Here is a 114,178-nt window from a genome sequence, read left to right as displayed (position 1 = left end):
CGGGTGACCACCGACCCGCTGCCCGCCCCCGGTGACACGGTCGAGCTGCGCATCGTGCTCGGTCCACGCGAGGACTGGTTCACCCCGGCCGGCGTACGCACCCTGCTCGAGCAGGAGTGGACCGTCACGCCGCGCTCGGACCGCGTCGGCGTACGCCTCGAAGGCGCCGTCCCGCTCGAGCGCGACATCGCCGGCGAGCTGCCGAGCGAGGGCGCGGTGACCGGTGCGATCCAGGTGCCACCCGACGGGCAGCCGGTGCTGTTCCTGCCCGACCATCCGCTCACCGGCGGATATCCGATCATCGGCGCGGTCATCGACCGCGACCTGGACCTGGCCGGTCAGCTGCCGCCCGGGGTCCGCATCCGCTTCCGCCCCGTCGCGCCCACTGTGCCTGCTTTGGCCGTTGGGCCGACGACCGAGATCCGAGGAGACTGACATGCGCAGGGTGCTCATCGCCAACAGGGGAGAGATCGCCGTCCGCGTCGTGCGGGCGGTTGCCGAGGCCGGCCTCGTGTCGGTCGCCGTCTACGCCGACCAGGACGCCGACGCGCTGCACGTGCGCCTGGCTGACGAGGCGTACGTGCTCGGCGGCTCGACCGCCGCCGAGTCCTACCTCAGCATCGAGTGGCTCATGGCCGCGGCGCAGGCCTCCGGCGCCGACGCGGTGCATCCGGGCTACGGGTTCCTCTCGGAGAGCGCCGAGTTCGCGCGCGCCGTCGAGGCCGCGGGCCTGACCTGGATCGGACCGAGCCCGGAGAGCATCGACAAGCTCGGCGACAAGATCACCGCCCGCCGGATCGCGCAGAGCGTCGGCGCGCCACTGGTGGCGGGCACCGACCGCCCGCTGGAGTCCGCCGACGAGGCGGTCGCGTTCGCGCGCGAGCACGGGCTGCCCATCGCGATCAAGGCTGCCTTCGGCGGTGGCGGGCGCGGGCTCAAGGTGGCCCGTGAGCTCGACGACGTCGCGGATGCCTTCGAGTCCGCCTCGCGCGAGGCGCTGGCCGCGTTCGGCCGGGGCGAGTGCTTCGTCGAGCGCTTCCTGGAGCGACCGCGACACATCGAGGCGCAGGTGCTCGGCGACGGCGCCGGGAACGTCGTGGTCGTCGGCGACCGGGACTGCTCGCTGCAGCGCCGCAACCAGAAGCTCGTCGAGGAGGCCCCTGCGCCGGGGCTGACCGACGAGCAGCGCGCTCGCATCCACGAGGCTGCCCGCGACATCTGCGCCGCGGTCTCCTACCGCGGTGCTGGCACCGTCGAGTTCCTGATGGGTGCCGACGGGGTGATCTCGTTCCTCGAGGTCAACACCCGCCTGCAGGTCGAGCACCCGATCACCGAGGCGGTCACCGGCATCGACCTCGTCGCCGAGCAGCTGCGGATCGCCGCGGGCGAGGGTCTCTCCTTCTCGGAGACGCCGGCGTCTTCGGGTCACGCGATCGAGCTGCGGATCAACGCCGAGGACCCGGGCCGCGGCTTCCTGCCGAGCCCCGGCGTGGTCACCGGCCTGCGGGTACCCGCAGGCCCCGGGGTGCGCTGGGACGCCGGGATCGAGGCCGGCGACACCGTACAGGCCGCCTTCGACTCGCTGATCGCCAAGCTGATCGTGCACGCGCCGGACCGGGACACCGCCGTCGTACGCGCCCGCCGCGCGCTCCGCGAGCTCAGCGTCGAGGGGGTCGCGACCGTCGTCCCCTTCGCTCGTACGCTGCTCGACGACCCGGCGTTCTCGACCGCCGGGTTCGCCGTGCACACGCAGTGGATCGAGACCGAGCTGATGCCGCGCCTCGAGGCGCAGCGGCGACCGGAGCCCGCGCCTGAGAAGCCGCTGCGGCGGGTGCCGATCGAGATCGACGGTCGCCGGGTGATGCTCGGGCTTCCCGAGGACCTCCTGCAGGGGATCGCGGCGGGCAGCCCGGCGCCGATGGAGGCCGCACCGGCGGTCGACCCCGCCGGGCTCGAGGCCCCCGTCCCGGGCGTACTCGTCGACTGGCTCGTCGCCGACGGCGACCAGGTCACCGAGGGTCAGGACGTCGCGGTCATCGATGCGATGAAGATGGAGACCAGGGTCGCCGCCCATCGCGCGGGCGTGCTGGCCCATGGCGCCGACCCCGGTGGGACGGTCGCGATCGGGGACGTGCTCGGGAAGATCGAGTAGCTCAGGAGCCCCCGGCAGGGCGCAGTGCGCCCTGCCGGAGGCAAGAGTTCCGTCGGAATCAATCGCCCGTGATCGCACCAGCTCGGCGCGGCCACCAGAACGCCGGGCCGAGCCACAACGACAGGGCGGGCACCAGCACGGTGCGCACGAGCAGCGTGTCGAGCAGCACGCCCACGAAGATGACGATGCCGAGCTGGGCGAGCACCACCAACGGGAGCACGCCGAGCACGGCGAAGACCGCCGCGAGCAGGATGCCCGCGCTGGTGATCACGCCGCCGGTCGCGGTGAGACCGCGGAGCATGCCGTCGCGGAGTCCGTGCGTCCGCGACTCCTCCAGAGCCCGGGTGATGAGAAAGATGTTGTAGTCCACCCCGAGCGCGACCAGGAACAGGAACGCCAGCAGCGGCACGCCGACGTCGATCGCAGAGAACCCGAAGACACCGGTGTAGATCCACCACGAGGTGCCGAGGGCGGCGAAGAAGGTGCCGACCACGGTGGCCACCAGCAGCAGCGGCGCGACGATCGATCGCAGCAGCAGCACCAGGCCGATGATGACCAGGCCGAGGATCAGCGGGATCAGCAGCGCCCGATCGCGCTCGGCGGCGTCGCGCTCGTCGACCGACTGCGCCTCGGTGCCGCCGACCCAGGTGTCGTCGAAGCCGTCGAGCCGGTCACGAAGATCGACGACGGCGGCCTCGGCGGCTGCGGTGTTGCTCGCGGCGTCGAAGACCACGGCGAGCCGGGTGAGGTCGTCGTTCTGCCCGGTGATGCGCACAGAGACCACGTCGTCGCCCTGCTCGATCGCGGTCGTCACCTCGCCGGGATCGCTGCCGGTGATGACGGTGGCGGGGTCGACGGTGCCGGCGGGGAAGGACTCGCCGAGGCGGGCGGCGGCGCTGATCGACTCTGGCGTGTCCAGGAACTGCTCGGAGGTCGGCAGCCCCTGCTCGATCTGGGTGACGGAGAAGCCCAGCAGCGCGACCACGCCGACCGCGCCCAGGGCGAAGCCGCGTGGACGTCGGGAGACGGTGGTGCCCAGCCGGTGCCACGCGGAAGTGCGTGAGTCGACCAGTGGCTCCTGGCCGACTCGCGGGACCAGTGGCCAGAACACCCACCGTCCGAAGAGCACAAGGGTGCAGGGCAGCACGATCAAGGCGTACGTTGCCGCGATCACCACGCCGACTGCGCACGCCAGTCCGAGGCCGCGGGTGGTCGGTACGACCGACAGCAGCAGGGTCAGCAGGCCGAGCGTGACCGTCGTGGCGCTGGCCAGCACCGCTTCGAGCGTGCCGCGCACGGCGGTCGCCATCGCGAGGTAACGATCCTGTTGAACTCGAAGCTCGTCGCGGTAGCGGCTGATCAGCAGCAGCGCGTAGTCGGTGCCGGCGCCGAAGACGAGGACGCTCAGGATCCCGATGGTCGACTCGTCCCAGGCGACACCGAACGTCGCGAGAACATGGGTGGCCGAGACGGCGGCCACCTGGTCGGCGAGCCCGACCACCAACAGCGGAACGATCCAGAGCAACGGGCTGCGGTAGGTGATGATCAGCAGCAGCGCGACGATCGTGGCGGTGGCGGCGAGAAGGGTGATGTCGGCGCCCTCGAAGACCCCGGCGAGGTCGGCCTGGACCGCGGCAGGACCGGTGACCTGAGCGTTGACGCCGTCGGGTGTCTGGTCGTCGAGGAGTTCGCGGATCCGCTCGATCGCGTCGGCGGTCTCGCTCGCGCCCTTGGCGCCGATCGGCACCACGCCCAGGGCAGCTGTGGCGTCCTCGCTGATCCGAAGCGGTTGCTGCTGGGCGGGCTGGCCGCTGTCGCCTTGTTGCGGGCCCTCCGAGGCCACGACCTCGCCGTACAGTGCCGTGAGCTCGCCCTCGACCGTCTCGGTGGACAGCTTGCCGTCGTCGGCGGTGAACAGCACGATGGCGACTGCGGAGTCGTCGGCCCCGAACTCGTCAGCGAGTTCTGCGACGGTGGTCGAGTCGTAGCCATCCGGGAGGTTGTCGGTCGCCGAGGGTGTGCGATCCGCCTCCCCGACAGCGCCGATCAAGAGCCCGGAGAGAACGAGCGCGACGAGCGAGACCGCGGCGGCCAGAGATGGTCGCAACAGCCGGCGGGTGGCCGGTGCTCGACGCGAGGAAAGGGACGGCACGTGCGTCCTCCTAGGTAGACTTGAACAGAAAGTATCAAAGTAACTTAGTAAGTTGGTGAGAGAAATCCAAGGCGACGACGCGAACGACCCTCAGGTGAAGCCCCCGTCTGAGCGGGTAGCCGAGGCCATGGGCACATCCACGCTGCAGCTGCTTCGGCGACTTCTCGACGTCGCGCAGGAGTCGGCGCCGGCGGTGGCTCGTCGTGCCGACTTGAATCACCACGAGCTCTCTGCGATGAAACTCATCACCCGCGAGCCGATCGGGCCGGGCGACCTGGCCCGCCACCTGGGCGTGAGCTCGGCAGCAGCCTCCGGGATCGTCGACCGACTCGCCTCACGCGGCCACGTCCGGCGTGAACCGGACCAGGAGGATCGCCGCCGGACCCAGGTCGTGGTCACCGACTCCGGGCGCGCGGACATCCTCGGTCAGCTGATGCCGATGTTTGTTGCCCTGGACGATCTCGATCGCGGGCTGTCAGCTGAGGATCGTGCGGTCATCGACGCATATCTCACCGCGGCGATCGCGGCGGTCGAACGGCTCCTGTGAGCCTCGTGACCGCCTTCCTTACCGACTTGTGTGGTCGAGGATCGCCGGGATGACCCTGTCCCACGTGTAGGGAGGGGGCGGCTCGTGGCCGACGCCGTCGAGGACGAGGAGCGTCGCGTTCGGGATCTCGCGGGCGAGGACCTCCGCGTGCCCGATCGGGAACAGCGGGTCACGGGTGCCGTGGATGACCAGGGTCGGGGCGGCGATGTCGGCCAGCGTTGCCTCGACCGGCTCGCCGTCGCCCATCGCGTGGTGGTTGGCGAGGGTCGGTCGCATGTCGGGGGTGCGGCGTACGGCCCGCTCGACCACGGCCCGCATCCGGGCCTCGTCGAAGCCCTCGGGGACGAAGGCCCGCTGGTCCTCGACCAGCATCGTCACCAGGGCTTCGTGGTCGCCGGGATCGGGCACCGCGCTCTTCGCGGCCGCCGCGAAGAAGTCGGCCAGCTCCTCACCGATGGGCGGCAGGTCGGGTACGCCGTCGAAGGCCGGTGAGGTCTCGTCGAGGATCAGCGTCTCGACGCGCTCTGGATGGAGCACCGCCGCGCACTGGGCCAGCGCCCCGCCCATCGAGATGCCGAAGAGGTGGCCCTTGTCCAGGCCGAAGGCGTCGAGCAGGGCCGGGATGTCCGCGATCATGTCGCGTCCGGTGTAGCCCGGCTCTCCCGGTGGCCACGTCGTCGAGCGGCCGGTGTCGCGATGGTCGTAGCGGATCACGAACCTCCGGCCCGCGGCCAGCGCGCGGCAGAAGTCGTCCTCCCAGTAGTCCATCGAGGCACTCATCCCGCCGACGAGCAGGATCGGCGGCTCCGCAGGACTCCCGAAGGTCTCGACGCACAGCTCGATCCCGTTGACCGCCAGTGTCAGTTCGCCCATGCCGACCAGCAAACGGTCGCGTCCGAGCCGCGTCAAGCACTTAAGACGTGGCGTACGTGTCGATCTCGCCGCGCAGCCGGGCCTTGACGTCGTCGGGGGCGTAGGAGACGTCGACGGCAGCACGCGCGAGGTCGGCGATGCCGGCGGTGTCCAGGCCGAGGAGGTCGGTCGCGATCTCGTACTCCCGGTTGAGCGTCGTCGCGAACATCGGCGGGTCGTCGGAGTTGATCGTGACGGTCACACCCGCGTCGACGAACGTCTTCAGCGGGTGCTCCTCGATCGTTGCCACCGCGCCGGTGGCGACGTTGGACGAAGGGCAGACCTCGAGCGGGATCCGGTGCTCGGCGAGGTGGGCGAGCAGGGCGGGGTCCTGGGCCGCCGAGGTGCCGTGGCCGATCCGCTCGGCCTTCAGCACGGTCAGCGCGTCCCAGATCGTCTGCGGTCCGGTGGTCTCGCCGGCATGCGGCAGCGAGCGCAGCCCCGCGGCGCGGGCCGCGTCGAAGTGCCTCTCGAACTGCGGTCGGGGAACCCCCACCTCGGGCCCACCGAGCCCGAACCCGACGAGCGCCTCGGGGCCGTGGTCGACGGCGTACGCCAGCGTCGCGTCGGCCGCCGGCATCCCGGCCTCGCCCGGGATGTCGTAGATCCAGCGGAGCGCGATCCCGAAGTCGCGCTCGGCCGCCACCCGGGCGTCCTCGAGCGCCTCGGTGTAGGCCTCGATCGCCATCCCGGAGTGCCCGGTCCCCGCCGGACGCTCGGCCAGGTCGGGGCGTACGGAGGTATAAGGGGTGCAGGTCAGCTCTGCGTAACGGACCTGCTGGGTCTGCGCCAGGTCACGCGCGATCTCGTAGGTCAGGTAGCGGATGTCCTCCGGCGTACGGACCAGGTCGACGACCGAGAGGTAGACCTCGATGAAGTGCGCGAAGTCGCTGAACGTGAAGTAGTCCCGCAGCAGCTCGACGTCCGCCGGCACCGTCCCCGGATGCCGCGCAGCCAGCTCCGAGACGATCCGCGGCGAAGCCGACCCGACGTGGTGGACATGGAGCTCGGCCTTGGGCAGCCCGGCGATGAAGGTCTTCAGGTCACTCACGCCCCGATCCTCACACGCTGCTTCCCCCGCCCGCGACTCCCTTTCCGAGCCGACCCACGTCGGGCGGAGGACAAGGTAGCCTCGATGGCACCAGCCGGGTCAGGAGGAAGAGATGCGGGCGATCCATCACTGGGACCTCTGGGTCGACGACTTCGAGACCGCCTCGGGGGAGTGGGGGTGGCTCTTCGGTGAGCTCGGCTGGGAGGCCGGGGAGAAGGGTCACTTCTGGGAGGCGGCGGACGGGACGTACGTCTTTCTGGAGCACTCCACCGACCAGCACGGCACCCAGGACCGGCTCCGACCCGGGGTGAACCACATCGCGTTCACCGTCGAGAGCCGAGAGGTGCTCGACAGGATGCGGGCGGCCTCCACCGAGCACGGCTGGCACGAGATGTACGCCGACCGCTACCCGCACGCCGGCGGCGACGAGCACACCGCGCTCTATCTGGAGAGCTCCGAGGGGTTCGAGGTCGAGCTCGTGCTCGAGGTCGACGACCTCACCGCCTAGCCGGCCGGCTCAGCGGTAGCCGTCGCCGTCCTCCTCGTCGTCGATGATGTGCATCGCGGCCTCCTCGGCGGAGGCGCCGGCGCCGTCGATGCCGGCATCGATCCCGTAGAGGTCGGACTCCGTGTCCTCGCCCTCGCCGCGGTCGGGGTCGACCAGCCGCCCCGCTCGCTTGTTGCCGACCTCGCGGCCGTCGGGGTCGTCGCTCTCCTCGGCGTCGTCGTACTCGACCGCGTAGGGATCCGTCTCCGGCACCTCCTGGTGGCGGCGCTGGTCGATGCACTCACGGTGCTCCTCCTCCCAGGGCGTGTTGCCGTAGTCGGTGGAGTAGCGGTCGGCGGTGACGATGCCGTGGTCGAGCTCGTCGCGCACCTCACCTTCGAGAACGTCCCCGGAGAGCGCGTCCTCGCCGGTGATCTGGTTCTCGTCGTCGACACTGTAGTCGCCGTAGTTCTCGCGCGATTCGCTCACTTGAGTCTCCTGATCGGCCGGCATTGGGGTCATCGAGGCCCCCTTCGGTAACGTTAACCCGGTCCGGTGGGGAGTGGAACCGGACGGACAAACGACGCGGGGATCGACCGAGGGAGCAGACCAGATGGCGCCTCGCGCCCGATTGGCGGTGGCGGCCGTCGCCGTGCTCGCCGGCACCTCGATCGCGCTCGGTGCGATGCCCGATTCGGCCGGTCCGCTGGGCTCCTTGGGGTCTCTGGCCGGGAACGCCTTCGCGCGGGGCGACAACGACGGTGTGGTGCCCTCGACGCCCACGGCGACGCCCGACTGGACGCCCTACTCCACCCAGCCCAACATCCTCATGATCACGGCCGACGACCTCGCCTACGAGGATCTCGAGTTCATGCCCCACACTCGCCATCTCCTGGCCGAGCAGGGCACCTCGCTGACCGAGGCGATCGCGCCCACGCCGATCTGCGTGCCGGCCCGTGCCTCGCTGCTGACCGGGCAGTACAGCCAGAACCACCGCACCGTGACGATCAACGGCGAACGCGGTGGCTACGCGTCGATGGATCACACCGGCACGCTGCCCGAGGCGATGCAGGAGGCCGGCTACGACACGCTCTTCACCGGCAAGTACCTCAACGGCTACGGCCTCGACGGCACCGCCAAGGACGTGCCGCCCGGATGGACCGACTGGCGGGCGACGACCGACATGTCGACCTACAACTTCATCCGGCCGCGGATCAACCACAACGGCAAGCTCACCACCTACAACCGCTACACGACGTACGTCATGCGGGACCAGGCCAACGAGATGATCTCGGCGCCCGAGCGCGCCGACAAGCCGTGGTACATGTGGCTCAACTATGTGGCACCGCACCACGGCGGTCCCGATGAGCCGGGCGACCCGGAGGGGACCAGCACGACCAGGCCGGCGGACGAGGACAAGCACTCCTTCGACGGTCTCGAGCTGCCGGACACTCCGAACATGTTCCGCACCCCGACCGATGCGCCGCGGATCTCGGCCTCCCACAAGCACTTCGACGCCGAGGGCCGCGCCGAGCTGCGGATCGCGCACGAGCAGCGGGTCGAGGCCGTCCAGGCGCTCGACCGCGCGGTCGCCAGCCACGTGCTCCGGCTGCAGGAGACCGGCCAGCTCGACGACACCATCATCATCTTCACCTCCGACAACGGCTACACCACCGGCGGCCACAACATCAACGGCAAGCTGATGCACTACCGAGAGACGCAGCGGATCCCGGTGATCCTGCGCGGCCCGGGCATCCCCGTCGGCCGGTCCCTGGCCACCGGGGTCGGCAACCCGGATATCGCCACCACGATCATGGCGGTCGCCGGCGCCGAACCGGGGCGGGCGCAGGACGGCGTCAACATCATGCCGTGGCTCAACGCGCCCGCGCAGAACCGGGTGATCCCGCTCTCTGCCTGGCGGGTCAACGACGGCTCCAAGCAGATCTACTCGGGGATCCGCTTCGGTGACTGGACCTACGCCCGCTTCTCCGACGGCAGCGAAGAGCTCTACGACCTGGCCGACGACCCCTACCAGATCCGCTCGCTCGCGCTGCTCCCCGAGTACGCCGACGAGCTGGCCGAGCTGCGTGGGCTCAGTGAGAAGTACGCCGACTGCGCCGGTGACACCTGCCCGAAGGAGTTCTACCCCGCCGACTGATCCGGCGGCTGATCGGCCGCACAGCGGAACCCCAGGTTTCCCGCGGTCGAGTCGGGCGGGCTGCTGGAGCGCGCCGAGAGCCGGTAGCGGTGGCAGTAGGAGTCGTGGCAGAGGTAGGAGCCACCGCGCATGACCCGGGTCAGTCCCTCGGCCGGGCCCCGCGGGTCCGAGGACGAGCCGAACTCGACGAGGTCGGTGTAGTAGGTCGGTGAGAACCAGTCCGCGCACCACTCCCAGACGTTCCCGATCATCTGGAACAGGCCGAAGCCGTTCGGATCGTACGTCCGCACCGGCGCGGTCGTGACGAACCCGTCGGCGGCGGTGTTGGTGTCGGGGAAGACTCCCTGCCAGACGTTGGCGTGGTGGGCGCCGTCCTGCTCCAGGTCGTCGCCCCACGGGAATCGCGAGCCGGCGTGACCGCCGCGGGCGGCGTACTCCCACTCGGCCTCGGTCGGCAGCCTCGTCCCGGCCCAGTCGCAGTAGGCCAGCGCGTCGTCGTGGGAGACGTGCACGACCGGGTGGTTGCCGCGGCGGCCGACGTTGGAGCCGGGGCCCTCCGGCGCCCGCCAGGAGGCGGCGCGCACGCCGAGCCACCAGGGCGCCTCGGGTGAGCGGCCCAGGACGTCGCGCGGGGAGCCGTCGAAGGCCAGGTGGAAGACGGCCGAGAAGCCCTCTCGTTCGGCCGTGGTGACGTGGCCGGTCGCCTTCACGAACCGGGCGAACTCCTCGTTGGTGACCGCCGTCGCGTCCAGCCTGAACGCGGGCAGGTCGACCGGGTGCACCGGGCCTTCGCCGTCGGCCTGGTAGCCCTCGCCGAACGAGTCCCCGGCGACGTACGTCCCACCGGGGAGGTCGACGAGGGTCCGGCGGCGCTTGCGGGGCAGGGCCGGCGGGCGCCGAGCCGGGTCGGGGCTGGGCCCGCGGGTCGCGCCGAAGGTGAGGTCGGAAGGCACGCCCACCAGCCTACGAGCTGTGCCTATTGCTTCGGGCTTCGCTTCAGCTGGTGTACGTGGCCTTCAGACTGCCCGCGCTGGCCACGACCTTCCCCTTCTTGCCGGTGACCATGAGACCGGGCGTGCGGGCCTTGCCGTTGGCGTCGGCCTTGATCTTGACCGTGCAGGTCGGCTTCTTGCCGGCGCACTTGAAGTCACCCGTGGGCCGGTAGGTGACCGTCATCGCCTGGTTGTCCGCCAACCCCTCGACGTAGGCCGCCATGTAGGTGCACTTCGGCTTCCCCTTCGGGCACGAACGCTCGAGGGTGTGCCACTCCATCCGGGCCGCGGCCGCCTTGCCGCAGAGCTTTGCCGGCTCGCCGGCGCGGACCGTGCCCCAGGCGTACGTCACCTTGGTGGTCGCCTCCACGCAGGCCTCGGTGCCGCCCTTGGTGACCGGCAGGGTGTAGGTGAGCTCCGGGTCCTTGCCCGCGGTGGGCTGCGTGGCGCCGTCGTCGATGGAGGCGATGCCGGAGGTGACCGCCGGGGCGGTGACCTTCAGCGTGACCTCGCGGTAGCCCGCGGCAGCGGCGGCGGTCGGCGCCTCGGGGGTGCGGGCGTAGCAGCTGTCCAGGTCGGTGATCGCGGCGACGTTCTTGGCGGCGAGCTCCTCGTCGGTCAGCCGCAGGTTGGTGACCGCGAGGACACCGGCGATCGCCGGGCGGCCGACCTCCCGCAGGCAGCGGGGACTCTCCAGGGTCCAGGCCCCGGCGACCTGCTTGCTCCAGCCGTTCGCGCCGCGGTCGGCGCAGTCGAGGATCTCGGAGTACCACTCCCGACCCAGCCTGGACGGCCACTCGCCGTTGTAGCTGAACCCGCCGCCGGTCTTGGTGACCACCCCGGCCTCGATGAGCCCGGCGCTGCCCTTGTCCTCGACCATCGACTCCGCGGCACAGCTCAGCTGCTCGGGATCCGCCCAGGCGGGCGTGTCCGCGGCAAGGGTCAGGGTGCGCGCGATGTCCTTCTCGTCGCCCCGCAGCGGACCGATCTTGCCGGTGAGGTAGGCCCATGCCGAGGTGCCTCCGAAGGCGACCAGCACGAGCGCGCTGACGATGACGATCCAGCGCAGCGCCAGGCGTACGGGCTTGGTGCGGTCGCGCCGCCGCCGTGGCAGCGGGGGCAGCCCGAGCCGACGCCGTCGGGCCTCTTCGGCCGCGGCGTTGGCGAGCTCTGTGGGTTTCGGTTGTTGTTGAGCGGTGCTGCCGGTGGGGTCGGACATCTCACTCCCTCGAGAACAGTTCAGCGAGGATCGTAGAGGGTAGTCCTTTCCGATACCGCCCGGCCTATGCCTGCGCCGATTTCTTCGAGCTCGGACACAGTTTTTGCCGAGCCGTGCTCGGAGCCGGCCATCCGGGAGATGGTCTCCTCCATCAGGGTGCCGCCGAGGTCGTTGGCGCCGGCCTGGAGCATCGCCCGGGTGCCGTCGACGCCGAGCTTGACCCAGGACGTCTGGATGTTGTCGATGCGGCCGTGGAGCATGATCCTCGCCATCGCGTGCACCGCGAGGTTGTCGCGCATGGTCGGGCCGGGGCGGGCGGCGCCGGCGAGGTAGATCGGGGCGCTGGTGTGCACGAACGGGAGCGGCACGAACTCGGTGAAGCCTGCGTTCCCGTGCTCGCGCGCGGTGTCCTGGATGCCGGCGAGGACGCGGAGGTGGCCGACCCAGTGCCGCGGGTTATCCACGTGGCCGTACATCATCGTCGACGTCGTCGGGATCCCCACCCGGTGGGCGGTCGAGACGATCTCGATCCACGTCTTCGCGGGCAGCTTGCCCTTGGTCAGCACCCAGCGGACCTCGTCGTCGAGGATCTCCGCGGCGGTGCCGGGGAGCGAGCCCAGTCCGGCCTCGCGCACCTTGATCAGGAAGTCCTCGATCGACAGCCCGGTGCGGGAGGTGCCGTTGACGATCTCCATCGGGGAGAAGGCGTGCACGTGCATCTCCGGCACCCGCTGCTTGACGGCCTGGACGAGGTCGAAATAGGCCGACGAGGGGAGCTCGGGGTCGATCCCGCCCTGCATGCACACCTCGGTGGCACCCAGGTTCCACGCCTCCTCGGCGCGGTCGGCGACCTGGTCCAGATCGAGGGAGTACGCATCCGCGTCGGTCCGTCGCTGCGCGAAGGCGCAGAACCGGCAGCCGACGTAGCAGACGTTGGTGAAGTTGATGTTGCGGTTGACGACGTACGTCACGGTGTCGCCGTTGACCTGTTCGCGCAGGTCATTGGCAAGTTTCGTGACCTGGCGCAGCAGGTCGCCCTCGGCGGTCATCAGGGTCAGCGCGTGCTCGTCGGAGAGGTTGCCGGGGTCCTTCTCGGCAGCGGCCAGAGCCTCGTGCCCCTCGGCATGGAGAACGGCGGGAGCACCGGTCGAGGTGGCGGCCTCCCGAACCGCGTCCCAGTCGCCGTAGACGGTCTCGAAGTCGTCGCGGCGGTCGTGGGTGCGGCCCTCGGTGTCGACGGAGGCGTGCAGGTCGACCCGGCCGGCGGCGGTGAAGCCGCCGTCCGGCTCCTGCCACGGGTGGCCCTCGGGTCGGACGCCGTCGCGGGCCAGCCCGTCGGCCTCAGCGAGCGCCTCGACGTGGGAGAGGACGCGCGGGTCGATCCATGACTGGCCGTCGCGCAGGGTGCCGGTGACGTACTCCGGGTGGACGGTCAGCCGGGCCTTCAGGTCGAAGCCGGCCTCGGCGGTGACCTGGCGCAAGGAGTCGAGCGAGGGCCAGGGGCGCTCGGGGTTGACGTGGTCGGGCGTGAGCGGCGAGACGCCGCCCCAGTCGTCGATCCCGGCACCGAGCAGCGCCCGGCACTCGTCGAGGTCGACCAGGTTGGGCGGCGCCTGCACGCGAGCTTTCGGCCCGAGCACGATCCGGGTGACCGCGATCGCGGCCAGATACTCGTCCAGCCCCAGGTCGTCGACGTGGCGCATCGCGGTCGACGGCTTGGCCCGGAAGTTCTGCACGATGATCTCCTGCAGCCCGGCGTACGCCTTGTGCACCTTCCGCAGCGCGAAGATCGTCTCCGCGCGCTCGGTGAGCGTCTCGCCGATGCCGACCAGGAGGCCGCTGGTGAACGGGATCGAGAGGCGTCCGGCGTCCTCGAGCACCCGCAGCCGCACCGCGGGGTCCTTGTCGGGCGAGCCGAAGTGGGCCTCGCCCTTGGTCTCGAAGAGCCGTCGCGATGTCGTCTCGAGCATCATCCCCATCGACGGGGAGACCGGCTTGAGCCGGTTCATCTCCTCCCACGACATCACCCCGGGGTTGAGGTGGGGGAGCAGCCCGGTCTCCTCGAGAACCCGGATCGCCATCGCCCGTACGTAGTCGAGGGTCGACTCATAGCCACGGCTCTCGAGCCACTCCCGCGCCTCGGGCCACCGGTCCTCGGGCCGGTCGCCGAGGGTGAACAGTGCCTCCAGACAGCCGAGCTTCGCGCCCTCGGCGGCGATCTCGAGGATCTCGTCGGGGCTCAGGTAGGGCTCCCGGCCCTCACGCTCCGCCTGCCCCGGCGTCTCCACGAACGTGCAGTAGTGACATCGGTCCCGGCACAGCTTGGTGACCGGGATGAAGACCTTCGGGGAGTAGGTCACCGTCTCGGGTCGTCCGGCCGCGACCAGCCCGGCGTCGCGTACCTTCGCCGCGGCTGCGGTCAGCCGGACCAGGTCGTCGCCCCCGGCCGCGAGGAGAGCCGAAGCCTCCGCCACGTCCAGGGCTGCGCCTCGTTCGGCCCGGGCCAGCGCCCGGCGGATCTGCTGGGGTGTCGGCTGCTCGCTCATCACGAGCAGCCTAGTAGGCGCCGCCCAGTTGTCGAACTAGTTGTCGATCTGCGCGCTCGCACCGGGGGCCGTGGCGACGAACTTGTCGGTCCAGTCCTGCGGGCCGGACCACTGCACGACGGCGCCCCTGCCGTCACCGGCGGCGGTGCCGGGGTAGACGCAGATCGCGCCCTTGGCGTCCGAGCACTTGCCGCCGTTGCGGGTGAGCTTCACGTTGAAGGTCTTGCCCGCCGCGAAGCCCTCGAAGTTGAGCTGCCAGGTGTTGCAGGCGATCTTCCGCTTCGTATAGGTCTTGTCGGTGCACTTGTCGAGCTTGTCCCAGACGAGCTTCTTCGGCTCGGCCTTGCCGCAGGAGTCCGCGTCCGTGGCCTTCTCGGTGCCCCAGGCGAAGGTGACGGTGGTCTTGACCGCGATGCAGCCCTCGACGCCACCTTCGGTGACGGGGAGCTCGTAGGAGGAGCCCTTGAGCTCCTCGTAGCTGCTGCTGCCCGTCTTGGCGATCCCGATCACCGACTGCCCGCCGGGAGCGGTGGGCTCCTGCACATCGAAGTCGACCTGCATGTAGGCGGCCTTGGGGGTCACCTTGGCGCCGAGCGCATCGGCCTTGACGTAGCACGCGTCGAGAGCCTTGACGGCCTTCTCGCCGGCCGGGCCGGCGGCGCCGGTGTCGCCGTCCTTGAGGAGATCCCCGACCGCGAGGAGGCCGGCCATGGAGGTCTTGTCGACCTCCTTCTCCATGCACCGGGTGTCGCCGACCTTCCAGTTGTCGCCGATCTCGGTCGACCAGGACTCGGTGCAGTCGAGCAGGCCCTGGGTGAACTTCATCGCGTCGTCCGCCGGCCAGTCACCGGTGTAGGTCCACTCGTCCCCGGCGTCGACGACTCCGTGGGAGCGCAGCTCGGCTGCGGGAACCTTGCCGACCAGGCTCTCGGCCGCACAGGTCATCTGGTCCTCGTCGGCCCAGCCCGGCTTGGGTACGCCGCTGGCGATCGCCTCAGCCGCCTTGGCGTCGTCGCCGTGGAGACCGAAGATGCCGAAGCCCTGGGTGAAGATGCCGGCGCCGATGAGCAGCACCGCGGCGACCCCGCCGCCGACGATGGTGTAGAGCTTCTTCTTGTCGCCGCCGTCGCCCTGGCCGGCGTTGGAGTGATGCGAGGGCAGCCACTCGGGCTGGCCGCCGCCGGCACCGGTGCCGCCGGTCGAGGACGCAGCGGCAGCGGCCGCTGCCTGGGGCAGGCCCTTGCCGCTGTGCACGACCGTCGAGTCGGTCTCGTTGGCGAGCGGGGCGGGAAGCGGTGTGCCTTCGCCCGGGCGCTTGACGATCGTCGGCTGGGCCTCGGCCTCGGGGACGGGGGTGCCGCCGCCGGAGGTCCCGCTCGCGGTCGTGTCATAGCTGGCACCGGGACGTGAGCCGAGATCGGCGGCGGCCGCTCCGGCGGCACCGCCGACGACACCGCCGCCGAGACCGGACTCCTCGAGCCGGTCGGCGGCCTTGTCGAGGGCCTTGGCGAGTTCGGCCGCGGTGCGGAAGCGGTTCTCCGGCTTCTTCGCCAGCGCCCGCTGGATGATCGGGTTGATCAGGTCGGCGCCGGGCGTCGAGGCGGGCAGCCGCGGCACCGGGCTGTTGATGTGGGCGCTCATCAGCTCGAAGTCGGTGCCCGTGTAGGGGGCCTTGCCGGTCAGGCAGGCCCACAGCAGACAGCCGGCGGCGTAGATGTCGCCGGCCGCGGTCGCCTGCTCGCCCATGTGGCGCTCCGGCGACATGTAGGGCAGCGAGCCCACCACCGAGCCCGCTCGGGTCACGTTGGAGTCGCCCTCGGTCGCGATGCCGAAGTCGGTGAGGTAGGGGACGAGCTCGCCCTCCTGGCGCTCCCACAGGAGCACGTTGGACGGCTTCACGTCGCGGTGGACCACGCCGGCGCGGTGCGCGTCGAAGAGCGCGTCGCTGACGTCACCGACCAGGCGCAGCGCCTGGACGGTCTCCAGCGCCCCCTTGGACTTCAGCCAGCCGTGCAGGTCGCCATCGGGGACGTACTCGGTGACGAGGTAGACGGTGCCCTCGACCTCGCCGTACTCGATGATCTGCACGATGTTGCGCGAGCGCAGCTTGGCCAGGATGTTGGCTTCCCGCTCGAAGCGGGTGATGAAGTCCTTGTCGACGGTGAGCGAGGGCAGCACCAGCTTGAGCGCCACCTTGCGTCGCAGTGCGGGGTCCTTCGCCTGGTAGACGACGCCCATGCCACCTTGACCCAGGACCCGCTCGATCACGTAGCGACCGAACTGTTCGCCTTCCTGGGGGAACGCAACCATCTTTAGAACCTCGCCCTGATTTTTTTACCCGATTCCAGACCTCTGCCGAAACCCTAGCGTCCCCTTAACGATCGTCGTGCGGCAACGCCACGGGCGAGACCAATTGTTAAGACACCAGTTGGATCGGACTAGTTCGGGAGGACTGCCTTGAGGCCGTCGACCTCGGCGGTGAACCGGTCCTTCCAGCCCTTGGGTGCGGTCCAGTTGGTCCAGGTGCCGCTCGGCTTGGTGACGAAGGCCCTGTCCGAGCACGATCCGGAGGCCGACCGGCAGTCTCCGCCGTTGAGCTTCAGCTTGATCGTGACGCTGGAGAGGAGCTCGTAGCCCTCGTAGTGGAGCGTCCAGGAGCTGCACGGGGCGTACTTCGGCTGGGCGCACTTCTTGTCCTTCGTCCACCACAGCCGACGGTCCTTCGCCTTGCCGCAGGCCTCGTCCTCGCTGGTCTTGGTGGTGCCCCAGGGGTAGCTGATCGAGGCCTGGAACGTCGCGCAGCCCTCCTGGCCACCTTCGCGTACGGGGATGTTGACCTTCCCGCCGGTCACGGGCGCCCATTCCGAGGAGTCGGCGGACTTCGCCTGCACGACCACCTCGCTGCCTTCGACGGTCGGCGACGTGACCGCGAAGTCGACGCCGAGCACGGCGGGGGTGGCCTTCGCGGTCGGCGCGGTGAGCTCGTCGCTGACGTAGCACTCATCGAGCGCGGCGACCGCCTTCTCGGCCTGCTTCGTGACGCCGGCGTCCTCTACCTCCATGACCCGGGTGGTGATCAGGCCGGCCATCGCGGTTTCGTCGACGTCGCCCAGGCAGGAGGTGTCGGTCAGTGCCCACTCCTTGCCGATCGCCTTGCTCCAGTCACCCGAGCAGGAGAGCAGACCCTCGGCGTACGTCGTCGCCTGCGGCCCCCGCCACGCGCCGGTGTAGGTCACCGACTCGCCGGAGATCTGGATCAGCCCGGCCTTGCGCAGGGCTTCGCTGCGCTCGTCCTTGACCAGCTGCTCGGCGGCACACTTGGCGTCCCCGGCCGAGGCCCAGGCCGGCTTCGGCGCGTCCGCGGCGATCGCGGTCACCGCCTTCTTGTCCTCGGCGCTCAGCGGGCCGAACCCGAGACGCCCGCTGAAGAACGCCCACGCCCCGGTGCCGAGCAGCGCGACGAGCACCACCGCGCCGGCGGCGCCCAGCCCGATCAGCAGTCCCTTGTTGCTCTTCTTGGGCTGTTGGTGGTGCGGCGGCAGCCCATAACCCGTGGCGTACGCGACCGGCGGCTGTCCCGGAGGCGGCCCGTAGCCGCTGGGCGGTGCGGCCGGCATCGCCATGGTGGGTGGCGGCGGGGGCGGTGCCATCGGCGGCTGAGCAGGCGGGGGCGACGAGGGAGGAGGCGACGACGGGGGCGGGGGCGGCGGCGGAGGCGGAGGAGTGGGCCTCGCGCTGGGGATCCGGGTCGCGTCCGGGTCGATGGGGTTCGCCGGCTCAGGCGCCGGAGGCGGCGTGGGCCGCGGCGTACCCGGTCGCGTCTTGTCCTGGTCGTCTGGCTCCATGTCGAACGCCCCGCATGTCAGTGAAGTGGAGCGACCGGGCCGAGCGACCCGAGTCGTAGGGCACATCGTAAAGACACTTCGCCGAATCCGCAGCCGGGGCCTCAGTACTGGTCTGGATACCGGCCGAGATCGCGCGGCCGGCGCTGCTGTGGTGGCTGACCCCGGAGGTCCCGGGACGGTCGCGGGCCGCGCATCGGCGGGGGCTGGCGGAGCTGGTGCTCGAGCAGTTGATGGGGCTGCGCCGGCATCGGCCTCCGAACGACCGCCGGCTGTGGGGGACGAACCTTCGCGCGTCCGTGGGCGAGCCTGCTCGGCCACCAGATGACGTCGCCCAGGTCGAGGTTGATGGCGGTGACCAGGATGGAACGGACGACGAGGGTGTCGAGGAGTACGCCGAGGGCGATCGCCAGGCCGATCTCAATGAAGCTCACGTGCGGCAGCGTGGTGAGCACCGCGAACGTCGCGGCCAGGACGATGCCGGCGCTGGTGATGACGCCGCCGGTCGCCGAGAGTGCGACCAGGGAGGCCCGCCGGGTGTCGCCGTGCTCGACGACCTCCTCACGGACCCGGTGCATCAGGAAGATGTTGTAGTCGATGCCGAGCGCGACCAGGAACACGAAGACGAACAGCGGGAACTCGCGGCCCTGCCCGGCGAATCCCATCGCGTCGAAGATGATCGCCGAGAGGCCGAGTGCGGCGCCGAAGCTGAGTACGACCGTGGCCATCAGCAGCACCGGGGAGAGGACCGAGCGGAGCAGGATCATCAAGATGATCAGCACCAGCCCGAGCACCAGCGGCATCACGACCTTGGTGTCCCGGTCGGTCGCCGCGGCCATGTCGAGCTGGATCGCGGCGGTGCCGGTGGCCAGCGCGTCGGCGCCGTCGACGGAGTGGACGACGCTGCGTACGTCCTCGACGGTGTCGAACGACGCCTTCGACATCGGGTCGGTGGACAGCGGGACCGCGGTCAGCGCGACCTCGTGGGTGCCGTCGGTGACCGGGGTGACGCCCTCGTAGCCGGCCTTCGTGAGCGCCCCGACGACCTCCTTCTCGGTGCCCGGGGCCGAGACGACCTGGATCGGGTTGGAGGGGTCGCCGAGGTCGTGCTCCTCGAGGACCCGGTCGCCGATCAGCGAGGGGAAGTCCTTGGTATAGGTCTCCGAGCTGTCCAGGGTGGTGATGTTGAGCATCGAGAGCCCGCCGCAGCAGGCCAGCAGGACCGCGGCGGTGCCGATCCAGACCGCCCGGGGCCGCTTCCGGATCCAGCCGCCGAGCCGCGCCCAGATACCGCCGGTCTTCTCGCCGCTGGTGCCGTACGCCGGTTTGACCGGCCAGAACACCCAGCGACCGGTGATCACCAGCAGAGCCGGGAGCAGGGTCAGCATCACGACCAGCCCGGCGACGATGCCGATCGCGCAGACCGGGCCGAGGCTGGCCGTCGACCCCATGGTGGCGACCATCAGGCCGAGCATGCCGACGGTGACGGTGCCGGCCGAGGCGATGATCGCGGGAGCGGACCCACGCAGTGCCGCCGCCATGGCCTTGTGCCTGTCCTCGTGGCGTCCCAGCTCCTCGCGATATCGGGCGATGAGCAGCAGCGCGTAGTCGGTGCCGGCGCCGAAGACGAGCACGTCGAGGATCGCTCGGTTCATCTGGTTGAGGGTCAGGCCGGCGTACTTCGCACAGAGATAGACCACGCCCATCGAGACGACCAGCGCGACCAGCACCGAGACGAGCGGGAGGAACCACAGCACCGGGCTGCGGTAGGTGATCAGCAGGATCACGATGACGACGCCCGCCGCGGCGTAGAGCAGCGCGCCGCCGATGCCGGCGCCGGCCTCCATCTGGTCGGCGGTGGAACCGCCCGCGCCGCCGATGTAGACGTCGACGCCGTCGATCTTCGTCATCTCGACCAGGTCGTCGCGCAGGTCGAGCAGCGCGGTCGGGTCCTCGTCGGCGTAGTTGACCACGAGCGAGACCGTGGCGACCTCGCCGTCGGCGGAGACCAGTCCGTGCTTCTGGCCCTTCTTCTCCCCGGTCGGGTACGCGATCGCCGGCATCACGGGCTGATCGGGCTTGCTCTCCTGGGTGACCACGCCGTCGAGCGAGGCGATCTCGGGGATCTGCAGGGTGATCGCGGTGTAGTCGGACTTCGTCAGGCCACCGTCACGGTGGTAGACGATCGTCGTGGTCAGGTCGTCGGGGTCCTGGACCTTGGCGAGCTCGTCGATCGCCCGCGTCGACTCCGCGTTGGCCGGGAGCCAGTCGGAGTTGTCATGGGACTCGACATCGCCCAGCTTGCCGGTCAACGGCCCCATCAGTACCAGCATCACCAGCCAGAAGCCGAGCACGACCCACTTGGTCACGGGTCCCGTGATGGCGCTGACGATCCGCTCAGACATATGTCAATGCAACCAATGCCCGCGGGGGCACGGTCACAGGGGGACGGCTGGGCCGGCCGTGGGTGTAAGCGAGTTCACAGCCGGCCGAGGAAATCAGGCCAGCCACTCCTTGACCTGGGCGATCGAGGCGAGGCCGTCGGTGCCGAAGGCGGGGGTCACCTGGAGGCTGGTCACGCCGGCCTCCTTGAACGCCGCGATCCGCTCCTTCACGAACGACTCCGGTCCGACCAGGTTGCCGGCCTCGAGCCAGGCCTCGGGGACCTCGGCCTCGGCGTCGCGCTTGTGCCCGTCGAGGTAGAGGTCCTGGATCTTCTTGGCCGCGTCGCCGAAGCCGTACTTCACGGCCATGTCGTTGTAGAAGTTCTTGCCGCGGGCGCCCATACCGCCGACGTACAGCGCCAGCAGGCCGCGCATCGTGTCGCGGTGGCGCTTGGCCTCGTCGGGGTCGTCGGTGATCGCGAGCAGACCACCGGCGGAGATCTCCAGGGGCTTCAGGTCGGGGGAGCGCTTGGCCAGGCCCTTGTCGATCGCCTCGCCCCAGACGTCGCGGGCCTTGTCGGGCAGGAACTGGAAGGGGAGCCAGCCGTCGGCGACCTCGGCGGTCATCGCGACGTTGTTGTCGCCGAGCGCGGCCACCCACAGCGGGGTGTCGGCGCGCTCGGGCCGGTTGAGCAGCTTGAGCGGCTTGCCGAGGCCGGTGCCCTGGTCGGCCGGGAGCGGGATCTTGTAGAGCCCGTCGCTCTGCAGACGCTCGCCACGCAGCCCGGCGCGCAGCAGCGCGATGATCTCGCGGGTGCGCGTCAGCGGCTTGTCGTACGCCACCCCGTGGAAGCCCTCGATGACCTGAGGCCCGCTCGCGCCCAGGCCGAGGATGGCCCGGCCGCCGGAGACGTTGTCGAGACCGGCCGCGGTCTGGAGCAGCGCTCCCGGCGTACGGCTGTAGATGTTGAGGATGCCCGCGCCGAGCTCGACGGTCTCGGTCTTCGCGGCCAGGTAGCCGAGCAGGGAGACCGCGTCGAAGCCGTACGGCTCCGCGACCCAGAGCTGGTCGAGTCCGGCCTTCTCCAGGCCGACGACCTGGTCCGCGGTGTCGCGGGGGTTCCCGAAGTACGTCAAGGGCATCGCAAGCTTCATGCCGAGGAGGCTACCGTGACCGTGTGACGGAGATCAGGTTCGGATACAAGGCGTCCAACGAGCAGTTCGCACCCACGGAGCTGTTGAACTACGGCGTGATGGCGGAGGAGCAGGGTTTCGACTCTGTCTTCATCTCCGACCATCTCCAGCCCTGGCGGCACGACGGCGGACACGCGCCGTTCGCGATGACCTGGCTGGGCGCTCTCGGCGCGCGCACGGAGCGGATCGTGATGGGCACCTCGGTGCTCACCCCGACGTTCCGCTACCACCCGGCGATCGTGGCGCAGTCCTTCGCGACCCTGGGGTCGCTCTTCCCCGACCGCGTGGTGCTCGGGATGGGCACCGGTGAGGCGATGAACGAGGCCCCGCTGGGCATCGAGTGGCCCGAGGGCAAGGTGCGCTTCGCACGGTTCCGCGAGGCGGTGCGGGTGATCAAGAAGCTCTGGTCCGAGGACCGGGTCACCTTCGAGGGCGACTACTACCAGCTCGACCGGGCGACCATCTACGACAAGCCGTCCACGCCGGTCCCGATCTACCTGGCCGGCAGCGGCCCGGCCGCGACCAAGTACGCCGGCCGTGCCGGTGACGGCTACATCACCACCTCGGGCAAGGGTGCCGAGCTCTACACCGACACGCTGCTCCCGGCCGTACGGGCCGGCATCGAGCTCTCCGAGCGCAAGCCGGCCGACGTGGACATGATGATCGAGGTCAAGGTCTCCTTCGACCACGACCTGGAGCAGGCGATGGAGGCCACCCGGTTCTGGGGCGCTCTCGGTCTCACCCCCGAGCAGAAGCACTCCGTCGAGGACCCGGTGGAGATGCAGCGTCTCGCCGACGCGCTCCCGACCGAGGCCACCGCCCGCCGTTTCATCGTCTCGACCGATCCCGACGAGCACGTCGCCCGGATCAAGGAGTACCTCGACATGGGCTTCACCCACCTCGTCTTCCACGCCCCGGGCCCGGACCAGGCGAAGTTCCTCAAGCTCTACGGCTCCGAGATCCTGCCGAAGCTCCGCGGCCTCGTCTGATGCTGTGGTCAGCGTCGAGCGAAGTACCAGTTCGACGCTGACCACACAACGGTCAGGAACACGTAGTAGAGCACGATCGGCATGGTCAGGCCGCTGTTGTAGAACTCCGTGTAGTCGACGATCGCGTACACGGAGAGGAAGAGGAACGGTGCCGACAGCGAGACTCCGCCGACCACGGCGAGGCTCCGGACGGCGATGGAGCGGTCGCGTTCGTCCTTGAACTCCAGGGCGCTCACCCTCTCGAAGTCGCCCGTTGCGCCGACGCGCGCGGCGAGCGCGACGATGATGCAGACGACGAGCCCGAGCGACATCACCACGACGACCGGCCACACCTGCCGAATCGCAGCGGCCAGCATCAGGACGACGATCACCGCGCAAGAGCCGAGGTTCCACTTGGACATCGGCACCCGGCGTACGCGCATCTCGCTACGGGACATGGAACATCTCCTCCACATTGGTGTCGAAATAGCGAGCCAGGTGGACGGCGAGGGTGAGCGAGGGGTCATAACGCCCGGCTTCGATGGAGTTGATCGTCTGTCGGGAGACGTTGACCGCCTCGGCCAACGCCTGCTGAGTCAGGCCCGCCGCCGTACGGAGGTCCTTCACCCTGCTCTCCATGCTGCTCGTCTCCTGCTCGATTCAAGGAATGACAAGCGTGCTTGACATCCGGAGTCGTGTCAAGCGTACTTTCCATCGCCGTGGTCGCGGTGAGCTGAGAAATGAGCAGGGCCCCGGCCGGGAGCCCCACTTCACTCGCAGCGGCCGGGGCCCTGGGAGGACCGCCCCACATACGTGGTACGCCGCGTGAATCGGTTGTGTTGCACGAGTTTGTGACCGGTTGCGAAATTCATCTCGGAGAACGCGGGCAGGGCTTACGCTCGCCAGGCATGGAGCCGTTCGTGGATGCCGCCGAGAAGCACCGGCGCGAGCTGAGGGTGCACTGCTATCGGATGGTGGCGAGCTTCGACGAGGCCGAGGACCTGGTGCAGGAGACCCTGGTCAAGGCGTGGGAGCGGCGCGACCAGCTGACCGACCCCGAGGCGATGCGGGCGTGGCTCTACCGGATCGCGACCAACACCTGCCTCGACTTCCTGCGTCGCAACGAGCGGCGGCCCAGGACGTACGCCCCGCTGCCGGGGTTCGACCACGGCACCGGCGAGCCCCCGGAGTTGCTCGAGTGGCTCCAGCCGTTCCCCGACTCCCTGCTGGAGCCGGAGCGTCCTGAGGACGAGGCGGTCGCCCGGGAGACGATCGAGCTGGTCTTCCTCACCGCGATCCAGCACCTGACCCCGCAGCAGCGGGCGGTGTTCGTCTTCCGGGAGGTGCTCGGCTGGTCGGCCGCTGAGACCGCGGACGCGCTCGACGTCACCGTCGCCACGGTGAACTCGCTGCTGCAACGGGCCAAGCCCGCGCTGCGCCGGCATCTGCCCGAGGACCGGTCGACCTGGCGCACCGAGGGGCCGACCGAGGAGGAGCGCAAGGTCATCGACGCCTACATCGCCGCGGGGGCGAGCAACTGGCGCGAGGGCATCGCCGATCTGCTGACCAGCGACGCCGTGCTGACCATGCCGCCGAACCCGTTCTGGTTCTCGACCCGCCAGGCGCTGCTGGACTTCGTGCTGCCCAACCTGGACCCGTCCTCGCCGACCTACCTCGGCGAATGGCGGTTCGTCCCGGCGAGCGCCAACCGGATGCCCGCGGTCGCGGGCTACGTACGCCGGCCCGGGACCACGATCTACCGCCCGCAGACGCTCGACGTGCTCCGGGTCGTCGACGGCCGGCTGGCCCAGATCACCACCTTCGAGCCGCATCTCTTCCCGGCCTTCGGGCTCCCGCAGGCGTTGACCTGAGAAAAGTTTCGCGTGACCCGATGAGTTGCCGGCGCTGCGTACGTCCTAACCGGCAGATCGCGCACGACGGGTGCGCGAGAGGAGCTCAGGAGACACCATGAACGCACAGCTTCAGGACCGCACCGCCATCGTCTGGGGTGGCGCGGGCGACATCGGCTCGACGACCGCGAAGGCCTTCGCCGAGGCGGGTGCCAAGGTCTATCTCGCCGGCCGCACCGAGGCCACCCTCGCGGCCAGGGCAGCGGAGGTCGGGGCGGCCGGCTACGGGGTGGTCGACATCCTCGACGAGGACGCCGTGGTCGCCTTCGTGGAACGGGTCGTCGCCGAGACCGGCGCGCTCGACATCTCGTTCAACGTCGCCGACCGCGGCGACATCCAGGGGCAGGCGCTGCTGGAGATCTCGGCCGCCGACTACACCCGGCCGGTCGTACGCGGCATCACCGGCTCCTTCCACACCGCCCGCGCGGCGGCCCGGCAGATGGTGGCCCAGGGCCGCGGTGTCGTGCTCGCACTCGACTCCGGCTCCGCACGCGGCTCGGCGCCCGGCATGGGCGGGACCAGCGCCGCCGACGGGGCCCTCGACGCGCTCGTCCGTGATCTGGCCGCGGAGGTCGGTCCTTCGGGCGTACGTGTCGTGGGGATCTGGACCGCCGGGATCACCGAGACCTTCACCGCGGAGAAGTTCGAGCGGGTCCTCGGGACGCGGCTCCCGGAGGAGGCCCTCGACGGGATCCGGGCGAACCTCGACGGCATGCGGATGACCAAGCGGTCGCCGCGGCTGCAGGAGGTCGCCGACACCGCGACCTTCCTCGCCTCCGACAGCGCCGGGGCGATCACCGGAACCTGGCTCAACGTGACCAGCGGCATGCACCCGAGCTGAGCCGGGTTAAGGTTCCCGGCATGTCCTGGACCAGGGGTGAGCCGCTCACCGACGTACATCGGGAGCGGCTCATCGCCGCCGGGCTCGCACCGGAGGTGCTTGCCGGGCTCGAGCTGAGCGAGATCACCGGATCGTTGCCGGATTGGTGGCACGAGGGCGGCAACGCGCTCTACCTGCGTGACGGGTTCCCGCTCGACCAGCGGCTGATCGAGCTGCTCGGGTTCTACCCGTTCTCCGACGCGCTGATCGTGGTCGCGACCGACATCACCTCGATGCAGGCGCTGCTGGTCGGCGGCGACTCGCCGACGATCTTCATCGGCCCGAACACGAGCATGGTGTGGGGCGAGATCTACTGTGGCGGCGGCTCCGCGGTGATCCTCTCCGGTGGCCTGGTCGCGACCTCGCGCGCGCAGATCGATGCCCGCAACGGCGGTTCGATCGTGGCTGCCCCCGACCAGCTCTGGGCGGCCAACGTCTACATCGCCACCGACGACATGCACCGGCTCGAGGACGGTGAGACGGGGCAGCGGATCAATCCGTACGGCGCCAACATCCGCTTCGGCGAGCACGTCTGGCTCGGCCGTGACGTGATCGTCACCGGTCACGCCGAGATCGGTGACGGAGCCGTCGTCGGCATGCGCGCCATGGTCCGCAACCAGAAGGTAGAGCCGCGTACGGCCGTGGCCGGCGTCCCCGCGCGGCTGATCCGCGAGAACATCGTCTGGTCCGGCGAGGACACTCCCTGAAGGTGCCGTACTGGCTGCGGTTGATCAAAAGATGGCCCGCCGCTCGTAACGTCCCATTCACATTGCGCCCGCCGCCGCGTCGCTGCCGGCACGCACGCTTGGCGCCATGGCATCGGCCTCCCGCCCCCTTGTGATCGGCCATCGCGGAGCGCCCGGCTATCTGCCGGAGCACTCCCTGGAGTCCTACCGCCTGGCGCTGCGCCAGGGCGTGGACGCGCTCGAGACCGACGTGGTGATGACTCGTGACGGGGTGATGGTTCTCCGGCACGAGAACGAGCTCTCCCGCACCACGGACGTCGCCTCCCGCCTGGAGTTCGCCGATCGGCGTACGACCAAGGTGATCAGCGGCAAGAAGTGGACCGGCTGGTTCACCGAGGACTTCACCTTCTCCGAGCTGCTCACCCTCGGGGCGCCGACGACGAGCCAGCCGATCATCACCCTCGACACCCTGCTGCTGCTCGTCGCCGACGAGTCCCAGCGCCGCGGGCGGCGGGTCGGACTGCACGTGGAGGTCAAGCACCCGACGTACTTCGCCTCCATCGGCCTGCCTGTCACCGAGACCCTCCTGCAGACTCTCGCCGACCACGGCGTCGAGGCCTGGAACAGCCTCCCAGGGCTGCCCACCCAGCGGCTGTGGCTGCAGAGCTTCGACGAGGCCTGGGTGCGGGAGATGAGCACCCGCACCGAGCTTCCGCTGGTACAGCTGGTCGACAAGAAGTGGGGTGCGGTCGACTGCGCCGAGATCGCGACGTACGCCCAGGCCATCGGCCCCAAGAAGTCGATGGTCCGCAAGAAGGGGCAACCGCCCACCGGGTTGGCCGACGAGGCCCACCGACACGGCCTGCTGGTCTTCGTCTGGACCCTGAAAGCAGGACGTGACCAGGCGAATCGCCTCTTCGAGGCCGGAGTCGACGGGGTGTTCGCCGACTACCCGAACCGTCCGATCGCGGCCTTGGCCGACATCACACAGGTACAGACCGCCTGAGGCTGGCGCCCGCACGTAGGGTGTGGGGTATGCCGCCCCTCAATGCGGACCGTGCGGTCCTGATCGCAGCTCGGGAGGTCCTGCTCAGGGATCCCCGCGCGACCATGGCAGCCGTCGCCGAGGAGGCCGGGATGGGAGTGGCCGGGCTCTATCGCCGCTACGCCAACAAGCAGGCTCTGCTGCGGGCCGTCGCCGCCGACAGCTACCGCCGCTACATCGCCTTCGCGGAGGCGGCGCTGAGCGACACCGACGACCCGTGGCACGCGTTCACGGGTTTCCTGCGCCAGGTGCTCGACGACGGACTCCCGCGGATCACCCTCGCCCTGCGTGACGAGGTCAGCTTCGACCAGGGCCTCCGTGACCTGGACAAGCTCGCCGTACACACCACCAACCGCCTCCTGCGTGGCGCCCGCGGCAGCGGCATCCTCCGCCCCGACGTCACCCGCGCCGACATCACCGTGCTCCTCGAGCAGATCAGTCGTATCGACGTAGGAGATGACGTACGCAGCGCCGCCCTGCGCCGCCGCTACCTCGCCCTGGTCTGCGACGGTCTTCGTGCCGAGGCTGCCAGTCGCCGGCTTCCGGGGCCGCCTCCGCACGAGGCCGAGCTCATCGGGCGATGGGAGACGGGTATTTCGAGCGTGTCCTAGGTACGCCTCGGGGCGTGCTTCTTGGGTCGCTGGCCGCCGACCCGTTACGGATGGTGTTCTCGCCGAACCCCGGAGTAAAGGACGGCCTTCGGCCGCCGGCTTCGCCGGTCGCCTTCGGCGATCCTTGACACCGGGCTTCGTCGAGAATTTTGGCTGGCTATCGGGTCGGCGGCGGGGTTTGGCGCGGATTCCCTGGGTCGGGTACGGGCTTGGGAGTTCGGGTCGCTGGCTCCTTGATGGAGCGGCTGGGTCGCGGGGCTTTTACAAGACGATGACACCTTGTGAAGGATTCACAAGCGCCTGGCTCGGAGCGGGTGGCGCTTTGGTTGCCTCGGCGGCGGGGACGGCGCCAACGGCGAGGCTGCGGGCACCGTGCCCTGGCGAGATGTTGATTTCCCATGTTCCAGAATGTGCGGAACCAACCGTGGCGTGCGCAGCATCGGCATCCGCAGGGGCCGTCGTCCCAGCGATCTGGTCGGGTCAGCGGGTCGGGTCAGCGGGTCGGGTCAGCGGGTCGGGTCAGCGGGTCGGGTCAGCGGGTCGGGTCAGCGGGTCGGGTCTGCGGGTCGGGTCTGCGGGTCGGGTCTGCGGGTCGGGTCTGCGGGTCGGGTCTGCGGGTCGGGTCTGCGGGTCGGTGGTCGGCGCGGTCGGTGGTCGGCGCGGTCGGTGGTCGGCGCGGTCGGTGGTCGGCGCGGTCGGTGGTCGGCGCGGTCGGTGGTCGGCGCGGTCGGTGGTCGGCGCGGTCGGTGGTCGGCATGGTCAGCGGTCGGCATGGTCAGTGTCCAGTCGGCTCACCCTCCAGCACGGGTGCGGTCCGGTGATCGGCAGCGGACCGGCGATCCGCACCGGGTTCGAGGGCTGGCCGTGGTTCGACGACGTCAACCCCAACGGGTCGCGTTAACGAGCGCGCACTGATCGTCTCGGCAGCCATGGACGTGTAGCGGCGAAGAACGTGGATGGTGGGCGGTCTGGTTTCGGGCGTGACCGGTTCAGGTCCGTCGGGTGAACCGGATTCGTCCGTCCGGGAGGCGTTCATAGGTGGAGCCGGCGTGGATGCGGCGGTGGTCGCTGGGGCACAACAGGACCATGTTGGCCAGGTCTGTTTTGCCGCCTTCGGACCACGGTTTCAAATGATGAGCTTCGGTCCAGGCGGCGGGGGCGTCGCAGTCTTCTGCTTGGCAGCCTTGATCACGGAGCCGCAAGGCTCGGTGTTGGATCGGATGCGCCAGGCGGGCGGTGCGCCCCAGGTCGAGGACCTCGGAGTCGGTGCCCAGCACGACCGGGACGAGATCTGCGTTGCAGGCCATGCGGCGGGCTTCGGCGGCGGTGATCTGGTCGCCGTCGAACCCGAGGGCTGCGGTGCCGAGGTCCTTGTGGAGGTCCTCCACGTTCATGGTGATGAACATCGTGGTGGCGTGCCCGCCGTGTCTGGGCAGCAGGTCGACGTCGTAGGTCTCGACCACGCGGGCGAAGGCCTGGCCCAGCAACCGGTCATACGGAGCTTTGCGGCCCTTGTCCTCCGCGGACCACTTCCGGGGCTGGGCCAACGAGTCCAGGATGGTGCGCAACCGGATCCCGATCGCGCGGGAGACACGGGCGTGGAGGTCGATGGTGCCGTCGCCGTTGTCGCGGGAGGAGAAGAACGTGCGGCGTTGGGCGTGCTCTTCCTCGCGTTGTAGCGCTTTGGCCTCTGCCTGCTCGAATCGTTCGGGGTCGATCTCGGCGAGGATCCGTTTCCCGACGATCCGCAGTTCGTTGGCGGTCAGGCGGGTGGCGTGGTCGACCAGCAGCTTCTCAGCCAGGACCAGGTGCTCAGCACTCGCAGCGGGGTCGGCCTCGATGGCGTCCAACGCTTTGGTGATCACGCGGGCCTTGTCCTGGGACACCACACCCTCGGCCAGGCCGGCGGCGACGAGGTCGTACTTGGCCACGCCTGCGGCGAGCTTGATCTGGGAGCGGGCTACGGCCTTGTCGACCAGGAGGTCGGTCCGCATCCATCCGGAGGCATCCTTGGCGCCGGTCTCCTCGGCGATGTCGCCGGCGGTGGCCAGGACCCGCAGCTTCACTGCGGCCTGTTGGGCGTGGATCTTCTCCAGCCGTTCCAGCAGGTCCTTCTTCTGGCCGGTACGCCAATAGGCCGGGTCACTCGTGAGTAGGTCGTGGAGGGAGGATTCGATGGCGGTCAGGGCGGCGTCGATCGGGTCGCCGGGCTGGCTGCCCCAGTGGTCGAGATCGTGCTCGAGACTCATCGTGATCCTCCCTTCAGAGGTGTGTCGTGATGGGTCTGATTCTACGCCCGGAACGGATACCTAGCCACCTATAGGTGCAGGTCAGGAGGCATTTTCGCGGTGAGCGAACGACATCGTCCCTGTGGATGGTAAGTGGCCCGAAGGGCCACCCCTCCACCCCCACAAGCCCCACCTGCCGCAAGACGTTTCCGCTGCGCCACACCCGGGCCGCCGCCCCGATAGCCAGCCAAATCTTTTCTCGATCTGGTCCGGAGTCCAGGACCGCCGAAGGCGGCCGGCGAAGCCGGCGCCCGAAGGGCGTCCTTGACGCCGGCCCAGATCGAGAACACCCTCCAGGAAAGGGTCGGCGGCCCACGGTCCCAAGAAGAAACAGTCCCCGACAAACGCCAGAACGAACTCAACAAGGTCGAAACACCCCGACCAGACCCCCGAAACTGACCGTGTTGGTCTCGACACGCTCGCTGGCGCTCGCGGCTCGACCAGCGAGGGGGCGCGGCTCGACCAGCGCGAGAGACAGGTCTCGATCAGCGGAGCGGGCTGGACTAAGCAGCCGCCCGACGCCTCCGCGAGACCACGATCGAGAAGATGACAGCGCTGATCAGCACCAGCAGACCGCCGCCCGCGAAGGCGTACGCAGGGAGGTTCTGCTCCAGCCACGGCTCCGAGGTCGCGGCGGCGACGGGGCTCGCCACCCCGAAGGAGACCTCCGGCTGCGCACCGGAGGCGGCGCCGCTGAGGCGGAGGGTGTGGGTGCCGGCGACGGTGTCCGCGGGCAGCTGCAGCACGCCGGCGACCTCGCCGCCGGCGCCCGCCTGCAGCGGTCCGACCGCGGCGACGCCGTCGTCGAAGGTCGCGGTGACCTGCTCGCCGGGGGTGAAGCCGGCACCGGTGAAGGAGAGGACCCTTCCGACGACCGCGGTGCTGCGGTCGACCTCGGCCTTCGGCTTCCCGGTCGCGAACGGCGCGGCCGGCGCGGCCGAAGGGGCCGGAGCCGCCGAGGCTCTCGGCGAGGTCGGTGCGGTCGGGGTCGCGGAGGCCTGCGGCGTGGCCGGAGCCGCGCCGCTGCTCCGGAACGACACCGGGGTGAAGGTCTCGTTGTTGGCGTTGGTGACCCCGTGGGCCCCGACGGTGATCACTCCGCAGGTGACCTTCAGACAGTCGATGGTGGTCGCCCGGCCAGCTCGGTCGACGGCCTGGAAGCTTGCGCCGGGGATGACGAGCGAGGTCGACCAGCTGCCGTCGGCGCTCATCCTCCCGCCGTTGGCGGCCGAGCCGGTGTCGGAACCGGGGAAGGCGACGTACCGCTGGTAGCCGGCGTTGTCCTTCGCCTCGCTGTCGGGCACGTAGAAGTAGTCGCGGCCGGTCTGGCCGCCGCGGGAGGGCTGCCAGGTGCCCTTGACGGTCCCGAAGAAGACGTAGACGCCGCCGTGACCGTTCTTGATCGACTGGAAGCCGTTGCCCGAGACGGTGACCGTGGTCGCCCGAGCGCTGTCGGCCACCGCCTGCCCCGAGGTGCCGGCGATGGTGACGCGGGCCGCGGCCGAGGCGGGGGAGACCGGCAGGGCGAGGAGAGCGAGGGTGGCAGCAGCCGCTGCGGGGGCGGCGAGGAGGCGGGAGGTCATGGGATGTCCTGATCAGGAGTTACGGATGGATACGGCTGGGGACGACCAGCAACCGGCCGTCGTGCTCGATGACGTCGACCGGATGCTCGTAGACCGTCCCGATCAGGTCTGCGTCCAAGACCTCACGAGGTGGTCCGTCGGCGATGACCTCGCCGGCGGCGAGGACGACGATGCGATCCGCGTACGCCGCTGCCACGGACAGGTCGTGCAGCACCGCGACCACGGCCGAGCCCTCGGTGGCGAGCCGGCGGGCCTCGGCCAGCACCTGGTCCTGGTGCCGCAGGTCGAGGGCCGCGGTGGGCTCGTCGAGCAGGACCAGCGGCGTGGCCTGGGCGAGCACCCGCGCGAACGACGTACGTCCCTTCTCACCGCCCGACAGTGTCGGGAACGTCCGCGAGGCGAGCGGCTCGATGTCGGTGCGAGCCATCGCCGAGGCGACGACCTCGTCATCGGCCGCCTCCGAGGCGGTGCGCGCCCACGGCGCCCGGCCCATGCGTACGACCTCGGCGGCCCGGAAACCGAAGGCGAGCCGGTGCTCCTGGGGGAGCACGGCGCGGCGGCGGGCCAGGGGGAGCTGCTTCCAGGCGCTCAACGGGGTCCCGTCGAGCGTGACGGTCCCGGCGGAGGGGGCCAGGTCGCCGGCCATCACGGAGAGCAGGGTGGTCTTGCCGGCGCCGTTCGGGCCGACGAGCGCGACCACCTCACCGGGGGAGACCGAGGTCGTGACGCGGTGCAGGATCGGGTGGCCGGCGAGGCCGACGGACACCTCGGAGAGCGACAGCATCAGGCCCAGCCTCCTGCCGAGCGGCGGCTGCGGCGCAGCAGCCAGAAGAAGAACGGTCCGCCGACCAGCGAGGTGAGCATGCCGATCGGCAGCTCGGCGTAGGGGACGGCCGTGCGGGCGAAGAGGTCGGCCAGCGAGAGCAGCAGCGCACCGCCGAGCGCGGAGGCCGGCACCAGCACCCGGTGGCCGGGCCCGACGACCATCCTGACCAGGTGCGGCACGACCAGCCCGACGAAGGCGATGATCCCGGCGAAGGAGACCGCGGCCGCGGTCAGCATGGCGACGAGCACGATCGAGAACATCCGCAGCCGTTCGACGTTGACGCCGACGTGCCGGGCGGCCCGGTCGCCGAGCGCCAGCAGATCAAGCCGACGGGCCACGAGAAGAGCACCGAGCACCCCGAGACCGACGAACGGCGCGACGACGGCGACGTAGATCCAGCGGGTGCCGTTGAGCGAGCCGAGCTGCCAGAAGACGATCTCCTCGCGGGCCTGGGTGTCGCCGAGGAAGAGCATCAGTGCGAGCCCGGCGCCGGCGAGGGCGTTGACCGCGATCCCGGTCAGGACCAGGGTGACGACCTCGGTGCGGCCGTCGGCGCGGGAGAGCAGGTAGACCGACACCGTGGTCACCAGGCCGCCGAGGAAGGCGAGGACCGGGATGGTCCAGGCGCCGAAGAAGGTGAGCTGGTAGACGATCGCGATCGCCGCCGCGAACGCCGCACCGCTGGAGACGCCGACGACGCCGGGCTCGGCCAGCGGGTTGCCGAAGACGCCCTGCATCAGCGCCCCGGCGGCCGAGAGCGCGGCCCCGACCAGCACCGCGAGCACGACCCGCGGGAAGCGCACCTGCCACAGGGTGACATCGCCCTGCGGATGCTCCGGGAGCGGTCCGAACGGCAGTCCGATGCCGTGCAGGAAGGAGCCCACCACCTCGGCGGGCGGGATCGCGAGCTGTCCGCGTCCGGCAGCGACGACCACGGTGGCCACGAGCGCGACGGTGAGCCCGCCGATCAGCGCGCCGGCGCGCAGGCTCACTCGGCCCCGTCCTCACCGAAGGACGGCTCGGCGGACTCCGGCGCGTAGATGGCCACCGCGAGCGAGTTGAGCACCTCGGACGTACGCGGTCCGTAGCCCAGGATCGCCGAGTCGGTCATGTCCACGAACCGCCGGTTCTGGCCGGCGGGGGTCTGGGCCAGCGCGGGCAGCCGCTCCAGCAGCCCGTCGACGCCGCCGGCCGACTCCAGCCCCTTGGTCATCATCAGCACCAGCTCGGGCTGGGCGGAGATGATGCCCTCGTCGGTGACCGGCTTCATCCCGTTCCACTTGATCTCGGCCGCCACGTCGTAGCCGCCCAGGGCGGTGATCAGCGAGTCCGCTCCGGACTCCTCGCCGAACATGTAGTAGACGCCGGCCTGGCCGCGTACATAGAGAAAGACCGTACGCAGCCGGGTCTGCTCCGAGGTCGGCGCGACCTTCGCGATCTCGGCCTCGACCCCGTCGATCTCGGTCTCGGTGCGCTCGGCGAGCTGCTTCCCCTGGTCGGGGACACCCAGCGCAGTGGCGATCTCCATGGTGAGCGGGCCGACGTTGTCGAGCGAACGCTCGGAGTCCACGACCACGACCGGGATCCCGGCGTCGCGCATCTGCAGCACCACGTCCCAGGGCCCGAGGGAGGTGTCGGTGAGGATCACGGTCGGGTCCAGCTCGAGGATCTTCTCGGCGACCAGCTCGTGGCCGGTTCCGGTGACCAGCGGCAGGTCGGACGCCTCGGTGAACTGCGTCGAGATGTCGCGACCGACCACCGAGGAGCCGAGGCCGAGGTTGAAGACCGTGGTCGAGATGGTGGCGTAGATGTCCAGCGCCAGGATGCGGGAGGTGTCCTCGACGGTCACCTTCGTGCCCTGGGAGTCGGTCACAGTGACGGGGAGCCGTGGTTCGGGGGTGGTCTCGCTGATCGGATCGACGGCCTGCTCGGTGAGCGAGGCGTGGGTCGCACCGTTCCAGGCGCGCGGGTCGTCGAGCACCTCGGCCTCGGCCAGCGGAATGGCGGATGTCGCGTCCGCATCCGTGTGGGAGCCGGTGCCCGGCAGTCCGGAGCAGGCGGTGGTCAGCAGCGCGATGGTGGCGACCAGGCCGACCGCGCGCACCAGGGCGCGAGGGGAGTGAAGCACGGGGGGAGGTCCTCTCGGGGCGTTACCAAACCTGGTAAGGCCAGGCTTAATTAGGGCAGGCTTATTTAGGCTAGCCTAAGCAAAGTCTTGCTGACTTTCTGACAATGTGTCAATATCCTTGCCGGAACGCCGATCGCTTTGCCGCCCGACCTGACTGGAGCACACATGTCCGCCCTCCTCGTCGACGAGACCTCCGCCGCCCCGCTCTCCGCGCTGATGCGTGAGGGCTCCCGGATCCAGCACACCGCCGCCGAGAGCTCCTCCTTCATGGAGGAGCTGTTGGCCGGCCGGGTCAACGAGCAGGGGTACGCCGACTACCTGCTGCGCCTGCGCAAGGTCTACGTCGCGCTCGAGTCGGTGGGCCGCGATCTCGCCGCCACCGACCCTGTCGCCGCGGCCGTCCATGACGCCGCCCTGGAGCGCCTGGCGGCGATCGACGCAGACCTGGCCGTCTGGGCTCCCGAGGGCGGCACCGTGGAGTCCGCGGCCGCGGATGCGTACGTCGCCCGGATCGAGGGCACCCGTGCCTGGGGCGGTCTCTACGCCGCTCACCACTACACCCGCTACCTCGGCGACCTCTCCGGTGGCCAGGCGATCGGCCGGCTGCTCGACCGGTTCTTCGAGCTCGACGGCGAGGGGGTGGCGTTCTACGAGTTCGCCGAGATCCCCAAGCCCAAGCCCTACAAGGACGGCTACCGCGCCCGTCTCGACGCCCTCGACCTCGGCCCCGCGGAGAAGATCCGCATCGTCGAGGAGGTCCAGGTCGCCTTCGGTCTCAACCAGGCGCTCTTCGAGGAGCTCGGCGCCAACCTCGACACCTATCGCAGGTGACAGGCTCTCAACGACAAGGACAACCCCCACATGAACAACCGCCGACTCTCCGCTGGTCTGGTGGCCGGACTGGTCGCTCTCCTGGGCGTGCCCCAGATCCCCGCCCTCGCTGCTGACGTCCCGGCCGAGGGAGTGGTCCTCGACGGCGTCGCGCTGGAGTGGGCAGGCAACGTGGAGATGCAGTCGGCGCCGCCGTTCGGCGGGTCGAACTACTTCTCCGCGGGCGCCTCCGCCGGCGACCAGGCGACCTACCAGGGGGTCGCCGACGACGTCTCGATCGTGCACGTGGCTGCCGACGGGACCCGGTCCCAGGCGACGTACGCCACCAGGACCCGGCAGGTCGGCGGGTCCGTGCAGCAGCTGGTCCGGTTCGACGAGGGCCGGGCCGAGCTGGCCGCCGACGGGTCCGGGACCGTTGCCTGGGAGGGCGACTGGAGCGTCAACTTCTACGGCGGCCTGGTGCCGTTCACCTTCTCCGACCCGGTGCTGACCGTCGCCGCCGACGGGACCGGGGAGCTGCGCGCCGACATGTCCGGCTATGCCTCCTCGATGACCGACCCGAACAACCGCGAGCCGATGGACCCGGTCGCCGACGTCACCGTCGCGACCTTTGCGGGCGCCGAGATCGACCCGGACGGGCGGATCACGATCGCCCCCGACTATGCCGGGCGCCGCGTCGCCGTGCCCGAGGACCAGACGCCGCAGGTGACCACGGGCTCCGGCTGGGGCGCCTGGCCGCAGGAGTTCCTCGACTTCCACTTCGCCTCCGGGCTCTCCTCCTACTGGTACTCCTCGGGTGGTGCCGCCGACGCCAAGAAGCCGCCGCTGCCGTTCGCAGTCGACTTCACCGGCTCCGACCCGGTCGTGACCGAGCCGACCCCGGAGCCGACACCCACCCCGGAGCCGACTCCGGAGCCGACTCCTTCGACGCCGGTCGACACCGACCCCGAGGGGCCGCTCGTCGTGAAGAACGCCGCCCTGCGCTGGGGGATCAACAACGAGTCCAACAACGCCGCCTTCGCGCCGGGGACCTTCAACTTCTTCTCCGCCGGGAAGATCGCCGACCCGGGCAAGGGCGGCACCACGCTGAAGCAGTCGGGCTGGAAGCAGAGCTCCGGCAACGTACGCATCGAGAAGTACTCCGCCGACGCCTCGGCCTACCGGGCCGCGACCTGGGCGGGGCTGAGCACGGACTCCGAGGGCACGCGGCTGACCACCTCGGGCGGCCGGTTCAGCAACCACCAGGTGGTGCTGACCGGTGGCACCGGGCGGATCGACCCCTCGACCGGCTCCGGGTCGGTGCGCTGGAAGGGCTCGTTCACGGTCCTCTACTACTCGGGGATGACGTTCTTCTACGTCACCGACCCGGCGCTGACCGTCTCGAAGGGCGCCGCGACCCTGACCGCGACGCTGTCCGGCTACGCCTCCTCGCAGACCGACACCACCCAGTGGTCCGCGGTGGCGCCGCGGAAGGTCGACCTCGCCAGGCTCGGCAAGGTCGACCTGTCCGCGACGCGCGGGTTCACGGCGACCCCTGCCTATCGCGGGGTGAAGGTGAGCGTGCCGTCGTCGGCGACCGCGCAGGTGCGCAGCGGGTCGAGCTGGGGTGCGTTCCCGCAGTCCTTCGTCGACTACCAGACCACCGCGGGCTCGGGCTCCTACTGGTACTCCTCCGGCGGTGCCTCCGACGCCCACAAGGTCGCCCTGCCGGTCTCGGTCTCCTATGACGCGGCCAAGCCGGTGACCACCACGAAGCCCGTGGTCGGCGACGGCGCCGGCGATGACGGCAGTGGCGGGACCGTCTCCAACCCCGTGGTCACGGCACCGGCGGGCGCCTCGCCGGCCACCTCTGTCGGCCCTGCCGTGAGCCCCGCCGTGAACCCGGCGGTCCTCCCCGCCCTGGCGGCCGCGACGGCCGCCTTCCCGGCGCTGGCCGGACCGGTGGACACCCTGATGGGGCTGGGCACCGAGCTGGCCTCGGGCGTGCTGGCGTGGCGTACGTCCTGGCCGTGGTGGCTCGGCACTGCGGCCCTTCTGGGGGCAGTGGTGATCGTCCTTCGGACCGTACGGCCGCGTCGCGGCTGACAGGTTGTCAAGAAGTCCAGGATCTTCTAAGGTAAACCTAACTTAGGCAAGGCTAACCTTGCTTGGAGTTGGAGCCTCGGCTCGCTCTCGGCCGTGCCGGCCGGTCGTCCGGCATCCCCACTTTCTTCGTACGAGAGGCATATCTCCATGTCCTTGAAGGCCAGAGCCCGTCGTGGGCTCGCGTTCGCCGTGGCTGCCGGGCTGATCACGCCCGGGCTCGCCGCCCTCGCCGCAGCCCCCGCGCAGGCCGCGCCGGTCTCGGTCGACGACGTCCAGTTCCGCTGGGGGTTCACCAACGAGTCGAACTCCCGGGCCTTCGCGCCCGGCACCTACAACCACTTCGCCGCTGGCAAGCTCGGCAACCCCGGCGCCGGTGGCCAGACCCTCAGCGCCGCCGATCAGGGTGCGACCTGGGCCAACGGTGCCGCGGCCGGCTGGAAGGCGACCGACGGCGAGGTGAGGATCGAGAAGGAGCAGGCCGACGGCACGTACGCCCCGACCACCTGGGCCGGGCTCAGCACCGCGCCCGACGGCACCCCGATCACGTTCACCAAGTTCAGCGACCACCAGGTCGTGATCGACAGCGGCACCGGCACCGTGGACGCCGCCGCCGACGACGCCTCGATCTCCTGGGACGGCGACTTCACCGTCGTCTACTACAGCGGCATGTCGTTCTTCTACGTCTCCGACCCGGAGCTGACCGTCGACAACGGCGTCGGCACCGTCACCGCGACGCTGAGCGGCTACGGCTCGGACATGAACGACACCGGCGCCTGGACGGAGCTCGCTCCCGCCGAGGTCACCCTGGCCACGCTGAGCGGCGTGGACGTGACCGAGACCGGCCTGGTCGTCACGCCCGACTACCTCGGTGTCGAGTACGAGGCACCTGCCAACGGCACCCCGCAGACCCGCACCGGGACCACCTGGGGCGCCTTCCCGCAGTCCTTCGTCGACTACCAGGTCGGCGTCGGCTCGGCGTCCTACTGGTACTCCAGCGGCGGCTCCGCGGACGTACGCAAGCCGACCATCCCGCTCGAGGTCGTGGTGCCGGAGACGCCGGTCGCGGAGCAGGCCTCCGTCACCGTCTCCCGCACCTCCGTGCCGGAGTCCGGCCAGACGACCGTGACCGTGGAAGGCACCGGCTTCGACCCGGCGCAGGCGACCGGGGTCCGGCCGCCGCTGGCCGGGAAGCCCGCCGGTGCGTACGTCGCCTTCGGCAAGGTTGCCGACCTCTGGAAGCCGTCGGAGGGTGCGCCCTCGACCAGCCGGGTGAACAGCTCGGTGAACTGGGCCGTGCTGGCCGATGACATCGCGACCATCGGCGGTCCGGAGGCCGGCGCGATCGAGCTGCGCCCCGACGGCACCTTCACCGCCGAGCTGATCATCGACAAGGCTGCGCTCGACGCGAAGGCGACCGACCCGGCGCTGACCGGCTACGGGATCTACACCTACGCCGGCAGTGGTGCCGTCCAGGCGGCGTACGAGACCTTCACCCCGATCACCTTCACCGCGGTGAAGGCCTCCTCCAGCGTCTCGACCTCGGTGCGAAACGGCAGCTACGGCACCTCCGGTGCGGTGACGGTCGCGGTGCGATCCGACGTCTCGGTCGGCGGGTCGGTCACCCTCAAGGAGGGCTCGAAGTCGTACGGAACCCGCTCGCTGTCCGGTGGCAGGACCATGTTCACGCTGCCCAAGTCGCTGACGCCGGGCAAGCACACCTTCACCGCGACGTACGCGGGCTCGGCCACCGTCGCGGCGTCCTCGGCGAAGCCCGTGGTGACGGTCGCGAAGGCCTCGGTCGGCTACAAGACCTCGTGGACGACGAAGGTCAAGGCCGGTAAGAGCGTCGGGTTCAAGACCGTTGTGGTCGGCAAGGCCGGTGTGGCGAAGCCGACCGGCAAGGTCAAGGTGACCTTCACCCGCGGCAAGAAGTCGGTCGTACGCTGGGCCACCATCAAGAGCGGCGTCGCCAAGGTGTCCCTGACCGGCGCGCAGTCCAAGCGCCTCGGCAAGGGCACCTGGAAGCTCAAGATCAGCTACAGCGGAAACGGCAACTACAAGGCCGTGACCGGAACGCGGTCCGTCCGCGCGAAGTGAGTCCTGACTCCGGTGAGCCTCCGCCGCGGATGGTGGGGGCTCACCGGAGCTGCTGCACTAGGGTTCGTTCTCGTGCCCCGTATCGCCGCCGAGAACGTTCCCGAGCACCGCAGGCTGGTGCGCGAGCGGATCTTCGCGGCGTTCGCGGAGCTGATGGCCGAGGGCAGCTACGACGCGATCAGCATGTCGAAGCTGGCCCAGCGCGCCGACATCGGCCGCACCGCGATCTACCACCACTTCAAGGACCGGGACGCGGTCATGGTCGCCTTCGCGACCCACGAGACCTCGGAGTACGTCGCCTCCCTGCAGGCCCAGCTCGCCGCGAGCGAGGACCCGGCCGAGAGGCTGCGGATCTACGTACGCAACCACCTCACCCTCGGCGAGAAGTTCCACATGGGCTTCGGTCCCCAGGTCTATGGCGGCCTCCCGGAGGAGGCCCGCCAGGAGATCCGCGAGCACATCGTCGCCGTCGAGCAGGTCCTCGCCGAGATCCTCGAGCAGGGCGCCGATCAGGGCATCTTCGCCGTCTCCGACGTCGACGCCACCCTCGTCCTCGTCCACTCGGTCCTGGGCACCCGCAACCTCCCCGCCGACCGGATCGAGGAGTTCGTCCTGCGCGCCGTCGGCGCGCTGTGAGTTGGGTCGAGCCGGAGGATCTCGACCTCGCCGCGCTGCGCAAGGTGCACCTCGACTACAGGGATTGGCAGATCGACACTCTCAGGCGCTCACCGAGCGCATCTCCTGAGCGTACGAGCGTGTCGGAAGTCCCGGTGGCGTGGTCAGCGGCGGGATACGATCCGAAGGGTTCAGTGCTCCGCGGGTGGTCGTCCGCCGGCGAAACCTCAGGGATTGCGGGGGAAGAAGTGAACGCTTCTGACGGCTTGCTCGCTCATTCGTCAGATGGCCGCACCTTCGTGTACGTCGGGAAGGAGACCTTTGCCGTCGTCCCGGGCGACATCGTGGTTCTGAACACCGAGAACAGTGGCACGGTGCTTGGTCAGGTTCTGGACTGCAACGATCCGGCCGCGCTGGATGACGGTGGGTCCGGCGTCCTGCTCGGCCCGCTCGACGAGACCGGCGTACCGCGGCCGGAGCGCCGTCAGCCGTTTCGCAACGCCCGGCTCTCCGAGCCCGGCGAACGGCACCTCGAACGGCTGCAGCAGGCCTCCGGCGCCACGCTGGAGGTCGGCACGTGGCGGTCCGCCGGACACGAGGTCCCCGCTCTGCTGAGGGCTGGGGCCTTCAACCGTCACACCTTCCTGTGCGGCCAGAGCGGCTCCGGCAAGACCTACGCACTCGGGGCGATCCTCGAGCGGCTGATCTTGAACACCGAGCTCCGCGTCGTCGTGCTCGACCCCAACGCCGACTTCGTCAGCCTCGGCGAAGCGCGCGCCGACGCGCCGGCGGCAGTTGCCGATCGTCTGTCCGAGACGGCCGTACGGGTCCTCGGCGCCGACACGACCGGTCACGAGCCGCTCAGACTCCGCTTCTCCACGATGTCGCGCCAAGCTCAGGCGGCGTTGCTCGAGCTGGATCCGATGCGGGATCGCGAGGAGTACAACCTCTTGATCCACCGCATGGACGAGACGGCCTCGTCCGGCTTGGACCACGTGGTCCGCGAGCTCTTGGTGGGTTCTCCGGACGAGCGCGCGCTCGGTCTGCGGATCGAGAACCTGGGCCTCGACCACTGGGAGGTCTGGGCGGGCGAGCTGCCGTCCGCTGCCGAGATCGTGTCCTCGGGTAGCCGAGCGACGGTGCTCGACCTGAGTGGCTTCGAGGATCCGCACGAACCGATGGCGGTCAGTCTCGACCTCGTCGAACGCTTGTGGGCGGAGCGCACCAGCCGGGTTCCCACCTTGATCGTGATCGACGAGGCCCACAACCTGTGTCCGGCGGACGCTTCAGGCGCGTTGCAACAGGCGCTGGTGGACCGCCTCGTGCAGATCGCGGCCGAGGGTCGGAAGTACGGGCTGTGGCTGGTGCTCTCGACCCAGCGACCCGACAAGATTCATCAGCAGGTCGTATCGCAGTGCGACAACCTCGTACTCATGCGGATGAATTCGCCCGGCGACGTTGCCGCCGTTGCTCACCTGTTCGGCTATGCGCCCTCGGCCATGCTGCGTACCTCGCCGTTCTTCCAGCAGGGCGAGGCGCTCTTCGCCGGGCGCTTCGTGGCAACGCCGTCGTTCTTCCGGATGGGTGCGCGATTCACGAGGGAGGGCGGCACAGACGTGGCCGTTCCCGTCACCACTCCGTGACTCAGCTGGTCGGCTCGCCGACCAGCTGCCAGCCAGCCGCGGTCGTACGCTGCTGCCAGAAGTCCCGGTAACGACCACCGGCTGCGAGCAGGTCGGCATGGCTGCCGCGCTCGGCGATCCGGCCGCCGTCCAGGACGAGGATCTGGTCGGCCGCCGTCACCGTCTGGAGCCGATGGGCGATCACGATGACGGTGCGGTCGGCGGCCAGGGCGGTCAGGGCCTCCTGGACGGCCGCCTCGTTCTCGGCGTCCAGGGCCGCGGTGGCCTCGTCGAGGAGGACCACGGAGGCGTCCTTGAGGAGCGCTCGGCAGATCGCGACCCGCTGCCGCTCACCGCCCGACAGCGTGGAGCCGGCCTCGCCGACCCGGGTCTCCCAGCCCTGCGGGAGGCGGGCGACGATGTCGTCGACCCGCGCCAGCCGAGCCGCCTCCGCCAGGCGAGCCGGGTCGGCGTCGGGGGCGGCGAGCAGGACGTTGTCCCGCAGGGTGCCCTCGAAGAGGTAGACGTCCTGGAAGACGATCGAAACGTCGGCCATCAGCGCCTCGGTCCCCAGGTCGCGTACGTCGACCCCACCGACCCGCACCGACCCGGAGGTGACGTCGTGGAACCGGGCGGCCAGCCGGAGCAACGTCGACTTGCCGGATCCGGAGGGCCCGACGATCGCGGTCAGCGAGCGGGCCGGGGCGGTGAAGGAGACCCCGTCGATCACGGGGGTGGAGCCGTCGTAGGAGAAGGAGACGTCGGTCATCTCGACCGCGCCGTCACGCGCGGTCGCGGGGACGGCCGGCTCGGGGAGCGGGGCGATCTCGAGCAGGTCCAGGACCCGGCGCAGCGACCCCTGGGCGATCCGCAGCGCGCTGGAGAGCTCGCCGAGGTCGACCATCGACTCCACGAACCGGACGCTGAGCACGAGCAGCCCGACCGCGGTCGCGGCGTCGAGGCTGCCGCCGAGGACGAGCTGGACCGAGAGCGCGACCACCACGGTGAGCAGCGCCTGGACGGCGAGCAGCTGGAGTCCACGGCCACCGAAGCCGGTCACCAGCATCCGCCTGCTCGCCGCCCGCTGGGCCGCGAAGGCGTCCTCGACGAGCTCGTTGCCGTGGACGGTGCGGCCGAAGACTCGCAGCGCCTGCTGGTTGAGCGCGAACTCCACGACGCGCGCCGAGCCGTTGGCCATCGCGGCGTCGTAGCCGGCCTCGGAGCGCCCGATGATCACGCTCAGCAGGCGGGTCGCGGCGAAGACCAGGACGACACCGGCCAGCAGCGCCACCCCGAGCCGCCACTCCAGGATCAGCAGTGCGGCGACCACGGTGACCGGGCTGACCACGGCGGCGGTCATCGGCCGCAGCAGGTGACCCGGGATCGAGGAGATGTCGGCCGCACCCTTGGACGCCATCCGGCCGACCATCCCGGTGCGGTCGGCGTCGTACCAGCCGAGCGGCAGCCTGGCGACGTGCTCGCCGAGCCGGGCCAGGGTGCGGTCGAGCAGGTCACAGGCCAGGTCGTAGCCGGCCAGGTCGGCGAGGGTGAGCAGGACGTGGTGGGCGACCAGCAGCCCGACCAACGTCACCGCCCACACCGTCACCCCGTCCCAGTCCTGGGTGAAGAGCGCGACCAGCAGCGGCACCAGCGCCGCGAAGGCGAGGCCCTGGAGAACGCCGGTGGCGACGAAGGTGGCGACCACCCGCAGCAGTCGCCGGCGGCCGTCGTGGTCGAGGAGGGTGCTGAGCATGCGTACGACGGAGATCATCGGGCCACCTCGGCGGTCTGGGTGTGGACGGGTTCTGAGTGGGCGCGCTGGTCGGCCCGCCACAGCCGGGCGTAGAGGCCGTCGGCGGCGAGCAGGTCGGCATGCGTGCCGGACTCGGCGACCAGGCCGGAGTCGAGGACGACGATCCGGTCGGCGCCGGTGATCGTGGAGAGCCGGTGGGCGATGACCAGGAGGGTGCGCCCGGCGACCAGCCGCGACAGCGCCTGCTGCACCTGCGCCTCCGACTCCGGGTCGGCCGCCGCGGTGGCCTCGTCGAGGACCAGGACCGGGGTGTCGGCCAGGATCGCCCGGGCGATCGCGACCCGCTGCCGCTCACCCCCGGAGAGCAGCGCGTCCTCGCCGACGACCGAGTCCAGCCCACGAGGCAGGGCGTCGAGACGGTCCAGGATCTGCGCGGCAGCCGCGGCGCGACGTACGTCCTGGTCTGACGCGTCCGGACGGGCCAACCGGATGTTGTCGCGGACGCTGGTACGCAGCAGGGAGGTCTCCTGGAAGACGAACGAGACCCGCTCGTAGAGCTGCTCGCTGGTCAGGCTGCGCAGGTCGCAGCCGCCGAGGTTGATGGACCCGAGCGTGGGGTCCGCGAAGCGGGGCAGCAGCCGCGCCAGGGTCGACTTGCCCGACCCGGACGGGCCGACCAGAGCGGTCACGGTGCCGGGTTCTAGCGTCAGCGAGATCCCGTCGAGCACGAGCCGACCGCCGGGGGAGTAGGCGAAGCCGACGCCGCGCAGCTCCACCCGGCCACCCTCCGGGTTCGCGGCGGTCGCCGGGACCGGGAGCTCCGGGGTGGCCAGCAGCTCCTGGATCCGCTGAGCGGCACCGGTCGCCTCGCGCAGCTCGCGGCCGGCGTACCCGGCGACGGTCACCGGTGCGGTCATGGTCAGCCCCAGCACCAGGAACGGGACCAGGTCGATCGCGGCGAGGTGCCCTCCGCTCACCAGCAGCGCACCGGTGACCGCGACGAGAGCGAGCGTCAGCACCGGCGTCAGCGCGAGCTCCATCAGCAGCATCCCGAGCGCCGAGTGCCGCATCCAGCCGCGGTTGAACCCGCCGAAGCGCTGTGCGACCTCGGTGAACCGGCGATGCGTACGGCCCTCCCGGCCGAACGTCTTGACCACCGTGATCCCGTTGACCAGCTCCACCGCGGCCGAGCCGAGCTCGGCCAGCCCACGGTCGTACGTCTGGTAGAGCTCGGCCGCGCCGCGCATCGAGATCCGCAGACCGATGATGCCGAGGACGAGCGGGACGCAGGTGACCAGCGCCATCGTGACGTCGACCGAGAGGAGATACGCCGCCACGGTCAGCGGGAGCGTGATCGCAGCCGTCAGCTCCATCGCCGAGTGTGCGACCAGGTGGTGCAGCGCGGCCACGTCGTCCTGGACCGCCTTCTTCACCTGCCCCGAGGAGCGCTCGGTGAACCACGCCAGCGGCACCCGCCCCAGCCGGGCCACCAGGCTTCGCCGCAGCAGCACCGAGAGGTCGAGGTCGGCGGCGTGGGAGAGCCAGGACGCGGCCAAGATGGTGGCCAGCCTTACGCCGAGTGCGCCGAGGCTCACCTGAACCACCAGCCAGGCCCGTCCTGCGTCGATGCTCGCGCCACTGGTCGCCGGTAACAGGATCCGAGCCAGCTCGACGATGCCGATCATCGGCACCAGTCCGGCGACCGTGGAGACCACGGTCAGCGCGATGCAGGCGAGGAGGCGGCCGCGTACGGGCCGGAGGATGTCACGCAGTGGCGATGCCATCAGGGCATGTCCTTGTCCAGGGAAGATCGAGGTCCGAGAAGCCTGATCAGGCAGGCCGACGGCCACCCGGCGCTCTACTTACCCGCGCCTAGAATCAGGAATCATTCTCATTCTGACATGGCGGTCTGAGGTGAGGAGGACGCCACGCCCGGGATCCGGAGGATGCGAGATCGGACCGAGGGTGCTCATCCGCTATTACGCTGCTTGTATGACCGAATCACCCGACATCAAGCCTCGCTCACGCGATGTCACCGACGGCCTGGAGAAGGCTGCCGCCCGTGGGATGCTCCGCGCGGTGGGCATGGGGGACGAGGACTTCGCCAAGCCGCAGATCGGTGTCGCGTCCAGCTGGAACGAGATCACGCCCTGCAACCTGTCGCTGGACCGGCTCGCCAAGGCCGTGAAGAACGGCGTCCACGCGGGCGGGGGCTACCCACTCGAGTTCGGCACCATCTCCGTCTCCGACGGCATCTCGATGGGACACGAGGGGATGCACTTCTCGCTGGTCAGCCGCGAGGTGATCGCCGATTCGGTCGAGGTCGTCATGAACGCCGAGCGGCTCGACGGCTCGGTGCTGCTCGCCGGCTGCGACAAGAGCCTTCCCGGCATGCTGATGGCGGCGGCCCGGCTCGACCTCGCGAGCGTCTTCCTGTACGCCGGCTCGATCATGCCGGGCCAGGTCGACGGCCGCGACGTGACGATCATCGACGCCTTCGAGGCCGTCGGTGCCTGCCTGGCCGGAAAGATCACCCGTGAGGAGGTCGACCGCATCGAGCGGGCGATCTGTCCGGGCGAGGGCGCCTGCGGCGGTATGTACACCGCCAACACCATGGCGTCTGTGGGCGAGGCGCTGGGCATGTCACTTCCGGGCAGCGCCGCGCCGCCGGCGGTGGACCGTCGCCGCGACGGGTTCGCGCACCGCTCGGGCGAGGCCGTGGTCAACCTGCTGCGCAAGGGCATCACGGCGCGCCAGATCATGACGCGCGAGGCCTTCGAGAACGCCATTGCCGTCGTGATGGCCCTCGGTGGCTCCACCAACGCCGTCCTGCACCTGCTGGCGATCGCCAACGAGGCCGAGGTCGAGCTGACCCTCGACGACTTCAACCGGATCGGCGACAAGGTGCCCCACCTGGCCGACATGAAGCCGTTCGGCAAGTACGTCATGAACGACGTCGACAAGATCGGCGGCATCCCGATGGTGATGCGCGCGCTGCTCGACGCCGGCCTGATGCACGGCGACACACTGACCGTGACGGGCAAGACGATGGCCGAGAACCTCGACGAGCTCGCGCCGCCCGCCGTCGACGGCACGGTCATCCGTTCGCTCGACACCCCGATCCACAAGAGCGGCGGGCTGACCATCCTCAAGGGCTCGCTGGCCCCCGAGGGCGCGGTCGTCAAGAGCGCCGGCTTCGACGACTCGGTCTACAGCGGCACGGCCCGGGTATTCGACGGCGAGCGGGCGGCTATGGACGCGCTCGAGGAGGGCCGGATCGTCTCTGGCGACGTCGTCGTGATCCGCTACGAGGGCCCCAAGGGCGGCCCAGGTATGCGCGAGATGCTCGCCATCACCGGCGCGATCAAGGGCGCCGGCCTCGGCAAGGACGTCATCCTGGTGACGGACGGCCGGTTCTCCGGTGGAACCACCGGCCTCTGCGTCGGCCACATCGCCCCCGAAGCCGTCGACGGCGGCCCCATCGCCTTCGTGCAGGACGGCGACCCCATCACGCTCGACGTCGCCAACCGCATCCTCGAGCTCGGTGTCGATGCCGACGAGCTCGAGCAGCGCAAGGTCGGTTGGTCGCCGCTGCCGCCCAAGTACACCCGCGGCGTCCTCGGCAAGTACGCCAAGACCGTGCAGTCGGCCGCCGTCGGGGCCGTCACCTGCTGAGAGGCGCCAGTCGGGCTTTGCATGCCCAACTGTGTGCCCGGGCTAGACAACAAAGGACCGGCCCCCTACCTGAAAGTCCAGGTGAGGGCCGGTTTCGATGTACGCCATGTAGGACTTGAACCTACAACCCGCTGATAAATCCGAGTCGCCGTGCACGTGGAGATGTTGAGCGGGGGAGTGGGTATGAGTTGATCCGGTTCTTTGTGGTTGATCGTGGCGTGCTGCGGGGCATTCCTTACGCAACTCCTTACGCATCTGACCCTGCCCGTGCGCTCGTCCGCATCGCGGGGGCGGAGCGTCACCACGTCCGGCATCTGGCTCCCTTGGCGGGGGTCTGGGGGCTTGCCCCCACGCTTCCCAACCACACCGTGCTTCGAGGTGTCGCGGGGTGTGTCCCTGCCGGCAGCAACCCCTTCTCCTCCCTCGTCATCAGCCGACGACCTGAAACCGCTACCGGCCCGAGGTTGCGCTCCTCTACCGTTGAGGGCATGAGTCGCGTGAAGAACCCGCAGGAGAAGAAGCGGCTGAGCCTCGAGCGCGACCGGCGTCCGAACTATGGCAACAACGACAAGGCTGCACGCAAGGCGGTTCCTTTTCGGAAAGCCGGGGTGAGCCGTGCCAATCGACGTGCCGATGCTGTGGCGTTGTCGGAGGCGATCGGCGCACCGGATGAGGAGATCGAGGCCGGCGTCGAGGATGCCGTACTGGGTCGCCGGCGCAAGGTCTGGCGGAAGTGGCCGGATCTGCGGCTGAGGACGAAGGTCGCGGAGAAGCTGGGCGATGAGGAGTACGTCGATCCGGAACTCGGGTGGCGCCGCCCATATCGGTGATCGTCTCGGCTGTGGAGCGTGAGCGTTTGGTCTACGGACTGGGCGCTCTTCTTCATTTGCGCGGCACGTAGGGGACCGGCCGCCAGGCCGCACGCCCCCGGAGGCCGCCTTGAGTCAGTACAGAAAGTTCTCACGAAGCCAACTAATGGTGGCCTGTCCTGTCCCGGCTGGTGCTTGACAGTTCGGTGTCACGACCCGCTTGACAGTTCGCCACGATGTCGGCTGATCGGGTCGACGATGTTCCGCGGACGTCGTCGGGCGAAAGGCCGGGAATGGCTCTGGTTGCGTTGTCGGTGGTTGAGCAGCGGTTGGACGCGGTTCGGGAAGTGTTAGCGGGGTCGTCGGTGACCGAGGTCGCGGCGCGGGTCGGGGTGTCTCGTCAGTCGGTGCATACGTGGCTGGCGCGGTACCTGAGTGAGGGGGTGGCCGGGTTGGCGGATCGGTCCTCGCGGCCGGGATCGTGTCCGCATCAGTCACCGCCGGTGGTGGAGGCCTGGGTGCTCGAGGCACGTCGGGAGCACCCTCGGTGGGGCGCGAAGCGGATCCGTCTGGAGTTGCTGAAGAAGGCTCCGGCGTGGCGGCCGGAGGAGGCGTTGGCCGGGATTCGGGTTCCGTCGGCCTCGACGATCAACCGGATCCTGCTGCGGCACGGGCTGGTGAAGTCCAGGCCGCGTAAACGCTCGCGGGAGTCGTTCAAGCGGTTCGAACGGCCCGGGCCGATGCAGCTGTGGGGGATCGACATCGTGGGTGGGGTGCGGCTGGTCGACCCGACTACTGGGGAGCTGCGGGAGGCGAAGATCGTCACCGGTGTCGATGACCACTCCCGCTACTGCGTCATCGCCGCGGTGGTGGAGCGGGCCACCGCGCGGGCGGTGTGTGTCGCGTTCGCCCAGGCTCTAGCCCGGTACGGAGTGCCGGAGGAGGTGATCACCGATAACGGCAAGCAGTTCACCGATCGGTTCAGCCGGTACGGGCCGAGCCGGGGTGAGGTGTTGTTCGACAAGATCTGTCGCCACAACGGGATCACGCATCGGCTGACCGCGCCGGCGTCGCCGAATCAGAACGGGAAGGTGGAGCGGTTCCATGGCACCTTCCGTCCCGAGATCGAGGAGCTCGGTCCGTTCACGTCGGTCGCAGAGGCCCAGACCGCGGTGGACGCGTGGGTGGTCGACTACAACACCGAGCGTCCGCACCAGGGCCTGGACCCGAAGGCCCCGGTGACACCGTCACAACGGTTCGCCACCGCCGCTGCCGACGGGTTGGAGTTATGGCTGCCACCCTCGCTGGAGGTCGCGCCCGATCCCGGCGCCGAGCCCGAGCACCAGGAGCAGGACACAGATCGGCAGGCCCGAGGCGGGCAGGATCCTGGTCGGGCGCGGAAACCGAGTGGACCGGTCGAAGTGGACAAGCCGGTGCCGGCGTCGGGAAACATGTCGCTGTGCGGCAACCAGTTCTGGTTGGGCCCGGAGCGGGCCGGTCAGCTGGTGCGTTTCTGGATCGACTGTGAGTGGGTGCACCTGTCGATCGGTGGCTGCCTGGTCAAGTCCCTTCGATCACGATTCACCACCGCGGACATCGCCAGCCTGACCACCCAGGGCGCGGTCCCGGCCGGTCCGCCGCCGGTGTCCACCCGGCACCAGCGCCCAACCGGCGTGGTCGAGGTCGAACGGACGGTGTCGCGTGCCGGGACGGTGTCGCTGGGTCAACGGGTAGTCCTGGCTGCGGAAATTCTGGCGGGTCGCCGGATCGGGATCTACATCGAGGAGGGTGCGCCGTTGCTGTTCTTCGATCCCGAGTCCCGGGAACTGTTGCGGACTCGGCCGAACCCGTTCGAGCCCGGCGAGGCCCGCAAGCTGCAGCGAAGTAGACCGGTCGGGCCGGTGCCACGCCCGTCGACCGAGCCGATCCGGATCCAGCGCCGAGTATCGAACAGCGGCGTGATCATGGTCGCCGGCCAGAAGGTCGCGCTAGGCCGGGAGCACCGCCACCAGGAGGTGATCGTGCACGTGTCGGACACGACCCTGGCCATCGAGCTGCCCGACACTGACACCCGCGTCGTACGCCGCACCACCGACCAGCCCGTGCGCAGCATCAAGGGCCAGCGGCCGCGTTCAAACGGAACGGCTGCAGCTGAGGAGTCCGCTACCTGAACCCGCGGAAGACACCATCGGGGCCGGTGACTCGGGCGAACTCCTCCCAGTCCATGTTCGAGATGTTGAGGTTGTTGTCTATGCCCCACAGCTCAGCGGCGATGCAGCGGAACGGTGGACGGTCCTTGACCAGGTCCACCACCAGGATCGGATACTCCGCGGCCAAGGCTTCGTGGTCGACGACGAACATCACAGCCGGCCGATACGGCGACTCCGGCGCAGCCTGCACCAGCTCTTCCCAAGACGCGCCCTGGTTCGATGGGTCGTCGACGGGGTGCAGGTAGGCGCAGAATCCGTCGTCGTAGGTTGCGATGGCCGCGGCCTTGGCCTGCTGCCAGGCGTCGTCGTCGGAGAACTCGACACGGACTAGGAGCGACTCACGCGCAGACGGCAAGGTGACCATGCCGCCGATTAAACCCCAGCCAGGCGCACCCGCGGCCTAGGATCGAAGACAGCGGCCGTGGACCGCTGTCCCTCAAATTTCCTAGGCGGACTGTCAAGCAGGTCCTGACACAGATCCGTCAAGAACCTCCCGATTCAAGACACAACTAATGGTGGCCGGATCATCCCGCGCTCTCCACTCTCGATCCGCGCGGCCAATGGACAAAATCGAGTGCGCGACCTCAAGCCCGACCCAGTAGGTTGGCGAGCATGTCGGACTCGCCGTGGAAGGTACAGCAGTACTGCTATTTCTGGCTTGCCAGCGAGGCTGTCACGGCCGACCAGGTCACGCAGCATCTCGGGATCGAACCGGATCGGACCTCGGTCAAGGGGTCCCGGCAAACGTCGCCGCGAGTGGTCCCTGCCGCACACCGGTGGCAGATTCGATGCGAGACGCACGGACGGATCGACGAACAAGTCTCCGAGGTTCTTGATCGCATCGCGCCTGTCGCTGATCGAGTGCTAGATCTCGTCGACAGGGGCGACGTCGCGGCGGGCCTGATGATGGTCAGGTGGTTCGACGACCCAGACGGCGGCTACGACGCGATGGGCTGGTGGATGAGCGCCGAACAGATCCAACTGCTGGCCCGCATGGGAGCCACCGTGGAATCAGATGAGTACGCGGGAGACTTCACGGCGCATGCTCCTCTGTGACTGACTCATCTGCCGCGCTACGTGCGGTCTACTTTGGGGCCGGTCAACGGTCATGTGCTATCCGTCCGTGGGTTCACCGGATTCGAGCGCCCGCACAAGGAGCACGCGAACGAGTGCCTTCACAGACACTGCCAGTCCGAGCCAACCGGTAAAACTCCCGACGAGATCCACAGGATTCAGGGTCTCGGGGTGGGTCTGATACGGATCATCTGCGCTAGCCACATGTTGATGACGACCAAGATGAAGATGAACGCCACCGTCACGGACCAGAACTGAGCAACTGCGGCCGCGTCGGTCGGGCTGAGATCGGGTGCGCGCGGGCCCAGCGCATCGGCGGCCAAGTTTCGGGCATCGATCATGCCCAACGTCCCTATCGCCTGAGTGAGCGAGCTGGCCACGGCGATCGAGTTGAGGGCCTTGAACGAGTTCGCGAGCGTGTCGATGCCCTTGAAGGAGTCCGCGAAGGAGGTGGCCACGGCGATCGAGTTGAGGGCCTTGAACGAGTTCGCGAGCGTGTCGATGCCCTTGAAGGAGTCCGCGAAGGAGCTGGCCACGGCGATCGAGTCGAACCCCTGAGAGAGCGAACCCACCGCCGACAGGATCTGGTGATCTTGACCGCTAGTAGTTGTCACGTGGCTTCTCCTTGATCGAAGGCGACGTGTGTGGACGCCTCCTGGAAATGGTATCGCCCGGGACCGACATCTAGGCGTTTCGTGAGGGGCTGAAGCGGCGACCATGCCGGGTTCGCACAGGCCGCCGGGGTTATCACTACTCGTTCGTTCTGGGGGGAAGCGCGATGCCGAGCCCGGTCGAGCGAGCTCTACCGATATCGGTCGTTCCAGATGTTGATGTCGCTCCTCGCGGGCCTCAACTCGCTCACACCCAACCAATCCCACCGGACCTCTGGCTTGTCGTACGTGGTGTCTACCCAGATCACCCAGACGCGCCACCTGCCCTTGTGCAGTTGCCACTTGAGTACGAGGCCGGGCATCGGTGGCGGATAGTTCCGACGTCGACGGCGAAGGTGTGCAAGACGCTGGTCTCCAACGTCTGCTCCTAGGCGGTTCGGCAGGGTGGCGTGACGGCCAACCCGGTTCGTGAGCTGACGCCTATCGAGGCCAAACCTAAGCGGCAGCCCCGGGCTCTCGACGGTCACGAGATCAGGGCGTGGCTCGATGCGCTCGGCGAGAGTGACTACTCCCGACGTCATGATCTTCCGGATCTGGCGCGCTTCATGCTGGCTACCGGTGTCCGAATCGGTGAAGCGCTCGGTGTGACTTGGGCAGATGTGGATCTGCCGGCGGGAGTGGTGAAGTTCGAGCGGACTGTCTACCGGGTCAAGGGCAAGGGCATGGTGGCGCGCAAGGTGAAGTCGGCAGCCTCCGAGCGTCCGTTGCGGCTGCCGTCTTGGGCGGTCTCGCTGCTCAAGGATCGTCGTGCGAAGTTGCGGGCCTTCGATGGTCCAGTGTTCCCGAAGGCTCGTGGCGGTTGGCGTGACCGGAACTTGGTGCAGCGCTCGATCCGTAAGGTTTCGGGGTGGAACTGACTTCGAGTTCCTCTCGACACATGCCTACCGGAAGACGGTAGCGACGCTGCTCGATGAGAGCGGGATGACTGCGCGTCAGATCGCGGATCAGCTCGGGCACTCTCGGGTGTCGATGACGCAGGACAAGTGCCTGGGCCGTGGGGCGGTCAACACCGGGAACGTGCGGGCTCTGGAGGCGGTCAACCCTGACTGTGACTCGACCTCTGAGAGCCCTGAAATCGGCCAGATTGACGAGGGAAAGGAGACGGGCACTGAACCGCATTCCTTACGCACCGGTCTGCGAGGCCTCGAAATGCAAGAAACTCCCGACCGTTTGTGCTGGTCAGGAGCCTTGTTCGGTACGCCATGTAGGACTTGAACCTACAACCCGCTGATTAAGAGTCAGCTGCTCTACCAATTGAGCTAATGGCGCATGTCTTGGAGCCCGTCAGGCGCGCTCGGCGACGAGAGGAACATTAGCAGCGGGCGCGGATACGGCCCAAATCGAGGAGGGGGTCAGCGGAGCTCGAGGACGGCTTGGGCGGCGTTGTGGCCGCCGAGGCCGGAGACGGCGCCGCCGCGTACGGCGCCCGAGCCGCACATCAGGACGGTGCCGAGGTCGGTGGCGACGCCCCAGCGGGCGGCGGGGGTGGACAGGTCGGAGGAGTCGGGGGCCCAGGGCCAGGCGAGGTCGCCGTGGAAGATGTGGCCGCCGGGCATGGCGAGGTCGGCCTCGATCTCCTGGGGGATCTTGGCCTCGATGCACGGCGTGCCATCGGCGGACCGAGCCACCACCGAGGAGATCGGGTCGAGCAGGTGGCGGTCGAGGGAGGCGATGGCGCGCTCGACGGCCACCTGCTTGCGCTCCGAACGCGTGGCGGGGTCCTCGAAGAGGGTCGCGGGGGCGTGCAGGCCGAAGTAGGTGAGGGTCTGGGTCCCGGGTGGGACGTCGCCGAGGACGGAGGGGTCGGTCAGCGAGTGGCAGTAGACCTCGCCCGGCATCTCGGTGGGGACGGAGCCGGCGGCGGCCTCGGCGTACGCCCTCTCGAGCTCCGAGTAGGACTCGCCGAGGTGGAGGGTGCCGGCGAAGGCGACCTTGGGGTCCTCGCCGGAACGCAGCCGAGGCAGGCGGGAGAGGAGCATGTTGATCTTGAGCTGGGCACCGACCGGCTTGGTCTCGGGCGACGGGGTGCGACCGAGGAGGCCGTCGAGGACGTACGGGGCCAGGCCGGAGAGTACGTAGTCGGCGGCCACGGTGTGGGAGCCGGAGGCGTCGGTCCAGGTGACCTCGGCGCCCTCGCCGACGGCCCCGCCGCTGATCGAGGTGACGGTCGCGCTCGTGACGACCTCCGCCCCGGCGGCGTACGCGGCCTTGGTGATCGCCCCGGTGACCGCGCCCATGCCGCCGACCGGGACCCGCCACTCGCCGGTGCCGTTGCCGATCAGGTGGTAGAGGAAGCAGCGGTTCTGGATCAGGCTCGCCTCGCCCAGGCCGGCGAAGGTGCCGATCAGGGCGTCGGTGGCGACCACGCCTCGGACCAGGTCGTTGCCGAAGCGCCGCTCGATCGCCTCCCCGAGCGGCCGCTCGACGATGTCACGCCAGATCGGCGCACCCACCTCCGAGCGGATCGCGGCACTCGTAGGAAGCGGGGACGTGAGGGTCGGTGCGACGACCTGCGCGAGCTCGCCGACCTCGGAGTAGAAGGACTGCCACGCGGCGTACTCCTCGTCCGATCCGGTCACCGCGCGGAAGCTGGCCGCGGTGGCCTCGCCCTCGGGTGTCTCCACCAGGAGGCCGGTGGCGCGGGAGCCGTCGAGGAAGGGGGAGTACGACGCGGTCTGCCGCGACGCGAGCTCGATGTCGAGCCCGAGGTCGGTGCGGATCTGCTCAGGGAGCAGCGAGACCAGGTAGGAGTAGCGCGAGAGCCGGGTCGGGAAGCCCTCGAAGGCCTGCGCCGAGATCGCCGCGCCGCCGACGTGGTCGAGCCGCTCGAGCACCAGGACCGAGAGGCCCGCCCGGCCCAGATAGGCGGCGGCGGTGAGGCCGTTGTGTCCGCCGCCGGCTACCACTACGTCGTATCGCTCCTGCGCCATGCCCTGCATCCTAGGAGGCGGCCAAGGCGGCGTTCGCTCGTTCGGTGAGGGTGGCCAGGACGCGGGCGGTCGCGGCGACGTCCTCGGGCGGAAGGTCGGCGAAGAACGACCTGGTCAGCGGCTGCGTACGCTCCACGATCTCTTCCTGGACGCGGGCGCCCTCCGCGGTCAGCGTGAGACCGTCCGCGATCAGCCCACGCGCGATCGCCGCGTCGAGGTGGGACTCGACCTCGGCCGCGGAGACCTTGATGTTGTCGGCGGTCGAGGCGACGAGATCGGCTCGCGTGGCATCGCCCCGGTGCAGGTAGTTGAGCAGGAGCGACTGCTCGAAGGTCAGGTCGTAGTCGTCGAGCAGGTCGAGGAGGTTCTTGCGGATCGCGAAGTAGGCGAGGCCCAGGTTGGCGCCGGTGAGCGGGGGAGCTGCGGTGGTCATGATCGGTCTCCAGACGTGGGGTCGGTGTCGATGGGGGCGGCGAGCATCGCCTCGAGCGCTGCCTGCGCCTCGGCGGCACGGCGGCTGTTGCGCCCGCCGAGCGGTGCGGTGAGCTGGTCGAGCAGGCGGCCGGTCACCGCGATCGCCTCGCGGGTCACCTCGGTGCCCTCGGGCGTGATGGCGAGACGTACGGCTCGGGTGTCCTTCGCGTCGCGGACGCGTTCGATCCAGCCCTTCGTCTCGAGCTGACGGGCGAGCTTGGAGACGTACATCGGCTCGAGGCCGGTGAGGTCGGCCAGCTGCTTCTGGGTGGGGGCCTCCGAGGCGCGGAGGCCGTAGAGGGAGGCGATCAGCGAGTACTGCGCGTGGGTGAGGCCCAGGGGCGCGAGGGCTCTGTCCATCGACACCCGCAGACGCATGGCGAGGCGCCATACGACATGTCCGATCGTCTGTTTCTTCATGCCCAGAAAACATACATGTTGATCGTAAACATGTATAGCAATTAAGGATGTCGGTGCTCCCTGGCAGGATCGGGGGCATGGCTGAGCGTCCAGAGGTCCCCGAGGCGATGGTGGCGCGGCTGAGGGACGTCCTCGGCGCGTTCCCGAAGTGCCTCGAGGACGATGCCTGGGTCGGGGTGCGTTGGCGGGTCGGTCAGGCCACGGTCGCGCACGTCTTCGGCGGCGAGGATCAGCTCTTCCGGATCGTGTTCCGGGGTGAGCCCGACGAGGTGGTGGCCTTCGAGCATCTCGGCCACCCCTACTTCAAGGCCGGCTGGGGCGGCAACGTGGTCGGGATGATCCTCGACGACGACACCGACTGGGACGAGGTCGCCGAGCTCCTGACCGACTCCTACTGCATCCAGGCTCCGGCCAAGTTGGCCGATCTCGTCGAGCGACCGTCGGTGACGACGGAGTAGGGTCCGCGCGCGAGGGGTTGTGGGCGGCGTACGCCTGATCGACAAGCTTCCGCTGGTCACGCCCTGGTTTCTCGTGGTGCCGGTGGTCCCGGCGGTCGCCCACTACTTCGTGCTGTGGAAATGGTCTCCAAGAGTTGGACCGGTATTGGGACCTTAGGCCCTAGGCTCGGTGCTTGGACTCGGGCATGTTGCCATGGTAAATCAGGGGGAACAATTTCCTTTCCAGTGCAACAAATTTCATAAGGAGTGCGTGTGCGTCGCATGGCCATGCTGGTCCTCGGGGGAGTCGTTGCGGCGGCCGGGGTCGGTTGCGGTTCGGACAGTTCCATCGATAACGGGTTCTACAGCAACAACCACCGCGAGAACCCGGCGATGGAGAAGAAGGTGATCACCGTCGACAGCACCGAGAGGATCGCGCAGAACCAGCAGCTCGGGCTGACGACTGAGGGAACCATCAAGGGCGAAGCACCGGGAATCCTGTTGCGGGTGATCGTGCACGACGTCTTCGAGACGTCTTTCACGGACGGCACCGAGACCCCGCCGGGGTCGCGGGTGATGGCCGTCGAGATCCAGGTCGTCAACGCCGGGTCGAGGGTCTTCAACGACACCCCTGCCACCGGTACGACGGTCATCGACGCCTCGGGCAAGAAGTACAAGAGCCTGCCCAGCACGGTGACGGTCGACGGCGGCGAGGTGTTCCCGAACCCGTTCGGGCTGCAGCCGCGTGACCAGCGGACGGCCCTGGTGCCATTCGTGGTCCCGGTCGGGGTGAACATCAAGCAGGTCGGGTTCCAGATCGACAAGGGCGGCGAGTCCGGCCTGTGGCGGGTTCCGTAGTGCAGAAGCCCTAAATCTGGATCCAGCACCAACCTCCAAGCAACCTTCTGGCGGCATTACGCGTCACCATCTCTGTGGTGATGAGACGATGTTTCTTCTCGGACGTAATGCTGCGTGGTCAACAGGAGGTGTGGTGCGGGTCCGGGTCCTAGGTGCCGTCGAGCTGGTCTGTGACGACGGCACGGTGCAGAAGCTGTCGCGTACGCGGCGGACTCTGCTCGCCCTGCTCGCGGCCGCGCGCGGAGCGCCGGTCTCCTCCGACCTCCTGGTCGACGAGCTGTGGAGAGGTTCACCCCCGGCAACGGGGGTGAACCTGCTTCACCAGCGTGTCCGTGACCTGCGCCGGGCGCTCGGCGAGGATCGCCGCCACCTGCAGAGCCGGGCGAACGGCTATGCGCTGGTCGGCTCGGACATCGACCAGGCCCGCTTCGAGGACCTGCTCGACCAGGGCCGCGCCTCGGCCGAGACCGGGGAGCACGAGCGGGCCAGCATGCTCTTCGACGCTGCCCTCGGGCTGTGGACCGGGGGTTCGTACGGCGCGGTCGGCGAGTCGCCGATGATCGCGACCGAGGCTGCCCGGCTCGACGAGCTGCGGTTGGTCGCCGTCGAGTCCCGGGCCGCCGCTGATCTGGCGCTCGGCCGGCAGGCCGCGGTCGTGGCCGACCTGGGACCGGTCGTCCGGGCCAACCCGCTCCGCGAGGGCCTGTGGCTGCTGCTGATGACGGCGCTGTGGCATTCCGGCCGCACGGCCGAGGCCCTGGACGCCTACCAGCGCCTCTTCCGTGTCCTCCGCGACGAGCTCGGGGTCGAGCCCTCCAAGGACGTACGCGACCTGCAGCTGCGGATCATCGAGGGAGACGATCCCGAGCCCGCGCCGGCGCGGACGTACGAGGAGATCGTGCCGCGCCAGCTGCCGCCGGTCGTCGCCGCCTTCGCCGGCCGCGAGGACCAGCTGACGGCGCTCGACGAGCTGGTGGCGGACGGGAGCGACGACGAGGGCGGACGGGCCGTCGTGATCTCGGCGATCGCGGGCACGGCGGGGATCGGTAAGACGACGCTGGCGCTCTACTGGGCGCACCGGACCGCGCCCAGCTTCCCGGACGGCCAGGTGTTCGTGAACCTGCGCGGCTTCGACCCGTGCGACGCGCTCGACCCGTTGGACGCGCTCGGGGTGGTGCTCGAGGCGTTCGGGGTGGAGCGCTCCCGTCAGCCCCAGGACATCGACGGCCGCGCGGGGCTGCTGCGCAGCAAGCTCGCCGGCAAGCGGGTGCTGCTCGTGCTCGACAACGCCCGCGACAGCGAGCAGGTCCGCAGCCTGATTCCCGGCAGCCCGGGCTGTGTGACCCTGGTGACCAGCCGAAACAGGCTCTCCGGCCTGGTTGCGGAGGCCGGTGCGAGACCGATGGAGCTGGGTCTGCTCGACGACGCGGAGGCCTATGAGCTGCTCGCCGGGCGGCTCGGCGAGGACCGCCTCCTGGCCGAGCCGGAGGCCGTGGAGCGGATCATCGAGCTGTGCGCCTCGTTGCCGCTGACGCTCTCGGTCGTGGCCGCCCGGGCGGCGATCCGGCCGGCCCACTCCCTCGCCGACCTGGCCGAGGAGCTCGGCGAGTCCCGCCTGGACGGGTTCGGCGGCGGGCGGGGTGACCTCCGGGCGACCTTCTCGTGGTCGGTCCAGCACCTGTCCGGTGCTGCGGACCGGCTGTTCCGGCTGATCGGCCTGCACCCCGGGCCGACGTTCACCGTCCTGGCCGCGGCCAGCCTGGCCGGGATCTCCCGGGTGCGCGCCCGGCGCCTGCTCGACGAGCTCACCGAGGCCAACCTGCTGACCGAGTGCGCGCCCGGCCGGTTCACGCTGCACGACCTGCTCCGGGAGTACGCCGCCGACCTCGCCACCGGAGAGCCCGCGCAGGCCCGGGAGGCGGCCGAGCTGCGGATGATCGATCATTACGCCTTCAGCGCCCGGGTGGTGCACAGCGCCTACGACCCCCACCAGCGCCACCTCGACGTGCTGGAGCCGATGCACGACGGGGTCACCCCCGAGGTCATCGGCGACAGCGTCGAGGCGTTGGCCTGGATCGGCTCCCAGCTGCCAGTGATCTCCCGGGTGATCGACGTCGCCGTCGCCCGGGGACTCGCACCCGATCGGATCGTGCTGCTCGTCGGTGCCCTCGAGCGTCTGCTCGATCTCCAGGGACGCTGGATCGAGCTCGCCGCGCTGGCCGAGACCGCGCTCCCGGGTGTGCGCCGCAGCGTCTCCCGGGGCGGCGACCCCGCCGGGCTCGGCGTCATGCACCGTGCCGCCGGGGCGGCCTGCGGGCGGCTGGGGCGGGTCGAGGACGCCCTCGACCACCTCGGCCGGGCCCTCGACCTGGCGACCGAGTCCGCCGACCTGGTGGGGGAGGGAAAGACTCTGCATCGGCTGGCCACCGTGGCCACGGCCTCCGGCGACCATGCCGGGGCCGCTGCGTACGCGGCTCGGGCGGCGGAGGTCTTCGCTCGCGCGGGCGACCCGATCCGGGCGGCCTGGACGACCGGGCGACTCGGTCTCTACGAGGCCCTCGACGGGGCGTACGAGGCCGGGCTCCGTCACTGCCAGGAGGCGCTCGCCGAGCTGCGCCGGGTGGCGCCCGGCTACCGCAGCGAGGGCAACGTCATCGCCACCATCGGCTGGATCCACCAGCAGCTCGGCTCCGTCGACGAGGCGGCCGGTCACTTCGAGGAGGCCGTGACCAAGCTCCGTGCCGCCGGTGACCTGCCCGGCCTGGCCGACGCGCTCGGCCATCTCGCCGAAGCCCGCGCCGCCCTCGGCAAGGACGAGGACGCCCGCTGCGCGAGGGCCGAGTCCGCCTCGATCCTCGCGCAGCTGGGCTGACGGTTCCGGCTACGCGGTGGGCAGCTTGTAGTCGGCGTACTCCTCGCGCAGGGTCTTCTTGGAGAACTTCCCGACCGAGGTCTTGGGCACCTCGTCGATGAAGACCACGTCGTCGGGAACCTGCCACTTGCCCAGGTTGTCGGCCAGGTAGCCGAGCAGCTCCTCCTTGGTCACCGACTCGCCGTCCTTGACCACCGCGAAGGCCAGCGGCCGCTCGCCCCACTTGGGGTGCGGCACCGCGACGACGGCGGCTTCGGCGATCGCCGGGTGGCCCATGATGAGGTTCTCGATCGCGACGGTCGAGATCCACTCGCCACCGGACTTCACCAGGTCCTTGGTGCGGTCGACGATGCGTACGTAGCCAAGCGGTTCGATCGCGGCGATGTCACCGGTGCGCAGCCAGCCGTCGGGGGAGAAGGAGTTCGGCGCGTCGACCTTGTAGTAGCCCGAGGCGATCCACGGCCCGCGGCACTCGAGCTCGCCGGTCGTCTCGCCGTCCCAGGGGAGCTCGTCGGTGGTGCCGGGCTCCACGATGCGGAGTTCGACGCCGACGGCGGGGATGCCCGGCGACGTACGGAAGTCGGCCTTCTCCTCCTCGGAGAGGTCGGCGATCTCGGCGCGCTCGTTGAACACGCTCCCGAGCGGCGACATCTCGGTCATGCCCCACGCTTGGGTGATCGGCAGGCCGATCGCCTCGCGCCAGGCCTCCGAGAGCGACTTCGGCACCGCCGAGCCGCCGCAGATGACGACGCGCAGCGAGGACAGGTCGGCGTCCTTCAGGAGCGGGACCATGCCCATCCAGATCGTGGGTACGCCGGCCGCGATCGTCACCTTCTCGGCCTCGAGGAGCTTGATGATGCCGGCGGGCGAGAGGTCGGGGCCGGGCAGGATCAGGTTGGCGCCGGCCAGCAGGGAGGAGTGGGCGAAGCCCCAGCCGTTGGCGTGGAAGAACGGCACGACCGGAAGCACCCGGTCACGGTCGTTGGTCCCGAAGAGCGTGCCGGACAGGGAGGCCAGCGCGTGCAGGTACTGCGAGCGATGGGTGTAGACGACGCCCTTCGGGTTGCCGGTGGTGCCGGAGGTGTAGCAGATCCCGGCAGCGGTGCGCTCGTCGGTGACCCGGCCCTCGATCACCGCCTCCTCGGCGTCGGCCATCAGCTCCTCGTAGGAGACGACCCGCGGGTCGTCGGGGAGCGGGGTCGGCGCCCCGTCGTCCATCACGACGACGTGCTTGAGCGTGGTGAGCTGGGGGAGAAGCGGAGCGAGCAGGCCGAGCAGCGACCGGTCCACGAAGACGGCCTCGTCCTCGGCATGGTTGAAGGTGTAGACGAGCTGCTCGGGGAAGTAGCGGATGTTGCCGGTGTGCAGCACCCGGCCGGTGCAGGGGACGGAGTAGTAGAGCGCGAGGTGGCGCAGGGTGTTCCACGCGAAGCTCGCCACCCGACCGTCCTCGGAGATGCCGAGCCGGTCGAGGACGCCGGCCTGCTTGCGCACCTCCACGGCCAGGTCCTTGAACGTGTGGCGATCCAGACCTGTGGCGGTCTTGGTGACGATCTCCCGCGTCGGGAAGACGCGCTCGGCGCGCCGGATGATCGTGTCGATGGTCAGCGGTGCGTCCTGGATCAGTCCTTGCATGCTGCACATCGTGACCCAACGTGGCGCAGGTCACAACGAGTTCCCGCGAACTTCTTGACAGTCGATGCGGCCGACCAGGTGGCGCCCGGGGTGCGCAGCGGTCAGAATCGACTGCGTGAGCACTCTCTTCGTCGCGGCAGGTGGTGGGGGTGATGCGCTCGGCGTGCTCCTGGCGCGTCAGGTCCTCGAACCCGAGCTGGACGACGGTGACGTGTTCGTGTCGACCTGCGCCTGGGAGCGGCTCCGCATCGACCCGGTGCCCGGCCCGCGCTCGCGGGGCGACTTCATCGGGCTCCGCCTGGTCGACGGCGTCCGCGCGGAGATATCGACCACGACCGACACCCTTCCTCCGGGCAGGTCAGTGCTGCCGCGGCTTGCCGGCGACCTGGACGCGCGCCTCTTCCTGCACGACCTCGCGGATGGTGCGATCGGGCTCGCCCAGCAGCTCCAGCATCTCGCTCGGGCCCTGGGCGCCGACTCGCTCACGGTCGTCGATGTCGGTGGTGACGTGGTCGCTCGGGGAGACGAGCCCGGCCTGCTGAGCCCGTTGGCCGACTCGCTCACGCTGGCGGCGGCGTTGCGCAGCGACCTGCCCGTGCGCCTCGCCGTCGTCGGCCCGGGTGTGGACGGGGAGCTCCCCGCCGAGCAGGTGATCGCCATCCTCGGCGGGCTCGGCGGGACCCACGTGGGAACGCTGGGCGCCGCGGACGTGAGCAGGGTCAGCGACTCGCTCGGTTGGCATCCCACCGAGGCCACGACGCTGGCCGCGGCGGCCGCGCGCGGCCTTCGAGGCGCCGTGGAGATGAGACGAGGACAGACTCCCGTCCCGGTGAGCGAGGCGAGTGCCACCGTGTGGCGCCTCGATGTCGTCGAGACCCACGACTTCCCGCTCGCCGAGGCGCTGATCGAGACCCGCTCCCTGGGCAGCGCCGAGACGATCATCCGCGGCATCACCGTCGACGAGCTCGACTACGAGCGGCGCCGGGCGCGGGAGCGTCGCGAGATCCCGCCGCGGACCGTGACCGCTGCCGACATCGCGAATGCGAGCCTCGCCCGGGGTGCCTCGCACATCACCACCCGCCGGCTCCTGGAGGCGACCAGCGGGGACGTACCCAGCTATGAGGCGGCACGCTTCGACGGGCTCGGGCTGTGGGCCCTGGAGGCACTCGCGCGGGGTTGAGCCGCGGGGTTGAGCCCGGTCAGACCACGGCCTCGGAGGTGGTGAGGGCCAGGGCGGGGGTGGAGGCGGCGCGGGGCCAGACCTCGGCGAGGATCTCGACCCCGCGCCGGACGAGCTCGGGCCGGGGCGTGATCGCCAGCCGCAGGTGACGCTCGTAGGCGCCGTCGACCCCGAAGCGTGGCCCGGCGGTGACGAGCAGACCGTGCGGGCGGGCGGCGAGGGTGAGCTGCGAGCTGACCGGAGCGGGCAGGCCGACCCAGGCGGAGAGGCCGCCGTCGATCCGCGGCGGCAGCTCCCAGTCGGGAAGGTGCTCGCGCATCGAGTGGTAGAGCGCGGCGCGGCCGGCGGCGAGCTGTGCGGCGCGCTCCTCGAGGATCTCGGGCAGATGCCGGAACAGGATCGTGGTGACCAGCTGCTCCCAGATCGGGGTGCCGAGGTCGGTGGCCGAACGTCCGCTGGCGATCTGGGTCAGCAGCACCGGGTCCGCGCGGATCCAGCCGATCCGCAGCCCACCCCACAACATCTTGCTCGCCGAACCGATGTGGACGACGCGGGCCTGGTGCTCGCCGGCCATCGCGGCCAGCGGCGGGAGAGTGTGCGGGCGGTCGATGTTCAGCTCGGCGGTGGTGTCGTCGGCCACCAGGATGGTGTCGACCTTCGCCGCGGCGTGCAGCAGACGGAGCCGGTCCTCGGTCGACATCGAGCGAGACGTCGGGTTGTGGAAGTCGGGCATGACGTACGCCATCACGGGGGTGGTCCGGGCGATGGCCGCCTCCATCGCGGGCATGTCCCAGCCGGCGTCTGTGGTCACCGGGCTCGTGATGATCCGGGCTCCGGCGAGGCTCAGGGCGTCGTATGCATTGGGGTAGGACGGGCTCTCGGCGTAGGCCCGATCTCCGCGGCTGATCACGGTGCGGGCGAGCAGGGCGATGGCGCTCTGGCCACCGGTGGTCACCATGATCTGGTCGGGATCGGTCGGCAGACCGCGATCGGTGTAGCGCGCCGCGATCTCGGCGCGGAGCTCCTCGATGCCCCACAGCGTGTAGCCGGGGCCGGTCATGTGGTCGGCCAGCCGCCGGGTCGCCTCGACGGCGGCCTCCGGGAGCCGCCGGGTGGCCGGCAGGGTCGCCCGGACCAGGTCGATCTCGCCGCCCTCAGTGAACGAGTCGGGTGCGGTGGGCGGCAGCTTCGTCGTCGTACCCGATCCCTGGACGCTCAGCGCGTAGCCGTGCTCGCGCAGGCGGCGGTAGGCGGCCGTGATCGTGGTGCGGCTCAGCGTCAGCCGCTCGGAGAGCTCGCGCTCGGAAGGCAGACGGATGTCGGCGGAGAGCCGTCCGTCGATCAGCAGCAGCTGGATCCGTTCGGCGAGGTTCTCGTACGCCGGGCCCTCCCCGTGCCACTGACCGAGCAGGCCAGCAAGCGCAGTGGCACCGATTCTTCCGCGAGGCATGAGGCCACCTTACGCCGATTGGCTTCTTTACCTTCGATTGGACCCGTGATTGGCTTTGCAATCGTGAAGGATCTCTCTGTGAAGTCGCTCTCCTGGTTGATAACTGGACTCTTCCTCTACGGCATCGCACTCGCCATGCTCGTGCAGGGCTCGCTGGGCCTGGCGCCCTGGAACACGCTGACATCGGGACTCGTCGAGATCACCGGGATCTCCTTCGGGATGATGACCAACCTGATCGGGCTCGTCGTCCTGCTGCTCTGGATCCCGCTGCGGCAGCGGCCCGGCGTCGGCACCGTGCTGAACGTCCTGCTCGTCGGTACCTCGGCGGAGATCGGCCTCTGGTTGCTCCCGCAGCCGTCGGGCCTGGTGGCTCAGGTCGCGCTCTTCACCGGCGGCCTGCTCCTGCTGGCCGCGGCCACTGGGATCTACATCGCACCCGGCCTCGGGCCGGGTCCGCGCGACGGCCTGATGACCGGCCTGCACGAGCGCACCGGCGCCCCGGTCTGGCTCTGCCGCGCGGGCGTCGAGATCACCGTGCTGGCGGTCGGCTGGCTCCTCGGCGGAATGGTCGGCATCGGCACGGTCGCCGAGGCGCTGCTCATCGGTCCGATGGTGCACCGGACCCTGCCGTTCTTCCGGACCGTGTACGCCGGGAGGTCGGCCGCTGCGGCGGTCGCCGCCGAAACACGCGCGAGCGCATGATTTAACCCACACGGATTTCCTGTTGCGCCCCCGACAGGATTCGAACCTGTGACCGTCGGATTAGAAGGCCGATGCTCTATCCAGCTGAGCTACGGAGGCGTGGCCTGTGGGGAGCACCCCGCTGAAGGGGGTTTACGCAGGCCGCGCACGATCTTACCGGTGCCCGTATCCCCTGTGTGCATCGGAATCCGAAACGCTGACCGGAGTGTTACCAAGGTGTGGGGGGTATTTGGGTGCACTGTCCCCACACTGTCGACCTGAGTGTCCGATTGGCGGACCACGAGGGTTCGAGACTGGACGCGATCATCGGTAAGGTCCCCGGACATGACTATGGAGTCCATGTGCACCTCGTGCGGTGCAGCCGTCACCGGTATGCGCTTCTGCACAGGTTGTGGGACCCCCGTCAGAAGCGCTCATCAGCCGCCGTCGCAGGGTGCACCGGAGCCGGTCGCACCGCCGCGTCTGCCGCAGCGGGGTGCCGATCCTGAGCAGGGTGGTCTGTCGTTGCCGAGGCGTGGGCAGGGAGCTCCTGTCCCCGCGCCAGAGGCCGACACAGAGGCGGCGCCGTTGCCGCTCGAGCAGGTCAGGCGTACGCCGGGGGCCTCGATGGCGCCTCAGCTGAGCATGACCTCGCCCAGCGGTGAGCAGCCTGCCTTCGGCGGTGGCATGGCCCCGCCGCCGGCGGGTTCTGACAGCGGTGGCCTGTTCGGGCTGGCGGCGCGTACGCCGAAGTTCGAGCCGGAGCTCGCTTCCCAGTCGCAGTCGCTCTTCCTGCCCAAGCGCAAGCGCGCCGCGGAAGAGCCCGAGCCGACCCCCACTCCGACCCCGATTCCGGAGCCGGACCCTGAGCCCGAGGCACCGGCGGCCGCGCCGGCGCCGCTCCCGGATCTCCCGACCCGGCCGCCGGTGCAGGAGCGGGCGCCCGAGCCGCCGGCTCCCGCGCCTGCCCCCGCGCCGCAGATGCCGGAACCGCAGGTGCCGCAGACCCCGGAGCCGATGGCTGCGCCTCCGCTGCCCGAGCGTCCGGCCGCTGCGTACCACCAGAGTGCGGAGCACCCGACCTTCGTCGAGCCCGCGCCGCAGTTCGGCGCCCCCGACCCTGAGCCGACCTACGAGCAGGCCTACGAGGCGACGCACGAGGCGATGCCGCCGGTCGAGCGCCGCCAGCCCGAGCCGATCCGTCCGGACGAGACCAGCGTCGCGATGAGCCCTCGGTTCGACGTCGTCGACGAAGAGGTCTCCGGGGGCACCCGTCCGCGTGACGAGTTCGAGCAGTTCGCGCCGCCGCAGCCGCAGTTCGACGCCCCAGCGCCCGAGCAGGCCCCGGCGTACGGCGACCCCGCCTACGCCCCGCTCGCGCCGCAGCTCGAGCCGGACCAGGCCCAGTGGTCGCAGGGCTACGACCAGCCCTATGACCAGCCCTATGACCAGCAGTACGGCCAGGGGCCCGACCAGGGCTACGACCAGGCGTACGAGCAGCCCTACGGGCAGCCGCAGGACCGGTCCCAGGACGAGTTCGGCCAGCCGTACGGTGATCCCTACTCCCAGAACGTCTACGCCGACGCCACCCTCGTGGGGCAGCCGCCGGTCGGCGGTGGACCCACCACCCCGGCGCCGCCGCCGATGGCGCCGCAGGGCTACGACCCGTACGGGAACGCCTACGACGCCCGCTACGAGCCGCAGCGCGGTCAGGGCGGCCAGGGCGGTCAGGGCAAGGGACCTGGTGGTCTCGACCTGAAGCGCTGGGGTCTGATCGTGCTCGCGCTGGCCGTCGTGGTCGCGATCATCGCCTTCGTCATCGGGCTGATCAACAACAACGACGACGCCAACGCCGAGACCGGCACCACCCAGGGCGCCACCACGACCGAGGGCGGTGCCGCGGCCGAGGCCAAGAAGATCGATGACCTCATCAAGACCTCGGCCAAGGACAAGGCGGCCATCGGCGCCGCTCAGGCCGACCTCGAGGCGTGCGAGAACATCGACGAGGCGATCCAGACCTTCCAGGACGCCGCGACGTCCCGCGAGAAGCTGGCTGCGAAGGTAGCCAAGATCGACACCGCCGTCCTCCCGGGATCGCGGAAGCTCGTCAAGAACCTCGAGTCCGCGTGGATGACCTCGCAGAACGCAGACCTGGCCTTCGCCGCCTGGGGCGAGAAGCGCAAGGTCAACGCCGACGGCGAGTGCGTGGGCGGCAAGGGGAAGCTGGAGAAGGCGACCACGCTCAGCCTGGCCAGCCATGACCCGAAGAAGGCGGCCGCCAAGGCATGGGGACCGATCGCGGAGGAGTACGGCTACAAGTCCGTCGAGTGGACGAAGCTCTGATCTGATCTGATCTGAGGTCAGCGTGAGCGGAGGTACGCCGCCATCGCCCGTTTGATGGCGGCGGCCGTCCGCTCCTGGAACCGGTCGGACTTCAGCAGTCGCGCGTCCTCGGCGTTGCGCATGTTGCCGGTCTCGAGCAGCACCTGCGGCACCGTGGTCAGGTTGAGGCCGGCCAGGTCGTCGCGCTCCACGAACCCGCCCTCACCGAGGTAGCTCGCCAGCGGCATCCCGGTCTTCCGCATCTCGGTGCGAAGCATCCGGGCGTAGCGTCGCGAGGGCTCGACGACCTCGTCGTTGGTGCCCGAGGGCACCGGGATCAGCAGCGAGTAGCCCCGCTCGGACGCGGCCGCGCCGTCGGCGTGGATGTCGATCGCGACGTCGGCCTTCGCGTCGTTGATGGTCTTCGCGCGCTCGTCGATGCACGGCCCGACTCCTTCGTTGCTGCCGCGGGTCATCACCACCTTCGCCCCCGACTCCCGCAGATCGGCCGCGAGCTTCTGGGCCACGGCCCAGGTGAAGTCGGTCTCCGGGTAGCCGTCGTTCGTCGCGGTGCCCGTCGTGTTGCACGGGCTCTGCGACCGCCCGTTCCACACCGGCTCGTTGATCACCTCGGGTGCGCCCGCGTTGCCGCCGTTGTGGCCCGGGTCGATCCCGACCACGGCTCCCTCGAAGATGTCGTCCGCTTCGCTCGACGCGGAGGCCGAGGCGGAGGCGGACGGGGACGCTGTGGCTGATGACGAGGCGGCGGGCTGCTGCCGTGGCGTACTTCCTGGGCTGCAAGCGGCCAGGGTCGCGGCCAGGGCGAGGCAACCGGCCACGGCGGCCGCTGACCGAGGCACCTCGGTCAGCAACCACTTCCCTCGTGGAAGTCCACGAAGGAAGCGCGACCTGACCGAGCTACCTCGGTCAGCATTCAGCTCACAGATGCTGACCCATCCACGCTTCGACGTCGTCGGCCGTACGCGGCAGGCCGGCGGAGAGGTTCACGGAGCCGTCCTTGGTGACCACGATGTCGTCCTCGATGCGGATGCCGATGCCGCGCAGCTCCTCGGGAACGACCTTGTCCTCCTTCTGGAAGTAGAGGCCCGGCTCGACGGTGAGCACCATGCCCTCCTGCAGCGGTCCCTCGATGTAGGTCTCCTTCGACGCGGAGGCGCAGTCGTGGACGTCGAGGCCGAGCATGTGGGAGACGCCGTGGAGGGTCCAGCGGGAGTAGGTCTTGTTGTCCTCGGAGAGCGCCTCGTCGACGGAGACGGGGAGCAGTCCCAGGTCGTCCAGGCCGTGCGCGAGGATCTCCATGGCGGCGAAGTGGCCGGCCCGGAAGGTGACGCCCGGGCGGATCGCCTCGATGCCGGCCTGCTGGGCCTTGTAGACGAGCTCGTAGAGGTTGCGCTGGAGCGGCGTGAACTTCCCGGAGATGGGGAGGGTGCGGGTGATGTCGGCGGTGTAGAGGTTGTGGCCCTCGACGCCCATGTCGAGCAGCACCAGCTCACCGGGGACGATCGGGCCGTCGTTGTCGATCCAGTGCAGCGTGGTGGCGTGGGACCCGCCGCCGACGATCGAGTCGTAGCCGAGGTCGTTGCCCTCCGCGCGGGCGCGGCGGAAGAAGGTGCCCTCGATCCAGCGCTCGCCGTGCTTCAGGACCTGGTCCCATTCGCGCACCGCGTCGGTGAAGCCGCGGACGGTGATGTCGCAGGCCTCCTTGAGCTCGCCGAGCTCCCACTCGTCCTTGATCAGGCGCAGCTCGGAGAGCGCCTTGGCGAACTCCTCGTCGCGGGCGGCCTCGGCAGGGGCGACCAGCTTGTCGACGTCGGCCGAGACGCCTCGCAGGACGCGGGTCGGGGTGTTGCCGGAGAGCCCGGACTCGAGCTGGTCGACGTGGCGTACCTCGATGCCCAGGGAGTCGGAGAGCTCCCGGGCAGAGGGACGCGCACCGGCCCAGAGCGCGCCGTACTGACGGTCACGGAAGAACTCGTCGGTGTCGCGACCGCTGCGCGGGCGGGCGTACAGGACCGAGGTGCCGTCGGGCTCGATCACGACGACGGCGTCGGAGGTCTGGTTGCCGGTCAGGTGCACGTGCGCGGTGTCGGCGCGGAAGCGGTAGTCGGTGTCGTTGGCGCGGACCTTGTAGGTGCCGGCCGGGACGACGAGGCGCTCACCCGGGAAGATGCCCGAGAGACGCTCCCGGCGGGCGGCCGCCCAGGGGGTGATCGGATGCTCGGGGACCTCGACCTCGCGGTCGTCCCAGCCCTCTCTCATGAACTTCGACCACGCCTCCGGAACCGTCTGGTCGTGGCTCTCGGTGTGGTCGTCTGCAGGAGTGGGGGCGCCGTTGTCCGTCATACCGGAATCGTACGCCGCGCCGGATCGGCAACGCTCGTGAGTTCCCAGGCCAGGCGGGTGGCGAGGACGTCTCGATCGGTGTCGGGTCGCGCGTGCGGTCCGCACGCCCGATAGTCTGGCGCGCATGGGGGCGATCCCGAAGGATCCGACAAGAGGCAACCGCACGTTCACCATCGTGGTGGGCGTGCTTGTCGTGCTGACCTCTTTGCCGGTGCTCGGCATCGTGCTGCTGAGCACCAGCGTCGTCGATGACCATCTTGCTCCCACCGGCGCGATCCTGGGAGTGCTCTTCGCAGCGATCCCGGTGGTGCCGCTGGTCTACGCCTTCCTGTGGCTGGACCGCTACGAGCCCGAGCCGAAGTCGCTGCTCGCGCTCGGCCTGGGGTGGGGCGCCTTCGTCGCGGTCGCCGCCGCGCTGATCGTGCAGAGCGTCGGGGCGCTGCTCGCCGGGTGGAGCCAGCCGACCCAGCTCGCGATCGTGGCTCCGGTCACCGAGGAGGCGGCCAAGGGGCTGTTCCTCTTCGTGCTGCTGGTCTGGCGCCGCCACCTCCTCGACGGGGTGCTCGACGGGATCGTCTACGCCGGCATGGTCGGCATCGGCTTCGCCTTCACCGAGAACATCCTCTACCTGGGTGGCACCTACAACGGCACGCCCGGCATGGGCGACAGCTCCTCGGGACACATCGGTGAGTTCACCGCCGTCTTCGTGATGCGCTGCCTGTTCAGCCCCTTCGCACACCCGCTCTTCACCGCCTTCACCGGCATCGGCATCGGCATCGCCGTGGTGACGCGCAAGCGCTGGCTGAAGGTCGTGGCACCGCTGCTGGGCTTCGGCATCGCGGTGCTCGCCCACGGCACCTGGAACGGTTCGACACTGCTCTATGACGGCGCCGGTTTCCTGCTGGCGTACGTCGTGGTGATGGTGCCCGCGTTCGTCTCGATGGTGGTCTTCGCGGTGTGGCGGCGAAAGTCCGAGCGGATCGTGCTGACCCGGTCGCTGACCGACGCCGCCCAACGTGGGCTGATTCCCTACACCGACGTCGGCTGGGTGGTCGATCTTCGGCGCCGGGAGCAGGCGCGGAAGTTCGCGTCGACCCACGGAGGGGCTCAGGGGGTTGCGGCCATGCGTGAATACCAGCAGGCTGCCATCGAGCTCGGATACTTGCACTGGCGATTCCTGCGCGGCAACCCGCCGCCAGACTTCGCCGCCCGGGGGAGGGCATACGTTGACCGCATCAGTGAGGTACGTCCACACATCGCGTTCCCGAGCGGGAAGGTGATGACCGGATGAGTGAAGAACACAGAGACGACGACACCGCACCTGAGTCGGCTCCGGGGGCCCCGGCGCCGGCCTACGAGGCTCTGACGGCCGGGATGCTCGCGGAGAAGCCGACCACCGAGTTCGAGGCCGTACGGGCCGAGATCGAGGCGACCGGCGGCGAGAGCAACCGGATGGTGACCTCGCTCATCCAGCTCCACCAGGCGCTCACCGAGGTGACCCTGCCGCTGGATCTGCCCGGCACCGACGAGCAGCGGGCGGCCAGGCAGAACATGGTCGAGCAGCTCGAGGACTACGTCATCCCGCGGATGATGACCATCGACGCGCCGCTCCTCGCGGTCGTCGGCGGCTCGACGGGCGCCGGCAAGTCGACGCTGGTCAACTCGCTGGTCGGCACCAAGGTGACCACGCCGGGCCTGTTGCGGCCGACGACCCGCTCGCCGGTGCTGGTGCACAACCCCGAAGACGGCCGTTGGTTCGGCCAGGACCGCCTGCTTCCCGAGCTGGAACGGGTCAACCACCCGACCAACGACCCCGGTGCGCTGCAGCTGGTCGCCAGCGACCGGCTCCACCCCGGCCTGGCGATCCTGGACGCACCCGACGTCGACTCGGTCGAGGAGGCCAACCGGGTGCTCGCCGCCGAGCTGCTCGCCGCGGCCGACCTGTGGGTCTTCGTCACCTCGGCCGCACGCTACGCGGACCAGGTGCCGTGGGAGTTCCTCCAGCTCGCCGCCAACCGCTCCACCGCGGTCGCGGTGGTCCTCGACCGCACTCCGACCGAGGCCGTTCAGACCGTCGCGGGCCACCTGGCCCGGATGCTCGCCTCGCGCGGGCTCAAGGACTCACCGCTCTTCATCGTCCACGAGGGCGAGGTCTCCGAGCACGGGCTGCTGCCGGCCGAGCACGTCGCCGAGGTGCGTGCCTGGCTCGACATGCTCGCCGACGACGCCACCGCGCGACACCAGGTCGTCACCCAGACCCTCGACGGTGCGGTGCGGGCGCTGACCCTGGAGGTCCACCCGATCGCCGACACCGCGGACGGTCAGGGAGAGGCCGCGCAGCGGCTGCGTACCGATGCGGACATGGCCTACGACGAGGCGCTCAAGGCGATCATGGCGGCGACCGCCGACGGGACGCTGCTGCGCGGCGAGGTGCTCGCGCGCTGGCAGGAGTTCGTCGGGAGCGGAGAGATCCTCAAGGCGCTCGAGACCCGGGTCGGAGCGCTGCGTGACCGGATCCTCGGCGCGGTCCGCGGCAAGCCGCAGCAGGCCGAACGGGTGACCGCGGCCGTGCAGGGCGGCCTGGAGATGCTGATCCTCGAGCAGTGCGAGGCGGCTGCCGAGAGGGCGGAGGCGGCCTGGCAGATGAGTCCTGCGGGCCGCGGGCTGCTCGCAGTCGGCCCCGCCGACCTCGGCCGAGCCTCGCGTGCGCTGCGGCCCAAGGCCGAGCGTGCGGTGCGCGACTGGCAGCAGGACGTGCTCGACATGGTGCGCAGCGAGGGTCAGGACAAACGTACGACCGCGAAGTTCCTCTCCTACGGGGTCAACGGCCTCGGCGTCGCGCTGATGGTGGTCGTCTTCGCCTCGACCGGCGGAGCGCTCGTCGGTGCCGAGGTGGGCATCGCCGGTGGCACGCTCCTGCTCGGCCAGAAGCTGCTGGAGGCGGTCTTCGGCGACCAGGCCGTGCGCGGGCTCGCGTCCAGGGCGCGCAAGGCGCTGGAGGTACGCATCGTGGGTCTCGTCGACGAGGAGCGTGCGCGCTACACGGGTCAGGTCGACGCGCTGCAGATCGACCATGGTGCACCGGAGCGACTGCGGCACGCTGCGCGGAAGGTCGGCGACGCTCGTTTCGCCAGCCAGCGCGGCGATGACTGAGACTTGTCAGACTGAAGCTTTTCAGGAAGGGAAGGGGGACCCTTGAGCGGCCTGCTCGAAGGTGCAAAGAACCTGGTCAGCCGAGGTGGAGACCTCGGCGATCGGCTGGACGGACTGACCGCTGCGACCGTGGCGGCGACGGGGCGTCTCGACGACGGACTCGTCGAGGACGCGCGCACCGTGGTCAACAAGGCCCAGGGACGCCTCAAGCTCTCCGCCGACCACACGGTCGTCGGGGTCGCGGGGGCGACCGGGTCGGGCAAGTCGTCCACGTTCAACGCCCTGACCGGGCTGGAGCTCTCCGCCGTCGGTGTCCGCCGGCCGACCACCTCCTGGGCGACCGCCTGCGTGTGGGGTTCGGAGGGCGCTGCGGAGCTGCTCGAGTGGCTGGGCATCCCCGAGCGTCACCAGACCACCCGCGACTCGATGCTCGACACCCGCCGCGAGGGGCACGAGCTCGACGGCGTGGTGCTGCTGGACCTGCCCGACCACGACTCCACCGAGGTCTCCCACCATCTCGAGGTCGACCGGCTGGTCGAGCTCGCCGACATGCTGGTGTGGGTGCTCGACCCGCAGAAGTACGCCGACGCGGCGATCCACGACCGCTATCTGCAGCCGCTCCGGACCCACTCCGAGATCATGGTCGTGGTGCTCAACCACATCGACCGCGTTCCCGAGGACCGTCGTGAGTCGATGCTGGGTGACGTACGCCGCCTGCTCGACCAGGACGGGCTGCGCAACGTCCCGGTGATCCCGGTCTCGGCCAAGCTCGGCTGGGGGATCCCGCAGCTCAAGACCGAGATCGCCCAGCGGGCCGCGGCGAAGCGGGCCAACAAGTCGCGGCTCTCGGCCGACATCAAGACCGCCGCCGTGAAGCTCGCCAAGGCGTCCGGCGACGCCAAGCCGCGCTCCCTGGCCAAGCCCCGGGTGGAGGCCCTCGAGGACGCCATCTCCGAGGCCGCCGGGGTGCCGACCGTGGTGGACGCGGTCGAGCGGTCCGTACGCACCCGGGCCCGGGCGGCCACCGGCTGGCCGCTGGTCTCCTGGGTCTCCCGGCTTCGGCCCGATCCCCTGAAGCGGCTGCACCTCTCGCTCGGGGAGGAGGCGACCCAGCTGGCCGGGCGCGCCCGGACCTCGCTGCCGCAGACCACCGCCGTCGAGCGGGCGCGGGTCGACACCGAGGTGCGCCAGCTGGCCGACGAGGCCGGCGCCGGGCTCGCCTCGCCGTGGCGCGACGCGATCCGGCGGGCATCGGTCTCGCGGATGGACGACCTCGCCGACAGGCTCGACGCCTCGGTCGGCGGAGTCGACCTCAACGCCGAGCGGCTGCCGCTGTGGACCGGGCTGGTCAAGGCTCTCCAGTGGCTCCTCATCGTCCTCGCCACCGTCGGGCTGGTGTGGTCGGTGGCGCTGCTCCTCTCCGGAGCCACTTTCGGCGACGCGACGCCCTCGGTGGCCGGGGTCGAGCTGCCGTACGTCCTCTTCCTCGGGGGTGTCGGGCTCGGGCTGGTGCTGTGGGCCGTGTGTCACCTGCTGGTGATCACCACCGCTCGACGACGGGCGCGCTCGGCCGATGCACGGCTGCGTACGGCGGTCGCCGACGTCTCCCGCGAGCTCGTCGTCGACCCGATCGAGACCGAGCTGGCGGCCTACACCGCGCTGCGCCACGGGGTGGCCAAAGCGCTGCGCTGACCGGTCGGCGGGCCGATCACTGTCCACAGGGACGGTTCGATCCGGGGTTGTCCACAGGCGGACGTACGCCGCCCGGAAACTGTCGGTGGTCGAGCGCAGGGTTGTCTCCGAGGCCCGCATCAGGCGGGCGAACACTGAGGAGACAACGATGAACGACTCGATCATCACCCTGCGCGGCAACGTCGGCGCCGACCCCGTCGTGCGGAGCGTCGGTGAGGTCTCGGTGGCGAACTTCCGGATGGCGTGCACACCGCGGAAGCTCAACCGGTCCACCGGGGAGTGGAGCGACGGCCTGACGCAGTGGTTCACGGTGAGTGCCTGGCGTCAGTTGGGGGAGAACGTCGGGCGCTCGCTGCGCAAGGGCGACCCGGTGGTCGTCCAGGGGCGGCTGTCGGCTCGCAGCTACGTCAACAAGGACGGGCTCGAGGTCAACACCTTCGAGGTCGAGGCGACCGTCGTCGGCCACGACCTCAACCGCGGCATGACCAGCCTTTCGCGCAACCCGCGCACCCTGGCCGCGGCTGCGGCCCCCGCGCCCGGCCCCCGCGACGAGGACCCTGACCGCGACCCGCTCTCCGACTGGCGGGCCCCGGGGTCGGACCCGTGGGACCAGAAGCCGGCGGCGTCCGACGATGGCGAGACGGAGGAGTCTGTGGCGGCCTGAGGTGAGCCGGGCGTGCGCCGGTTGTACCGGCGTGCCCCGACCTCATTAGGGTGGAGCCCATGGCCGACTACATCCTCTCCCTGCGCAATGTGCGCAAGGCCCACGGCGACAAGGTCGTCCTCGACAACGTCACCCTCTCGTTCCTGCACGGTGCCAAGATCGGCGTCGTCGGCCCGAACGGCATGGGTAAGTCCTCGCTGCTCAAGCTGATGGCCGGGCTCGACCACCCGAACAACGGCGACATCGTCCGCGACCAGGACGCGACCGTCGGGATGCTCCAGCAGGAGCCGCCGCTGACCGAGGGCAAGACCGTCCTCGAGAACGTCGAGGAGGCGGTCGGCGAGATCAAGACGAAGATGAAGCGCCTCGAGGACGCCTACATGGAGATGGGTGACCCCGACGCCGACCAGGACGCCCTGATGGCCGAGACCGGGGAGCTCCAGACCTTCCTGGACAACATCAACGCCTGGGACATCGACTCCAAGCTGGAGCAGGCCATGGACGCGCTGCGCTGCCCTCCGGGCGACGCGATCGTCGACAACCTCTCCGGTGGTGAGCGCCGCCGGGTCGCGCTGTGCAAGCTGCTCCTGCAGGAGCCCGACCTGCTGCTGCTCGACGAGCCCACCAACCACCTCGACGCCGAGTCGGTGCAGTGGCTGGAGGGTCACCTCAAGTCCTACAAGGGTGCCGTCCTGGCGGTCACCCACGACCGTTACTTCCTCGACAACGTCGCCGAGTGGATCGCCGAGGTAGACCGCGGCTCGATCCACGGCTACGAGGGCAACTACTCCACCTACCTGGAGACCAAGAAGGACCGTCTCAAGGTCGAGGGGCAGAAGGACGCCAAGCGCGCCAGGATGCTCGAGAAGGAGCTGGAGTGGGTCCGCTCCAACGCCAAGGCCCGCCAGACCAAGTCGAAGTCTCGTCTGGCCCGCTACGAGGAGCTCGCCGCTGAGGCCGACAAGGCCCGCAAGATCGACACCGCCGACATCAACATCCCGCCGGGCCCGCGCCTGGGTGACGTGGTGATGGAGGCCAAGGGCCTGGTCAAGGGCTTCGAGGGCCGCACCCTGTGGGACGACATCTCGTTCTCGCTGCCGCGCGCGGGCATCGTCGGCATCGTCGGCCCCAACGGTGTCGGCAAGACCACGCTGTTCCGGATGATCACCGGCTCCGAGAAGCCCGACGCGGGTGAGCTCAACGTCGGCCAGACGGTGAAGATCTCCTACGTCGACCAGAGCCGCGGCGGCATCGACCCCAACAAGAACGTCTGGGAGGTCGTCTCCGACGGCCTGGACTTCATCAAGGTCGCCAACTTCGAGATGAACTCGCGGGCCTACGTCGCCTCCTTCGGCTTCAAGGGCCCCGACCAGCAGAAGAAGGCCGGCGTGCTCTCCGGTGGTGAGCGCAACCGCCTCAACCTCGCGCTCACCCTGAAGCAGGGCGGCAACATGCTGCTGCTCGACGAGCCCACCAACGACCTCGACGTCGAGACGCTCTCCTCGCTCGAGGACGCGCTGCTCGACTTCCCCGGCTGCGCCGTGGTCACCTCCCACGACAGGTGGTTCCTCGACCGCATCGCCACCCACATCCTCGCCTGGGAGGGCACCGAGGAGAAGGAGGGTGAGTGGTTCTGGTTCGAGGGCAACTTCGAGTCCTACGAGGCCAACAAGATCGAGCGCCTCGGCCAGGAGGCGGCCCGCCCCCACCGCGTCACCCACCGTCGCCTCACCCGCGACTGACCAACCCGCGCCGAGCCGGCGCGTTCTGACCACACCCCGCGCCGAGTCGGCTCGTTACAACGAGCCGACTCGGCGCATTTGTCACAGGGTGGCGGGCTCTTGGGTCTCCACCGGGCGTACGCCGTTCACGGCAGGGGTGATCCGGCGCTCGAGGCGCATCGAGCCGGCGACGATGCCGACACAGCCGAGCACCATCAGCGCGATGAACACCGTCGACTGGCCGTGCTCGAGCAGGAACCCGGCCAGGATCGGGCCGATGATCGCCCCGGTCTGGAACGCGGCCGAGTTGATCGCGTTGTAGCGCCCGCGCAGGTGGTCGGGGGCCATGTCGTTGGTCAGGGCGGGGAAGGCCGACTGCATCAGCGTCTCGCCCAGGGCGAAGAACAGCCCCTGGAAGGCGACCACGCCGACGATCGCGGCGACGGAGCCCGGCACCAGGCCGGTCGCCCCGAACACCACCCAGGCGAGGCCCCAGATCACCGCGGTCGCGATGAGCACCCGGGTGCGCCGCTTGCCGCTGACCCGGTTCATCACCCAGAACTGGGCGAGCACGATCACCGCGCAGTTCACCACGAACGCGAAGCCGACGACCCGGGTCGAGACCTCGGAGATCTGACGCGAGAAGGCCGGGAACCCGCTCTCGATCTGGCCGTAGCCCAGGGTCGCGAGCAACACCCCTGTCACCACCAGCCAGATGACCTCGGGACGACGCAGGATCGTGGCGTACGACGCGGTCGCGTCGGGCTCGTCGGCGGCAGGACGTGTGGCACGGCCGTGGAGATGACGCAGCGGGCCGAGCAGGACCAGGGCCGGGAGCGTGAAGGTGGCGGCGTTGGCGAGGAAGGCGTAGGTGAACGTCTCGGGCCGGGTCACGTCGATGAAGAGCCCGCCGATGACGCCGCCGACGCCGATGCCGAGGTTGATCAGCGCGAAGTTCACCCCGTAGTAGCGCTGCCGCAGCTCACCCTCGACCACGGTGGCGACCAGGGCGTTGGCGGCCGGCCATGACACCCCGGCCTGGACGCCCAGAAGGCACAGCGCCGCACCGGCGAGCACCGGCGTGGTGGCGAAGGCGAGCAGGACGTCACCGGCGATCGCGCAGACCAGGCCGCCGAGGATGACCGGGCGGGCTCCATACCGGTCGATCAGGCTGCCCGCCGGGCCGGTGACGACCAAGCCGACGATGGCGATCAGGCCCATCAGGGTGCCGGCGAGGCCGAGGTCGAAGCCGCGTACCTCATGCAGGTAGATGATCGTGAACGGCAGCGTCATGCCGCGACCGAGGAGCTGGATCGCGACCGTCGACAGGAGCCAGCGGCCCTCGCGTGGAAGTGCGGCTATGAAGTCACGGAGACCGAGAGCAGGGGGAGTCGACACCGCACAATCTTCGCCTTTACCTGGAGCGGTGGCGAATTGTTTCTCGGGTCCCTGGAGCCCGTCATCCCGGGCTAAGGTCCCGCCAATCATCGTCCGTTGGTCCCGACTTCGTCGCCGCTAAATGCGTGCCCGTGCACGGAACAGCCCGGAGGGAGGTCTAACGTAATGCCCCGTGGGTGATGAGACTCGGTGGCTGGACGAAGGGCAACAGCGCTCGTGGCGTGCGCTGATGATGGGGATGACCCTGCTCGATGACCGCCTGGACGCGGATCTACGCTCCCGCTTCGACATCTCGCTCCCGGAGTACGAGATCCTCGTACGCCTCTCCGAGAACGACGGTGCCATGCGGATGGCTCAGCTCGCCGACTCCCTGGCCCACTCCCGCTCCCGGATCACGCACACGATCACCCGGATGGAGCGCTCCGGGCTCGTCGAACGCCGCAACTCCGCAGACGACGGCCGCGGTGTCGTCGCCACCCTCAGCGACCGCGGCTTCGAGCTGCTGCGCGAGGCCGCGCCCGTCCACGTCACCGGCGTACGCGACTACCTCATCGATCTGGTCAGCGAGGAAGACTTCGCGGCCCTGGGACGGGTGATGAACGCCGTCTCCGACCACCTCATCAGCGACCGCCCCGGTATCGAGATGCGCTGAAAACGCCGAGTCGGCTCGTTAGAACGAGCCGACTCGATGCGATCTCCGGTCAGAACGAGCCGACTCGGCGGGGTGTCAGATGCGCTCGAGGATCATCGCCATGCCCTGGCCGCCGCCGACGCACATGGTGATGAGGCCGGTGGTCTTGTCGTGCCAGTCGAGGCTGTTGAGCATGGTGTTCTGCAGGCGCGCGCCGGTCATGCCGAAGGGGTGACCGACGGCGATGGCGCCACCGTTGATGTTGAGGCGGTCGATGTCGATGCCGAGGTCCTGGTAGGACGGGATCACCTGGGCGGCGAAGGCCTCGTTGATCTCGACCAGGTCGATGTCGCCGATCGACATGCCGGCGTACTTCAGCGCGTTCCGGGTCGCCTCGACCGGGCCGAGGCCCATGATCTCGGGGGACAGGCCGGAGACACCGGTGGACACGATCCGCGCCAGCGGGGTGACGCCGAGCTCGGCGGCCTTGGTGTCGGACATGACCACGACGGCGGCGGCGCCGTCGTTGAGGGCGCAGCAGTTGCCGGCGGTGACGGTGCCGTCCTCGCGGAAGACCGGCTTGAGGCCGGAGATGGCTTCCAGGGTCACGCCCGCGCGGGGACCGTCGTCGGCGGAGACGACGGTGCCGTCGGGCGTGGTGACCGGGGTGATCTCGCGGGCCCAGAAGCCGTCGGCGATCGCCTTCTCGGCGAGGTTCTGGGAGCGTACGCCGAACTCGTCCATCTCCTGGCGGGAGATGCCGCGCGAGGTGGCGAGGTTCTCAGCGGTCTGGCCCATCGCGATGTAGACGTCCGGCAGCAGGCCGTCCGCGCGCGGGTCGTGCCACTTCTCGTTGGACGCGGCGGTCGCGGTGGTCCGCGACTGGGCGTCGTCGAAGAGGTGGTTGACGGTGTCGGGCAGGTGGTCCGAGGTGCCCTTGACGAAGCGGGACACGGTCTCGACACCGGCCGAGACGATGATGTCGGCCTCACCGGCCTTGATCGCGTGCAGCGCCATCCGCGAGGTCTGCACCGAGGAGGAGCAGTAGCGGGTGATGGTCGCGCCGGGCACCTTGTCCCAGCCGTTCAGCACGGAGACCACGCGGCCCATGTTGTTGCCCGACTCGCCACCCGGCAGACCACAGCCGAGCAGCAGGTCGTCGATGTCGTTGGGGTCGAGACCCTCGACCTTACCGACGGCTTCCTTGGTGATGAGCGCGGCGAGGTCGTCGGGACGGAAGTCCTTCAGAGATCCCTTGTTGGCTCGCCCGATCGGGGTGCGGGCGGCGGCGACGATGACTGCCTCAGGCATGAAGACTCCCGGTTACTGATGAGTAGGTTGAACTGTGGTCGACACCATACTCGCCCGGACAGCGTCTGGTCGCCAGGCCCAGTGCCCAAGATCATCTCGACAAGCTCGATACAGGCATCTGGAAGGATCGGCCACGTGCGCCACCTCTACGAATGCCCCATGCGTTGGGCCGACCTCGACATGCTCGGCCACGTCAACAACGTCGTCTACGTCGACTACCTCCAAGAGGCGCGCGTGGACATGCTGCGCACGCACGCCAGGAGCCCGCAGACCCAGGGCCTGGCCGAGGGGGTCGTGGTGGCCAGCCACCAGGTCACGTATCTCGCCCCGCTGCTCTTCGACTTCACGCCGGTCCACGTCGAGTCCTGGGTGACCGACATCCGGGCGGCCAGCTTCACGATGGCCTACGAGATCTTCCGCGACCAGCCTGACGGCACCCGCAAGGTCTACGTGCGGGCGAGCACGGTCCTGGCGCCGTACGTCTTCGCCACCGAGTCGCCGCGCCGGCTCAGGCCGGAGGAGAAGGCCAACCTGCAGCCGTACCTCGAGGGCTATCCGGAGGAGTGGTCGCCGAAGCCGCTCGCGCTGGGTGAGCCGAAGCGGCTCGAGGACGGGCGCTTCCCGCTCTACGTCCGCTTCTCCGACGTCGACGCCTACGGGCACGTGAACAACGTGAAGTACTTCGAGTACTTCCAGGAGTCGCGACTGGCGCTGATGAAGCGCCTCAGCTCCCACAACGACATCAAGTCCTGGCCCTCCGTCGTGGTCGCGCAGACCGACGTCACCTACCACGCGCCGGTCCTGGCTCGCTCGGAGCCGTACGACGTGTGGAGCTACGTCTCCCGACTGGGCACCAAGTCGATGACGATCGAGTCCGAGATCGCTGACGGAGACCTCCGACTCGCCCGCGGGCAGGTCACGCTGGTCTTCTACGACCTCGAGTCCGGGAAGGCCGTCGAGCCCAGCCCGCAGGTGCGTGCGGCCGTCGAGGGCGTGCTCTAGACAGCTTCAGTCGCGCCGGTCGTCATCACAGTCGGCGCGACGGTCGTCTCGCTGGTCGTAGCGGTGTTCCCGCCGGCAGTCGTCACCGTTGTCGTCGCGATCGCCGTACCAGCTGTCCGCGTCGGCCCACGCGCTCCAGTCCCAGTCGTCCTGGGTCGCGGTGAAGTCCTGCTCGGGCATGGTCGGGACCTGACCCGAGGTCTCCTTGGACTTCTCCCCGGGGCGCGACTTCCGGGCGCTCAGCGTGGTTCCCTCGGCCGGGCGCTGCGCGTTCGGCGCCGACTCGGGCGGCGCGAGCAGATCACGCGAGGCGAGCTGGGTGGTGAGCGAGGCGTCGGGCGGAGGGGGCAGGGTGCCGACCGAGGTGTCCTCGGCGGCGTCGATGGGCTCGGGCGGACCGCTCGGGTCATCGGCGAGCGGAGTCTGCTGACCGGTCGCCTGCGTCGCGGGCCGGCTCGACTGGTCCGGTCCGATGGACCGTATCCCCCCGATGAGCAGTGCCATCGCGACGAGGGCTACGACTCCAAGCCCGACTCCGACGATAGCCCGCTGAATTGCCCGCATGCGTCCTCCGAGAGCGCTCTGGTCAACCAAATGTTCTGCTTGAGTCCAGTAGCCTCCCAGTGCTTGCGTCAGATGTCGAGAAGCGGGACCTTTGTCAGCGTTTCCTGAGCCGGGCCACCAACAGCGCACGGCGCTCGGAGATCCGGCTCCACACCACCTTCTGGACCGCGAGCGTCGCCCAGCCCGCGAGCGCCATGCCGGTGATGTTGAGGAGCAGCTGCAATACGCTTCCCCGGATCTCGTGCCCCACCCCGAAGGCGAGACCGAGGGCGATGTTGGCCGCCGCCGGGATGGTGGTGACCGAGATGAAGACTCCGGAGAGGCCTCCGACCCGGGCCGAGGTGAGCGCGAGCACGCCGGCCGCCGCCGCGATCAGCGCCACGATGAACGACCACTTGTCCGGGGTGTAGATGAAGCCCGTCCCCGGGCGGTCGGCGAGCACGTCCTCGAGGGTGATCCAGCCGAGCGCGCGGGCGATGAGCGCAGCCACCGTGGTGACGGCGATGCCGACCAGGAACCCGAGGGCGAGGGTGCCCAGCGAGCGGCCGAGCAGGTGGTAGCGATGCCGCACCAAGGCGACCCCCAGTGCCGCGATGGCACCGAACTCGGGACCGATCACCATCGCCCCGATCACCAGGATCTGGGAGTCGAGGACGATCGCGATCCCGGCCAGCAGCGTCGCGAGGGTCATCAGGCTCATGAAGGTCCAGTTGGCCTCGGTGTCGTCGTAGGCCTGCTGGGTGACGTCGGCCCACACCATGCTGTCCGCGCTGCTGCCAGGGGCCAGGTCGGCGGCCTTCAGAGCGCGGTCTGACATCCAGGCCTTCGGCGAGTCGATCTGGATGCTGCCCTCCTTGTGCACGTCCAGCTCACGGAGCCGGTCGATGACGTCGTTGGCGGCCTCCCGGGCGACCCCGGCCATCACCACGTCGCCCTCGGGACGCAGCGACGCACCGGGGAGCGAGGAGAGCTCGCTGACCGCGGGGTCGGCAGTCAGAACGTCGAGGACCCTGGGCGTCAGGTGTGCCGGCGAGGTGATCCGCAGCTGCAGCATGGGCGACATTGTTGCCTACGCCGACACCGCGGGGCGGTGTCACAGCCGGTAGGTCTGCGCGGGAACAGGTCGTGGCCGGAACGTCAGGGAGTCAGGGATCCGTCAAGGCGGGCGACGCCCGCGTCAGCGATGCGTCAAGCGGACCGGGACCCGGGCCGGCAGCGCCTAACGTCGCAGGTGTGTCTCTACGAGTCCCCTCCCACGATGATCGCGACCTTCCCGAACAGCGGCGGGGCTTACGCAGCCTCCCGTCGTCATCTCGGGACTGCGGGGCCGTGCTGGTCGCCGCCGCGGCCCTCGTCGCCGCCGTCATGAGCGTGTGGATGAGGGTCGTCATCCACTAGAGCGCACCGCCGAGCGCCGGACGTACTCGAGTACGTCCGGCGCTCGCGCCTTTCCGGGTGACATCCGGGTCAAGGAAGCGTCAATCCCGCTGTCTACGTCGTCAGGGAACCGTCAAGGTCGGGGCTGTCTGCCCTCGCGCGGGGATGCAATGGAGCCGTGCTAGATCTCGTCTACATCCTCATCACGCTGGTGTCCTTCGCCGGGCTCGCCGCGTTGGTCGGAGTCATCGACCGGCGCTTGGGCGAACCCGCCGACACCGACGTCGCCCCCACACAGAACGAGCCCGAGGCCGAGCCGCAGGCGGTGACCCGATGAACGCCGTCGTCGCTGCCGTGCTGCAGATCGTCGTCCTGATCGCCGCGCTGGCTCTCACGGTCCCGCTGCTGGGCCGCTACCTCGCTCACATCTACACCTCCGAGAAGCACCTGCGTGCCGAGAAGGTGGCCTACCGGGTGCTGCGCGTCGACCCCGACGCCGACCAGCACTGGCGCTCGTACGCCCTGGCGGTGCTCGGGTTCTCCCTGGTCGGTGTGCTGTTCCTCTACCTGCTCGCGCGGACCCAGCAGTGGCTGCCGCTGAGCCTCGGCTTCGACCGGTTCCCGAGCGACGGCGCCTGGAACACCGCGGTCTCGTTCGTGGCCAACACGAACTGGCAGTGGTACTCCGGCGAGGCCGCCGCGGGCAACCTCCTTCAGATGGCCGGGTTGACGGTGCAGAACTTCGTCTCCGCGGCGGTCGGGATGGCGGTCGCCGCCGCCTTCGCCCGGGGCCTTGCCCGTGGCCGCGGACACGGCGATAAGCAGGGCCGTGGCCGGGTCGGCAACTTCTGGGCCGACCTGGTACGCGGCGTGGTGCGCGTGCAGCTGCCGATCTCGGTCGTCAGCGCACTGGTCCTGATCGCCAGCGGGACCATGCAGACCCTGCGTAGCCACCAGACGATATCCACCCTGGGCGGCGGTGAGCAGACCGTGACGTCGGCCGCGGCCGCCAGCCAAGAGGTGATCAAGGAGCTCGGTACCAACGGTGGCGGCATCTTCAACGTGAACTCCGCCCACCCCTGGGAGAACCCGACCCCGTTCACCAACATGCTCGAGATCTTCCTGATCCTGATCATCCCGTTCGCGATGGCGTGGGCCTTCGGCCTGATCGTGCGCGACCGCCGCCAGGGCGGCGCGATCCTGGCGACGATGGCAGTCCTCCTGCTCGGTGGAACCGCGCTGCTGACCTGGGCCGAGCTGGCCGGCCCCGGCACCGCGCCGCAGCTGGCCGGGGGCGCGATGGAGGGCAAGGAGACCCGCTTCGGCGAGGCCGCCTCGGCGCTCTTCGCGGCCGCGACCACCGGCACATCCACCGGAGCGGTCAACGCGATGCACGACAGCCTCACCGCCCCCGGCGGCGGCGTCACGCTCTTCATGATGATGCTCGGCGAAGTCGCGCCCGGCGGCGTCGGCTCGGGCCTCTACGGCATGCTCATGCTCGCCATCGTGACCGTCTTCCTGTGCGGCCTGATGGTGGGGCGTACGCCGGAGTATCTCGGCAAGAAGATCGGCCGGCACGAGATCTCCCTGGTCGCGGTCTACATCCTGGTGACCCCGATCCTGGTGCTGGTCGGTGCAGCCGTCGCGGTCTCCTTCCCGGCCGGCCCCGAGGGCATCCTCAACTCCGGCCCGCACGGCTTCTCCGAGATGCTGTACGCCGTCACCAGCGCTGCCAACAACAACGGCTCCGCCTTCGGCGGACTGACCTCGGGCACCCCGTTCTGGAACACGCTGCTCGGCGTGCTGATGCTCTTCGGCCGGTTCGCGCCGCTGGTGGTCGTGCTCGCGCTGGCAGGCAGGTTCGCCTCCACGCGGCCGTTGCCGGTCGGTGCCGGCACGCTGCCCACCCACCGCCCGCTCTTCGTCGCGCTGCTCACCGGCGTCACGCTGGTCGTGGTCGGCCTGACGTACGTCCCTGCCCTTGCTCTCGGTCCGATCGTGGAGTCGCTGTCATGACCCAGTTCAACGTCCTTCCTCCTGCCTCCGACACAGAGGAACCCCAGGAGCACCACCACGACCGGCACACCGTGCCGCCCTCGAAGGGGGCGCTGTCGGCGGCCCAGATCAGGGCTGCCCTGCCGGGTGCGCTGCGCAAGCTCGACCCGCGCCTGCTCGTGCAGACCCCGGTCATGCTGGTCGTCGAGATCGGCGCGGTGGCCACCACCGTGCTCTCGATCCTCGACCCGAGCGTGATGGGCTGGCTCGTCACGGTCTGGCTCTGGCTGACCGTCGTCTTCGGCAACCTCGCCGAGTCGGTCGCCGAGGGCCGCGGCAAGGCTCAGGCGGCTTCGCTGCGGGCGCTGCAGACCGAGACCTCGGCGCGTCGGCTGCGAGGCGATGGCACCGAGGAGGCGGTCGCCTCCACCGCCCTGCGCAAGGGCGACCGGGTGGTCGTCGAGGCCGGGGAGCGGATCCCCGGTGACGGCGACGTCATCGAAGGTGTCGCGAGCGTCGACGAGAGCGCCGTGACCGGCGAGTCGGCCCCGGTGATCCGGGAGTCGGGCGGTGACCGATCCGCGGTCACCGGCGGCACCCTGGTCCTCTCCGACCGGATCGTCGTGCAGATCACCTCCGACCCGGGCCAGTCGTTCGTCGATCGGATGATCGCGCTGGTCGAGGGCTCGGAGCGGCAGCGTACGCCGAACGAGATCGCCCTCAACGTGCTGCTCTCGACGCTGACGGTCATCTTCGTGGTCGTCTGCGGGACGCTCTACTTCCTCGCCGACTACTCCGGCGCGCACCAGTCGTGGCTGGTGCTGATCGCGCTGCTGGTCTGCCTGATCCCGACCACCATCGGCGCCCTGCTGAGCGCTATCGGGATCGCGGGCATGGACCGGCTGGTACGCCGCAACGTGCTCGCCATGTCCGGGCGCGCGGTCGAGGCCGCAGGTGACGTGGACGTGCTCCTGCTCGACAAGACCGGCACGATCACCTACGGCAACCGGCAGGCCCACGAGATCATCCCGGTCACCGGTGTCACCCTGACCGGCGCGGAGAACGCCGCGGTCCTGGCCAGCCTCTCCGACCAGACCCCCGAGGGTCGGAGCATCCTGACGCTGGTGGGTCGTTCCATGGGTGGGCCCGCTGAGGCCACGATGGTCGAGTTCTCCGCGACCACCCGGATGTCCGGCCTGGACAGCCCCGGCCTGAGCGTACGCAAGGGCGCGGTCTCCGCGGTGACGGCCTGGGTCCGCGAGAACGGTGGCCAGGTGCCCCCGGAGACCGGCGTGGTCGTCTCGGAGATCGCCGAGAGTGGAGGTACGCCACTGGTCATCGCCGAGCACCGCAACAACGACCCGGCGCGGGTGCTGGGTGTCGTGCACCTCAAGGACGTCGTCAAGGACGGCATCCGGGAGCGGTTCGACGAGATGCGCGCCATGGGCATCCGCACGGTGATGATCACCGGCGACAACGCCGCCACCGCGGCCGCGATCGCCAAGGAGGCGGGGGTCGACGACTTCCTCGCCGAGGCGACGCCGGAGGACAAGCTGGCGCTGATCCGGAAGGAGCAGCGTGGCGGCCGGATGGTCGCGATGTGCGGCGACGGCACCAACGACGCGCCCGCGCTGGCCCAGGCCGACGTCGGGGTCGCGATGAACACCGGCACCACCGCAGCCAAGGAGGCCGGCAACATGGTCGACCTCGACTCCGACCCGACCAAGCTCATCGACGTGGTCGAGATCGGCAAGCAGCTGCTCATCACCCGAGGCGCGCTGACCACCTTCTCGGTGGCCAACGACATCGCGAAGTACTTCGCGATCCTGCCGGCGATGTTCGTGGTCGCCTTCCCGCAGCTCGAGGTGCTCAACATCATGCGGCTCTCGACGCCGGAGTCCGCGATCGTCTCCGCGGTCGTCTTCAACGCGCTGGTCATCATCGTGCTGATCCCGCTGGCGCTGCGCGGCGTGCGCTACCGGCCCTCGTCGGCCGTCGAGCTGCTCCGCCGCAACATCCTCCTCTACGGCGTCGGTGGCCTGATCGCTCCCTTCGTGGGCATCAAGCTCCTCGACCTCGTCATCTCCCTCATCCCAGGACTGTGAACATGAACGACATCTACGCCCTTCTGCGGCACTCCTGGGCCGGGCTCCGGGTGCTCATCGCGGCCACCCTCGTGCTCGGTCTCGGCTACCCGCTCCTCGTCACCGGCATCGCCCAGGTCGCCTTCCCCTGGCAGGCGAACGGCTCGCTGGTGACGGCCGACGGAAGCCACACGACGGACCCGTCCGAGGCCGCGGGCTCCGCCCTGATCGGGCAGGTCAACGGCGACTCGGCGCTGTTCTACCCGCGCCCCTCCGCGGCCGGTGACGGCTACGACACGCTGTCCTCCTACGGGTCCAACCTCGGCCCCGAGGAGCCCGCGTTGATCGACGCGATCAAGGAGCGCAAGGCCGAGGTCGCCGCCCGTGAGGGCGTCGCGGCCGCCGAGGTGCCCGCCGACGCGGTCACGGCCTCTGGCTCCGGCCTCGACCCGCACATCTCCCCGGAGTACGCCTCGCTCCAGGTCGCCCGCGTGGCCAAGGTCAACGGTCTGACCGAGGCGAAGGTGCGTGAGCTGGTCGCGGACAGCACCGAGGGACGTACGTGGGGCGTGCTCGGTGACGCGCACGTCAACGTGCTCCTGCTCAACATCGCGGTGAAGCAGGCGGCACACTGATCCTCGTGAGCATCGATCACAGGGCGGAGCAGCCGGCCGTGCCCAGGCGCGGCCGGCTGACCGTGTACCTCGGTGCGGCGCCGGGGGTGGGGAAGACGTACGCCATGCTCGGCGAGGCGAAGCGACGGGTCGCCCGCGGGACCGATGTGGTCATCGGGTTCGTGGAGACCCATCAGCGCGTGCACACCGGCGAGATGCTGGACGGGCTCGAGCTGGTTCCGCGCCGGGAGATCGGCTACCGCGGGGCGACCTTCACCGAGCTCGACGTGGAGGCGGTGATCGCCCGGGCCCCGACGGTCGTCTGCATCGACGAGCTCGCGCACACCAACGTGCCCGGCAGCCGGCACACCAAGAGGGCCCAGGACGTCGAGCAGATCCGGGCGGCCGGGATCGACGTGATCACCACCGTCAACATCCAGCACCTGGAGTCGCTCAACGACGAGGTCGAGCGGATCACCGGCGTACGTCAGCGGGAGACCGTGCCCGACGAGGTGGTCCGCACCGCCGACCAGATCCAGCTCGTCGACATGGCCCCGGACGCGCTGCGGCGACGGATGGCGCACGGGAACATCTACCGGCCCGAGAACATCGACGCCAGCCTGACCTCCTACTTCCGGGTCGGCAACCTGACCGCGCTGCGCGAGCTGGCGCTGCTGTGGCTGGCCGACCGGGTCGACGACGCGCTCGGCGACTACCGGCGCGAGAACCGGATCGAGCACCCGTGGCCGACCAAGGAGCGGATCGTGGTCGCGGTCACCGGCGGGCCGGAGTCGGAGACGCTGCTGCGCCGGGGAGCACGGCTGTGCCAGCGTGCCAAGGGTTCCGAGCTGATGGCGGTGCACGTCGTCGCCTCGGACGGGCTGGCCCGCCCCGAGGACCGTGGGCTGGACCGGGTGCAGGCACTCACCGCCTCGCTCGGCGGCACCTTCCACACCGTCGTGGGGGAGGACGCCGCCGGGGCGGTCGTCGACTTCGCGGTCGGCGCCAACGCGACCATGATCATCGTCGGGGTCTCCCGGCACTCCCGCGTACGCCGCCTGTTCACCGGCTCCACCGGTGACCGGATCGCCACCGCGGCCGGGTCGATCGACGTCCACCTGGTGACCCACGAGGAGATCGCCCGGGGTGCGCAGGCGCGGGCCTCGGTCGGCTCGCCGCTGAGCCGGAGGCGACAGCTGCTCGGCTGGCTGTGCGCTGTCCTGGTGCCGCTCGGGCTGGCCTGGCTGCTCAACCGCGACGGTGCCGCCGGCGCGGCCGAGCGGCTCCCGCTGGCCAGCATGCTGCTGCTGGCGGCCACGGTGCTGGTCGCCCTGATCGGAGGACGTTGGCCGGCCGTGGCCGCCGCGATCGCCGGCTTCCTGCACCTGAACTGGTGGTTCACCGCACCGGTGCACAAGTTCACGATCCAGGAGCCACGCAACGTCGTGACCCTGATCGTCTTCGTGACCGTCGCGGTGGCGGTCGCGACCGTCGTCGACCGGGCCTCCCGGCGCGCCGAGGAGGCTCGTCAGGCCAAGGGTGAGGCGGCCACCATGGGTGCGCTGTCGCGCTCGGTCCTGACCGGGCAGGACACCGCCGAGGCGATCGTGAACCGGGTGCGGGAGACCTTCGGGCAGCAGGCGGCGGTGCTCCTGGAACAGACGCCGCAGGGCTGGGTGCGGCTGGCCGGTGCCGGGGTCGGCTACCCCGCCGAGCCCGAGCAGGGCGACACCCAGGTCGCGGTCAACGACACCCATGTGATCGTGCTGCGCGGGAGCCCGCTGCGAGGGCGGGAACGCCGGGTCCTGGAGGCGTTCGCGGTGCAGACCTCGCTGGTGCTGGAATACCGGAGACTGCGGGACCAGGCCGACCGGGCGATGGCGCTGGAGCGGGCCGAGCAGACCTCGACCGCGCTGCTCCGGGCGGTCTCTCACGACCTGCGTACGCCGCTGGCCACCATGCGCGCCGCGCTCGACGGGCTCCTGGTCGGCCGGATGCCGGGGGAGGACCGCAAGGTGCTGGTCGAGTCGGCCGCCGGGTCCGCGGACCAGCTCGAGAGCCTCATCGACAACCTGCTGGATCTGTCCCGGGTCGAGGCGGGCCTGGTCCATCCCGTCATGGGCGCGGTCAGCCTGGAGGAGTCCCTCCCTCTGGCCGTCGCGGGCCTTCCCCCGGCCGCGGTCTCCTTCGAGGTCGGCGAGGACACCCCGTTGGTACGCACCGACCCGGGTCTCCTCGAGCGCGTCGTCGCCAACCTGGTCGCCAACTCGGTTCGGGTCTCGTCCGGCGGGCCGGTGCGCATCCTCGCCCACGTCACCCCCGAGACTGTGGAGGTGATGATCGTCGACCGGGGACCCGGCGTACCCGAGGGCCAGCGTGAGCGGATGTTCGAGCCGTTCCAGCGACTCGACGACACCTCGCCCGGCGGCCTCGGTCTCGGCCTCGCGGTCGCCCGCGGGCTCAGCGAGGCGCTGGGCGTCGAGCTGTCTGCCGACGACACCCCTGGGGGCGGGCTGACCATGGTGCTGGCGGTGCCGCGGGCATGAGCGAGCGCCAGCGAGCGACCATAGGCCTCAGGCCGCCGCGTCCGTACGATGGCGCTTGCGCTACGGAGGCGGCGGCATGAGCAAGGTTTTGGTGATCGACGACGAGCCGGCGCTGCTGCGGGCGCTGGCGATCAACCTGCGGGCCGCCGGCTGGGAGGTGGAGACCGCGGCCGACGGGCGCTCGGCGCTGGCCGCCGCCGCGGCGACCCACCCCGACGTGGTCCTGCTGGACCTCGGCCTCCCGGACCTCGACGGCACCGAGGTGATCGAGGGGCTGCGGGGCTGGACCCAGGTGCCGGTGGTCGTGCTCTCCGCGCGTCAGCACGGCGACGACAAGGTCGAGGCGCTCGACCTGGGGGCCGACGACTACGTCACCAAGCCGTTCGCGATGAACGAGCTGATGGCGCGGCTGCGGGCGGCTGTCCGACGGTCCCAGGAGTCCGCGCCCCCGGCCGCGACCACGCTCACCGTGGGCGACCTCGAGATCGACTTCGCGCGCAAGCGGGTCCACCGCGCCGGTGAGGACGTCCGGCTGACCCCGACGGAGTGGTCCTTCCTGGAGCTGCTGGCCCGCAACGTGGGCCGGCTGGTGCCCCGCGACCAGATCCTCAAGGAGGTCTGGGGCCCGGCGTACGCCAAGGAGACCCACTATCTGCGGGTCTACGCCGCTCAGCTGCGCCGCAAGCTCGAGGCCGACCCTGCTCACCCGCGCTACCTCGTCACCACCCCTGGTGTGGGCTACACCCTCGACGCCGAGGCGGAGCCCGAGGCCGGTCCGGGGGAGTAGCGGGAGGCGACGACCCCCAGCGCGAGGAGCAGCCCCAGGTGGCGCAGGTCGCTGGCGGCGAACGACAGCTGACCGCCGGTGTTGACCGCGAACCCGGTGACCAGCCCCCACCCGGTGATCGCCAGCAGCAGGGCGTACGGCGTGCTCAGCGTCAGTGCGGCTCCGGTGCTGAGGACGACCATGGTGATCAGCCAGGTCGAGAAGCCGACACCGGCGACGGTGAGGACCGCCGTGGCGATCAACAGGACGGCGGCCGCCGCGCCGGCGCGTACCGCCGTGACCTTCTCCAGCAGCTCCATACGACCAGCCTGCGCTCGCATCTACGCCCTCGCGGGTGTCTGGACGCTCCTCTGACACCCGCCTCCCGGAATCTTGACGGAATCCTTACGCCTTCCCGCGGGGCTCGGATGCCCGATCCGGGTCGATCGGGCTGAAGAATTGATCGGGTGACCGCAGTGACCACGGCGAGCAGCGTCCCGGGCGCCGCAGCGCCCACCGAGACCCACGAGAAGAAGCACCCGTGGTGGCAGGTGATGTGCCTGACCGGTGTCGACTACTTCTCGACGCTGGGTTACCAGCCGGGCATCGCGGCGCTCGCTGCCGGGCTGCTCTCGCCGATCGCGACCCTGGTCCTGGTCGGGCTGACCCTGCTCGGTGCGCTGCCGGTCTACCGCCGGGTCGCGGCCGAGAGCCCGCACGGGCAGGGCTCGATCGCGATGCTGGAGCGGCTGCTGTCCCGCTGGGGCGGCAAGGCGTTCGTGCTCGCCCTGCTCGGCTTCGCGGCCACCGACTTCATCATCACGATGACGCTCTCGGCCGCCGACGGCGCCGCGCACGTGGTGGAGAACCCGCTCTTCCCGTCCACGTGGGACGGGCACAACATGGTGATCACCCTGGTGCTGCTCGCCGCCCTGGGCGCCGTCTTCCTGAAGGGGTTCAAGGAGGCGATCGGGATCGCCGTCGGCCTGGTGGTCACCTTCCTGGCTCTCAACCTGGTCGTGATCGCCGTCGGCCTGGTGCACGTGTTCAGCAACCCCGGTGTCTTCACCAGCTGGAACGACGCGCTCTTCGTCGAGCACGGCGATGTCACGACGATGATCGCCGTCTCGCTGCTCGTCTTCCCCAAGCTCGCCCTCGGGATGAGCGGGTTCGAGACCGGTGTCGCGGTGATGCCGCAGGTCAGGGGCGAGGCGAGCGACACCGAGGAGGACCCCGCCGGCCGGATTCGGGGCACGAAGAAGCTGCTCACCGCGGCCGCCCTGACGATGAGCATGTTCCTGATCGCCTCCTCCTGGGTGACCACCCTGCTGATCCCCGCCGAGGAGTTCCAGGAGGGCGGCGAGGCCAACGGCCGGGCCCTGGCCTATCTCGCCCACGACTACCTCGGCAGCGCCTTCGGGACGGCGTACGACATCTCGACCATCCTCATCCTGTGGTTCGCCGGCGCCTCGGCGATGGCCGGCCTGCTCAACCTGATCCCGCGCTACCTGCCGCGCTACGGGATGTCACCGGAGTGGGCGGCCGCGACCCGGCCGCTGGTGGTGACCATCTCGGCGGCAGCGTTCCTGATCACCTGGATCTTCGACGCCGACGTGGATGCCCAGGGCGGGGCGTACGCGACGGGTGTGCTGGTCCTGATGCTCTCCGCCGCGGTGGCGGTGACCCTGGCCGCGCACAAGGCCGGTCAGAAGGTCCGCAGGGTCCTGTTCGGCCTGATCGCGGTCGTGTTCGCCTACACCACGGTCTCCAACGTGATCGAGCGTCCCGACGGCGTCAAGATCGCCGCCTGCTTCATCGCCGCGATCATCGGGGTCTCGCTGGTCTCCCGGATCATGCGCTCCTTCGAGCTGCGCGTGACCGGCGTCGAGCTCGACAAGAAGGCCGAGACCTTCCTGCGCGAGTGCGCCCGCCGCCAGATCCGGCTGGTCGCCAACGAGCACGAGGGCACCGAGGGGCCCGAGGAGTACGAGGACAAGCTGCGCCAGATGGTCCTCGACAACGACCTGGTCGACGACGCCGACATCATCTTCGTCGAGGTGCATGTCACGGACCCGTCCGACTTCGAAGGCACCCTGGCGGTACGCGGCGAGGTGACCGGACGCCGCCGGGTGCTGCGCCTGGAGGCACCGGCTGTGCCCAACGCGCTGGCCGCGACGATGCTCCACATCCGCGACGTCACCGGTGTTGTGCCGCACATCTACTTCGAGTGGACCGAGGGCAACCCGGCGATCAACCTGCTGCGGTTCCTGTTCACCGGGGTCGGCGAGGTCGCCCCGACCACCCGGGAGATCCTGCGGCGTGCCGAGCCGGACCGGAGCCGTCGGCCGCACGTGCACGTGGGCTAGCTGGGCGCGTTGATCATGAAGTTCGCCGCGTGCTCGGCGTACGCCCAGAACTGCGCGTCCTGCTCGGGGGTGAGCCCGGCGGCGTCGAGGCCCTCGCGGAAGTGGGCGAGCCAGCGGTCGCGAGCCTCCGAGGTGACCTCGAACGGGGCGTGACGCATCCGCAGCCGCGGGTGGCCGCGCTGCTCGGAGTAGGTCGTCGGCCCGCCCCAGTACTGAGCCAGGAAGAGCGTCAGGCGTTCCTGCGCCGGACCGAGATCCTCCTCGGGATACATCGGCCGCATCAGCTCGTCGGTCGCCACGCCCTCGTAGAACTTGGCCACGATCGTGCGGATGGTGTCCATCCCGCCGATCTCCTCATAAAACGTCACTGAGCCATTCTTCCACGCGGGTCCGCCCGCGCGTCCCGTGGCAGGATCGGGGACGTACGCACACACTCGAACTTTGGGAGATAACGATGGCCACCACCCGCACTGCCACCACCGTCTGGGAGGGCTCGCTCTTCGAGGGCGCCGGCAAGGTGACGCTGGACTCCTCGGGCCTGGGGACCTACGACGTCACCTGGGTGGCCCGCTCGCAGGAGCCGAGCGGCAAGACCAGCCCCGAGGAGCTCATCGCCGCCGCCCACTCCTCCTGCTTCTCGATGGCCTTCTCCAACGGCCTGGCCGACAACGGCACCCCGCCGACCAGCCTGGAGACCAGCGCCGATGTCGAGTTCACCCCCGGCAAGGGCATCACCGGCATCAAGCTGACCACGCGTGGTGTGGTCGAGGGGCTCGACAACGACACCTTCGTCCGCCTCGCCGAGGCGGCCAAGGCCGGTTGCCCGGTCAGCCAGGCGCTCGCCGGCACCACCATCACCCTCGACGCCGCCCTCGCCTGAAATGCGGTGATGCCCCGGCTTCGGCCGGGGCATCACTGGCGGCGTACCTCAGGCGTACGTCAGGCCTTGGTCTGCTCCTCCTCGGCGGCAGCCTTGTCGTCGCGGTGCCAGATGACCCGCTGCGGGAAGGGCATCTCGATGCCCTCGTAGTCGAGGCGGGCCTTGATCCGCTGGCGCATCTCGCGCGCGATCGCCCACTGCTTGAGCGGCAGCGTCTTGATCAGCACCCGCAGGGTGATGGAGTCGGCGGCCAGCGCCTCGACGCCGGTGACCTCGGGCTCCTCGATGATCTGGCCCTTGAACTCCTCGTCGACCCACAGGTCGTGGGAGACCTCGCGCAGCACGCGCTGGACCTTGTTGAGGTCCTCGTTGTAGCCGACGCCGACGTCGATGACGGCGCGGGCCCAGTTCTGGCTGTGGTTGCCGACGGTGAGGATCTCGCCGTTGGGGATGTACCAGACCGTGCCGTCGAGCGAGCGCATCCGGGTGATCCGCAGCGTCACGGCCTCGACGGTGCCGCTGATGTTGTTGACCTCGATGCTGTCACCGACGCCGTACTGGTCCTCGATGATCATGAAGATGCCGGACAGGTAGTCCCGCACCAGCGACTGGGCGCCGAAACCGAGCGCCAGACCGACGATCCCGGCCGAGGCGATGATCGGAGCGATGTTGATGCCGAGCTCGTCCAGGATCATGGTGGCGAAGATCGCGACCAGCACACCGGTGACGACACTCTTGAGCAGGGAGCCGATCGCCTGCGCCCGCTGACTGCGACGTGACGACGCGGCGTTGAGTTCGTGCGCCTCGCCGATCTTGGCGATCTTGCCGGTGAGACCAGGTGACTCCATGGTGCGGACGACGACCTTGTCGATCACCCGTTGCAGCACCCAGCGGAGCACGATCGCCAGCACGATCAGGCCGGCGATACGCAAGGGGATGCCGATCACCCATTCGCCGAGCGTCGACCAGGAGACCGAGACCAGTGGGGGGTTCGGGGGGATGGACATGGGTTCCAGTATCCAAGGCGTTCAAGGCCGGGGGCCAATCCCGGGGCGGGCCTCGACTCCCGTCCAGGGGACGTGGGGCAGAGATGAGAACCAGGACGTACGCCGGTTAGTATCTGCCTCGTGAGCAACCAGATCCTGCGCCGCGCCGGCCTCCTCGGCGCCTCCGCCTCCGCCGCCGTCGTCGCCTCTGTTGCTACCGCCGGCCCCGCCAGCGCCGAGGTCCCCAACGGCTGGCCGGTCGCCGACGCGATGACCGCCTCCGGTCTGCTCCTGCTCATCCTGCTCATCCCGGTGATCCTGATGTTGGTCATCTCCCTCCTGGTGCTCCTGCCGGGTGTGTTCCGCGGCGAGGGGCTGCTGCCCAAGCCCCACAAGGCCGAGGACGACAACCTCCCCGCCGCGACGCACTGACCCGTTTCACACGAGAACGGCCAGCTGCTGCGTCGCCCGCGTCATCGCGACGTAGCGGTCCACGGCACCCTCGATCCCGGTCCCGTACGTCTCGGGGCTGATCAGGACGACCAGGTCGAACTCGAGCCCCTTGGCGTGCACGGGGCTCAATCGGCGTACCCGGCCTTCGTTCACGTCCGAGGATCCGGCGGCGATCACACAGGCGAGACCCTCCTCGTGCTCGGCGAGCCAGGTGTCCAGGATCTCGTCGAGGTCCGTGACGGAACCGTGGACGACCGGGATGCCGGAGGCACGGATCGACGTGGGCACGTTGGCGTCGGGGAGCGCCGCCCGGATCACCGGCTCGGCCTCGGTCATCACCTCCTCGGGCGTGCGGTAGTTGATGCTCAGGCCGGCCATCTCGATCCGGTCCAGGCCGACCCGCTCGAGCCGCTCCTGCCACGACTCGGTGAACCCGTGCCGCGCCTGCGCCCGGTCGCCGACGATCGTGAAGCTGCGTGAGGGGCAGCGGCTGATCAGCATCTGCCACTCGGCGTCGGTCAGCTCCTGAGCCTCGTCGACGACGATGTGCGCGAACGGCCCGGCGTACGGGTCGAGCTCGTCCGGCTCCCGCACCGAGTCGTCCAGCAGTGTGGTGCGTACGTCCTGGCCGCGCAGCATCGACATCACCTTCATCTCGGAGTCGTCGTGGCTGATCAGGTCCGAGACGACCTCGGCCTTCGCCTTCCGGTCTGCGGCCGCGGCCGCCTTCTTGGCGCTCCGGCGCCGCGAGGCGTCGGGGTCGCCGAGCCGGCGGTGGGCGGCGTCGAGCAGCGGCAGGTCCGCCTCGGTCCAGGCCTTGGGGTCCTCACGCTGCAGCGCCTTGACCTCGTCCGGGGTGAGCCAGGGTGCGCACATCCGCAAGAACGCGGGCACCTCCCACAGGTCCCCGACGATGTCGGCCGGCCGCAGCCGCGGCCAGACCTCGCCGAAGACGTCGAGCAGCCCGGCGTTGGTCTCCAGCGAGGCACGCAGGGCGTCGGTCGCGTCCTCGTCGACCAGCCCGTACGCGTCGAACTCGTCCTCCTCCTGGTCGTCGCCCCAGTCGTCGAGATCGGCGTCGTAGTCGCGGTCCGGGTCGTTCGCGCCGTTCTCCTGGATCCTCTCGGTCACGATCCTCAGCAGCGCGTCCCAGACCTGATCGCGGGCGTCGTTGTGCGGCGTACCCTGGTCCGCCGCGGCGATCGCCTCGGTCCAGTCGCGGGTGCTGATCACCGCGTCACCGTAGGGCGTCTCGACGAGCGTCGGCTTCGACGGAGCCTTCTCGTAGAGCGCCACCGCCGGCTCGATCGCCGCGACCATCCGGGCGTCGGCCTTGAGCCGGGCCACCTCCTTGTCCGGCTCGGGCAGCAACGAGGCACCCTCGGGCACCATCCGCCGCAGCGTGGTCGTGCGTACGCCCTCCTCGCCCAGGCTCGGCAGCACGTCCGCGACATAGGAGAGATAGGGCTCGTGCGGCCCCACGAACAGCACCCCACCCTTGCCCTCGCCCAGGCGCGGGTCGGAGTAGAGGAGGTACGCCGTGCGGTGCAGCGCCACCACGGTCTTGCCCGTCCCCGGACCGCCGTCGACGACCAGGGCGCCCCGCGAGGACGCCCGGATGATCGCGTCCTGGTCGGACTGGATCGTGCCGAGCACGTCGCGCATCCGCGGCGAGCGGCTGCTGCCGAGGGTGGCGATGAAGGCCGACTGGTCGTCGAGCGCCGCCGCATGCCCCTCGAGCCCCTCGGCGGTGAAGACCTCGTCCCAGTAGTCGGTGACCCGCCCATTGGTCCAGCGGTAACGGCGCCGGCTCAGCAGCCCGCGCGGGTCGGCGTGCGTGGCCGCGAAGAACGGCTCCGCCGCCGGCGAGCGCCAGTCGACCAGCAGCCGCCGGCCGTCGCTCGCGGTCAGCCCGAGCCGGCCGATGTAGATGGTGCTTCCCGAGTCGGTGACGATCCGCCCCAGGCACAGGTCCAGGCTGAACCTGCGCAGCATCCGCAGCTGCCCGCCGATCCGGTGCACCTCCAGGTCGCGGTCCATCGCCTCCTGCCCGTGCCCGCCCGGCCGGCGGCGTACGTCGTCCAGCCGTTCGTTCAGCTCGGAGATCTGCTCCTCGAGACTCTGCCCGATGGCAGCGAAGTGCTGCTCGTCATCGGCGATCAGTGCCGGGTCCGCCTTGGCATCGTGACGGCCCGCGAGATCGAATGCTTGCAACGTTGAATCCCCTGTCTGAACAGGCACTTTACCTGTTCGAGCAGGAGATTCTGCCCCAATCCGGGGGTCTTGCGGCAAGCCCCCATATGCGCTATAAAGTTGTTAACGGAAGGGAAAGATCTCCCTTCCGTTCGTGCGTTTTGAGGCCGAGTCGGCGCGTCCTGACACAAAACCCCGCCGAGTCGGCGCGTTAGAACGCGCCGACTCGGCGGGATGTGCGGTCAGGACGAGCCGACTCGGCTAATCGGGTTACTGCGCGTCGCGCTCCTGAGCGGCGAGGGCGCGAGCGACCTCGTCACGGCCTTCGCGGACGTACCGCTTGGCGGCGGGCTCGGCGGGGGAGGTCTCGAGCCACTTGTCGGCCTTCTCCAGGAGCTCGGGGGAGGCGGCCGGCTTCGGGAAGATGAACTCCAGCACCGTCGAGGCGCGGTGGGTGCCGAGGTGGTCCCAGAGGGTGTCGGCGGCCTCGAAGTAACGGTCGATGAACGGCGCCAGCACCTCGTCCTGGCCGCCGCGCTGGAACGAGAGCACGATCGAGCGGGCGGTCTCGTTGGCGACGTCGGTGCGGACGACGACGGAGTCCCAGGCCGCTTCCTTGGCCTCGGCGGTGGGCTGCGCGGCGCGGGCGGCGGCCGACTTCTCCTTGCCGGAGATGGTGTTGTCGCGCTCGAGCTCGGCGGCGATCTCGGTCTCGCCGAAGGTGCCCGAGGCGGCCAGGCCGGTGACGAGCGCCCAGCGCAGGTCCTGGTCGATGTCGAGACCGTCGTAGGCCAGGTCGCCGGAGAGCAGGCCCTGGAGGTCGGCGATCGCGGCCTCGGAGCGGGCGGCCGCGGCGTACGTCCGGGCGAAGGTCAGCTGGTGGTCGCTGCTCGGGGCGGCGGCCTCCAGCAGGCCCTTGAGCCCGCTCTCCCAGCGCGCCTTGAGGGCGTCGCGGTTGGCCGGGGCCGAGAAGGAGCCGACGGCCTGGGCGGCGAAGACCGGGATCCGGGTGACGCCCCAGGCGTCGGTCTCCTGGCCGATGTTGGCGAGCACGAGCTCGACGAAGTCGCTGGCCCGCATCTCCGCGTCGCGGGTCATGTCCCAGGCAGCGCCCCAGATCAGCGCGCGCGAGAGCGAGTCGTCCAGCGCGGACAGCGACGACAGCGCGGTGGCCAGCGAGCGCTCGTCGAGCCGGATCTTGGCGTACGTCAGGTCGCCCTCGTTGAGCAGCAGCAGGTCGGGCTGCTTGACGCCCACCAGCTGCGGGACCTCGGTCAGCTCGCCGGTGACGTCGATCTCGAACGCGTCGCGGCGCACGAGGGCACCCTCGACGAGGTCGTAGAGGCCGAGGCCGATGCGGTGGCGACGCAGCGTCGGGTAGTCGGCGGCGGCCGACTGGCGCACCGCGAAGGAGGCGTAGGAACCATCCTCGGCCAGCTCGAACGACGGCGCGAGGGTGTTCACACCGGCGGTCTGCAGCCACTCCTGGGCCCAGCCCTGGAGCTCACGACCGGAGGCGGCCTCGAGGTGGCGCAGCAGGTCCTTGAACTCGGAGTTCCCGTAGGCGAACTCCTTGAAGTAGGCCTTCAGCCCCTCCAGGAACGGCTCCAGGCCGACCCACGCCACCAGCTGCTTCAGGACGGAGGCGCCCTTGGCGTAGGTGATCATGTCGAAGTTGACCTCGACGGCCTGCAGGTCGTAGTTGTCCGCGGCGATCGGGTGGGTGGTGGGCAGCTGGTCCTGGCGGTAGCCGGTCTGCTTGCGCGCGTTGGTGAAGCCGGTCCAGGCGTCGGTGAACTCGGTCGCGTTGGCCTGGGCGTGGTAGCAGGCCCACTCGGCGAACGACTCGTTGAGCCAGAGGTCGTCCCACCACTTCATGGTGACCAGGTCGCCGAACCACATGTGCGCCATCTCGTGCAGGATCACCGAGGCGCGGAAGTCGTAGAAGGAGCGCGGCTGCTTGGAGCGCGGCAGGTACTCGTCGCGCAGCGTCACGGCACCGGCGTTCTCCATCGCGCCCATGTTGTACTCGGGCACGTAGAGCTGGTCGTACTTCCCGAAGGGGTAGGGGAAGTCGAAGGCGTCCTCGAAGAACTCGAAGCCCTGCTTGGTGATCTTCACGACCTCGTCGCGGTCGAGGTAGGGGACCAGCGACTGGCGGCAGTAGTGGCCCAGCGGGATCGTGCCGAACTTGCCCTCGTAGAGGTCCTGGACCTCGTGGTACTCACCGGCGATCAGCGCGGTGATGTAGGTCGACATCTTCTTGGTGGGCTCGAAGTCCCAGGTCGCGCGACCGTCGCCGAGCGGCTTCGGCTCGGGGGTCACCGCGTTGGAGACGACCTTCCAACCCTCGGGAGCGGTGACGTGGAAGGTGAAGACGGACTTGAGGTCGGGCTGCTCGAAGGTGGTGTAGACGCGGCGCGCGTCCGGGACCTCGAACTGGGAGTAGAGGTAGACACGGTCGTCGGCGGGGTCGACGAAGCGGTGCAGGCCCTCGCCGGTGTGGGAGTAGGTGCAGTCGGCCTTGACGACGAGGACGTTCTCGGCCGCGAGACCGTCCAGCTGGATCCGGGAGTCCTGGTACGCCACCGCGGGGTCGAGCGCGGCGCCGTTGAGCGTGATCTCGTGGACCGTCGCGCCGACCAGATCGGCGAAGGTCGAGGCGCCGGCCTCGGTGGAGGTGAAGGTGATCGTCGTCGTCGAACCGAAGGTCTCGGTACCCGTGGTGAGGTCGAGTTCGATGTCGTACGACAGGACGTCGAGGAGGGCGGCCCTAGCGGTGGCTTCGGCGCGCGTCAGATTGGTTCCAGGCATGCCTGGATCCTCTCATTCTGCTCGGATTTCGAGACATTCATAACGCCGTTGTTGCCCGTTCTTGGGAGTCGCTGAGCGTGGAAAGTAAAAATACAGTGTTGTAATTCCGACACACCGGTATCAATGGTTGACAACTTTCTCTAGGGTGCTCATGTGCCCCTCAAGTCACAGAAACATCAGTATTCACAGGAGTCGCGCCGGGTGGGGAAGCCTGGCGGGGCGCTGCGCCGGACCTTGGTCACCGGCGCGGTTCTGCTGCTCGTCGGCCTCGGTGTGCAAGTCATCCCCAAGTTGGCATCACCGGCGCACGCGGGCTCGATCACGCTCTGCTCCGGCTTCTCGGACTGCCGCAGCAAGGGCTACTCCACCGGCGGCTACGAAAGTGCCTGGGGAAGCATGTACTGGCGGATGTACGCCGGTCGGAACTGCACCAACTACGTCGCGTACAAGCTGATCCGGACCGGCCTGCCGAACGCTCGCCCCTGGTCGGGCGAGGGCAACGCCACCAACTGGGGCGTTGCGCTGAGCAGGCTGACGAACCGGACGCCGACCGTCGGCTCGGTCGCCTGGTGGCACTCCTCGCACCCGAGCGCGAGCCGCTTCGGGCACGTCGCGATCGTCGAGAAGGTCGGCGCGGACACGATCACCATCTCGGAGTCCAACTACGGCAGCGACATCAGCTGGCGCCGGATCGGCAAGGACTCGGTGAACTACCCGACCGGATTCATCCACATCAACGACAAGGGGACACCGTCGACGAAACGCCTCTCGGTCACCAAGCGGCCCACGGTCGAGGGCACGGCGCAGGTCGGCAAGGCGGTCACGGTCAACACCGGCTCGTGGAGCCCGAACCCGAACAAGATCCGCTACCAGTGGATCGTCGACAAGAAGCCGATCCCGGGTGCGACCAACAAGACCTTCCGCATCCCCGGCCACCTCGCCGGCAAGCAGATCGCGGCGGTGCTCACCGGCACCCGCCGGGACTACAGCCAGGCGAAGACGATGAGCCAGATCCTGCCGCCGATCAAGCAGGGCACGTTCAAGGTGCTCGCACAGCCGAAGATCTCCGGCACCCAGAAGGTCGGCTCGACGGTCTCCGTCGGCGGAGCTGACTACGAGCCGTCGGCCAAGATCGGCGAGGTCAGGTGGTACGCCGACAAGACCCTGATCGCACGCACCAAGTCCCGCTTCCTGAAGGTGCCCGCAACGGCCTCCGGGAAGAGGATCGGCGCGGTCGTCGTCGGCGTCCAGGAGGGCTACCGCCCGAAGCAGTCGTACGCCTTCGCCAGCACGCTCGTCGGTGGCGGCAAGGCGCCGCAGCAGCCGGCCGAGCCTCCGAGCGGCGGCGAGCTGTCGCAGACCGCGGCCGGCTTCGTGAAGGGCGGCACTCGCCTCGGCGGCCTGATGCAGGTCGACCCCGGCAGCTTCAGCGAGGCCGTCGACCTGACGTACCAGTGGACGCGCGAAAGCACGCCGATCTCCGGTGCGACGAGCAACAAGTACCGCCCGACGGAGTCCGATGTCGGCCACCGGCTCAGTGTCACCGTGGTCGCCCGCTCCAGCAGCGGCGAGACGGTGAGCAAGACGTACGGCCCCAGCGGCCGGGTCCGCGTCAAGCCGAGCGTCAAGGTCACCGCGACCGGCGGCTCCCGGCAGGCGGAGGTGGCCGTCAAGGTCACCGCGCCGGGCTACCTGCCCACCGGGACGGTCAAGATCACGACCAACGGCGGACGTACGGTCACCAAGACCCTCAGCGGCGGCGCCTCCGGTGTCACCTTCGTCAAGCTCCCCGCGGGCGAGTACGCCGTCACCGCTGCCTACAGCGGCGACGAGGTCGCCTACTGGGCCAGCGGGGGTGCCTTCACGACCGTCAACTGAGGTCCGGAACAGATCCGCAGCGGGAGTGGTTCGTGTCGACATGACACAGACCACTCCCGCTGCGCCGTCCGAGAAGACCCCCGAGAAGACCTCCGCCGACTTCTGGTTCGACCCCGCCTGTCCGTTCGCCTGGATCACCTCGCGCTGGATCCTCGAGGTCGAGAAGGTGCGCGACGTCGAGGTGACGTGGCACATCATGAGCCTGGCTTACCTCAACCAGGACAAGGACATCCCGGAGGAGTACCGCGAGTTCCTGAAGACCGCATGGGGCCCGGTGCGGGTCTGCATGGCGGTGCAGAACGAGTACGGCCAGGAGAAGCTGGCCGAGCTCTACACCGCGCTCGGCACCCGCCGTCACGTCGAGGGTCGCGACTTCGACCGGGTCCTGATCGAGGAGGCGCTGGCCTCGGTCGGGCTGCCCGTCGAGCTGGCCGACGCGATGGATGACTCCGGGTACGACGAGGCCATCGCGAAGTCGCACCACGAGGGCATGGACCAGGTCGGCAACGACGTCGGCACCCCGACGATCGCGATGAACGGCTCGGCCTTCTTCGGCCCGGTGATCTCCAAGGCGCCCAAGGGCGAGGAGGCCGGCAAGCTCTGGGACGGGTTCCAGCTGATCACCGCCTACCCCTACGTCTACGAGCTCAAGCGCGCCCGGGTCCACGACCTCGACTTCAGCTGAGCCCGCCTGGGAGGAATTTGGCGGTGACGCCGGGCGTATCCAGTCGTACGTTGGCAGGGTGACTACTACAGACGAGGCAGGAATCCTCTCGCGGGCGCTGGACCAGACCGGCGACCTGCTCGACCGGGTGCACGCCGAGACCGTCTCGCGGCCGACGCCGTGCCGGCAGTGGGACGTCGGCACGCTGGCCGACCACGTCATCGCCGACGGCACCAACTTCGTCACGATGCTTCGTGGCGGCGAGCCCGACTGGGGCGCGCCCGCGCCGCACGTGAAGGAGAGCTGGGGGCCGGCGTTCAAGGTCGGTGCCGACGACGTGCTGCACGCGTGGGACCAGGGCCCCGGCACCGACGGCTGGGAGGGCGGTGCGTCGGTGCCGGTCGGCCTGCTCGTAGCCGAGTACGCCACCCACTCCTGGGACCTCGCGCAGGCGCTCGACGTCCCGACCTCCGAGCTCGACCCGGAGCTCGCCGAGGTGGGGCTGGCCTTCATGAAGGCGACCTTGAAGCCGGAGATGCGCACGGGTGCGTTCGACGCCGAGGTGACGGCGCCCGAGGGCGCCGGGGCGTACGAGCGGCTGGCTGCTTTCGCGGGACGCAGCCTCGCCTGACACCATGGTCGTGTGGTTGACCAGATGGGAGTGTTCGCGCTCCAGCGCGCACTGACGCAGGCAGCAGAGGTTCTCGACACCGTCACGGCGGACGATCTGACCCGGCCGACGCCGTGTCTTGAGTGGGACCTGCGCAAGCTGGCCAACCACATGATCGCCCAGCCCCGCGTCTTCGTGACGATGCTCCAGGGCTCGCCGCCGGGATGGGACGGCCGCGAGGACTACGCGGTCAACCTGGGTGAGGAACTGCGTACGCGCGGCAACGCGCTGATCAACCTGTGGCGCGAGGTCGGACCCGACGACATGGTGATGATCGACCCCGACTGGCAGTCGGCCGAGATCGCGGTCCACACCTGGGACCTGTGTGCGGCGCTCGGCCGCCCGACCGACGGACTCGACGAGGCGGTCGCCCAGCGGGCGGTCGTCGCGATGGACCGCATCCTCGGGCCGGAGCGCAAGGGGCGGGCATTCGCCAACGCGCTCTCGGCGCCGGACGGTGCGGGTGCTTATGAGCACTTGGCTGCGTACGCCGGACGGCCGGTGCCGTTTGCGCCGACCCCGTCGCAGTAGTCACAGAGGTCCCAAACGACACACCGAACACATGCGTTTGCGGCATGTCGGGGCGTTGATTCTCCAAAATCAGGGGTATGGCCCGCTTCCCCCGCGTCATCACCGTGACCCTGACCGCTGTCGTTCTCGGCGCGTCGATGCTCGTGCCTGCCCTCGGTTCGGCGATCGGTCCGGCAGCCGCCGAGGACGCTCAGGTGATCAAGCTGCCTCGTCTCGAGGACGGCATCGCCACCCGTGACGTGAAGCTGCCCCCGCGGCTGACCGAGCGGTCCGCCGCCGCGGCGTCGACGGAGAAGCTGAGCACGACGACCTTCTCGATGGTCGGGGTCTCCTGGACCGGTTCGGAGACTCCCCAGGTCGAGGTGCGGGTGAGCAAGTCGGACCAGTGGCGCGAGTGGCAGGAGCTGCCGCTGCAGGAGGACCTGCCCGACGGCGGCGAAGGGGACGTCGCCGCGCGCGGCAAGGTCGAGCGCCGGGGCACCCAGCCGGTGTGGACCGGCCGGGCCAGCGGCGTACAGGTGCGGGTCGAGGGCGCGCAGCCCAAGGACCTCAAGCTGACCCTGATCAACACCGGCCCGCAGGAGGACGTCAAGGCCCCGAAGCGGGAGGCCGACGATCTCGGCTACGGCAGCGCCGGCGACGGCGCCAACGGCCGGGTCGCGCGGTCGCGCCCCAAGTGGGCGCCGAAGCCGGTGATCTTCACCCGGGCGCAGTGGGGTGCCAACAACTCCTGGCGCAACGGCCGCCCGGAGTACAACAGCTCGCTCAAGCAGGTCCACATCCACCACACCGCCACGAGCAACAACTACTCCAAGGGCGACGTGCCGGGGATCATCCGCGGGATCTACAGCTATCACACCAGGTCACTGGGGTGGTTCGACATCGCCTACAACTTCCTCATCGACAAGTACGGCCGCGCCTGGGAGGGTCGCTCCGGCGGCATCGACCGGCTCGTCAAGGGTGCGCACACGCGTGGCTTCAACCACCAGTCGATGGGCATCGCCCTGATCGGCAACTTCGAGAAGGTACGTCCCTCCGACGACGCGCTCATCAAGACCGAGCGGATGGCGGCCTGGAAGCTCGACATGGCGGGCCGCGACGAGCGCGGCACGCTCGAGACGATCTCCAAGGGGAGCGACCGGTTCCCGGCCGGACGGCGGGTGCGGGTCTGGGTCATCGACGGCCACTTCCACACCAACGAGACCTCCTGCCCGGGCGCCCAGCTCGCCAAGTGGCTGCCGTGGATCCGGAAGTACGCCTACCAGCGGGACCAGATGTTCAACCCGTGATCCGGGTGGGCGGTGTCGATGGCTGTGTCGATGGACGGCCGATGGCGCCCGCTCCCTAGGATGGAGCCATGAGCAACGTTCTGTCCGCAGTCGCCTGGCCGTACGCTAACGGCCCGCGCCACATCGGCCACGTGGCCGGTTTCGGCGTGCCCTCCGACGTCTTCAGTCGGTACATGCGGATGGCGGGCCACGACGTGCTCATGGTCTCCGGCTCCGACGAGCACGGCACCCCGATCCTGATCGCCGCCGACGAGGCCGGCGTGACTCCCCAGGAGCTCGTCGACAAGAACCACCGGATCATCGTCGAGGACCTGACCTCGCTCGGCCTGACGTACGACCTCTACACCCGCACCACCTCGGCCAACCACCACTCGGTGGTGCAGGAGCTGTTCCTCGGGGTCTACAACAACGGCTACTTCGTCGAGCAGACCTCCAAGGGCGCGATCTCGCCGTCGACCGGCCGGACGCTGCCGGACCGCTACATCGAGGGCACCTGCCCGATCTGCGGGGCCGACGGTGCCCGCGGTGACCAGTGCGACAACTGCGGCAACCAGCTCGACCCGGACCAGCTGATCAACCCGGTCTCCAAGATCAACGGCGAGACCCCGGAGTTCATCGAGACCCAGCACTTCTTCCTCGACCTGCCCGCCCTGGCCGACGCGCTGCACGCCTTCCTCGACGATCGCGAGCAGACCGGTCTGTGGCGTCCCAACGTCATCCGGTTCAGCCAGAACATCCTCAAGGAGATCCGCCCGCGCGCGATGACGCGCGACATCGACTGGGGCATCAAGGTGCCGCTGGACGGCTGGCGCGAGAACCCGACCAAGCGGATGTACGTCTGGTTCGACGCGGTCATCGGCTACCTGTCCGCCTCGATCGAGTGGGCCCGTCGCTCAGGCTCGCCCGATGCGTGGCGCAACTGGTGGAACGACCCGGAGGCGCTGTCCTACTACTTCATGGGCAAGGACAACATCGTCTTCCACTCCCAGATCTGGCCGGCCGAGCTGATCGCCTACAACGGCGGCGGCTCGAAGGGCGGCGAGCCCGGGGAGTACGGCACGCTCAACCTGCCGACCGAGGTCGTCTCCAGCGAGTATCTGACGATGGAGGGCAAGAAGTTCTCCTCCTCGAAGAAGATCGTGATCTACGTACGCGACCTGCTCTCGCGCTACCAGCCCGACGCGTTCCGCTACTTCGTGGCGGCCGCCGGCCCGGAGTCGAACGACTCCGACTTCACCTGGGCCGAGTTCGTGCGGCGTACGAACGACGAGCTCGTCGCCGGCTGGGGCAACCTGGTCAACCGCACCGCCACCCTGATCGCGAAGAACTTCGGCGAGCTGCCGCCCGCCGGGACGCTGACCGAGGCGGACCAGGCGATCCTGGACACCGTCGGCGCCGCGTTCGGCACGGTGGGTGACCTGATCGGCCGCCACCGGCAGAAGCAGGCGATCGGCGAGGCGATGCGTGCGGTCGGCGAGGTCAACAAGTACGTCACCGATCTCGAGCCATGGAAGCTCGCCAAGGCTCCTGAGGACCGTGAGCGCCTCGGCACCGTGCTGCACGTGATGGCCCAGTGCGTGGCCGACCTCAACCTGATCCTGTCCCCGTTCCTGCCGTTCTCCGCCAACGAGATCGACAAGGCGCTGGGCGGCAAGGGTGAGGTGGCCCCGATGCCCCGCATCGAGGAGGCCCGCGACCTCGACACCGACAAGCCCTACCCGATCATCACCGGCGACTACTCCGGCGCCCCCACCTGGGAGCGCCACCCGATCGTCGTCGGCACCCCGGTCGCCAAGCCCACCCCGGTCTTCCAGAAGCTGGACACCGCGGTCATCGACGAGGAGCTCGACCGGCTGGGCATCAAGCCGGAGTAGCGGCTGCGGTAATCGGTTGGATCGAGCCCGGTGCGGCTGCGACGATTCGGCGCATGATCGCACTGCTCGGCGACGACCGGGGACACCGCAGCCATCAGGAGCTCAACGCGCTTCGGCCACAGCTGGCCGAGCTCGGTGTCGAGACGGAGTGGGTGCCGACCGACTCCGGCTTTGAGATCGCGGCGTACGACGGGGTCTGGCTCGTTCCCGGCTCGCCCTATGCCTCCGATGCTGCGGTGTTCGAGGCTCTCACCGTGGTGCGGCAGCGAGGGATCCCGTTCCTCGGGGCGTGCGGCGGGATGCAGTACGCCGTGCTGGAGTGGACCCGCAACGTACTCGGCTCCGCGGCGACCCACGCCGAGTCCGACGGCGCGGGCGACGCCAACGCCGTGGCCGCCCTGGCCTGCTCGCTCTACGGCGAGGAGCGGCTGGTCACCCCCGTCCCCGGCACCCGCTTCGCGGGCTGGCAGCCGGAGCCGTTCGTCGGCATGCACTTCTGCAACTACGCGCCGACCGCCGAGGCCGTCGCCGCGCTGGAGAAGATCGGCGTCGTCGTCGGCGCCACCGCGGACGACGCCGGCGCCGAGGTCCTGGAGTTCCCCGACCACCCGTTCTACGTCACCAGCATGTTCCAGCCCCACATCGGTGCCCTCGCCGGAGCCCCGGTCCACCCCCTCGTGCGCGCGTTCGTGGACGCGGTCGCTGAGCGACGATGAGCGTCACGCTCCAGTTCCACCCCGACTGGCCGTACGCGGGCGGGCTGGTGATCGAGTCGTTGGCGCGGGACGGGGTGTACCGGTCGCAGTTCGAGACCGGGACGTCGAACGGTGGGCTCACGGCGCATCCGGGTGGAGACCGCTGGCGATGGGAGAGCCGGCTCTTCGGCGGGCGATATGACCGGGCGCCCGCCGCCGATCGGCCGGTCTATGGCGCCTGGAACCGCCGTCAGGATCGCTACGGTGGCGCCATCCGGTTCGGCTCGGCACACCTGCGGCTCCGGGCGGACCTCCTGGAGCGGTCCACGTTCTGCTTCCCCGACTCGGTGTTCGAGCCGACCGACTTCGGCGGCCCCGAGATGCTGCCACAGCTGTCCGCGATGGCTGATGCCTCCGGGTTCGACGACCTGGACGAGTGTGTCGAGGCACATGTGCACGGTGGCGTCGTGATCGAGCGAGACGTCGAGGCGGTCGTGCTCGACCCGTGTTTCCGGAACACACGAGTCGAGGCAGCGGCCTGTGCGCTCGGTTGTGAGGTCGAGTGGCACCCGGGGTTCCGGTTGTCCACCGACGCCCTCGATCCGAGCTATCGCGGTCAGGAGTACGTCGATCTGGCGCGATCGCTGGGCGACGTACTCACGCCTGGTCTCCTCGGTGCCGCTGCTCGGTCCGGTGGCCAGGACCCACAGGCGATCAAGCGGGCGTGGCACTACCTGGCTCGGTTCGGACGAGACGCCGGACGCTGACGGGCTCAGCCTCCGCCGCCACCGTCGCCTCCTCCGCCGCCACCGCCACCGTCACCTCCACCGCCGTCGCCACCCCAGCCGCCCTCGCCGCCTCCGAACCAGTCGCCTCGTCTGCGAGAGGACCGAAAGATGCCGCGTACGGTGGTGGCGGCCCAGTCGCCGCGAGAGACGTGATCTGCGCGGTCCATCACGTCTGTCGGGAAGGCGGTGGGAGAGCCGAAGAGCCGGTGGATCTGCTCGACGGCTGCGAGATGGCCGATCAATGCGGCCGTGCGCCGGGTCGGGTGGACGCCGTCGAACAGTGCGGCGCCGAGGTGGCGGCGTACGTCCTGCTTGTAGGTGACCTCGACGGCCGGCCAGGTGGTCCGGGTAATGAGGAAGCGCTTCTGCTGATCCCGACGCAGCAGGCCTCGGTGGACGAGCCGATCGGCCAGATGGCCGTACATGTCGATCCCGCATCTCCTGACCAGGGACGCTGGGCGCGGGTTGCCGCCGGCGAACGCCAGGCAGTGCTGGAGGAGAGGATCCTGAGGTATCCGGACCCCGGTCGGATGCACCTCCAGCATGCGCGTCACGGGGTCGGGCCGCAGGTAGACCGCTCCGGAGAGGGCGAGCTCGGACACCAGGGCACCACCGGCCAGGAGCTCGAGCGTCTGGGCGCTGAGGCCACTGACGGGTCGTCCGCTGAAGTCCTCGAGCGTCAGGAGCACGAGATCTTCCGCGATCAGCACGACGTGATCACTCCGGCGGGCCGATGGCGGCGGAGTAGCGCTTCGCGAGGACGTCGAGGTGGTCGCGGAGCTCCGGGGGTGACTCGACCGTGAAGTCGAGGCCGAGCATGCCGATCCAGACGGCGACGACCTCGAGGCTGTCGCCGCCGGTGACCAGGACGCTGCGGTCGGGGGCGATCGGCTCGACGGTGCCGACGGTGGGGTTGATCCGGGCGATGACCTCCTCGGCGGGGGCGGCGATCATCAGGCGGGCGTGGACGGCCCAGCCGGTGCGGGCGACCTCACGGACCAGGAACTCGGTGAGGTCGAAGCCCGGATCGACCGGGCGGAAGGGGCGGCCGCCGGGGATCTTGAGGCGCAGCCAGTCGACACGCAGCGGCTGCCAGGAGTCCTCGCGCGGGTCGCGGGCGACGAGATACCAGCGGCGCTGCCAGGAGACCAGGCGGTAGGGCTCGACCTCGATGGGCTCGCCGCGGTAGTCGGCGCGTACGCCGGAGCCGTCCCGGATCGCGGTCGCCAGCGCCTGCAGGAGGCCGGCGTCGACGTCCGGGTCGGGGACGTTGCTGTCGGTGTTGACCGGGCCGGTCTCCATCGCGTCGACCACCGCGGCGAGCTTGCGGCGCAGATGGTCGGGGAGCACCTGGTCGAGCTTGGTGAGGGCTCGGGCACTGGTCTCGGCCACGCCGGCGATCCCGGTGGCGGCGCGCAGCCCGACAGCCACGGCGACGGCCTCCTCGTCGTCGAGGAGCAGTGGCGGGAGATTGCCACCGGCGCCGAGTCGATAGCGCCCGCCGGGGCCGCGCACCGACTCGACCGGATAGCCGAGCTCGCGGAGCTTGGTCATGTCGTTGCGTACGGTGCGCTCGGAGACGTCGAGCCGAGCGGCCAGATCGGCTCCTGTCCAGCCGGCCGAGGACTGCAGGAGGCCGAGGAGCGCCAGGAGTCGAGCGGAGGTTTCCAGCACGGGCTCAGACTGCGCCAAAACAATTTCGTCGGCCACCGAAATTCCGGAATCAGGCTTGCCGGAACCGTTCATAACCTGGTCTCACAAGGTCGAAAACAACCAAGGAGATGTCATGAACACGCAGGTCAACAAGGGAATCAACACCGAGATCAGCACCGTCACCGTCGAGTTCCCGCAGGCGGACCTCGATGACCTCCGCGCCCGTCTGGACAACACCCGGTTCGCCCCCGCGGTGCCCGGGGACTCCTGGACCTACGGCACCCCGACGTCCTACCTCACCGACATGGTCGAGCGCTGGAAGGCGTTCGACTGGCACGCGGTCGAGGCGCGGATCAACGCTCTGCCCAACTACCTGACCGAGATCGACGGCCAGACCATCCACTTCATCCACGTACGTTCGCCGAGGGAGGACGCCAAGGCGCTCCTGCTCGCCCACTCCTACCCGAGCTCGTTCCTGGAGTTCCTCGCGATGGTCGAGGACCTCTCCGCGGACTTCCACCTGGTGATCCCGGAGATGCCGGGCTTCGGGCTCTCGGCCCCGCTCCTCGACACCGGCTGGACGATGCGGCGGGTCGCCGAGGCGTACGACGTCCTGATGCGGCGGCTGGGCTACGAGTCCTACGGGGTGCACGGCAGCGACGGCGGCGCGATGGTCGGGCGCGAGATGGCCCTGCTCGACCCCGAGGGGTTCCTCGGCGCGCACGTCCTGCAGCTCTTCTCGTTCCCGTCCGGCGACCCGAGCGAGTTCGAGGGCTTCGGGCCGAAGGAGTACGCCGCGCTGGAGCACCTGCAGTGGTTCCAGTCCGTCGGCGGCTACAACACGATGAACGGCTCCCGCCCGCAGACGATCGGTGCGGCGCTGGCCGACTCGCCGGTCGGGACGCTGGCCTACAGCGAGCTCTTCGAGTCGTTCGGCAACGGCACCTCGCTGGTCACCCCCGAGCAGGTCATCGAGCAGGCGACCTACTACTGGCTCACCAACTCCTACGCCTCGGCCGCGCGCTACCACTTCGAGGAGGGGCGCGCCGAGCGCGAGCCGGAGGTCTCCCAGGGCCGGATCGGGGTCGCGGTCTTCAAGGACGACTTCCAGACGATCAGGGCGTTTGCAGAGCGGGACAACGCCAACATCCAGCACTGGTCGGAGTTCCCCGAGGGCGGTCACTACGCGGCCCTGGAGCGCCCCGACGTCATCGCCGCCGACCTGCGGGTCTTCTTCGGCTGACCGCAGACGCAGACCCGAGGATCGCAGCCACCCGGTGGCTGCGATCCTCGGGTTGTGTCAGCTGGCCGCGGTCGTGGCGGCGGTGGTGGCGACCATCACCGCCGCCATGACCGCGGTGACCTCGTCCATCGCGTCCTTGACGCCCTTGGCGGCCCAGTCGCCCCGGGCGATCTCCTTCGCCCGCTTCTTGACCGCCCCGGCGCCGACGGTCCTCGTGTCGACCACCTTGTGGGCGAGGTCGATGGAGGAGAGGAGGGCGATGAGCGGTCCGGTCCGTGCGTCCGGCGCGGCGCCCTGGATCAGCACGGCGACCAGGTGGCCGCGTACGGCGTTCTCGTGGGTCGAGTCCGCGGCCGGCCAGGTGGTGCGCGGGAAGAGGCCGAGGATCCTCTCGTCGCGGCGCTTGAGGATGTTGCGGTCGCAGAGCCGCGCGGCGAGGGCCTCGTGCAGACCCTTGCCGAGGTTGGTGACGGCGTTCTTGGCCGCCAGTGGCTTGGCCGCCAACACGTCGTACGCAGCGGCCAGGATCGGTTCGTCCGGCCGCCTGCCCGGCAGCGCCATGGCCTTGGCCGGGGTGAACCCGGACTTGGGGACGATCTGGACCGAACCAGCCATGACGAGCTCGGTCAGGATCGCTCCGCCCAGGGCCTGCTGGACCCAGGACGAGGCGAGCGTGCCCTTCTCGTCGTCGAGCACGAGCAGCAGCAGGTCTTCTGCGATCAGCATGTACTGACGGTAAAACGACTCGCCGCCGGGCGCCTCCTACGAAAGACGGATCTTTGGTCGGACCTTTGTCTAGGGCGCGTCTCCCAAATCCACGCCCGCTACGCGGCGTTTCGCATCCGATCTGGCTGCGTTGGCGCCGCTCGACATCCAGGATGCCTTCGCAGCGCCGCCTTGCCAGATCGGCCCGAAACGCCGCTCGCGGCCGCCGTGTCTTTGAGAGACGCGCCCTAGCCCTGTGCCGACTCCGGACCTGCGACGTCGAACATCCAGCTCACGCCGAACTTGTCCTCGAACTGGCCGAAGTAGTCGCCCCACGGAGCCTGCGCGAACGGCATCCCGGGCCTGCCGCCATCGGAGAGCTTGGCGTAGTAGTCGGCGAAGCGCGGGTGGTCGGCGGGGTCGGCGCTGGTCATCGCGACGGTGATGCCGGCGCTCGGGGCGACGTAGTCCATGCCCATCCCGTCAGGCGTGTCGGCGGCCATCAGGACGAGGCCGTCGTCGAGGGTGAGCGAGCCGTGCATGACCATGCCCTTCGCCTCCGGCGGCACCGGACCCATCGCGTCGCCCATCGAGTCGAAGGTCATGGTCTCGACGGTGCCGCCGAGCACCGACCGGTAGAACTCGAGCGCCTCAGCGGCCTCGGACTTGAAGCTGATGTAGGGGTTGAGCGTTGCCATCCGGATCGTCTCCTTTGATCGATTTCCGACCCCGTTCGTTCACAGTAAGCGCCTCGAAGGAGGTGGAGAAGGGCAATTCGCGTCGGTTTGCCCTGTTTTCGGGTCACTGTCACGGGCGGGTGATCTCGACGCCCAGCCACCCGGCCAGCGCCTCGATCTCGGCCTCCACCGCGTCACCGATCTCGGCAGTCCACGCGATGTCCTCGTGGACGGCGAAGACGTTCATCTGCGCCTTCTTGTGGTCCACCTTCGCGTCGAGCTTCCCGACGAGCCGCTCGCCGTACAGGATCGGGAGGGCGAAGTAGCCCCAGCGTCGCTTGGCGGCCGGCTTGTACATCTCCAGGACGTACTCGAACCCGAACAGGTCCAGCGCCCGGTCGCGGTCGTAGACCAGGCGGTCGAAGGGGGAGAGCAGGGCAGCCCGCGGGGAGAACCCGTCCTCGAGGGCGGCCAGGGCCTCGGGGTCGACCCGCCACTCGCCGTCGACGCCAGCCACGGTGCAGGGCACGCCCGCGTCGCCGGCGCCGAGCACCTCGCCTCCGGAGGAGTCCTTCCGCCCGGGGCGGGCGATCCCGAGCGAGCCCAACCGGCGCACCGTCTCCACCCTGAGCGCCTCGTCCGGGGAGGGCAGTCGTAGGTCGGACGGGTAGACGC

98 protein-coding genes and 2 tRNA genes (2 of these 100 only partly in view) are annotated in these 114,178 nt (G+C 69.7%); 54 read left to right on the top strand and 46 right to left on the bottom strand.

The window, feature by feature from the left end:
* Both ACIRON_RS19730 and ACIRON_RS19725 read left to right on the top strand, forming a co-directional pair.
* Positions 1–435, top strand: the 3' portion of a protein-coding gene (locus ACIRON_RS19730) for a biotin-dependent carboxyltransferase family protein (RefSeq protein ID WP_402994694.1). The gene continues 603 nt to the left of window position 1, outside the view; 435 of the gene's 1,038 nt are visible here — the last part of the coding sequence; its start codon lies off the left edge, out of view; it ends in the stop codon at positions 433–435.
* A 1-nt stretch (position 436) separates the two neighbouring features.
* Entirely contained in the window at positions 437–2,152 is a 1,716-nt protein-coding gene (locus ACIRON_RS19725; RefSeq protein WP_402994635.1) for an acetyl/propionyl/methylcrotonyl-CoA carboxylase subunit alpha, read from the top strand.
* 58 nt (positions 2,153–2,210) lie between these two features.
* Here the strand turns inward: ACIRON_RS19725 and ACIRON_RS19720 are convergent, their stop codons facing one another.
* On the bottom strand, positions 2,211–4,304 hold the full coding sequence (locus ACIRON_RS19720) for an MMPL family transporter (RefSeq protein WP_402994633.1): 2,094 nt from the start codon (positions 4,302–4,304) through the stop codon (positions 2,211–2,213).
* 127 nt (positions 4,305–4,431) lie between these two features.
* On the opposite strand from ACIRON_RS19720, the gene ACIRON_RS19715 reads away from it, so the two are divergent.
* Entirely contained in the window at positions 4,432–4,851 is a 420-nt protein-coding gene (locus ACIRON_RS19715) for a MarR family winged helix-turn-helix transcriptional regulator (protein ID WP_402994631.1), read from the top strand.
* Between the two features lie 18 nt (positions 4,852–4,869).
* On the opposite strand, the gene ACIRON_RS19710 is transcribed toward ACIRON_RS19715, so the two are convergent.
* Positions 4,870–5,724 (bottom strand): alpha/beta fold hydrolase, encoded by an 855-nt coding sequence (locus tag ACIRON_RS19710; RefSeq protein WP_402994629.1) that lies wholly within the window; start codon positions 5,722–5,724, stop codon positions 4,870–4,872.
* A gap of 40 nt (positions 5,725–5,764) precedes the next feature.
* Positions 5,765–6,814, bottom strand: a complete 1,050-nt coding sequence (locus ACIRON_RS19705) for an adenosine deaminase (RefSeq protein ID WP_402994627.1) — start codon at positions 6,812–6,814, stop codon at positions 5,765–5,767.
* Positions 6,815–6,926: 112 nt separating this feature from the next.
* Here ACIRON_RS19705 and ACIRON_RS19700 point away from each other — a divergent pair, with 112 nt between their 5' ends.
* Positions 6,927–7,322 carry a VOC family protein gene (locus ACIRON_RS19700; RefSeq protein WP_091051896.1) on the top strand — a complete coding sequence of 132 codons (396 nt, stop codon included), beginning with the start codon at positions 6,927–6,929 and terminating at the stop codon, positions 7,320–7,322.
* Positions 7,323–7,331: 9 nt separating this feature from the next.
* Here ACIRON_RS19700 and ACIRON_RS19695 read toward each other — a convergent pair whose 3' ends face one another.
* Positions 7,332–7,790, bottom strand: coding sequence for a DUF5709 domain-containing protein (locus tag ACIRON_RS19695; RefSeq protein ID WP_402994625.1), 459 nt, complete (start codon positions 7,788–7,790; stop codon positions 7,332–7,334).
* A 124-nt stretch (positions 7,791–7,914) separates the two neighbouring features.
* On the opposite strand from ACIRON_RS19695, the gene ACIRON_RS19690 reads away from it, so the two are divergent.
* The gene (locus tag ACIRON_RS19690) at positions 7,915–9,459 is read left to right on the top strand and encodes a sulfatase-like hydrolase/transferase (protein ID WP_402994623.1); all 1,545 of its coding nucleotides are present in this window, start codon (positions 7,915–7,917) and stop codon (positions 9,457–9,459) included.
* Here the strand turns inward: ACIRON_RS19690 and ACIRON_RS19685 are convergent.
* From ACIRON_RS19685 to ACIRON_RS19655, 7 genes are all read right to left on the bottom strand, one after another.
* Positions 9,444–10,412 carry a formylglycine-generating enzyme family protein gene (locus ACIRON_RS19685; RefSeq protein WP_402994621.1) on the bottom strand — a complete coding sequence of 323 codons (969 nt, stop codon included), beginning with the start codon at positions 10,410–10,412 and terminating at the stop codon, positions 9,444–9,446. The two genes, ACIRON_RS19690 and ACIRON_RS19685, sit on opposite strands and share 16 nt — an antisense overlap.
* A 43-nt stretch (positions 10,413–10,455) precedes the next feature.
* Complete coding sequence (locus tag ACIRON_RS19680; protein ID WP_402994619.1) at positions 10,456–11,670, bottom strand: hypothetical protein; 1,215 nt, start codon at positions 11,668–11,670, stop codon at positions 10,456–10,458.
* Between the two features lie 20 nt (positions 11,671–11,690).
* Positions 11,691–14,216 carry a bifunctional FO biosynthesis protein CofGH gene (locus ACIRON_RS19675; protein WP_402994617.1) on the bottom strand — a complete coding sequence of 842 codons (2,526 nt, stop codon included), beginning with the start codon at positions 14,214–14,216 and terminating at the stop codon, positions 11,691–11,693.
* A 36-nt stretch (positions 14,217–14,252) separates the two neighbouring features.
* Positions 14,253–16,526: a protein kinase gene (locus tag ACIRON_RS19670; protein ID WP_402994615.1), complete on the bottom strand. Its 2,274-nt coding sequence runs from the start codon at positions 16,524–16,526 to the stop codon at positions 14,253–14,255.
* 128 nt (positions 16,527–16,654) lie between these two features.
* Positions 16,655–17,866 (bottom strand): hypothetical protein, encoded by a 1,212-nt coding sequence (locus ACIRON_RS19665; RefSeq protein ID WP_402994613.1) that lies wholly within the window; start codon positions 17,864–17,866, stop codon positions 16,655–16,657.
* A 296-nt stretch (positions 17,867–18,162) separates the two neighbouring features.
* Positions 18,163–20,463, bottom strand: coding sequence for an MMPL family transporter (locus ACIRON_RS19660; protein WP_402994611.1), 2,301 nt, complete (start codon positions 20,461–20,463; stop codon positions 18,163–18,165).
* 93 nt (positions 20,464–20,556) lie between these two features.
* Positions 20,557–21,597 carry an LLM class F420-dependent oxidoreductase gene (locus ACIRON_RS19655; RefSeq protein ID WP_402994609.1) on the bottom strand — a complete coding sequence of 347 codons (1,041 nt, stop codon included), beginning with the start codon at positions 21,595–21,597 and terminating at the stop codon, positions 20,557–20,559.
* 23 nt (positions 21,598–21,620) lie between these two features.
* On the opposite strand from ACIRON_RS19655, the gene fgd reads away from it, so the two are divergent.
* Entirely contained in the window at positions 21,621–22,625 is a 1,005-nt protein-coding gene (fgd, locus tag ACIRON_RS19650) for a glucose-6-phosphate dehydrogenase (coenzyme-F420) (RefSeq protein WP_402994607.1), read from the top strand.
* Between the two features lie 8 nt (positions 22,626–22,633).
* On the opposite strand, the gene ACIRON_RS19645 is transcribed toward fgd, so the two are convergent.
* Together ACIRON_RS19645 and ACIRON_RS19640 are read right to left on the bottom strand one after the other, a co-directional pair.
* Positions 22,634–23,062: a hypothetical protein gene (locus ACIRON_RS19645; RefSeq protein WP_402994605.1), complete on the bottom strand. Its 429-nt coding sequence runs from the start codon at positions 23,060–23,062 to the stop codon at positions 22,634–22,636.
* Entirely contained in the window at positions 23,052–23,243 is a 192-nt protein-coding gene (locus ACIRON_RS19640; RefSeq protein ID WP_402994603.1) for a helix-turn-helix transcriptional regulator, read from the bottom strand. Before ACIRON_RS19640 ends, ACIRON_RS19645 begins: the two co-directional genes overlap by 11 nt.
* A 269-nt stretch (positions 23,244–23,512) precedes the next feature.
* Here ACIRON_RS19640 and ACIRON_RS19635 point away from each other — a divergent pair, with 269 nt between their 5' ends.
* The 5 genes from ACIRON_RS19635 (at position 23,513) to ACIRON_RS19615 (ending at position 27,736) form a co-directional block, all read left to right on the top strand.
* Positions 23,513–24,475: an RNA polymerase subunit sigma-70 gene (locus tag ACIRON_RS19635; protein ID WP_402994601.1), complete on the top strand. Its 963-nt coding sequence runs from the start codon at positions 23,513–23,515 to the stop codon at positions 24,473–24,475.
* A gap of 97 nt (positions 24,476–24,572) precedes the next feature.
* Positions 24,573–25,355, top strand: coding sequence for an SDR family NAD(P)-dependent oxidoreductase (locus tag ACIRON_RS19630; RefSeq protein ID WP_402994599.1), 783 nt, complete (start codon positions 24,573–24,575; stop codon positions 25,353–25,355).
* Between the two features lie 20 nt (positions 25,356–25,375).
* Positions 25,376–26,101, top strand: a complete 726-nt coding sequence (locus ACIRON_RS19625; RefSeq protein ID WP_402994597.1) for a hypothetical protein — start codon at positions 25,376–25,378, stop codon at positions 26,099–26,101.
* 106 nt (positions 26,102–26,207) lie between these two features.
* Positions 26,208–27,086: a glycerophosphodiester phosphodiesterase family protein gene (locus ACIRON_RS19620; protein ID WP_402994595.1), complete on the top strand. Its 879-nt coding sequence runs from the start codon at positions 26,208–26,210 to the stop codon at positions 27,084–27,086.
* Positions 27,087–27,115: 29 nt separating this feature from the next.
* Complete coding sequence (locus tag ACIRON_RS19615) at positions 27,116–27,736, top strand: TetR/AcrR family transcriptional regulator (RefSeq protein ID WP_402994593.1); 621 nt, start codon at positions 27,116–27,118, stop codon at positions 27,734–27,736.
* Between the two features lie 532 nt (positions 27,737–28,268).
* Here the strand turns inward: ACIRON_RS19615 and ACIRON_RS19610 are convergent.
* Positions 28,269–28,493 (bottom strand): hypothetical protein, encoded by a 225-nt coding sequence (locus ACIRON_RS19610; protein ID WP_402994591.1) that lies wholly within the window; start codon positions 28,491–28,493, stop codon positions 28,269–28,271.
* Positions 28,494–28,514: 21 nt separating this feature from the next.
* Between ACIRON_RS19610 and ACIRON_RS19605 the strand changes: the two genes are divergently transcribed.
* Positions 28,515–28,637, top strand: a complete 123-nt coding sequence (locus ACIRON_RS19605; protein WP_402994589.1) for a hypothetical protein — start codon at positions 28,515–28,517, stop codon at positions 28,635–28,637.
* An 88-nt stretch (positions 28,638–28,725) separates the two neighbouring features.
* On the opposite strand, the gene ACIRON_RS19600 is transcribed toward ACIRON_RS19605, so the two are convergent.
* From ACIRON_RS19600 to ACIRON_RS19580, 5 genes are all read right to left on the bottom strand, one after another.
* On the bottom strand, positions 28,726–29,985 hold the full coding sequence (locus tag ACIRON_RS19600; protein ID WP_402994587.1) for a DUF222 domain-containing protein: 1,260 nt from the start codon (positions 29,983–29,985) through the stop codon (positions 28,726–28,728).
* Between the two features lie 542 nt (positions 29,986–30,527).
* Positions 30,528–31,607, bottom strand: coding sequence for a hypothetical protein (locus ACIRON_RS19595; RefSeq protein WP_402994585.1), 1,080 nt, complete (start codon positions 31,605–31,607; stop codon positions 30,528–30,530).
* Between the two features lie 19 nt (positions 31,608–31,626).
* The gene (locus ACIRON_RS19590) at positions 31,627–32,391 is read right to left on the bottom strand and encodes a heme ABC transporter ATP-binding protein (RefSeq protein WP_402994583.1); all 765 of its coding nucleotides are present in this window, start codon (positions 32,389–32,391) and stop codon (positions 31,627–31,629) included.
* Positions 32,391–33,425, bottom strand: coding sequence for a FecCD family ABC transporter permease (locus ACIRON_RS19585; RefSeq protein ID WP_402994581.1), 1,035 nt, complete (start codon positions 33,423–33,425; stop codon positions 32,391–32,393). Before ACIRON_RS19585 ends, ACIRON_RS19590 begins: the two co-directional genes overlap by 1 nt.
* Positions 33,422–34,561 carry a hemin ABC transporter substrate-binding protein gene (locus ACIRON_RS19580; RefSeq protein WP_402994579.1) on the bottom strand — a complete coding sequence of 380 codons (1,140 nt, stop codon included), beginning with the start codon at positions 34,559–34,561 and terminating at the stop codon, positions 33,422–33,424. Before ACIRON_RS19580 ends, ACIRON_RS19585 begins: the two co-directional genes overlap by 4 nt.
* 165 nt (positions 34,562–34,726) lie before the next feature.
* Between ACIRON_RS19580 and ACIRON_RS19575 the strand changes: the two genes are divergently transcribed.
* From ACIRON_RS19575 to ACIRON_RS19555, 5 genes are all read left to right on the top strand, one after another.
* Positions 34,727–35,392, top strand: a complete 666-nt coding sequence (locus ACIRON_RS19575) for a heme oxygenase (biliverdin-producing) (RefSeq protein WP_402994577.1) — start codon at positions 34,727–34,729, stop codon at positions 35,390–35,392.
* A 30-nt stretch (positions 35,393–35,422) separates the two neighbouring features.
* On the top strand, positions 35,423–37,477 hold the full coding sequence (locus tag ACIRON_RS19570; protein ID WP_402994575.1) for a hypothetical protein: 2,055 nt from the start codon (positions 35,423–35,425) through the stop codon (positions 37,475–37,477).
* A 147-nt stretch (positions 37,478–37,624) separates the two neighbouring features.
* The gene (locus ACIRON_RS19565) at positions 37,625–39,574 is read left to right on the top strand and encodes an Ig-like domain-containing protein (protein ID WP_402994573.1); all 1,950 of its coding nucleotides are present in this window, start codon (positions 37,625–37,627) and stop codon (positions 39,572–39,574) included.
* Between the two features lie 72 nt (positions 39,575–39,646).
* A complete protein-coding gene (locus ACIRON_RS19560) occupies positions 39,647–40,210 on the top strand; it encodes a TetR/AcrR family transcriptional regulator (protein ID WP_402994571.1) in 564 nt (187 codons plus the stop codon).
* Positions 40,207–41,832, top strand: a complete 1,626-nt coding sequence (locus ACIRON_RS19555; RefSeq protein WP_402994569.1) for an ATP-binding protein — start codon at positions 40,207–40,209, stop codon at positions 41,830–41,832. The genes ACIRON_RS19560 and ACIRON_RS19555 overlap by 4 nt, the downstream gene beginning before the upstream one ends.
* A 1-nt stretch (position 41,833) precedes the next feature.
* Here ACIRON_RS19555 and ACIRON_RS19550 read toward each other — a convergent pair whose 3' ends face one another.
* Together ACIRON_RS19550 and ACIRON_RS19545 are read right to left on the bottom strand one after the other, a co-directional pair.
* A complete protein-coding gene (locus ACIRON_RS19550; protein WP_402994567.1) occupies positions 41,834–43,582 on the bottom strand; it encodes an ABC transporter ATP-binding protein in 1,749 nt (582 codons plus the stop codon).
* The gene (locus ACIRON_RS19545) at positions 43,579–45,348 is read right to left on the bottom strand and encodes an ABC transporter ATP-binding protein (RefSeq protein ID WP_402994565.1); all 1,770 of its coding nucleotides are present in this window, start codon (positions 45,346–45,348) and stop codon (positions 43,579–43,581) included. Before ACIRON_RS19545 ends, ACIRON_RS19550 begins: the two co-directional genes overlap by 4 nt.
* A 208-nt stretch (positions 45,349–45,556) precedes the next feature.
* Here ACIRON_RS19545 and ilvD point away from each other — a divergent pair, with 208 nt between their 5' ends.
* From ilvD to ACIRON_RS19530, 3 genes are all read left to right on the top strand, one after another.
* A complete protein-coding gene (gene ilvD, locus ACIRON_RS19540; RefSeq protein ID WP_402994563.1) occupies positions 45,557–47,239 on the top strand; it encodes a dihydroxy-acid dehydratase in 1,683 nt (560 codons plus the stop codon).
* A 488-nt stretch (positions 47,240–47,727) separates the two neighbouring features.
* Positions 47,728–48,069 carry a hypothetical protein gene (locus ACIRON_RS19535; RefSeq protein ID WP_402994561.1) on the top strand — a complete coding sequence of 114 codons (342 nt, stop codon included), beginning with the start codon at positions 47,728–47,730 and terminating at the stop codon, positions 48,067–48,069.
* Between the two features lie 215 nt (positions 48,070–48,284).
* A complete protein-coding gene (locus tag ACIRON_RS19530; RefSeq protein WP_402994559.1) occupies positions 48,285–50,219 on the top strand; it encodes an IS481 family transposase in 1,935 nt (644 codons plus the stop codon).
* On the opposite strand, the gene ACIRON_RS19525 is transcribed toward ACIRON_RS19530, so the two are convergent.
* On the bottom strand, positions 50,212–50,622 hold the full coding sequence (locus ACIRON_RS19525; RefSeq protein WP_402994557.1) for a DUF6924 domain-containing protein: 411 nt from the start codon (positions 50,620–50,622) through the stop codon (positions 50,212–50,214). The two genes, ACIRON_RS19530 and ACIRON_RS19525, sit on opposite strands and share 8 nt — an antisense overlap.
* A 248-nt stretch (positions 50,623–50,870) precedes the next feature.
* Here ACIRON_RS19525 and ACIRON_RS19520 point away from each other — a divergent pair, with 248 nt between their 5' ends.
* On the top strand, positions 50,871–51,314 hold the full coding sequence (locus ACIRON_RS19520; RefSeq protein WP_402994555.1) for a DUF4279 domain-containing protein: 444 nt from the start codon (positions 50,871–50,873) through the stop codon (positions 51,312–51,314).
* Between the two features lie 176 nt (positions 51,315–51,490).
* Here ACIRON_RS19520 and ACIRON_RS19515 read toward each other — a convergent pair whose 3' ends face one another.
* A complete protein-coding gene (locus ACIRON_RS19515; protein ID WP_402994553.1) occupies positions 51,491–51,904 on the bottom strand; it encodes a hypothetical protein in 414 nt (137 codons plus the stop codon).
* Positions 51,905–52,392: 488 nt separating this feature from the next.
* On the opposite strand from ACIRON_RS19515, the gene ACIRON_RS19510 reads away from it, so the two are divergent.
* Both ACIRON_RS19510 and ACIRON_RS19505 read left to right on the top strand, forming a co-directional pair.
* Positions 52,393–52,860: a tyrosine-type recombinase/integrase gene (locus ACIRON_RS19510; protein WP_402994551.1), complete on the top strand. Its 468-nt coding sequence runs from the start codon at positions 52,393–52,395 to the stop codon at positions 52,858–52,860.
* The gene (locus ACIRON_RS19505) at positions 52,772–53,218 is read left to right on the top strand and encodes a tyrosine-type recombinase/integrase (RefSeq protein ID WP_402994549.1); all 447 of its coding nucleotides are present in this window, start codon (positions 52,772–52,774) and stop codon (positions 53,216–53,218) included. The genes ACIRON_RS19510 and ACIRON_RS19505 overlap by 89 nt, the downstream gene beginning before the upstream one ends.
* Here the strand turns inward: ACIRON_RS19505 and ACIRON_RS19500 are convergent.
* The 4 genes from ACIRON_RS19500 to ACIRON_RS19485 all read right to left on the bottom strand — a co-directional run bounded on the left by ACIRON_RS19500 (position 53,200) and on the right by ACIRON_RS19485 (position 55,827).
* A tRNA-Lys gene (locus ACIRON_RS19500) sits at positions 53,200–53,272 on the bottom strand. The genes ACIRON_RS19505 and ACIRON_RS19500 overlap by 19 nt on opposite strands.
* Before the next feature lie 83 nt (positions 53,273–53,355).
* Positions 53,356–54,933, bottom strand: a complete 1,578-nt coding sequence (locus tag ACIRON_RS19495; protein ID WP_402994547.1) for a phytoene desaturase family protein — start codon at positions 54,931–54,933, stop codon at positions 53,356–53,358.
* A 10-nt stretch (positions 54,934–54,943) separates the two neighbouring features.
* Complete coding sequence (locus ACIRON_RS19490; RefSeq protein WP_402994545.1) at positions 54,944–55,366, bottom strand: hypothetical protein; 423 nt, start codon at positions 55,364–55,366, stop codon at positions 54,944–54,946.
* The gene (locus ACIRON_RS19485) at positions 55,363–55,827 is read right to left on the bottom strand and encodes a MarR family winged helix-turn-helix transcriptional regulator (RefSeq protein ID WP_402994543.1); all 465 of its coding nucleotides are present in this window, start codon (positions 55,825–55,827) and stop codon (positions 55,363–55,365) included. The genes ACIRON_RS19490 and ACIRON_RS19485 overlap by 4 nt, the downstream gene beginning before the upstream one ends.
* Before the next feature lie 77 nt (positions 55,828–55,904).
* Here ACIRON_RS19485 and ACIRON_RS19480 point away from each other — a divergent pair, with 77 nt between their 5' ends.
* The 3 genes from ACIRON_RS19480 to ACIRON_RS19470 all read left to right on the top strand — a co-directional run bounded on the left by ACIRON_RS19480 (position 55,905) and on the right by ACIRON_RS19470 (position 59,994).
* Positions 55,905–56,285: an MmcQ/YjbR family DNA-binding protein gene (locus ACIRON_RS19480; RefSeq protein ID WP_402994541.1), complete on the top strand. Its 381-nt coding sequence runs from the start codon at positions 55,905–55,907 to the stop codon at positions 56,283–56,285.
* Positions 56,286–56,537: 252 nt separating this feature from the next.
* A complete protein-coding gene (locus tag ACIRON_RS19475) occupies positions 56,538–57,122 on the top strand; it encodes a hypothetical protein (RefSeq protein ID WP_402994539.1) in 585 nt (194 codons plus the stop codon).
* Between the two features lie 133 nt (positions 57,123–57,255).
* The gene (locus ACIRON_RS19470; RefSeq protein ID WP_402994537.1) at positions 57,256–59,994 is read left to right on the top strand and encodes a BTAD domain-containing putative transcriptional regulator; all 2,739 of its coding nucleotides are present in this window, start codon (positions 57,256–57,258) and stop codon (positions 59,992–59,994) included.
* Positions 59,995–60,003: 9 nt separating this feature from the next.
* Here the strand turns inward: ACIRON_RS19470 and ACIRON_RS19465 are convergent, their stop codons facing one another.
* Positions 60,004–61,629 (bottom strand): long-chain fatty acid--CoA ligase, encoded by a 1,626-nt coding sequence (locus tag ACIRON_RS19465; protein ID WP_402994535.1) that lies wholly within the window; start codon positions 61,627–61,629, stop codon positions 60,004–60,006.
* Between the two features lie 115 nt (positions 61,630–61,744).
* Between ACIRON_RS19465 and ACIRON_RS19460 the strand changes: the two genes are divergently transcribed.
* Positions 61,745–62,809 carry a DUF1152 domain-containing protein gene (locus ACIRON_RS19460; RefSeq protein WP_402994533.1) on the top strand — a complete coding sequence of 355 codons (1,065 nt, stop codon included), beginning with the start codon at positions 61,745–61,747 and terminating at the stop codon, positions 62,807–62,809.
* 19 nt (positions 62,810–62,828) lie between these two features.
* Here the strand turns inward: ACIRON_RS19460 and ACIRON_RS19455 are convergent, their stop codons facing one another.
* Positions 62,829–64,259 (bottom strand): PLP-dependent aminotransferase family protein, encoded by a 1,431-nt coding sequence (locus ACIRON_RS19455; RefSeq protein WP_402994532.1) that lies wholly within the window; start codon positions 64,257–64,259, stop codon positions 62,829–62,831.
* A gap of 78 nt (positions 64,260–64,337) precedes the next feature.
* Here ACIRON_RS19455 and ACIRON_RS19450 point away from each other — a divergent pair, with 78 nt between their 5' ends.
* Complete coding sequence (locus ACIRON_RS19450) at positions 64,338–64,961, top strand: YitT family protein (protein ID WP_402994530.1); 624 nt, start codon at positions 64,338–64,340, stop codon at positions 64,959–64,961.
* 25 nt (positions 64,962–64,986) lie between these two features.
* Here the strand turns inward: ACIRON_RS19450 and ACIRON_RS19445 are convergent.
* Positions 64,987–65,060 (bottom strand) — tRNA-Arg (locus ACIRON_RS19445).
* Positions 65,061–65,528: 468 nt separating this feature from the next.
* On the opposite strand from ACIRON_RS19445, the gene ACIRON_RS19440 reads away from it, so the two are divergent.
* A complete protein-coding gene (locus tag ACIRON_RS19440; RefSeq protein WP_402994528.1) occupies positions 65,529–67,283 on the top strand; it encodes a hypothetical protein in 1,755 nt (584 codons plus the stop codon).
* A 17-nt stretch (positions 67,284–67,300) separates the two neighbouring features.
* On the opposite strand, the gene ACIRON_RS19435 is transcribed toward ACIRON_RS19440, so the two are convergent.
* Both ACIRON_RS19435 and ACIRON_RS19430 read right to left on the bottom strand, forming a co-directional pair.
* Complete coding sequence (locus ACIRON_RS19435; RefSeq protein WP_402994527.1) at positions 67,301–68,122, bottom strand: N-acetylmuramoyl-L-alanine amidase; 822 nt, start codon at positions 68,120–68,122, stop codon at positions 67,301–67,303.
* Positions 68,123–68,201: 79 nt separating this feature from the next.
* A complete protein-coding gene (locus ACIRON_RS19430) occupies positions 68,202–69,626 on the bottom strand; it encodes an aminopeptidase P family protein (RefSeq protein ID WP_402994525.1) in 1,425 nt (474 codons plus the stop codon).
* A 124-nt stretch (positions 69,627–69,750) separates the two neighbouring features.
* Between ACIRON_RS19430 and ACIRON_RS19425 the strand changes: the two genes are divergently transcribed.
* The 5 genes from ACIRON_RS19425 to ettA all read left to right on the top strand — a co-directional run bounded on the left by ACIRON_RS19425 (position 69,751) and on the right by ettA (position 76,877).
* On the top strand, positions 69,751–70,917 hold the full coding sequence (locus ACIRON_RS19425; RefSeq protein ID WP_091051310.1) for a PrsW family intramembrane metalloprotease: 1,167 nt from the start codon (positions 69,751–69,753) through the stop codon (positions 70,915–70,917).
* A complete protein-coding gene (locus ACIRON_RS19420) occupies positions 70,914–72,779 on the top strand; it encodes a dynamin family protein (protein WP_402994522.1) in 1,866 nt (621 codons plus the stop codon). Before ACIRON_RS19425 ends, ACIRON_RS19420 begins: the two co-directional genes overlap by 4 nt.
* Positions 72,780–72,821: 42 nt before the next feature.
* Entirely contained in the window at positions 72,822–74,471 is a 1,650-nt protein-coding gene (locus tag ACIRON_RS19415) for a GTP-binding protein (RefSeq protein WP_402994520.1), read from the top strand.
* A gap of 148 nt (positions 74,472–74,619) precedes the next feature.
* Entirely contained in the window at positions 74,620–75,135 is a 516-nt protein-coding gene (ssb, locus tag ACIRON_RS19410) for a single-stranded DNA-binding protein (RefSeq protein ID WP_402994518.1), read from the top strand.
* 59 nt (positions 75,136–75,194) lie between these two features.
* Positions 75,195–76,877 (top strand): energy-dependent translational throttle protein EttA, encoded by a 1,683-nt coding sequence (ettA, locus tag ACIRON_RS19405; protein WP_091051302.1) that lies wholly within the window; start codon positions 75,195–75,197, stop codon positions 76,875–76,877.
* An 81-nt stretch (positions 76,878–76,958) separates the two neighbouring features.
* Here ettA and ACIRON_RS19400 read toward each other — a convergent pair whose 3' ends face one another.
* The gene (locus ACIRON_RS19400; protein ID WP_402994515.1) at positions 76,959–78,254 is read right to left on the bottom strand and encodes an MFS transporter; all 1,296 of its coding nucleotides are present in this window, start codon (positions 78,252–78,254) and stop codon (positions 76,959–76,961) included.
* A gap of 172 nt (positions 78,255–78,426) precedes the next feature.
* Here ACIRON_RS19400 and ACIRON_RS19395 point away from each other — a divergent pair, with 172 nt between their 5' ends.
* On the top strand, positions 78,427–78,906 hold the full coding sequence (locus tag ACIRON_RS19395; protein WP_402994514.1) for a MarR family winged helix-turn-helix transcriptional regulator: 480 nt from the start codon (positions 78,427–78,429) through the stop codon (positions 78,904–78,906).
* Between the two features lie 75 nt (positions 78,907–78,981).
* Here ACIRON_RS19395 and ACIRON_RS19390 read toward each other — a convergent pair whose 3' ends face one another.
* Positions 78,982–80,196 carry an acetyl-CoA C-acetyltransferase gene (locus tag ACIRON_RS19390; RefSeq protein WP_091051295.1) on the bottom strand — a complete coding sequence of 405 codons (1,215 nt, stop codon included), beginning with the start codon at positions 80,194–80,196 and terminating at the stop codon, positions 78,982–78,984.
* Positions 80,197–80,355: 159 nt separating this feature from the next.
* Here ACIRON_RS19390 and ACIRON_RS19385 point away from each other — a divergent pair, with 159 nt between their 5' ends.
* Positions 80,356–81,198, top strand: coding sequence for an acyl-CoA thioesterase (locus ACIRON_RS19385; RefSeq protein ID WP_402994511.1), 843 nt, complete (start codon positions 80,356–80,358; stop codon positions 81,196–81,198).
* A gap of 6 nt (positions 81,199–81,204) precedes the next feature.
* Here the strand turns inward: ACIRON_RS19385 and ACIRON_RS19380 are convergent, their stop codons facing one another.
* Positions 81,205–81,702 carry a hypothetical protein gene (locus ACIRON_RS19380; RefSeq protein WP_402994509.1) on the bottom strand — a complete coding sequence of 166 codons (498 nt, stop codon included), beginning with the start codon at positions 81,700–81,702 and terminating at the stop codon, positions 81,205–81,207.
* A 154-nt stretch (positions 81,703–81,856) separates the two neighbouring features.
* Positions 81,857–82,816 (bottom strand): DUF389 domain-containing protein, encoded by a 960-nt coding sequence (locus tag ACIRON_RS19375; RefSeq protein WP_402994507.1) that lies wholly within the window; start codon positions 82,814–82,816, stop codon positions 81,857–81,859.
* Positions 82,817–83,317: 501 nt separating this feature from the next.
* Between ACIRON_RS19375 and ACIRON_RS19370 the strand changes: the two genes are divergently transcribed.
* The 6 genes from ACIRON_RS19370 to ACIRON_RS19345 all read left to right on the top strand — a co-directional run bounded on the left by ACIRON_RS19370 (position 83,318) and on the right by ACIRON_RS19345 (position 91,165).
* Positions 83,318–83,476, top strand: coding sequence for a hypothetical protein (locus ACIRON_RS19370; RefSeq protein WP_402994505.1), 159 nt, complete (start codon positions 83,318–83,320; stop codon positions 83,474–83,476).
* Entirely contained in the window at positions 83,473–85,155 is a 1,683-nt protein-coding gene (gene kdpA / locus ACIRON_RS19365; protein ID WP_402994503.1) for a potassium-transporting ATPase subunit KdpA, read from the top strand. Before ACIRON_RS19370 ends, kdpA begins: the two co-directional genes overlap by 4 nt.
* A complete protein-coding gene (gene kdpB / locus ACIRON_RS19360; protein ID WP_402994501.1) occupies positions 85,152–87,239 on the top strand; it encodes a potassium-transporting ATPase subunit KdpB in 2,088 nt (695 codons plus the stop codon). The genes kdpA and kdpB overlap by 4 nt, the downstream gene beginning before the upstream one ends.
* Before the next feature lie 2 nt (positions 87,240–87,241).
* Complete coding sequence (kdpC, locus tag ACIRON_RS19355) at positions 87,242–87,853, top strand: potassium-transporting ATPase subunit KdpC (protein WP_402994499.1); 612 nt, start codon at positions 87,242–87,244, stop codon at positions 87,851–87,853.
* 5 nt (positions 87,854–87,858) lie between these two features.
* The gene (locus ACIRON_RS19350) at positions 87,859–90,378 is read left to right on the top strand and encodes a DUF4118 domain-containing protein (RefSeq protein ID WP_402994497.1); all 2,520 of its coding nucleotides are present in this window, start codon (positions 87,859–87,861) and stop codon (positions 90,376–90,378) included.
* A 76-nt stretch (positions 90,379–90,454) separates the two neighbouring features.
* Entirely contained in the window at positions 90,455–91,165 is a 711-nt protein-coding gene (locus ACIRON_RS19345) for a response regulator (RefSeq protein ID WP_402994495.1), read from the top strand.
* On the opposite strand, the gene ACIRON_RS19340 is transcribed toward ACIRON_RS19345, so the two are convergent.
* A complete protein-coding gene (locus tag ACIRON_RS19340) occupies positions 91,117–91,464 on the bottom strand; it encodes a hypothetical protein (protein WP_402994493.1) in 348 nt (115 codons plus the stop codon). The genes ACIRON_RS19345 and ACIRON_RS19340 overlap by 49 nt on opposite strands.
* Before the next feature lie 147 nt (positions 91,465–91,611).
* On the opposite strand from ACIRON_RS19340, the gene ACIRON_RS19335 reads away from it, so the two are divergent.
* Positions 91,612–93,510, top strand: coding sequence for an amino acid transporter (locus tag ACIRON_RS19335; protein WP_402994491.1), 1,899 nt, complete (start codon positions 91,612–91,614; stop codon positions 93,508–93,510).
* On the opposite strand, the gene ACIRON_RS19330 is transcribed toward ACIRON_RS19335, so the two are convergent.
* On the bottom strand, positions 93,507–93,878 hold the full coding sequence (locus ACIRON_RS19330) for a globin (protein ID WP_091051270.1): 372 nt from the start codon (positions 93,876–93,878) through the stop codon (positions 93,507–93,509). The genes ACIRON_RS19335 and ACIRON_RS19330 overlap by 4 nt on opposite strands.
* 86 nt (positions 93,879–93,964) lie before the next feature.
* Between ACIRON_RS19330 and ACIRON_RS19325 the strand changes: the two genes are divergently transcribed.
* A complete protein-coding gene (locus ACIRON_RS19325) occupies positions 93,965–94,390 on the top strand; it encodes an OsmC family peroxiredoxin (protein ID WP_091051268.1) in 426 nt (141 codons plus the stop codon).
* A gap of 59 nt (positions 94,391–94,449) precedes the next feature.
* Here the strand turns inward: ACIRON_RS19325 and ACIRON_RS19320 are convergent, their stop codons facing one another.
* The gene (locus ACIRON_RS19320; RefSeq protein ID WP_402994488.1) at positions 94,450–95,397 is read right to left on the bottom strand and encodes a mechanosensitive ion channel family protein; all 948 of its coding nucleotides are present in this window, start codon (positions 95,395–95,397) and stop codon (positions 94,450–94,452) included.
* 120 nt (positions 95,398–95,517) lie between these two features.
* Here ACIRON_RS19320 and ACIRON_RS19315 point away from each other — a divergent pair, with 120 nt between their 5' ends.
* On the top strand, positions 95,518–95,808 hold the full coding sequence (locus ACIRON_RS19315; RefSeq protein ID WP_402994486.1) for a hypothetical protein: 291 nt from the start codon (positions 95,518–95,520) through the stop codon (positions 95,806–95,808).
* 6 nt (positions 95,809–95,814) lie between these two features.
* Here ACIRON_RS19315 and helR read toward each other — a convergent pair whose 3' ends face one another.
* Positions 95,815–98,043, bottom strand: coding sequence for an RNA polymerase recycling motor ATPase HelR (helR, locus tag ACIRON_RS19310; protein WP_402994484.1), 2,229 nt, complete (start codon positions 98,041–98,043; stop codon positions 95,815–95,817).
* A gap of 249 nt (positions 98,044–98,292) precedes the next feature.
* A complete protein-coding gene (pepN, locus tag ACIRON_RS19305; protein ID WP_402994482.1) occupies positions 98,293–100,836 on the bottom strand; it encodes an aminopeptidase N in 2,544 nt (847 codons plus the stop codon).
* A gap of 201 nt (positions 100,837–101,037) precedes the next feature.
* On the opposite strand from pepN, the gene ACIRON_RS19300 reads away from it, so the two are divergent.
* The 8 genes from ACIRON_RS19300 (at position 101,038) to ACIRON_RS19265 (ending at position 109,204) form a co-directional block, all read left to right on the top strand.
* The gene (locus ACIRON_RS19300; RefSeq protein ID WP_402994480.1) at positions 101,038–102,714 is read left to right on the top strand and encodes a CHAP domain-containing protein; all 1,677 of its coding nucleotides are present in this window, start codon (positions 101,038–101,040) and stop codon (positions 102,712–102,714) included.
* A gap of 40 nt (positions 102,715–102,754) precedes the next feature.
* The gene (locus ACIRON_RS19295; RefSeq protein WP_402994478.1) at positions 102,755–103,399 is read left to right on the top strand and encodes a DsbA family protein; all 645 of its coding nucleotides are present in this window, start codon (positions 102,755–102,757) and stop codon (positions 103,397–103,399) included.
* A gap of 58 nt (positions 103,400–103,457) precedes the next feature.
* On the top strand, positions 103,458–104,009 hold the full coding sequence (locus ACIRON_RS19290) for a TIGR03086 family metal-binding protein (RefSeq protein WP_402994476.1): 552 nt from the start codon (positions 103,458–103,460) through the stop codon (positions 104,007–104,009).
* Positions 104,010–104,021: 12 nt separating this feature from the next.
* Entirely contained in the window at positions 104,022–104,579 is a 558-nt protein-coding gene (locus ACIRON_RS19285) for a maleylpyruvate isomerase family mycothiol-dependent enzyme (RefSeq protein WP_402994474.1), read from the top strand.
* Positions 104,580–104,656: 77 nt separating this feature from the next.
* Positions 104,657–105,868: a peptidoglycan recognition protein gene (locus ACIRON_RS19280; RefSeq protein WP_402994472.1), complete on the top strand. Its 1,212-nt coding sequence runs from the start codon at positions 104,657–104,659 to the stop codon at positions 105,866–105,868.
* Positions 105,869–105,936: 68 nt separating this feature from the next.
* Complete coding sequence (gene metG, locus ACIRON_RS19275; RefSeq protein WP_402994470.1) at positions 105,937–107,742, top strand: methionine--tRNA ligase; 1,806 nt, start codon at positions 105,937–105,939, stop codon at positions 107,740–107,742.
* A 53-nt stretch (positions 107,743–107,795) separates the two neighbouring features.
* The gene (locus ACIRON_RS19270; protein WP_402994468.1) at positions 107,796–108,458 is read left to right on the top strand and encodes a CTP synthase; all 663 of its coding nucleotides are present in this window, start codon (positions 107,796–107,798) and stop codon (positions 108,456–108,458) included.
* Positions 108,455–109,204 carry a DUF3626 domain-containing protein gene (locus ACIRON_RS19265; RefSeq protein ID WP_402994466.1) on the top strand — a complete coding sequence of 250 codons (750 nt, stop codon included), beginning with the start codon at positions 108,455–108,457 and terminating at the stop codon, positions 109,202–109,204. Before ACIRON_RS19270 ends, ACIRON_RS19265 begins: the two co-directional genes overlap by 4 nt.
* Positions 109,205–109,209: 5 nt before the next feature.
* Here the strand turns inward: ACIRON_RS19265 and ACIRON_RS19260 are convergent, their stop codons facing one another.
* Both ACIRON_RS19260 and ACIRON_RS19255 read right to left on the bottom strand, forming a co-directional pair.
* Positions 109,210–109,935 (bottom strand): GPP34 family phosphoprotein, encoded by a 726-nt coding sequence (locus ACIRON_RS19260; RefSeq protein ID WP_402994464.1) that lies wholly within the window; start codon positions 109,933–109,935, stop codon positions 109,210–109,212.
* A gap of 7 nt (positions 109,936–109,942) precedes the next feature.
* Positions 109,943–110,899 carry a helix-turn-helix transcriptional regulator gene (locus ACIRON_RS19255; protein ID WP_402994462.1) on the bottom strand — a complete coding sequence of 319 codons (957 nt, stop codon included), beginning with the start codon at positions 110,897–110,899 and terminating at the stop codon, positions 109,943–109,945.
* Between the two features lie 112 nt (positions 110,900–111,011).
* Between ACIRON_RS19255 and ACIRON_RS19250 the strand changes: the two genes are divergently transcribed.
* Entirely contained in the window at positions 111,012–112,121 is a 1,110-nt protein-coding gene (locus tag ACIRON_RS19250) for an epoxide hydrolase family protein (protein ID WP_402994460.1), read from the top strand.
* Between the two features lie 57 nt (positions 112,122–112,178).
* Here ACIRON_RS19250 and ACIRON_RS19245 read toward each other — a convergent pair whose 3' ends face one another.
* The 3 genes from ACIRON_RS19245 to ACIRON_RS19235 form a co-directional block, all read right to left on the bottom strand.
* Entirely contained in the window at positions 112,179–112,847 is a 669-nt protein-coding gene (locus ACIRON_RS19245; RefSeq protein WP_402994458.1) for a GPP34 family phosphoprotein, read from the bottom strand.
* A gap of 227 nt (positions 112,848–113,074) precedes the next feature.
* Positions 113,075–113,524 (bottom strand): VOC family protein, encoded by a 450-nt coding sequence (locus ACIRON_RS19240; RefSeq protein ID WP_402994456.1) that lies wholly within the window; start codon positions 113,522–113,524, stop codon positions 113,075–113,077.
* Positions 113,525–113,633: 109 nt separating this feature from the next.
* Positions 113,634–114,178 carry the end of a DNA glycosylase AlkZ-like family protein gene (locus tag ACIRON_RS19235; RefSeq protein WP_402994454.1) on the bottom strand. 547 nt of this gene lie beyond the right edge of the window, so only the last 545 of its 1,092 coding nucleotides appear in the window; the start codon falls outside the window, past its right edge; its stop codon occupies positions 113,634–113,636.

Origin of the sequence: Nocardioides sp. NPDC101246, from assembly GCF_044767415.1 — a bacterium.
Classification (GTDB): domain Bacteria; phylum Actinomycetota; class Actinomycetes; order Propionibacteriales; family Nocardioidaceae; genus Nocardioides.
The sequence above is the reverse complement of the archived record's forward strand: the minus strand, read 5'-3'. Positions and strand labels throughout refer to the sequence as shown.

Excerpts from the sequence above, each read along its gene's own strand:
- ACIRON_RS19690 (WP_402994623.1), top strand. The coding sequence starts at position 7,915 with ATGGCGCCTCGCGCCCGATTGGCGGTGGCGGCCGTCGCCGTGCTCGCC.
- ACIRON_RS19245 (WP_402994458.1), bottom strand. The coding sequence starts at position 112,847 with ATGCTGATCGCAGAAGACCTGCTGCTGCTCGTGCTCGACGACGAGAAG.
- ACIRON_RS19490 (WP_402994545.1), bottom strand. The coding sequence starts at position 55,366 with ATGACCACCGCAGCTCCCCCGCTCACCGGCGCCAACCTGGGCCTCGCC.
- ACIRON_RS19465 (WP_402994535.1), bottom strand. The coding sequence starts at position 61,629 with ATGCAAGGACTGATCCAGGACGCACCGCTGACCATCGACACGATCATC.
- ACIRON_RS19250 (WP_402994460.1), top strand. The coding sequence starts at position 111,012 with ATGAACACGCAGGTCAACAAGGGAATCAACACCGAGATCAGCACCGTC.
- ACIRON_RS19630 (WP_402994599.1), top strand. The coding sequence starts at position 24,573 with ATGAACGCACAGCTTCAGGACCGCACCGCCATCGTCTGGGGTGGCGCG.
- ACIRON_RS19425 (WP_091051310.1), top strand. The coding sequence starts at position 69,751 with ATGGGGGCGATCCCGAAGGATCCGACAAGAGGCAACCGCACGTTCACC.
- ACIRON_RS19420 (WP_402994522.1), top strand. The coding sequence starts at position 70,914 with ATGAGTGAAGAACACAGAGACGACGACACCGCACCTGAGTCGGCTCCG.
- ACIRON_RS19345 (WP_402994495.1), top strand. The coding sequence starts at position 90,455 with ATGAGCAAGGTTTTGGTGATCGACGACGAGCCGGCGCTGCTGCGGGCG.
- ACIRON_RS19495 (WP_402994547.1), bottom strand. The coding sequence starts at position 54,933 with ATGGCGCAGGAGCGATACGACGTAGTGGTAGCCGGCGGCGGACACAAC.
- ACIRON_RS19380 (WP_402994509.1), bottom strand. The coding sequence starts at position 81,702 with ATGGCACTGCTCATCGGGGGGATACGGTCCATCGGACCGGACCAGTCG.
- ACIRON_RS19725 (WP_402994635.1), top strand. The coding sequence starts at position 437 with ATGCGCAGGGTGCTCATCGCCAACAGGGGAGAGATCGCCGTCCGCGTC.
- ACIRON_RS19455 (WP_402994532.1), bottom strand. The coding sequence starts at position 64,259 with ATGCCTCGCGGAAGAATCGGTGCCACTGCGCTTGCTGGCCTGCTCGGT.
- ACIRON_RS19600 (WP_402994587.1), bottom strand. The coding sequence starts at position 29,985 with ATGAGTCTCGAGCACGATCTCGACCACTGGGGCAGCCAGCCCGGCGAC.
- ACIRON_RS19710 (WP_402994629.1), bottom strand. The coding sequence starts at position 5,724 with ATGGGCGAACTGACACTGGCGGTCAACGGGATCGAGCTGTGCGTCGAG.
- ACIRON_RS19520 (WP_402994555.1), top strand. The coding sequence starts at position 50,871 with ATGTCGGACTCGCCGTGGAAGGTACAGCAGTACTGCTATTTCTGGCTT.
- ACIRON_RS19570 (WP_402994575.1), top strand. The coding sequence starts at position 35,423 with ATGAACAACCGCCGACTCTCCGCTGGTCTGGTGGCCGGACTGGTCGCT.
- ACIRON_RS19320 (WP_402994488.1), bottom strand. The coding sequence starts at position 95,397 with ATGTCCATCCCCCCGAACCCCCCACTGGTCTCGGTCTCCTGGTCGACG.
- ACIRON_RS19385 (WP_402994511.1), top strand. The coding sequence starts at position 80,356 with ATGCGTTGGGCCGACCTCGACATGCTCGGCCACGTCAACAACGTCGTC.
- ACIRON_RS19700 (WP_091051896.1), top strand. The coding sequence starts at position 6,927 with ATGCGGGCGATCCATCACTGGGACCTCTGGGTCGACGACTTCGAGACC.
- ssb (WP_402994518.1), top strand. The coding sequence starts at position 74,620 with ATGAACGACTCGATCATCACCCTGCGCGGCAACGTCGGCGCCGACCCC.
- ettA (WP_091051302.1), top strand. The coding sequence starts at position 75,195 with ATGGCCGACTACATCCTCTCCCTGCGCAATGTGCGCAAGGCCCACGGC.
- ACIRON_RS19430 (WP_402994525.1), bottom strand. The coding sequence starts at position 69,626 with ATGACGGACAACGGCGCCCCCACTCCTGCAGACGACCACACCGAGAGC.
- ACIRON_RS19240 (WP_402994456.1), bottom strand. The coding sequence starts at position 113,524 with ATGGCAACGCTCAACCCCTACATCAGCTTCAAGTCCGAGGCCGCTGAG.
- ACIRON_RS19680 (WP_402994619.1), bottom strand. The coding sequence starts at position 11,670 with ATGTCCGACCCCACCGGCAGCACCGCTCAACAACAACCGAAACCCACA.
- ACIRON_RS19595 (WP_402994585.1), bottom strand. The coding sequence starts at position 31,607 with ATGACCTCCCGCCTCCTCGCCGCCCCCGCAGCGGCTGCTGCCACCCTC.
- ACIRON_RS19660 (WP_402994611.1), bottom strand. The coding sequence starts at position 20,463 with ATGTCTGAGCGGATCGTCAGCGCCATCACGGGACCCGTGACCAAGTGG.
- ACIRON_RS19635 (WP_402994601.1), top strand. The coding sequence starts at position 23,513 with ATGGAGCCGTTCGTGGATGCCGCCGAGAAGCACCGGCGCGAGCTGAGG.
- ACIRON_RS19610 (WP_402994591.1), bottom strand. The coding sequence starts at position 28,493 with ATGCCGACCACCGACCGCGCCGACCACCGACCGCGCCGACCACCGACC.
- ACIRON_RS19505 (WP_402994549.1), top strand. The coding sequence starts at position 52,772 with ATGGTCCAGTGTTCCCGAAGGCTCGTGGCGGTTGGCGTGACCGGAACT.
- ACIRON_RS19665 (WP_402994613.1), bottom strand. The coding sequence starts at position 17,866 with ATGGCACCGCCCCCGCCGCCACCCACCATGGCGATGCCGGCCGCACCG.
- kdpA (WP_402994503.1), top strand. The coding sequence starts at position 83,473 with ATGAACGCCGTCGTCGCTGCCGTGCTGCAGATCGTCGTCCTGATCGCC.
- ACIRON_RS19265 (WP_402994466.1), top strand. The coding sequence starts at position 108,455 with ATGAGCGTCACGCTCCAGTTCCACCCCGACTGGCCGTACGCGGGCGGG.
- ACIRON_RS19530 (WP_402994559.1), top strand. The coding sequence starts at position 48,285 with ATGTCGGCTGATCGGGTCGACGATGTTCCGCGGACGTCGTCGGGCGAA.
- ACIRON_RS19565 (WP_402994573.1), top strand. The coding sequence starts at position 37,625 with ATGTCCTTGAAGGCCAGAGCCCGTCGTGGGCTCGCGTTCGCCGTGGCT.
- ACIRON_RS19480 (WP_402994541.1), top strand. The coding sequence starts at position 55,905 with ATGGCTGAGCGTCCAGAGGTCCCCGAGGCGATGGTGGCGCGGCTGAGG.
- ACIRON_RS19655 (WP_402994609.1), bottom strand. The coding sequence starts at position 21,597 with ATGAAGCTTGCGATGCCCTTGACGTACTTCGGGAACCCCCGCGACACC.
- ACIRON_RS19485 (WP_402994543.1), bottom strand. The coding sequence starts at position 55,827 with ATGAAGAAACAGACGATCGGACATGTCGTATGGCGCCTCGCCATGCGT.
- ACIRON_RS19715 (WP_402994631.1), top strand. The coding sequence starts at position 4,432 with ATGGGCACATCCACGCTGCAGCTGCTTCGGCGACTTCTCGACGTCGCG.
- ACIRON_RS19525 (WP_402994557.1), bottom strand. The coding sequence starts at position 50,622 with ATGGTCACCTTGCCGTCTGCGCGTGAGTCGCTCCTAGTCCGTGTCGAG.
- ACIRON_RS19280 (WP_402994472.1), top strand. The coding sequence starts at position 104,657 with ATGGCCCGCTTCCCCCGCGTCATCACCGTGACCCTGACCGCTGTCGTT.
- ACIRON_RS19270 (WP_402994468.1), top strand. The coding sequence starts at position 107,796 with ATGATCGCACTGCTCGGCGACGACCGGGGACACCGCAGCCATCAGGAG.
- ACIRON_RS19625 (WP_402994597.1), top strand. The coding sequence starts at position 25,376 with ATGTCCTGGACCAGGGGTGAGCCGCTCACCGACGTACATCGGGAGCGG.
- metG (WP_402994470.1), top strand. The coding sequence starts at position 105,937 with ATGAGCAACGTTCTGTCCGCAGTCGCCTGGCCGTACGCTAACGGCCCG.
- ACIRON_RS19575 (WP_402994577.1), top strand. The coding sequence starts at position 34,727 with ATGTCCGCCCTCCTCGTCGACGAGACCTCCGCCGCCCCGCTCTCCGCG.
- ACIRON_RS19675 (WP_402994617.1), bottom strand. The coding sequence starts at position 14,216 with ATGAGCGAGCAGCCGACACCCCAGCAGATCCGCCGGGCGCTGGCCCGG.
- ACIRON_RS19590 (WP_402994583.1), bottom strand. The coding sequence starts at position 32,391 with ATGCTGTCGCTCTCCGAGGTGTCCGTCGGCCTCGCCGGCCACCCGATC.
- ACIRON_RS19375 (WP_402994507.1), bottom strand. The coding sequence starts at position 82,816 with ATGCTGCAGCTGCGGATCACCTCGCCGGCACACCTGACGCCCAGGGTC.
- ACIRON_RS19615 (WP_402994593.1), top strand. The coding sequence starts at position 27,116 with ATGCCGCCCCTCAATGCGGACCGTGCGGTCCTGATCGCAGCTCGGGAG.
- ACIRON_RS19645 (WP_402994605.1), bottom strand. The coding sequence starts at position 23,062 with ATGTCCCGTAGCGAGATGCGCGTACGCCGGGTGCCGATGTCCAAGTGG.
- kdpB (WP_402994501.1), top strand. The coding sequence starts at position 85,152 with ATGACCCAGTTCAACGTCCTTCCTCCTGCCTCCGACACAGAGGAACCC.
- ACIRON_RS19550 (WP_402994567.1), bottom strand. The coding sequence starts at position 43,582 with ATGATCTCCGTCGTACGCATGCTCAGCACCCTCCTCGACCACGACGGC.
- ACIRON_RS19620 (WP_402994595.1), top strand. The coding sequence starts at position 26,208 with ATGGCATCGGCCTCCCGCCCCCTTGTGATCGGCCATCGCGGAGCGCCC.
- pepN (WP_402994482.1), bottom strand. The coding sequence starts at position 100,836 with ATGCCTGGAACCAATCTGACGCGCGCCGAAGCCACCGCTAGGGCCGCC.
- ACIRON_RS19640 (WP_402994603.1), bottom strand. The coding sequence starts at position 23,243 with ATGGAGAGCAGGGTGAAGGACCTCCGTACGGCGGCGGGCCTGACTCAG.
- ACIRON_RS19390 (WP_091051295.1), bottom strand. The coding sequence starts at position 80,196 with ATGCCTGAGGCAGTCATCGTCGCCGCCGCCCGCACCCCGATCGGGCGA.
- ACIRON_RS19340 (WP_402994493.1), bottom strand. The coding sequence starts at position 91,464 with ATGGAGCTGCTGGAGAAGGTCACGGCGGTACGCGCCGGCGCGGCGGCC.
- ACIRON_RS19535 (WP_402994561.1), top strand. The coding sequence starts at position 47,728 with ATGAGTCGCGTGAAGAACCCGCAGGAGAAGAAGCGGCTGAGCCTCGAG.
- ACIRON_RS19545 (WP_402994565.1), bottom strand. The coding sequence starts at position 45,348 with ATGGCATCGCCACTGCGTGACATCCTCCGGCCCGTACGCGGCCGCCTC.
- ACIRON_RS19670 (WP_402994615.1), bottom strand. The coding sequence starts at position 16,526 with ATGGTTGCGTTCCCCCAGGAAGGCGAACAGTTCGGTCGCTACGTGATC.
- ACIRON_RS19295 (WP_402994478.1), top strand. The coding sequence starts at position 102,755 with ATGACACAGACCACTCCCGCTGCGCCGTCCGAGAAGACCCCCGAGAAG.
- ACIRON_RS19325 (WP_091051268.1), top strand. The coding sequence starts at position 93,965 with ATGGCCACCACCCGCACTGCCACCACCGTCTGGGAGGGCTCGCTCTTC.
- kdpC (WP_402994499.1), top strand. The coding sequence starts at position 87,242 with ATGAACGACATCTACGCCCTTCTGCGGCACTCCTGGGCCGGGCTCCGG.
- ilvD (WP_402994563.1), top strand. The coding sequence starts at position 45,557 with ATGACCGAATCACCCGACATCAAGCCTCGCTCACGCGATGTCACCGAC.